Origin of the sequence: Burkholderia sp. MSMB1835 (genome assembly GCF_001526365.1) — a bacterium.
Taxonomy (GTDB): Bacteria; Pseudomonadota; Gammaproteobacteria; order Burkholderiales; family Burkholderiaceae; genus Burkholderia.
The window spans coordinates 1-115,343 of sequence record NZ_LOYP01000009.1; the positions used below are offsets into that span (position 1 = coordinate 1).

The following is a 115,343-nucleotide window of genomic DNA, read 5'->3' on the forward strand; positions in this document are numbered from 1 at the left end:
TTAACATCGCCACGCCCCGTTTACAACAAGTTGGCGCAAACAAAAATGCCGTTCAGTCGCTTAACTGAACGGCATTACGGCCTGGCCGGGGTTTTTCATTTCAGGCGAACGACGCTTACGCGACGCGTGCCGTCGGCTCCACACCGGCCGCTTCGGCCAGCGCGAGCGCCTTGTCGGTCGCTTCCCACGAGAATTCCGGCTCTTCGCGGCCGAAGTGGCCGTAAGCTGCGGTCTTCTCGTAGATCGGGCGCAGCAGGTCGAGCATCTTGATGATGCCCTTCGGACGCAGGTCGAAATGCTCGCGCACGAGCTTCGTGATCACCGCATCCGACACGCGGCCCGTGCCGAACGTGTTGACCATCACCGAGGTCGGCTCGGCCACGCCGATCGCGTACGACACCTGGATCAGCGCGCGCGACGCGAGGCCGGCGGCGACGATGTTCTTCGCGACGTAGCGGCCGGCATAGGCAGCCGAACGGTCGACCTTCGACGGATCCTTGCCCGAGAACGCGCCGCCGCCGTGCGGTGCGGCACCGCCGTACGTGTCGACGATGATCTTGCGGCCGGTCAGGCCGCAATCGCCCTGCGGGCCGCCGATCACGAACCGGCCGGTCGGGTTCACGAGGAACTTGATGTCGCCCTTGATCAGGTCGGCTGGCAGCGTCGGCTTGATGATTTCCTCGATCACGGCTTCGCGCAGCGCGGGCAGCTCGATGTCCGGCGCGTGCTGCGTCGACAGCACGACGGTGTCGATCGAATCGGGCTTGCCGTCGACATAGCGGACCGTCACCTGCGACTTCGCGTCCGGACGCAGCCATTGCAGGCGGCCGTCGCGGCGCAGGCTGGCCTGGCGCTCGACGAGACGGTGCGACAGGTAGATCGGCAGCGGCATCAGTTCCGGCGTTTCGTCGCATGCGTAACCGAACATCAGGCCCTGGTCGCCCGCGCCTTGATCGAGGTTGTCGTCATGCGCGCGGTCGACGCCTTGCGCGATGTCCGGCGACTGCTTGTCGTACGCGACGAGCACCGCGCAACCCTTGTAGTCGATGCCGTAGTCGGTGTTGTCGTAGCCGATGCGCTTGATGGTGTCGCGCGCGATCTGGATGTAATCGATGTTGGCCGTCGTGGTGATTTCACCGGCCAGCACGACGAGACCCGTGTTGCACAGCGTTTCGGCCGCAACGCGGGAATATTTGTCCTGCTCGAGGATGGCGTCGAGAATCGCGTCCGAGATTTGGTCCGCGACCTTGTCCGGATGGCCTTCGGAGACGGATTCGGACGTGAAGAGATAATCGTTTGCCACTTTTTCAGGCTCCTGTGTGGTTACGGTTGGTTTCACGTAGCCAGCTTCGTTGGGCCTGAAGCGGCGACGCTTTAGCGGATTACCAGGACCGGGCAGCGCGTGTCGCGCCAGCCGGCTTCGCCCCGCAAGTTGTCAGTTAACTCGGCGAAGCCCGTATTATAGCGGCTTTCCTGAATTGTCACAGAGCGCCGCCCGTGCTGCATCTTCCGCTGTCTCACCACCCTGTTCGCAACGTGCCGGCCTGCCGGCCCTACGGAGCTTCCGCATGCTAGGCCGCCTCGGCACGCACCTCGCCATCGGCTTGCTGAAGCTGCTCGCCCTGCTGCCGTACGGTCTCACCGCACGGTTCGGCGACGGCCTCGGCTGGCTGCTGTATCAGATCCCCAGCCGGCGAAAGCGCATCGTACATACGAATCTGAAACTCTGCTTCCCCGACTGGAGCGACGAGCGGCGCGAGGACGTGGCGGGCCGGCATTTCCGCCATGCGATCCGCAGCTACGTCGAGCGCAGCGTGCAGTGGTTCGGCTCGGAGAAAAAGCTCGCGAAACTGATCCAGGTCGACAGCGCGGTCGATCTCACCGATCCCGACCTGCCGCCGACGCTGTTCCTCGGGCTGCACTTCGTCGGCATCGAAGCCGGTTCGATCTGGCTCAACCGGTCGCTGCAGCGCCGCTGCGGATCGCTGTACCAGCCGTTCTCGAACGCGGTGCTCGAGGAAGAGGCGAAGAAGGCGCGCGGGCGCTTCGACGCCGAGATGGTCGGTCGCGCGGACAGCGCGCGCGTCGTGCTGCGCTGGCTGCGCGACCGCAAGCCGGTGATGCTCGGCGCCGACATGGACTACGGGCTGCGCAACTCGACGTTCGTGCCGTTCTTCGGCGTGCCGGCGTGCACGCTGACGGCCGTCGGCCGGCTCGCGAAGACGGGCCGCGCACAGGTCGTGCCGTTCATCGGCGAGGTGCTGCCGAACTACAAGGGCTACCGTCTGAAGGTATTCAAGCCGTGGGATCACTACCCGACCGGCGACGACGATCTCGACGCGCGGCGGATGAACGAATTCCTTGAGGAACAGATTCCGCTGATGCCCGAGCAGTATTACTGGGTGCACAAGCGCTTCAAGACGCGCCCGCCCGGCGAGCCGAGCCTGTACTGACCAGCATCGGCCTGCGGGCGCACGGTCATGCGCGCGTCCGCACTCTGGTTACCTTCGGCACGCCTTTCGCGCGTGCCTGCCACAGATCGTAGGCGGATTGCTGCGCGAGCCACAGATCCGCACGGCCGCCATTCTCCTCGCCGAGCCATGCCTCGAGGCGCAGCGCCATTTCCGGCGAGATTCCTGCATGGCCGTGCAGGATGCGCGACAGCGCCGCGCGCGTGACGCCAAGTTGCGCGGCAGCCTCGGTGACAGTCAGGCCCAGCGCCGGTAGCACGTCCTCGCGCAGCGCTTCGCCCGGATGCGGTGGATTGAAGATGCGAGTCATGGCTTGAATCACCTCAATGGTAGTCCTGGTAATCGACCAGGACGGCATCGGCTCCGTCGAAGCTGAACGTCAAACGCCAGTTGCTGCTCACGCTCACCGCGTAATGGCCGTCCAGCCCTCGGGCCAGGCCGTGAAAGCGCCAGCCCGGCACGTTCATGTCGAGCGGCCGGCTCGCAGCGTCGAGACGTGCGAGCTGGCGCCGTAACCTCGGGGCATGGTCGGGCCGGATGCCCGCCTTGTTCCCGCTCGTGAAAAACGCTTCCAGCCCCTTGTGCTGCCACGACTTGATCATGGATCTCCCACATTCGAGTCGCGATGCCGACAGCATGGCCCATGCGTATAGCCACACTATACGAATCGCTTGATTGCGCTGTCAATTTGACCTGTACGAAAGTGCGCGTCCCGCCCATCCGCTGTTTTCGCCGAGCCTTGCGCCCGCCGCGACAGGTTCGCCACACCGCACCAATTTGCCCACCCGCCTCGCATGCGACCAGTCGACCGATCGGCAGATACCGCTCCCTGCCCGCCTTCGCCCGCGGTACAAACCGGTCGCCCACGCAGGACGCCCCTGTCGGCTGCATGTATCATTTGCGGTTGAGATCAGCACGACGAACGAGGCCGCCCCGGCGTGGCCGCCGGCCGTCCGTGCCGACCGCCTTGTTCGCCATGGAATTCCGGACCCAGTGAAACTCTCGTTCACCAAGATGCACGGCGCGGGCAACGACTTCGTCGTGCTCGACGGCTATTCGCGCGCGCTGCCGCCGCTCACCGATGCGCAGGTGCGCGCGCTCGCCAACCGCCACTTCGGCATCGGCGCCGATCAGTTGCTGCTGGTCGAGAAACCGACCGTCGACGGCGCGGATTTCAAGTACCGGATCTTCAATTGCGACGGCGGCGAGGTCGAGCACTGCGGCAACGGCGCGCGCTGTTTCGTGAAGTTCGTCAGCGACCGCGGCCTGACCGACAAGCGCAGCGTGCGCGTGCAGGTCATGAAGGGCCTGATCACGCTGACGATGCAGGACAACGGCGAAGTCGTCGTCGACATGGGCGCGCCCGTGTTCGCGCCGGCGCAGGTGCCGTTCGATGCATCGGGCCTCGACGGCCGGGCCGACGGCAACGACACGCTGTGGCCGCTCGACGTCGGCGGCGCGACGCGCTGGATCTCGACGGTGTCGATGGGCAACCCGCACGCGGTGCAGGTCGTCGACGACGCCGAAGCGTATCCGGTGCTGGAAGAAGGCCCGCTGATCGAGCGCCATGCGCGCTTCCCGCAGCGCGTGAACGCCGGTTTCATGCAGATCGTGTCGCGCCGCGAAGTGAAGCTGCGCGTGTACGAACGCGGCGCGGGCGAGACGCTCGCGTGCGGCACCGGCGCGTGCGCGGCGGTCGCGGCCGGCATCCGGCGCGGCCTGCTCGATTCGCCGGTGACCGTGCACACGCACGGCGGCACGCTGACGATCGGCTGGGACGGCGCGCGCGACGAAGCCGCCGCGCTGACGATGGCCGGCCCCGCCGCGACCGTGTTCGAAGGCGAGATCGACCTGACCGCCTGACCCTGCAACGTCCTTGATAACACTGAACGCTCCAGCCACATGAACGATCGCGAAGTCGCCGACTACCTGCTCGCCAATCCCGAATTCTTCGCGCAGCACGCCGAGCTGCTCGCGACGATCCGCCTCGCGAACCCGCACGGCAAGGCCGCGATCTCGCTGCAGGAGCGGCAGATGGAGATGCTGCGCGACAAGAACAAGCATCTCGAACGCCGGCTCGCCGAGCTCGTGCGCTACGGGCACGAGAACGACAGCCTGTCCGCGAAGTTCAGCCGCTGGACCGCGCGCGTGATCGCGGAGCGCGATCCGTACGCGCTGCCGCGCACGATCGCCGACGGCATCGCCGACGTGTTCGACGTGCCGCAAACGGCGGTGCGCGTGTGGGATGTGGCCGACACCTACGCGCAAGCCGACTTCGCACGCCAGGTCGGCGAGGAAGTGCGCCTGTTCACGAACGGCCTGTCGACGCCGTACTGCGGCGCGAACACGGGCTTCGAGGCCGCCCAGTGGCTCGCGCCCGCGCTCGCCGCCCCGGCCGCGAGCGCGGCGGAGGGCGCCGACGCCGCGCCGGCCGGCGACGGCTCGGCCGCGTCGGTCGCGCTGCTCGCGCTGCGTGCGCCGCTCGCCGGCAACGACGCGCCCGCGTTCGGCCTGCTGGTGCTCGGTTCGCCCGATCCGCGCCGCTTCCACGACGGGATGGCCACCGACTTCCTCGCGCAGATCGCGACGCTCGCGAGCGCCGCGCTCACGCGCCTGCTGCCGCACTGATTCGCCGCACGCAATGACCGACGATCCGATCGCCGCCTACCTGTCGAACCTGAAGCACGTCAGGCAGCTGTCGGAACACACGCTGCGCGGGTACGCGCACGAACTCGACGAACTGAAGAAGCTCGCGGCCGGCCGCCCGCTCGAAGCATTGAGCGCCGCCGACATGCGCGGCGCGGTCGTGCGCGCGCACGCGGCCGGGCTGTCCGCGCGCTCGATCTCGCACCGGCTTTCCGCATGGCGCGCGTTCTATCGCTGGTTCGCGCAGCGCATCGAGATGCCCGCGAATCCCGTGGCCGGGGTACGCGCGCCCAAGCGCGAGAAATCGCTGCCCAAAGCGCTGTCGGTCGACGATGCGGTCGCCCTCATGGATACGCCGCTGCCCGACACGACCGAAGGCATTCGCGATCACGCGATCCTCGAGCTGTTCTATTCGTCGGGGCTGCGCCTCGCCGAACTGGTCGGGCTCGATGTCGGGTACGCGCAGGCCGACGGCTACCGCTCGGCCGGCTGGCTCGATCTCGCCGAAGCCGAAGTCACCGTGCGCGGCAAGGGCAACAAGGAGCGCAAGGTGCCGGTGGGCTGCAAGGCGATCGACGCGCTGAACGCGTGGCTCGCGGTGCGCGGCGAATTCGTGAAGCACGATCCGCATCCGCTGTTCGTGTCGGTGCGCGGCAACCGGATGTCGCCGGGCGTCGTGCGCGAACGCGTGAAGCGCGCGGCGCTCGCCGCCGGCATCCCCGCCAACGTCCACCCGCACGTGCTGCGCCACTCGTTCGCGACGCACGTGCTGCAGTCGAGCGGCGACCTGCGCGCGGTGCAGGAACTGCTGGGCCACGCGAGCGTCGCCGCGACGCAGGTCTATACGTCGCTCGACTTCCAGCATCTCGCGAAGATTTACGACAGCGCGCATCCGCGCGCGAAGAAGCGCGACTGACGCGCGTCCCGTGCTATCCGCCGCGCGCGGCGGCCGGCATCGGCCGGCGTCGCGCCCGGCCCCTTTCGATCTCATCATGCAAACCGTCACCCTCAAGCCGTCCAAGGAAAAATCGCTGCTGCGCCGCCATCCGTGGATCTACGCCAATGCGATCGACCGCGTCGACGGCAAGCCCGCGCCCGGCGCGACCGTGCTCGTGCGCGCGCACGACGGCCGCTTTCTCGCGCGCGGCGCGTACAGCCCGCAGTCGCAGATCCGCGTGCGGGTGTGGAGCTTCGACGAGAACGAGCCGATCGATCACGCGTTCTTCAAGCGCCGCGTGCAGCGCGCGGTCGCGCACCGCACGACGATGGTGTCGGGCACGGGCGCGGTGCGGCTCGTGTTCGGCGAAGCCGACGGGCTGCCGGGGCTGATCGTCGACCACTACGTCGCCGATACCGCCGAAGCCGGCGCGACGCCGCGCGGCCAGCTCGTGTGCCAGTTCATGGCGGCCGGCGTCGAAGCGTGGAAGGACGCGATCGTCGCGGCGCTCGTCGGCGCGACCGGCTGCCCGAACGTGTACGAGCGCTCGGACGTGTCGATCCGCGACAAGGAAGGGCTCGAGCAGACGACCGGCGTGCTGGCCGGCGACGCGCCGCCCGCGACGCTGATCGCGAACGAAAACGGCGTGCGCTATCACGTCGACGTGCCGAACGGCCACAAGACCGGCTTTTACGTCGACCAGCGCGACAACCGCGCGCTCGTCGCGCAGTACGCGGCCGGCCGCGACGTGCTGAACTGCTTCTGCTACACCGGCGGCTTCTCGCTCGCGGCGCTCAAGGGCGGCGCGAAACGCGTCGTGTCGATCGACTCGTCGGGCGACGCGCTCGCGCTCGCGCAGCAGAACGTCGTGGCCAACGGCTTCGACGCGGCGCGCGCGACCTGGCTCGATGCCGATGCGTTCAAGACGCTGCGCCGCCTCGTCGACGAAGGCGAGCGTTTCGACCTGATCGTGCTCGATCCGCCGAAGTTCGCGCCGACCCGCGACAGCGTCGATCGCGCGGCGCGCGCGTACAAGGACATCAATCTGAGCGGCTTCAGACTGCTGCGCCCGGGCGGCCTGCTGTTCACGTACTCGTGCTCCGGCGCGATCGACATGGACCTGTTCCAGAAGATCGTCGCGGGCGCGGCCGCCGACGCGAAGGTCGACGCGCGCATCCTGAAGCGGCTCGGCGCGGGCGTCGATCATCCGCTGCTCGCCGCGTTCCCGGAAGGCGAATATCTGAAGGGCCTGCTGTTGCAAATCGTCTGATCGCCCCGATCTAGCGCGGACGACCGCGCCCGCCCCGCCCGGTTGGCGGCACAGCGCTTTCGCCTGTCGTCCGGACGACGGGCGGGGGCTTGACAGGTATGTTTCAATGGATGGTTGTGCGCCCCGGCTCGCAGCGCGAGGGCGCGACGCACATCCTGGTTTTGACCCCGATTCACGAACCACAGGCGACCGACATGGCCACTCCCGTCACCATCCTTACCGGCTTCCTCGGCAGCGGCAAGACGACGCTGCTCAAGCGCATCCTGAACGAACAGCACGGCATGAAGATCGCCGTGATCGAGAACGAGTTCGGCGAAGAGAACATCGACAACGAAATCCTCGTGCAGGATTCGAACGAGCAGATCATCCAGATGAGCAACGGCTGCATCTGCTGCACGATCCGCGGCGATCTGGCCCGCGCGCTCGGCGATCTGGCCGCGAAAAAGCGCGAAGGCAAGCTCGACTTCGACCGCATCGTGATCGAGACGACCGGCCTCGCGAACCCGGGTCCGGTCGCGCAGACCTTCTTCATCGACAGCGAAATCGCCGACGATTTCCTGCTCGACGCGGTCATCACGCTGGTCGACGCGAAGCACGCGAACGCGCAGCTCGACGAACACGAAGTGGTGCAGCGCCAGGTCGGTTTCGCCGACCGCCTGTTCATCACGAAGTCGGACCTGGTCGACGGCGAGACCGTCGCCGGCCTCAAGCACCGCCTGATGCACATGAACCCGAAGGCCGCGATCAAGATCGTGAATTTCGGCGAAGCGGACATCAAGGAAATCTTCGACCTGCGCGGCTTCAACCTGAACGCGAAGCTCGAGATCGATCCCGACTTCCTCGCCGAGGACGATCACGCGCACGCCCACCACGATCACGACCATGATCACGATCACGCCGGTTGCGACCATGATCACGGCCAATGCGCGCACGATCACGGCCATGGCCACCACGATCACCACCACGCGCACCATGACGACAAGATCAAGTCGTTCGTGTACCGCAACGACCGCCCGTTCGACCCGAACAAGCTGGAAGACTTCCTCGGCGGCATCCTGCAGATCTACGGCGAGCGGATGCTGCGCTACAAGGGCGTGCTGTACATGAAGGGCGTCGACCGCAAGGTCGTGTTCCAGGGCGTGCACCAGATGATGGGCAGCGACCTCGCGGCCAAGTGGCTGCCGGCCGAGAAGAAGACCAACAAGATGGTGTTCATCGGCGTCGACCTGCCGCAGGACCTGATCACCGACGGCCTCGACGCCTGCCTCGCCTGATCCGCGCGGGCGCCTGCCCTCCACCGCTGCCCGGCCGCCTTCGCAGGCGGCCGCAGCAGCCGCGCGGCGCCTTTTCCGGGCAGGGTTTCGTCGTCATCGCTTTTTCGCGATTTGCGCGTTATATTTTCTAGATATTGGCGTGGCCGACGGGGATCGACCCGATACGGCGCCCGCTTGCGATTCAGTTACAATACGTGCCCGCTGGAGTACGGCAACAAACAGGCCCGGTTCTTGCTGAACCATATCCGGGCATCGCAACCGCGCCGGATCGCCCATCCGCCTCCCGGCCGCGGCCGATGCGATCTGCCGCGCAGCACACCGGTTCGCAGCGCGCGCAAATCAGCGCCAGGCCTATCCCTGGTATTTGAGAACCGGTTTCCAGAGGCTTTCGGCCCCGCGGCGGCAAATCGCAAATGATTGCAAGCGCGGTTGCGGGTAATCCCAAAGTGCAGGCACTATCTCTTGATTTGCCGCACATTGAAGAAGCAAGCAGATGACGAAGAAACTCTTGACCGAAGCCGAAATCCTGAAGATGAGCGACAAGGATTACATGAATGAGGATCAGCTCGCCTTCTTCAAAAATCGGCTCGAACAGTTGCAGGCGGACATCCTCAAGAATGCAGGCCAGACGACCGAGAACCTGCGCGAGACGGTGATCGTCCCCGATCCCGCCGACCGCGCGACGATCGAGGAAGAGCACGCGCTCGAGTTGCGTACGCGCGATCGCGAACGCAAGCTCCTCAAGAAGGTTCAGCAGTCGCTCGCCCGCATCGATTCCGGCGATTACGGCTGGTGTGAGGAAACCGGCGAACCGATCGGCATTCCGCGCCTGCTCGCGCGTCCGACCGCCACGCTGTCGCTCGAGGCGCAGGAGCGCCGCGAGTTGCGCCAGAAGCTGTTCGGCGACTGATCGAGCGGGCATTCCGCTCAGACACGCTGCTTCCCGGAAGCGCGCGGCCTGCCGCGCGCTTTTTGTTTTTCCGGCGCCGGCTCCCGGCCGCCGGCCGATTTGCCTCCCCCTCTTGATATCCCGGCGCCCGCCCTAAAATGAAACGGACGTGCGCCGGGCCGCTTCCCGGCGCACCGCGGATTCACGCGGCGGCCCCTCGCGCCGCCCGACTCTTCCCCGTTTTTCTCAAGGAACGCAGATGGAGCAATTTCACGGCACGACCATCGTTTCGGTCCGGCGCGGCGACAAGGTCGCGCTCGGCGGCGACGGCCAGGTAACCCTCGGCAACATCGTCATGAAGGGTGGCGCGCGGAAAGTGCGGCGGATCTACAACAACCAGGTTCTGGTCGGATTCGCGGGCGGCACCGCCGATGCGTTCTCGCTGCTCGACCGCTTCGAGGCGAAGCTCGAGAAGCACCAGGGCAATCTCACCCGCGCGGCCGTCGAGCTCGCGAAGGACTGGCGGACCGACCGGATGCTGCGCCGCCTCGAGGCGATGCTGATCACGGCCGATGCGACCACCACGCTCGTGATCACCGGCAACGGCGACGTGCTCGATCCGGAAGGCGGGATCTGCGCGATCGGCTCGGGCGGCGCGTACGCGCAGGCCGCGGCCCGCGCGCTCGCCGAGAACACCGAGCTGTCGCCGCGCGAGATCGTCGAGAAATCGCTCGAGATCGCCGGCGACATGTGCATCTACACGAACCACAACCGCATCATCGAAACGATCGAGTAAGGACCGCACCATGAGCACCATGACCCCTGCCGAGATCGTCTCGGAACTCGACAAGCACATCATCGGCCAGGCGAAGGCGAAGAAGGCCGTCGCCGTCGCGCTGCGCAACCGCTGGCGCCGCCAGCAGGTCGCCGACCCGCTGCGCCAGGAAATCACCCCGAAGAACATCCTGATGATCGGGCCGACGGGCGTCGGCAAGACCGAAATCGCGCGCCGCCTCGCGAAGCTCGCCGATGCGCCGTTCATCAAGATCGAGGCGACCAAGTTCACCGAAGTCGGCTACGTCGGCCGCGACGTCGACAGCATCGTGCGCGACCTGATCGAGATCTCGGTCAAGCAGACGCGCGAAGCCGAAATGCGCAAGGTGCGCAGCAAGGCGACCGACCAGGCCGAAGACCGCATCCTCGACATCCTGCTGCCGCAACCGCGCGCGGTGGGCTTCGGCGGCAATGCCGAGCACGCGAACGACGACAACAACGCAACGCGCCAGACCTTCCGCAAGCGCCTGCGCGAAGGCCAGCTCGACGACAAGGAAGTCGAGCTCGACCTTGAGCAGCCGACCGTCGGCATGGACATCATGGCGCCGCCGGGGATGGAAGAGATGACCGAGCAGATCCGCTCGATGTTCTCGAACCTCGGCAGCGGCAAGAAGCAGCGCCGCAAGGTGAAGATCAAGGAAGCGCTGAAGCTGCTGACCGACGAGGAAGCGGCGAAGATGCTGAACGAAGAGGAAGTGAAGACGAAGGCCGTGCAGAACGTCGAGCAGAACGGCATCGTGTTCCTCGACGAGATCGACAAGATCACGTCGCGCAACAACGAAGGCAGCGGCGGCGAAGTGTCGCGCCAGGGCGTGCAGCGCGACCTGCTGCCGCTCGTCGAGGGCACGACGGTCAACACGAAGTACGGGATGGTGAAGACCGATCACATCCTGTTCATCGCGAGCGGCGCATTCCACCTCGCGAAGCCGAGCGACCTGATTCCCGAACTGCAGGGGCGCTTCCCGATTCGCGTCGAGCTCGATTCGCTGTCGGTCGAAGACTTCGAGGCGATCCTCGACGCGACCGACGCGAGCCTCGTCAAGCAGTACCAGGCGCTGCTCGCCACCGAGGACGTGCAACTCGAATTCGCCGACGACGGTATCCGGCGCCTCGCCGAGATCGCGTTCGCGGTCAACGAAAAAACCGAGAACATCGGCGCGCGCCGGCTGTACACGGTGATCGAGAAGCTGCTCGAGGAAGTGTCGTTCTCGGCGGGCAACCACGCCGGCGAGCGCGTGACGATCGACGCGCAGTATGTCGACCGCGCGCTCGGCGAAGTGTCGCAGGACGAAGACCTGTCGCGCTATGTGCTGTAACGCGCGCGGCGGCGACAGCGAAACGGGCGGCCCGCGGGCCGCCCGTTTTCGTTGGTGCGCGCCCGTGGCCGCGCTCGCGGCTTCGTGCGGGACAGCGCGGCGCGGCTGCGCCGTAGCGCGTCGCGTTGCGTCGCTCCCGATCGCATCGCGCGACGCCCGTGCCACCCGGCGTGCGTGCGCGCCGGCGCGTCGCCGCTTACTGCCGCACCGGCTTTTTGGCGAGCTTGCGCTGCAGCGTGCGGCGGTGCATGTTCAGCGCCCGCGCGGTCGCCGAAATGTTGTTGTTGTTCTCGGCCAGCACGCGCTGGATATGCTCCCATTCGAGCCGGTCGACCGACAGCACGACCGGGTTCTCGAGCGCCTCCTCGGCCTGCACTTCGGTCGCGTTGGTCTGCAGCGCGGCCAGGATCGACTCGACGTTCGCCGGCTTCGCGAGGTAGTTGTCGGCGCCTTCCTTCACGGCCTGCACGGCGGTCGCGATGCTCGCGTAGCCGGTCAGCACCAGGATCCGCGCATCGGGCTGCAGGTCGCACAACGGCGCGATCAGGCTCAGCCCCGAATCCTCGCCGAGATGCAGGTCGACGGTGATGAACTGGAACTTGCCGCCTGCGGCGAGCCGCAGCGCCGCCTCCTTGTCGTGCGCCTGCTGGACCGCGTAACCGCGGCGCTCGAGGCCGCGCGCGAGCGTGCCCGCGAACACCTCGTTGTCGTCGATCACCAGGAAATTGTTCTCGCTCATGGGGTTTCTCCGTCTACGTGTTGGTTGAGGCAGCCGGCATCGCGACACGCGCGACCGGCAGGCGCAGCACGGCCCGCGTGCCGCGCCCGGGCGCGGCGCCGGCCGGGCGGCCGTCCGGCGTGCCGGCTGGCCGTTCGGCCGCGCGTGCACCCGTGCGTTGTCCCGATGCGGCCGCCGCGTGGCCATTCGCCGCACCGGCCGCCCGCCCGTTGCCGCCGGCCGCACGCGGCGCGACATCGGACAGTTCGATCTCGCCGCCCAGCCGCGCGGCCGCACTGAACGCGAGATACAGGCCGACGCCGTGCCCGCCCTGCGTGCTGTCGACCGGCATCGCGCCGAGCGATTCGCGCAGCGCGGCCGGAATGCCGGGCCCGTCGTCGCATACCTCGAATTCGATTTCGTCGGTCGCGCGGTCGTGCGCGACCTTCGCGGCGAGCGTCACGCGCTGCGGGCTCGCGCGCGCGGCGTTGTCGAGCAGGATCGTCAGGATCTGGCCGGCCGCGACCGTATCGTCGAGCGCGACGCCCGACGGGCGCGCGCCGAGCAGTTCGAACTGCACGTGCGGATGTCGCAGGCGCCAGTGCTCGACGAACGTGTCGAGCCAGTCGTCCACCGGCTGGCGGCTCGCCGGCGCGCTCGCGCGGCTGCGCAGGCGCGCGAGCGCCGACGTGCAGAGCGTCATCTGTTCCTCGAGCACCTTCAGGTCGGCCTCGTAGCGCGCCAGCCCCGGATCGGCGCGCGCCGCGTCGCGCAACTCCTCGGCGAGCATCGCGATCGTCGACAGCGGCGTGCCCATTTCGTGCGCGACGGTGGCGGCCTGCACGCCGAGCGCGACGGCCCGCTCGTCACGCAGCAGGTGCTGCTGCGCCTCGCCGAGCGCCGCGTCGCGCTGGCGCAGCGCATTCGACATGCGCGCGACGAACCACGCGATCAGCCCGACGCTGACCATGAAGTTCGCCCACATGCCGGTCCGGTAGTAATCGAACAGGTTCGCCGGGTTGTCCATGTTGAGCGGCACCGAATCGAAGCCGAGCGCCGCGTAGCACGCGACCGCGAACGCCGCGAGCCAGATCATCAGGTGCCACGGCAGCACGGCCGCCGCGATCGCGAGCGACGGCAGGTACAGCGACACGAACGGATTGGTCGTGCCGCCCGACAGGAACAGCAGCGCGGACAGCGCGCCGAGGTCGACCCACAGCTGGCCGAGCAGCTCGAAATTGGTCTCGGGCCGCGCGCGCAGCACGCGCACCCAGGTCAGCGCGTTGAAAACGATTTCGAGCGCGATGACCATCAGCATCGCCGGCAGCGGCAGATGCACGCCGAAATAGGTCTGCACGACGCCGATCGTCACGAGCTGGCCGATGATCGCGAGATTGCGGAGCCAGAACAGGTGACTGAGGTTGACGCGCCCGGTGGTGGTGATTCGTTGCATCCGGGCAGTTTACCCGTTTAGCGCCCGGCGCCCCTAGCGGGGCCGGATCCACGCGTGCGAACGGGCGGCACGCGTGCGCGGCGCGCCGCGTCAACCGGCCTCGCCGGCCATGCGCTGCGCGATCTCGTCGGCCAGACACTCGGGGCATCGGCACCGCGCACCGGCCGCGGGCGGCGTGCCGCCGGGCAGCATCGGCATCGACGCGCACCAGCAGTCGAACGGCTGCGTGTGCGCGCCGCAGTCGAAGCCGCGCCCGCAGTGCGGGCAGCGCGCACGGCGCGGGACGGAACGGGCGTCGGCGGCGGAATCGGTCATGGCGCAGTCGCGGAAGCGGGCGGGACATCGCCCCACGCGACAAGCATAGCGCGGCGGCTGAATTTTGCACGCCGGCCGCCCGGCCGCGGTGCCCGCCAACGCATGCGCGCCCGCCCGCCGGCGCCCGCCGCGCGACGGCGCCCCGAATCGTGCCGCGCCATAGCCGGCGGGCCGCCGCGTGCGATGCCGCGCCGCGCCGCCGGTGTTCCGGCCGGCCCAAAAACCCGATGCTGCGCTGCGCCACTCCTGTACAATTCGCCCTGTTTCAACCGTTCCCAGCCAGAGCCGCCGCCATGTCCGAGCCCATCGACCTCTCGCAGATCGCCCCCACGCTGAAAGCAGAAATCCTCGCGGAGGCGCTGCCGTACATCCGTCGCTACCACGGCAAGACCGTGGTCATCAAATACGGCGGCAACGCGATGACGGAAGAGCGGCTCAAGCAGGGCTTCGCGCGCGACGTGATCCTGCTGAAACTGGTCGGCATCAACCCGGTGATCGTCCACGGCGGCGGCCCGCAGATCGATCACGCGCTGAAGAAGATCGGCAAGGCCGGCACCTTCATCCAGGGCATGCGCGTCACCGACGAAGAGACGATGGAAGTCGTCGAATGGGTGCTCGGCGGCGAAGTGCAGCAGGACATCGTGATGCTGATCAACCACTTCGGCGGCCACGCGGTGGGCCTCACGGGCAAGGACGGCGGCCTGATCCACGCGCGCAAGCTGCTGATGCCGGATCGCGACAACCCGGGCCAGTACATCGACATCGGCCAGGTCGGCGAAGTCGAGGCGATCAACCCGGCGGTCGTGAAGGCGCTGCAGGACGACGCGTTCATTCCGGTGATCTCGCCGATCGGCTTCGGCGAAGACGGCCTGTCGTACAACATCAACGCCGATCTCGTCGCGGGCAAGCTCGCGACCGTGCTGAACGCCGAGAAGCTGCTGATGATGACCAACATCCCGGGCGTGATGGACAAGGACGGCAACCTGCTGACCGATCTGTCCGCGCGCGAGATCGACGCGCTGTTCGAGGACGGCACGATCTCCGGCGGCATGCTGCCGAAGATCTCGTCGGCGCTCGACGCCGCGAAGAGCGGCGTGAAGTCGGTGCACATCGTCGACGGCCGGATCGAGCATTCGGTGCTGCTGGAAATCCTGACCGAGCAGCCGTTCGGCACGATGATCCGCTCGCATTGAGCGCGCGCCGCCCGCCTGCCAGCCCCCACCTGCCGGCGTCGCTGCGACGCCGGCGCATCTCGCGCCACCGGCCGCGCGCCGGCGCGCCGGTCTGGCTGTTCGATCTCGACAACACGCTTCATCACGCGTCGCACGCGATCTTTCCCGAGATCAATCGCGCGATGACGCAATACATCGTCGACGCGCTGCAGGTCGAGCGCGCCGAAGCCGATCGCCTGCGCAACGGCTACACCGAGCGCTACGGCGCCGCGCTGCTCGGCCTCACCCGTCATCACCCGATCGACCCGCACGACTTCCTGCGCGTGGTCCACACGTTTTCCGACCTGCCCGCGATGGTGCGCGCCGAGCGCGGCCTCGCGCGCATCGTCGCCGCGCTGCCGGGTCGCAAGCTGGTGCTGACCAACGCGCCGGAGAACTACGCGCGCGCGGTGCTGCGCGAGCTGCGCATCGAGCGGCTGTTCGAGCGCGTGATCGCGATCGAGCACATGCGCGACCGCCGTGCGTGGCGCGCGAAGCCCGATCACACGATGCTGCGCCGGATACTGCGCGCCGCGCATGCGCGTGCGGCCGACGCGATCCTCGTCGAGGATACCCGCAGCCACTTGAAGCACTACAAGCGCCTCGGCATCGGCACGGTATGGATCACGGGCCACCTGCCGAGCCATTTGCCGAACACCGGCCGCCCGCATTACGTCGACCAGCGCATTCGTTCGTTAAAATCGCTGCGACTGGGCACTCGATCGGGGCGACAAAAATGCAGCCGACTCACCCGCAGGACCAAGCCGTAACGGAAAGCCACGCCACGCCGTCCCGCCCGCGCCCGAAGCCGGGCGAGCGCCGCGTCATGATCCTGCAGACGCTCGCGACCATGCTCGAGGCGCCGAAACCCGAAAAAATCACGACGGCCGCGCTCGCGGCCCGGCTCGACGTGTCGGAAGCCGCGCTGTACCGGCATTTCCCCAGCAAGGCGAAGATGTACGAGGGGCTGATCGAGTTCATCGAGCAGTCGCTGTTCGGGCTCGTCAACCAGATCGTCGCGAAGGAGCCGAACGGCGTGCTGCAGGCGCGCACGATCGCATTGACGATGCTCAATTTCGCCACGAAGAACCCCGGGATGACGCGCGTGCTGACCGGCGAGGCGCTGGTCGGCGAGGACGAGCGCCTGACCGAACGCGTGAACCAGTTGCTCGACCGCATCGAGGCGACGATCAAGCAATGCCTGCGCGTCGCGCGCACGGAAGCGAATGCGCCGCAGGACGGCGCAACACCGTTCGTGCTGCCGGCCGACTACGATCCCGCGGCTCGCGCGAATCTGCTCGTCAGTTACGTGATCGGCCGGTGGCACCGTTTCGCGAAGGGCGGATTTCAGAAACCGCCGAGCGAACAGGCCGATGCGCATTTGCGGCTGATCCTGCAGTGACCGGCGTCTGACGCGCGCAGCGCCGCTCGCGGCCCGCCGCTGCGCCGGGCACATCGTAATTCGAACTCGTCCAATTTCGCATTCGGCCCAATCACGCTAATTTTCACCCGTTCAAAAATACAACGGGAGCAAACAGCGTGTATCGCGAGTTTCAGCATTTTCAAACGTCCCCTGGCAGACGGTGCGAAGGGGCCGGGCCGCGCCATGCGCTGCCGTCCACGCGCGCAACGCAGCTCGCGCGTGTCGCTCTGCTTGCCGGTGCGATCATGCCGTGGCCGTCGTCCGCGCAGATCACGAACGGCGGCGCGCAACGCGCGGACGGTGTCGCACTCGAGGTGGCCCCCGGCGACTATTCGACGACCGACTACGGCAGGCCGGTATTCTCCGCCGTCAACGGCGGCGTGCTCGCCACCACCGGCAAGACGCGCCTGTTCTCGACCGGCGCTTCGTCGGCGGGCGCCTCCGTCACCGGCGACGGCTCGCGCATCGCGCTGCGCGACATCGAAATCCGGACGCGCGGTTTCCTCGCGACCGGCATCGACGCCCGCCTCGGCGGCAGCGCGACCGCCGAGAACGTTTCGATCGACACCGACGGAAAGAATGCGCACGGCGTCTACCTCGACGTCAGCGGCAGCCGCGTCGACATTGCCGGCAGCGCCATCGTCACGCGCGGCCGCGAAGCGCACGGCATCGCGGTGAACTTCGCGCCGGGCGCCGTCGTGAACGCCACGGACACGCTGATCCGTACCGGCGGCGACTTCGCTTACGGCACGTTCGTCAGCTACGACGACATTCGCGCGACGCTCGCTCACGTCGACGTCCGGACGAGCGGCGACTATGCGTCCGCGCTGTTCATCCCCGGCGCGTCGTCCGTCACGTACAGCGACGCGCGTCTGAACACCGAGGGCAACGTCGCGCTCGGTGTCGACACGCGGCAAGGCCAGGTCGACCTCGTGCGCACGCGTGTGCACACGCAAGGCGTCAGCGCGCATGGGCTGTATGCATCGAAGGAAGGCGTCGACGCGCCGATCGTGCGCGCAAGCGACACCGACGTGACGACCACCGGCGACCGTGCTATCGGCGCCGTCGCACGGCTCGGCGGCCAGATCGCCGTCAGTCGCGGCGCGATCGCGACGAGCGGCGAACGCGCATATGGCGTGCTCGCCAGCGGCGCCGGCTCCGTGGCAGCGCTCACGGACGCAACGGTCACGACGAGCGGCGTCGGCGGCACGGCGCTCCGGGCAACCGCCAACGGCACGATCGACCTGTCGCACGCCGACGTACGAACGACCGGTACGGGCGCGTCGGCCGCGAGCGTCCATGGCGGCATGCTGACGGCCGATGACAGCACGCTCGTCAGCGGTCGGCACGGCGCGATCGAAGCATCGGATGCGATCATCTCGCTGCGCAACGGCACGCGCGTCACGGGCGGCAACGGCACGCTGCTGTCGGTGAACGCGGCGTCCGGCGCCCCCGTGCATCTGACGCTCGACACGGGCGCGCAGGCCGACGGCGACATCGTGAATCTTCCGACCGACGACGGCAGCGCGACGCACGCGGTCACCGACGTCGCGCTGTCCCGCGCCGCCGTGTGGGCCGGCGCAACCGACGCGGTGCGCGCACTGTCGCTCGACGCCGGCAGCCGCTGGTCCGTCACCGGCGACTCGACGGTCGGTTCCGTCGCGCTGAACGACTCGACGATCGCGTTCACGGCACCGCCCGCCGCCGGCGCGCCGCGCACGCTCGTCGTCACCGGCGACTACGCGGCGCACAACGGCAAGCTGCTGATCCATACGACGCTGCGCGACGATACGTCGCCGACCGACCGCCTCGTGATCGACGGCGGTCACGCATCGGGCAACACGGACATCATCGTGAAGCGGGCCGGCGGCGACGGCGCGCAAACGACGATCGGCATCCCGGTCGTCGAAACCCGTAACGGCGGCACGACGGAAGCGTCGGCATTCGCACTCGATGCGGCATCGGATGGCTATCGGCAGGGTTTCGGCACGCTGTCGGCCGGCGGCTACGACTACATGCTCGCGCGCGGCGGCCATGGCGGCCACGCGGAAGACTGGTACCTCGTTTCGGCCGCGAAGCCCGAGCCGCCTCGGCCGCCGGAGCCGCCCGTGCCGCCGGCACCGCCGGGGGAGAGCGGCGGCAATGACGGCAACTCGCCGAACCTCCCGGGGACGACACCGCCCCCGCCCTCCAGTGCCGTCGCACCGGAACCCGATGCGTATCTGGCGAACGCCGACGCGGCTGCGATGATGGCGATCCACAGCCTGCATCAACGCGAGGACCGCACGCTGCGCACCACCGGCTCGACGTCGGGCCCGCTCGACGGCGCAGTGTGGGTGCGCGCCGAAGGCCAGTTCACGTCGATGTCGGGTGGCGCGCGCAGCGTGTCGGGCAACGGCCGCCTGATCCACGCGGGCGCCGACCTGTTCCGTTTCGACGACGGCCGCGGCGGCAGCGTGCGCGTCGGCGCGATGGGCATGTACGCCAGCCAGACGAGCTGGTCGACCCGTCCGCTGTGGAATGCGGTGGAGCACCGCATGGCCGACGCCACCGCGCGCGGCAGCGTCGCGGGCTACAACGTCGGGCTGTACGGCACGTGGTACGGCAATCGCGACATCCTGTCCGGCCCCTACGTCGATACGTGGTTCATGTACGGCGCGTACGCGAACAGCGTCGGCGGCAGTCTCGCCGGGGATTCGTACCGTTCGCGCACCGTGACGGGATCGGTCGAGACCGGCTATTCGATCCCGTTCTACGAACGCGGCGATACGCGGTTCTTCGTCGAGCCCGAGGCGCAACTCGTCGTGTCCGACTATCACGCGGCCGCGCACGACACACCGGGCGGCCGTCTCGACGGGCAGGGCTCGACCGACGTGCTGACCCGGCTCGGCGTACGCGTGCACGGTGTAACCGCGATGCCGTCCGGGCGCGAGTTGCGGCCGTTCATCGAGGCGAACTGGTGGCATGGCCCCGGCTCGCGATCGCTGACGCTCGATCGCAACGCGTTCTCGTTCAGTGTGCCGCGCGACCGGGCGGCGTTCCGGATCGGCGCGACGGGCCAGTTGTCGAAACGCTTCGCGATCTCGGCCGGGCTCGGCGTGGAAGCGAACCTGTCCGACTATGCGGTGGTCAAGGGCGAGCTGGCGGCGAAGTACCGCTGGTGACGCGGTACGGTTCGGCGTCCCGCTTCATGCCGGCGGCCCGGCGTCGACACCGGGCCGATGAGCGCCCCTCACCCGCCCGAATCGGCGTTCCGCGCAATTTCCGCTATACTTTGCCGACTTGCCGCCCGGTGGCGGCAGGTCGGAAGCGCGCCGATTTGCTGACTCGATTGCGGGCGCGCGAACCGGCCGGGGCCTTGGTTTCGTCTTCGTCCCGGCGGTTCACTACAAATGCGGCTAAAGAGGTCGTCAGCCGCGCATCTCCGACTCCGCGCCTCGCCGACACCGTTTAGCCGCCCAGTCATAAGGCGGAACGAATGGAATCGATCGGCATCGTCGCTCCACAGACCATGCATTTCGCCGAACCGCTGCGCTTGCAAAGCGGCAGCGCGCTCGGCAACTATCAACTCGTCGTCGAAACGTACGGCGAGCTCAATGCCGCGCGCTCGAACGCGGTGCTCGTCTGCCACGCGCTGAACGCGTCGCATCACGTCGCCGGCGTCTACGCGGACGATCCGCGCAGCACCGGCTGGTGGGACAACATGGTCGGCCCCGGCAAACCGCTCGACACCAACCGCTTCTTCGTGATCGGCGTGAACAACCTCGGCTCGTGTTTCGGCTCGACCGGCCCGATGAGCATCGATCCGTCGACCGGCAAGCCGTACGGCGCGCGCTTTCCGGTCGTCACCGTCGAGGACTGGGTACACGCGCAGGCGCGCGTCGCCGATGCGTTCGGCATTGAGCGCTTCGCCGCGGTGATGGGCGGCAGCCTCGGCGGGATGCAGGCGCTCGCATGGAGCCTGATGTATCCGGAGCGCGTCGCGCACTGCATCGACATCGCGTCGACGCCGAAGCTGTCCGCGCAGAACATCGCGTTCAACGAAGTCGCGCGCTCGGCGATCCTGTCCGATCCCGATTTCCACGGCGGCGACTACTACGCGCACGACGTGAAGCCGAAGCGCGGCCTGCGCGTCGCGCGGATGATCGGTCATATCACCTACCTGTCGGACGACGACATGGCCGAGAAATTCGGCCGCGCGCTGCGCCGTGCGGACGGCGCGCTCGACGCGTACAACTTCAGCTTCGACGTCGAATTCGAGGTCGAGTCGTACCTGCGCTACCAGGGCGACAAGTTCGCCGACTACTTCGACGCGAACACCTACCTGCTGATCACGCGCGCGCTCGATTACTTCGACCCGGCGAAGGCGTTCGACGGCAACCTGACGGCCGCGCTCGCGCACACGCAGGCGAAATACCTGATCGCGAGCTTCTCGACCGACTGGCGCTTCGCGCCGGCGCGCTCGCGCGAGATCGTGAAGGCGCTGCTCGACAACAAGCGCACGGTCAGCTACGCGGAAATCGATGCGCCGCACGGCCACGACGCGTTCCTGCTCGACGACGCGCGCTATCACAACCTGATCCGTGCGTATTACGAACGAATCGCCCTCGAGGTGGGAGCATGAACCAGCAAGCGCTGAATTCCCTGTCCGCGCGCGCGGACTTCCGCACGATCGCCCGCTGGGTCGAGCCGCGCTCGACCGTGCTCGATCTCGGCTGCGGCGACGGCTCGCTGCTGGCGCTGCTGATGGAGGAGCTGGACGTCACCGGCTACGGCATCGAGCTGAACGACGCGGGCGTGCTCGCAAGCGCGAAGAACGGCATCAACGTGATCCAGCAGAACCTCGAGGACGGCCTGCGCCTGTTCGAGGATCACAGCTTCGACATCGCGATCCTGTCGCAGACGCTGCAGACGATCCACCAGACGGCCGCGATCCTGCGCGAAACGGCGCGCGTCGGCCGCGAGTGCATCGTGTCGTTCCCGAACTTCGGCTACTGGTCGCACCGGCTGTCGGTGCTGCAGGGCCGCATGCCGGTGTCGAAATCGCTGCCGTACCAGTGGCACAACACGCCGAACGTGCGGGTGCTGACGATCAAGGATTTCGAGGCGCTCGCGCCCGAGGTCGGCGTCACGATCCTCGACCGCGTCGTGCTGCACGAAGGCCAGCCGATTCGATGGGGAGCGAACTGGCGTGGTAGTCTTGCTGTCTATCGCGTCAAGCGCAGCTGAGCCGGGGAGCCGTTGACGGAAGATCCGGCCCGCCCGCGTGCGCGGCCGCCCCTCCTGCGCCGTCCGCGCCGCCTGCGCTGCCGCCGCCATCAGTCAACGCTACCCAGTTCCATTCCATGTCGAAAACGCCACACGAGGCGCCCGCACTCACCGCTCACGAGGATCACCCCGGCTGGCGCGCCTATCTGAACACGCACATGCTGATCTGCGTGTTCCTGGGCTTCACGTCGGGGCTGCCCCTCTTCACGCTCGTCTACCTCGTGCAGGCATGGCTGCGCTCCGAGGGCGTGAACCTGAAGGAAATCGGCCTGTTCGCGCTGATCCAGTTCCCGTATACGTGGAAGTTCCTGTGGGCGCCGCTGATGGACCGCTACGTCCCGCGCCTGCCCGGCTGGCGGCCGGGCCGCCGGCGCGGCTGGCTGCTGCTCACGCAGTTGCTGGTCGCGGGCGCGATCGCCGCGCTCGGCTTCGTGTCGCCGCGCGACTCGATCTGGACGGTCGCCGCGCTCACGACGCTCGTCGCGTTCTTCGGCGCAAGCGCCGACATCGTGATCGACGCGTATCGCCGCGAGCTGCTGCGCGACACCGAGCAGGGCCTCGGCAACGCGGTGCACGTGAACGCATACAAGCTCGCCGCGCTGATCCCCGGCTCGCTCGCGCTGATCCTGTCGGACCATCTGCCGTGGGACGCCGTGTTCGCGATCACCGGCGCGTTCATGCTGCCGGGCATCCTGATGACGCTCGTCGTGCGCGAGCCGGAAGTGGTCGGCGCACCGCCGCGCAACCTGCGCGATGCGATCGTGCTGCCGTTCCGCGAATTCATCCAGCGCGACGGCTGGGCCGGCGCGCTGCTCGTCATCGCGTTCATCTTCCTGTTCAAGATCGGCGACACGATGGCCACCACGCTGTCGACGTCGTTCTTCCTCGACATCGGCTTCACGCGCACCGAGATCGGCATCGTCGCGAAGACCACCGCGCTCGTCGCGAGCGTCGCCGGCGGCATCATCGGCGGCATCTGGCTCGTGAGGATCGGCATCGGCCGCGGGCTGTGGATCTTCGGCGCGCTGCAGATGGTGTCGACACTCGGCTTCGCATGGCTCGCGCAGCTCGGCCCCGGCTCGCCGGCGCTCGCGGTGCTGTACGACTTCACGGTGTCGACGAGCCACGCGATCGCGGCCGCGCTGTCGGTGTTCGGTATCGCCGTCACGCCGCAATTCAGCCCGATGACGGTCGCGCTCGCGATCGTCTACGGCTTCGAAACCTTCACGACCGGCCTGACGATGGCCGCGTTCGTCGCATACATCGCGAGCACGACCGACCCGCGCTACACGGCCACGCAGTTCGCGCTGTTCACGAGCCTCGCGTCGGTGCCGCGCACGCTCGCGTCGGCCGCGAGCGGCTTCGTCGTCGCGAAGATCGGCTGGTTCGACTACTTCATCGTGTGTACCGCGCTTGCGATTCCCGGCATGCTGCTGCTGTTCAGGATCGCGCCGTGGAACGGCACCGCACGCAACGGCGAGGCGAGCCGTGCGCGGTAACCGCCTGCATCGTCTCGCACACGCGGCGGCTTCGCTGAGCGTCGGCGCCGCGGCACTCGCCGCGACGCTCGCGCACGCGACCGACACCGGCGCGACGGCAGCGGGCTCCGCACCGGTCGCGGCGCAGGCGGCACCGCCCGCCGCCGCCACGTCCGCCGCGCCCGTTCCGCAGTCCGCCGCGGAAGGCGCGCAGCCGACCGGCGCCGCGGTGCCGGCGAAAGCCTATACGCCGACGCCGCAGCAGGTCCGCTACGGCAACGCGATCGCGTTCCGCACGCTGATCCCGTCGCCGCTGCTCGAACAGCTCACCGCGAACGAATACGCGCAGATCGTGCAGGCGGCCGCCGACAGCAATCGTCTGCTGCCCGCGAACCAGCCGCGCGTGAAGCGGCTGCGCGCGATCGTCGCGAAGCTCGCGCCGTATTCGGTGAAGTGGAACGACCGCGTGAAAAGCTGGGCGTGGGACGTCAACGCGATCCGCTCGCGCGACATCCGCCTGACCTGTCTGCCGGGCGGCAAGGTGCTCGTGTACGGCGGCATGCTCGAGCGCGTGCGCCTGAACGACGACGAGCTCGGCGTGCTGCTCGCGCACGGCATCGCGCATGCGCTGCGCGAACACGCGCGCAGCAATTTCAGCATGACCTCGCAGACGTCGCTGCGCGCGGCCGCGCTGCCGCCGCTGTTCGGCGTCGGCGATCCGCTGCCGCAGGCGCTGAACCTCGGCGAGCGCCTGCAGTCGCTCCACTACGATCCGACCGACGAGACCGAGGCCGACGTGATCGGCGGCGACATCGCCGCACGCGCGGGCTTCGATCCGCGCGCGGCGATCACGCTGTGGGACAAGCTCGCGGTCGCGACGCGCGCGAACAAGGCGTCGGGCTTCATCTACACGCACCCGTACAGCAGCGCCCGCCGCCAGGATCTGCTGAACCGGCTGCCGGACCTGATGCCGCTGTACGCGAAGGCGACGGGCAAACGCGTCGAATCGCTGCCCGACTACGCGGGCATCAGCGCCCAGCGGCGCAAGATCGTGCGGCGCTGAGCCGCCGCGCGAAACGGCGGACGCTACGCGTCCACGTCGGCCATCGCCGGGCGCACCCCGCTGTCGCGCATCCAGCGCACTTCGTCTCCGGGGCTGCGGCCGAACAGCCGCTTGAACTCGCGGCTGAACTGCGACGCGCTCGCATAGCCGACCCGCGCGGCCGCCGCGCCCGCACCGACACCGTCCTGCACCATCATCAGCCGCGCCTGGTGCAGCCGCGCGGCCTTCACGTACTGCATCGGCGACGTCGCCGTCACGTGCTTGAACTGCGCGTGGAACACCGCGACGCTCATCCCGGCCTCGCGCGCGAGCGTCTCGACGTCGAGATCGGCCTTCAGGTCCGCATGGATGCGGCGCAGCGCCTTCGCGACGCGGCCGAAATGATGCTGCTGGACGAGCGCCGCACGAATCGCATCGCCCTGCGCGCCGGTCAGCACGCGGTACGCGATCTCGCGCATGATCGCGGGCCCGAGCACGCGCGTGTCGTGCGGCGACGCGAGTGTTTCGAGCAGGCGCACCACCGCGTCGGCGAGCGGCGCATCGAGCGGCGTCGAATAGACGCCGTGCGGCTCGCTGACCGCGGCACCGAGCGTCTCGTCGAGGAGGATCGCGAGTTCGGCGATCACCGCGAGATCGACGCGGATCGAGATCGCGAGAAACGGCTCGTCCAGGGTCGCGAAGGTTTCGCACTCGAACGGCAGCGGCACCGACAGCACCAGATACTGCTGCGCGTCGTAGACGAACGAGCGATCGCCGAGATAACCGAGCTTGCGGCCCTGGCACACGACGACGATGCTCGGTTCGTACAGTACCGGCATGCGCGGCACCGGACGGCTCACACGAATGAAGCGCACGCCGTCGAGCGCCGCCAGCGTATCGCCTTCATTCGGCGCGAGACGCGAATGCAGCTCGATCATGCGGCACCGCACACGGTCGCCCGAGTCGTCGAAAAGGGGCTGGAAGCTCATCGGCGTCGTCCTGTCGTGCAAGAGAATCTGGCTTGCAATGTAGCACCGCGAACGTATTTTGACGGCTGTTCGCGGGCAATTCGAGAGGAATAGGCAAATCTTCCAGACCTTCGGGTATTTCACCGCGGCGGTGCGCTCCTTACGATAGGCACCTGTCTCGCCGCATCGCCACACGATGCGACGGCAGTCTGTTTCGCCGGATCTTTTCCGGACAAGGAGCCCACCGCATGAGCACAACCTATGCCTACGCGGCGACGGATTCGCAGTCGCCGCTCGCCCCGTTCGAATTCCAGCGTCGCGCGCTGCGCGACCTCGACGTCCAGATCGACGTCCTCTATTGCGGCGTCTGCCACTCGGATCTTCATCAGGCGCGCAACGAATGGCGCAACACGATCTATCCGGTCGTGCCGGGCCATGAAATCGTCGGCCGCGTGACCGCGACCGGCCCGCAGGTGTCGCGCTTCAAGGTCGGCGAGCTGGTCGGCGTCGGCTGCCTCGTCGATTCGTGCCGCACCTGCGCGAGCTGCGCGGAAGGTCTCGAACAGTATTGCGAGAACGGCTTCGTCGGCACCTACAACGGCCAGGATCGCGTCACCGGCGACATCACGTACGGCGGCTATTCGACGCAGCTCGTCGTCGACGAGGCGTTCGTGCTGCGCGTGCCGGACACGCTCGACCCGGCCGGCGCCGCGCCGCTGCTGTGCGCGGGGATCACGACCTACTCGCCGCTGCGGCAGTGGAACGTCGGCCCCGGCAAGAAGGTCGGGATCGTCGGTCTCGGCGGCCTCGGCCACATGGGCGTGAAGCTGGCGCGCGCGATGGGCGCGCACGTCGTGCTGTTCACGACGTCGCCGTCGAAGATCGAGGACGGCAAGCGGCTCGGCGCGCATGAAGTGGTGATCTCGAAGGACGAGGCGCAGATGAACGCGCATCTGAACAGCTTCGACTTCATCCTGAACACGGTCGCCGCGCAGCACGACCTGAATCCGTTCCTGCACCTGCTGAAGCGCGACGGCACGATGACGCTGGTCGGCGCGCCGGAGCATGACCACCCGTCGCCGCAGGTGTTCAACCTGATCTTCAAGCGGCGCCGCCTCGCGGGCTCGCTGATCGGCGGCATCGCGGAAACGCAGGAAATGCTCGACTTCTGCGCGGAACACGGGATCACGTCCGACATCGAGACGATTCCGATGCAGCAGATCAACACGGCCTACGAGCGGATGCTGAAGAGCGACGTGAAGTACCGGTTCGTGATCGACATGGCGTCGTTGAAGCAGTAAGCGCCGCCCCAAGCGAAACGGGCCGCCCGTCGGAACAGGCGGCCCGTCTTTCATCCGGCGACCGGGACGACTCGCCCGGCGGCTGCGCGCGCGGCGCAACGCCGGCCATCACTTCTGGTAGTCGTAATCCACCGTCAGCGGCGCATGGTCGCTGAACTTGATGTCCTTGAAGATCGACGTGCTTTTCGCGGTACCGGCCACACCCGGGGTCGCGATCTGGTAATCGATCCGCCACCCGACGTTCTTCGCGTACGCCTGGCCGCGGTTGCTCCACCACGTGTACTGCTCGGGACGCGGGTCGAGCGTGCGGAACACGTCGACGTAGCCGACGTCGTCGAACAGCTTCGTGAGCCACTCGCGCTCCTCCGGCAAGCAGCCCGAATTCTTCTGGTTGCTCTTCCAGTTCTTGATGTCGATTTCCTTGTGGACGATGTTCACGTCGCCGCACAGGATCACCTCGCGCTTCTTCTTCAGCGCGGCGAGGTGCGGCATGAATTCGGCCATGAAGCGGTACTTCGCCTGCTGGCGCTCTTCGCCGCTCGATCCGGACGGCACGTACACCGACACGACCGACAGCTTGCCGTAGCGCGCCTCGACGTAGCGCCCTTCGGGATCGAATTCGCTGCTGCCGAAGCCGATGATCACGTCATCGGGCTCGCGGCGGCTGTACACGCCCGCGCCGCTGTACCCCTTCTTCTCGGCGTGGTGGAAATAGCTCTTGAAGCCGTGCGGCTCGACGAATTCGGCCGGCAGGTCGTCGGCCGATACCTTGATTTCCTGCACGCACACGCAATCGGCGTTCTGCTCGCCGAGCCAGTCGAAGAAGCCCTTCTTCGCGGCGGAGCGGATGCCGTTCAGGTTGGCGGTAATCACTCGCATCATGTCGGGTTCCGTTCAGTTCGATGTTTTTACAGGGTGGCAGCTTAACGGATCTTCACGCCTTCGAGCTCGGGCTTCGGCGGCGGGAATTCCAGCTTCATGTCGGTCATCGTGCGCAGCAGCAGCTCGGCGATCATCACGTTGCGGTGCGTCTTCGAATTCGCCGGGATCACGTACCACGGCGCGTGCTCGGCCGACGTCGCGGCGAGCGCGTCGCGGTACGCGGACTGGTAAGCGTCCCAGTGCTTGCGCGCGTCGAGATCGGAGATGTCGAATTTCCAGTGCTTGGTCGGATCGTCGATGCGCGCCTGCAGCCGCGCGCGCTGCTCGTCCTTCGAGATGTGCAGGAAGCACTTGACGATGGTCGTGCCGTTCTCGAACAGCATCGTCTCGAAATCGCGGATCTGCCGGTAGCGGCGCTCGCACTCCTTGTCGCCGATCGCGCCGAGCACGCGCGGCACCAGCACGTCTTCGTAGTGGCTGCGGTTGAAGATCGCGAGTTCGCCCGCCGCCGGCACCTGCGCATGCACGCGCCACAGGAAGTCGTGCGCGGCCTCGATCGGCGTCGGCGCCTTGAACGGCACGATGCGCAGGCCGAGCGGATCGACCTCGCGAAACACCGCGCGCACGGTGCCGTCCTTGCCGCTCGTGTCCATCCCCTGCAGCACGAGCAGCACGCGCTTCTTCTGCTGCGTGTGCAGGCGCTCCTGCTGCACGTCGAGCTCGGTCGACACGACCGACAGCCGTTCGCGGTCGGCTTCCTTCGAGCCGGACGAAAACGGCTTCGCGGCCGGGTCGAACGCGTCGAGCTTGAATGCGGCGGCTTCCTTCTCGCGCGTGCTGTAGGGCACGCGGAAATCGTCGAGCGACGGTTGTTTCGCCATTCGTTCCTCCGTTGGACGGTGCGATGCATACGATAACGCATCCACCAAACGCAACGGGCCGCCCCGAACTGGTTCGGAGCGGCCCGTCGTCAAGCGCGGTTCAGGCGCGCGCGCATGCTCAGCCGAGCTTCTTCTTCAGCAGTTCGTTGACCTGCTGCGGATTGGCCTTGCCCTTCGTCGCCTTCATCGCCTGGCCGATCAGCGCGTTGAACGCCTTTTCCTTGCCCGCGCGGAATTCCTCGACCGACTTCGCGTTCGCCGCGAGCACTTCGTCGATGATCGCTTCCAGCGCGCCGGTGTCCGAGATCTGCTTCAGGCCCTTCGCGTCGATGATGCGATCGGCCGCGCCGTCGTCGGTCGCCTTCTCGTCCCAGATCGTCGCGAAGATTTCCTTCGCGATCTTGTTCGAGATCGTGCCGTCGGCGATGCGCTGCAGCAACAGCGCGAGCTGCGCGGCCGACACCGGAATCGCGTCGATCTCGATGCCGTCGCGGTTCAGTTGCGACGACACGTCGCCCATCAGCCAGTTCGCGGCGATCTTCGCGTTCGCCGCGCCGGCCTTCGCGACCACCGCTTCGAAGTACGCGGCCATCGCCTTGCTCGACGTCAGCACGCCCGCGTCGTACGCGGACACGCCGTACTCGTCGACGAAGCGCTGCTGCATCGCGGCCGGCAGCTCGGGCATGCCCGACTGCACGCGCTCGATCCAGTCCTGGCCGATCACGAGCGGCATCAGGTCGGGGTCGGGGAAGTAGCGGTAATCGTGCGCGTCTTCCTTGCTGCGCATCGAACGCGTCTCGCGCTTGTCCGGATCGTACAGGCGCGTTTCCTGCACGACTTCGCCGCCGTCCTCGATCAGCTCGATCTGGCGACGCACTTCGTAGTTGATCGCTTCCTCGAGGAACCGGAACGAGTTCAGGTTCTTGATCTCGGCGCGCGTGCCGAACTTCTCCTGGCCGACCGGGCGCACCGACACGTTCGCATCGCAGCGGAACGAGCCTTCCTGCATGTTGCCGTCGCAGATGCCGAGCCACACGACGAGCCCGTGCAGCGCCTTCGCGTACGCGACGGCCTCGGCCGCGCTGCGCATTTCCGGCTCGGTGACGATCTCGAGCAGCGGCGTGCCCGCGCGGTTCAGGTCGATCCCGGTCATCCCGGCGAAGTCTTCATGCAGCGACTTGCCCGCGTCTTCCTCGAGGTGCGCGCGGGTCAGGTTGACCGTCTTCTCGTACGCGGGCTTGCCGGCCTTCTCGTTGGCGGGCACCTGGATCGTGATCGAGCCGCCCTGCACGACCGGAATCTCGTACTGGCTGATTTGATAGCCCTTCGGCAGATCGGGGTAGAAATAATTCTTGCGCGCGAAGATGCTGCGCGGCGCGATGGTCGAGCCGATCGCGAGGCCGAAGCGGATCGCCCGCTCGACCGCGCCGCGGTTCAGCACCGGCAGCACGCCCGGCAGCGCCAGGTCGACCGGGCACGCCTGCGTGTTCGGCGCGGCGCCGAACTGCGTCGACGCGCCCGAGAAAATCTTCGAGACGGTCGACAGTTGCGCGTGCGTCTCCAGACCGATAACGACTTCCCACTGAGTAGCCATGTGCTTACACCCCTGCCGGTACTTGCTTGTGCCAGTCGGTCGCGCGCTGGAACGCGTCGGCGACCTGCAGCATCCGGGCTTCGTTGAAATAGTTGCCGATGATCTGCAGACCGACCGGGCGCTTCGCGTTCGCGCCGGCGCCGAAGCCGCACGGCACGCTCATGCCGGGCAGGCCGGCGAGGCTCACCGACAGCGTGTAGATATCCGCGAGATACATCTGCACCGGATCGTCGCCCTTCGCGCCGAGATCCCATGCGACCGTCGGCGACGCCGGGCCCATGATCACGTCGCAGGACTTGAACGCTTCCTGGAAATCGTTCGCGATGATGCGGCGGATCTTCTGCGCCTGCAGGTAGTACGCGTCGTAGTAGCCGTGCGACAGCACGTAGGTGCCGACCAGGATCCGGCGCTTCACTTCAGGCCCGAAGCCTTCGGCGCGCGACTTCTTGTACATGTCGAGCAGATCGCCGTACTGCGCGGCGCGGTGACCGAAGCGCACGCCGTCGAAACGCGACAGGTTCGACGACGCCTCGGCCGGCGCGATCACGTAGTACACGGGGATCGACAGCTCCGTCTTCGGCAGCGACACCGGCACGAGCGTCGCGCCGAGCGCTTCGTATTGCTTGAGCGCCGCGTCGATCGCCGCGCGCACGTCGTCGGCGAGGCCTTCGCCGAAATACTCGTTCGGCAAGCCGATGCGCAGGCCGGCGAGCGGCTTGCCCGCGTCGTTGCCGGCCGCCCACGGCTGGCCGAGGTGGCGCGTGAAGTCCTCGTCGTCGCGCTCGAGGCTCGTCGAGTCGCGCTCGTCGAAGCCGGCCATCGCGTTCAGCAGCAGCGCGCAGTCGGACGCGCTCTGCGCCATCGGGCCGCCCTGGTCGAGCGACGACGCGAACGCGATCATCCCGTAGCGCGACACGCGGCCGTAGGTCGGCTTGATGCCCGTCACGCCCGCGAACGACGCGGGCTGGCGGATCGAGCCGCCGGTGTCGGTGCCGGTCGCGGCCGGCGCGAGGCGCGCGGCGACGGCGGCCGAGCTGCCGCCCGAGCTGCCGCCCGGCACCGCGTTCGTGTCCCACGGGTTCTTCACCGCGCCGAACGCGGAATTCTCGTTCGACGAGCCCATCGCGAACTCGTCCATGTTGGTCTTGCCGAGCGTGACCATGCCGGCCGCCTGCAGGCGGGCGACGACGGTCGCGTCGAACGGGCTCTCGTAGTTCGCGAGCATCTTCGAGCCGGCGGTCGAGCGCCAGCCGCGCGTGACGAAGACGTCCTTGTGCGCGATCGGCAGGCCGGTCAACGCGCCGCCCGCGCCGCGCGCGAGTTCGGCGTCGGCGGCTTTCGCCTGCGCGAGGGTGAGATCGGCGTCGACTTGAACGAACGCGTTCAGGTCGCGCGCGGCGTCGATCCGTTTCAGGTAGTGCTGCGCGAGCTCGACGGCCGAGCATTCCTTGGCGGCGAGCGCGGCGCGCAGTTCGGTCAGGCTTTTTGCGTGCATTGAGTGGTTTTCCTGGGAATTCTGGGTGGCGCGCGGCGTCGGGCGGCCGGCGCGCTTGTCATCGAATGCTTACTCGATCACCTTCGGCACGAGATAGAGGCCGTCCTGGACGGCCGGCGCCGGACGCTGGTTGTCGTCGCGATCGACGACTTCCGTCACGGCGTCGTCGCGCAGGCGCTGCGCGACTTCCTGGATCTGTTCGATCGGGTGGGCGAGCGGCGCGATGCCGGCGGTGTCGACCGCCTGCATCTGCTCGACGAGGCCGAAGAATTCGTTGAGCTGGCCGAGCATGTGCTCGGCGTCGGCGTCGGCCATTTCGAGTCGCGCCAGGTGCGCGATGCGTTTCACATCGGTCAGGGTCAGGGCCATGCGATCACCGGAAAAACAAGACTGCGCAGTGCGTCGAAAGCAGCACTGCGGCGGGGGGTTGGAGGGTGCGATCCCACCCTCAAAAATCGGGGCCGAAGCGGCAAAAATACCGCCCGTTTCGATTCAAATACCGAGAAATTATAAGGTATCATTACGCGTTCGACCCAAACCCGGCAGCCTTTTCCCGCACCGTTTCGCCCCTCTTCGGCAAGCCGTGCGTGCTTCGTGCGATCCCCGGTAGACATCACTCGCAGCTTCGTGCGCCGCGGCGGCCGCTTCCGCCACGCTTCCCGAGGCTGTTATTTTTTCCGCTGCCGCCCTCAGCGCTCGCTATGCAGGGCCGGCCCAGAGCGAAACAGGATTCTGAATGTTCGGTTTTTTGCGCAGCTACTTCTCCAACGATCTCGCGATCGACCTCGGCACCGCAAACACCCTGATCTACATGCGCGGCAAGGGCATCGTGCTCGATGAGCCGTCCGTCGTGTCGATCCGCCAGGAAGGCGGCCCCAACGGCAAGAAGACGATCCAGGCGGTCGGCAAGGAAGCCAAGCAGATGCTCGGCAAGGTGCCGGGCAACATCGAGGCGATCCGCCCGATGAAGGACGGCGTGATCGCCGACTTCACCGTCACCGAGCAGATGATCAAGCAGTTCATCAAGACGGCCCACGAGTCGCGCATGTTCTCGCCGTCGCCGCGCATCATCATCTGCGTGCCGTGCGGCTCGACCCAGGTCGAGCGCCGCGCGATCAAGGAAGCGGCGCACGGCGCCGGCGCGTCGCAGGTCTACCTGATCGAGGAGCCGATGGCGGCCGCGATCGGCGCGGGCCTGCCGGTGTCGGAAGCCACCGGCTCGATGGTCGTCGACATCGGCGGCGGCACGACCGAAGTCGGCGTGATCTCGCTCGGCGGCATCGTCTACAAGGGCTCGGTGCGCGTCGGCGGCGACAAGTTCGACGAGGCGATCGTCAACTACATCCGCCGCAATTACGGGATGCTGATCGGCGAGCAAACCGCCGAGGCGATCAAGAAGGAAATCGGCTCCGCGTTCCCGGGCTCCGAAGTCAAGGAAATGGAAGTGAAGGGCCGCAACCTGTCGGAAGGCATCCCGCGCAGCTTCACGATCTCCAGCAACGAAATCCTCGAAGCGCTGACCGATCCGCTGAACCAGATCGTGTCGTCGGTGAAGATCGCGCTCGAACAGACGCCGCCGGAACTCGGCGCCGACATCGCCGAACGCGGGATGATGCTGACGGGCGGCGGCGCGCTGCTGCGCGACCTCGATCGTCTGCTCGCGGAAGAAACCGGCCTGCCGGTGCTCGTCGCGGAAGATCCGCTGACCTGTGTCGTGCGCGGTTCGGGCATGGCGCTCGAGCGCATGGACAAGCTGGGCAGCATCTTCTCGTACGAGTGATCGCCGAGTGATCGCCTAGGCAGTCCCGTTTGATATGACGCACCCGCGGCGTGGCCGGATCGCTCGTTCAGAACGAACCGCCGCGCCGTTTGCGCGTCTGAGCATTATTTAACCGATCACACGCGCCCGGCGCCGACCATGGAATACAGTCCGCCGCCCCTCTTCAAGCAAGGTCCGCCCGCGCTCGCGCGGCTCATCTTCTTCGTCGCCCTCGCCATCGCGCTCCTCGTGTCGGACGCGCGCTTCAGCACGCTCGAAATCGTCCGCGGCGTGCTCGGCACCGTGCTCTATCCGCTGCAACGCGCGGCGCTCGTCCCGCGCGACCTGTTCATGGGCGCGGCCGACATCGCCGTCACCGGCGCGTCGCTGCGCCACGAGAACGACGACCTGCGCAAGCGCAACCTGCAACTGTCCACGCAGGCCAACCAGGCCGCCGTGCTCGCGCAGGAAAACGCGCACCTGCGTGCGGTGCTCGAGCTGCGCCAGCACATCGCGACGCAATCGACGCCGGTCGAGATCCAGTACGACACGAGCGACCCGTTCACGCAGAAGATCGTGGTCGGGCAAGGCTCGCAGCAAGGCATCCAGGACGGCTCGCCCGTCGTCAGCGAGGACGGCGTGGTCGGCCAGGTCACGCGCGTGTTCCCGCTGCAATCCGAAGTCACGCTGGTCACCGACCGCGATCTCGCGATTCCCGTGCAGGTGCTGCGCACCGGCCTGCGCAGCGTGATCTACGGCACGCCGAAGGGCGATTCGCTCGACCTGCGCTTCGTGCCGACGAGCGCGGATCTCGTCGCCGGCGACGAGCTCGTCACGAGCGGCCTCGACGGCGTCTATCCGCCCGGCCTGCCGGTCGCGAAGGTCGTGCGCGTCGACAAGCTCGCCGATACCGCGTTCGCCCGCGTGACCTGCGCCCCGGTCGCGGCCGTGCGCGGCGCGCGCCAGATGCTCGTGCTGCATTACCGGAACGACATCCCGCCGCGCCCGGCCGAGCCCGATCCCGCCGCCGACAAGAACGCGAAGGGCAAGAAGGGCGCGAAAGCCGCCGCGAAGGCCGAGAAAGCCGACAAGGCCGACGCGAACGCGAAACCGGCCGCCGCGGCCCAGCCCGCCGTTGCGAAGCCGGCGCCGGCCGCCCCCGCCGCGCCGGCCAAGCCCGCCGCCGGGCAATCGGGAGCCCAGCGATGAACCGCCCGCAATACATCCTGCAGCCGGTCAATCCGTACTTCATCGTCTTCAGCCTCGCCGCCGCGTTCCTGCTGAACCTGATGCCGTGGGGCCGCCTGCCCGGCGTGCCCGACTTCGTCGCGCTCGTGCTGCTGTTCTGGAACATCCACCAGCCGCGCAAGGTCGGGATGGGCGTCGCGTTCGCGCTCGGCATCCTGATGGACGTGCATGACGCGGGGCTGCTCGGCGAGCACGCGCTCGCCTATACGCTGCTGTCGTACGGCGCGATCACGATCCACCGCCGCGTGCTGTGGATGCCGATCGGCGTGCAGGTGCTGTACGTCACGCCGCTGCTGGTCGGCGCGCAGCTCGTCCCGTTCGTGATCCGCCTGCTGATGGGCGCCGCGTTCCCCGGTTGGCGCTATCTGGTCGACGGTTTCGTCGAAGCCGCGCTGTGGCCGATCGCGAGCCATCTGCTGCTGATGCCGCAACGCCGCCCGGTCGACCCGGACGATACGCGCCCGATCTGAGCCGGACCGACCTTGAATACCCGCCGCCCCCACGCCCGCCGCGCGCCGTGCTCCGGGGCGGCACCTCGCCCGCGCCCGCGCGCGGGCCAGATTGCCCTTAAATGACCGAATTCAACGACACCCAACAGCAGCTCTCGAGGTTCCGCCTGCGCGTCGCGGCGGCGGGCGTGTTCGTGTTCGTCTGCTTCGGGCTGCTCGCGAGCCGCTTCTTCTACCTGCAGCTGATGCAGCACGGCAAATACGCGCTGCAGGCCGAGGAAAACCGCATCTCGGTCGCGCCGATCGTGCCGAACCGCGGGATCATCACCGATCGCAACGGCGTGATCCTCGCGAAGAACTACTCGGCGTACACGCTCGAGATCACGCCGTCGAAGCTCGACGACACGCTCGACAACACGATCGACAAGCTGTCCGAGATCGTCCCGATCGACGCACGCGACCGCCGCCGCTTCAAGAAGCTGCAGGAAGACTCGAAGAACTTCGAGAGCCTGCCGATCCGCACGCGGCTGACCGACGCCGAAGTCGCGCGCTTCACCGCGCAGCGTTTCCGGTTCCCCGGCGTCGACGTGCGCGCGCGGCTGTTCCGCCAGTACCCGCTCGGCATGACGGCCGCGCACGTGATCGGCTACATCGGCCGGATCTCGAAGCGCGACCAGGATCGCATCGACGCGATGAGCGACGACAACGACAGCGACCAGGAACACTACGATCCGCGCCGCGACGCGAACAACTACAAGGGCACCGACTACATCGGCAAGATCGGCGTCGAGCAGAGCTACGAAACCGAGCTGCACGGGCTGACCGGCTTCGAGGAAGTCGAGGTGACGGCCGGCGGCCGGCCGGTGCGCACGCTGTCGCGCACGCAGGCGACGCCCGGCAACAACCTCGTGCTGTCGCTCGACATCGGGCTGCAGCAGGTTGCCGAGCAGGCGTTCGCGGGCAAGCGCGGCGCGCTCGTCGCGATCGAGCCGAAGACGGGCGACGTGCTCGCGTTCGTGTCGTCGCCGAGCTTCGACCCGAATTCGTTCGTCGACGGCATCGACCAGCAGACCTGGGACGAACTGAACAACTCGCCCGACAAGCCGCTGCTGAACCGCCCGCTGCACGGCACCTACCCGCCCGGCTCGACGTACAAGCCGTTCATGGCGCTGGCCGGCCTGACGCTCGGCAAGCGCACGCCGGGCTGGGGCTTCCAGGATCCCGGCTACTTCACGTTCGGCGGCCACACGTTCCGCAACGACGTGCGCTCGGGCCAGGGCTGGGTCGACATGAACAAGGCGATCATGGTGTCGAACGACACCTACTTCTACATGCTCGCGCGCGACCTCGGCGTGAACGCGATCGCGAACTTCATGAAGCCGTTCGGCTTCGGCCAGATCACCGGTATCGACATCCAGGGCGAGGCGCGCGGGATCCTGCCGTCGACCGACTGGAAGAAGAAGGCATTCAAGAAGGCCGCGCAGCAGAAGTGGTTCGACGGCGAGACGATCAGCCTCGGGATCGGCCAGGGCTACAACTCGTTCACGATCCTGCAGCTCGCGCACGCGACCGCGACGCTCGCGAACAACGGCGTCGTGATGAAGCCTCACCTCGTGAAGGAGGTCGAGGATCCGATCTCGCGCGCGCGCCACCTGACCGTGCCGAAGGAAAGCGACGTGATCCCGCTGAAGGCGGCCGACATCGACGTCGTGAAGCGCGGGATGGAGAACGTGATCGAGAACCCGTCCGGCACCGCGTACAAGGTGTTCCGCGGCGCGCCGTACCTCGCCGCCGGCAAGACCGGCACCGCGCAGGTGTTCTCGCTGCAGGGCTCGAACTACAAGGGGCACCTGCTCGCCGAACATCTGCGCGACCACGCGCTGTTCATCGCGTACGCGCCGGTCGACCACCCGCAGATCGCCGTCGCGCTGGTCGTCGAAAACGGCGGCTGGGGCGCCCAGGCCGCCGGCCCGATCGCGCGTCGCGTGCTCGACTACTACCTGGTCGAGCGCCAGAACCCGAAAAACGAGGCCGCGGCCGTGGCCGCCGCGGCGTCGGCCACCGAGCCGGTGAGCGCGCCCGTGGTCGGCGACACCTCGAAGCCCGCCACCATCGCGGCCGGCTTCACCGCGCTGCCGCAGCCGGTCGTGCCGTCGGCGGCCAGCGCGGCCGAGGCGGCATCGGCCGCATCGGCGGCCTCCGGCACGGCCGACGCCGGCGCCACTGCCACGCCGCCGGCCGACGCGAGCGCCGCGGCGCCGATGGCCGCGAGCCTGCCGCCGATCCGACGCCCGCACCGGCCGCGCCGGCCCGCGAGCGACGCGCAGCCGCTCGTCGCCACGCCGCGGGACGACAACCACCGTGCGACGGCCCCCGCGAAAGCGGCGGACGCCGGCACCGCTCATTGACGGAGAAAGGCATGCAATTCGACAAGCGCGCCTGGCTCGACAAGATCAAGCAGATGTTCGCGGGGTTCGACCGCCCGCTCGCGCTCATCGTGTTCCTGCTGCTGTGCGTCGGCATCGTCACGCTGTACAGCGCGTCGATCGACGTGCCGGGCCGCGTCGAGGACCAGCTGCGCAACATCCTGCTGACGTTCGTGCTGATGTGGGTGATCGCCAACATCCCGCCGACCACGCTGATGCGCTTCGCGGTCCCGCTCTACACGTTCGGGGTCACGCTGCTGATCGCCGTCGCGCTGTTCGGGATGACCAAGAAGGGCGCGAAGCGCTGGCTGAACGTCGGCGTCGTGATCCAGCCGTCGGAAATCCTCAAGATCGCGACGCCGCTGATGCTCGCGTGGTACTACCAGCGTCGCGAAGGCGGGCTGCGCTGGTACGACTTCGTCGCCGCGTTCGGGATCCTGCTGGTGCCGGTCGGCCTGATCGCGAAGCAGCCCGACCTCGGCACGGGCCTGCTCGTGTTCGCGGCCGGCTTCTTCGTGATCTACCTCGCCGGCCTGTCGTTCAAGCTGATCGTGCCGGTGCTCGTCGCGGGCGTGATCGCGGTCGGCTCGATCGCCGTGTTCGAAGAGCGCATCTGCCAGCCCGAAGTGCAGTGGCCGCTGATGCACGATTACCAGAAGCACCGTGTGTGCACGCTGCTCGACCCGACGTCCGACCCGCTCGGCAAGGGCTTCCACACGATCCAGGCCGTGATCGCGATCGGCTCGGGCGGCGTGCTCGGCAAGGGCTACCTGAAGGGCACGCAGGCACACCTCGAATTCATTCCGGAGAAACACACCGACTTCATCTTCGCGGTGTTCTCGGAGGAATGGGGGCTCGCCGGCGGCCTCGTGTTGCTGACGCTGTACATGGCGCTGATCGCGCGCGGGCTCTACATCGCCGCGCAGGGCGCGACGCTGTTCGGCCGGCTGCTCGCGGGCTCGCTCACGCTCGCGTTCTTCGTCTACGCGTTCGTCAACATCGGGATGGTGAGCGGCGTGCTGCCGGTCGTCGGCGTGCCGCTGCCGTTCATGAGTTACGGCGGCACCGCGCTCACGACGCTCGGCATCGCGATCGGGATGATCATGAGCGTCGGGCGGCAGCGGCGGCTGATGAAGAGCTGAGCGCGCGGCCCGCACCGCGGCGCTCGGAAACGACGATGCCGGCGTGAGCTGCGCCCCAAGGATTCGACTCGATCCAGCCTTTTGGGGCGTGTTTCGATGAACCGCCTGGATGGCTTGGGCGCGGGCCGCTTACTGCGGCGGCGCGTGCGGCTTGCCTTGTTCCGCGCCGGCGCCCGACGCCGGCGTCGGCGCCTTCAGCCGCGCGCTCAACTCCTTGAATTTCAGCCCGGCCGTCTCGTCGCCCTGCGCGGCTGCCGCCGCGTAATACGCGCGTGCGATGTTCAGGTTCTGCGCGACGCCGTCGCCGCCGCGCTCGTAGAACGACGCGGTCACGTACTGCGCGATGGGCTCGCCCGCGTCGGCGGCCTGCTTGTACCACGCGAATGCCTGCCGGTTGTCGCGCGGCGTGCCGCGCCCGTCGAGGAACTGGTTCGCGAGCGACAGCTCGGCCTGCACGTGCCCCTGCTTCGCGGCCCGCAGGAACCAGCGATGCGCTTCGGCCGGGTTGCGCGCGACGAACTCGCCGTCGTCGAACATCCGGCCGTATACGTACTGCGCATGCGACATGTTCGCGTCCGCCGCCCGCTTCAGCCAGCGCAGCCCTTCATCGACGTTCGCCGTCACGCCTTCCCCCGTCAGCAGCATCATCGCGTAGTTGAACTGCGCGAGGCGATCGCCGCGCTCGGCCGCATCGTGGAATTGCACCAGCGCCGCGCGATAGTCGCCGGCGTTGTAGTCGGCGACCGCCGATTGCGTCTCGTGCGACGGATCGGGCTTCGCTTGCGGCGCGCCCTGCGCGGCGGCGGCCGCACACACGGCCCACAGGCCGACCATCGTCCCGATCCGCGCGCGCCGGCGGCACGCACCGTCTGTGCCGTTCATGACCGTACCTCCTGCAACGCCTGCCGCGTCGCGCGCAGCAGCCAGCTCACGTCGGCCGACACCGTGATCATCCGGTAACCGGCCTCGCGATACTGGCGCGCGGCCGCCGTGTCGCCGGCGAAGATGCCGACCGCGACGCCGGCCTGCTTGCCGGCCGCGAGCACGCGCGCCATCGCGGTTTCGACGTCCGGGTGGCGGATATCGCCGAGATGCCCGAGGCTCGCCGCGAGATCGGCCGGGCCGACGAACAGGCAATCGACGCCGGGCGTCGCCGCGATCCGCTCGACTTCGTCGACGCCGCGCGCCGATTCGACCTGCACGATCACCGCGACCTGCGCATTCGCCGTCTGCAGGTAGTCGCGGCGCATGCCGAACGCCGCCGCGCGCACCATGCCTGCGACCCCGCGCAGCCCGTCGGGCGATTCGCGCGACGGAAAGCGCGTGAGCCGCACCGCGTGCGCGGCGTCGTCGGGCGTCTCGATACACGGGAACATCAGCGTGCGCGCGCCGGCGTCGAGCGCGCGCTTCACGAGCCACGGCTCCCGCGCCGGCACGCGCACGACCGGCTCGCTCGGCAGGTGCGCCGCGGCGATCGCGCGCAGTTGCGACGCCACGTCGCGACTGTCGTTCGGCGCATGCTCCATGTCGATGCAGAGCCAGTCGTAACCGGCATGCGCGAGCGCCTCCGCGGCCGAGTCGCTGCCGAGCGACAGCCACAGGCCGTACAGCGGCTCGTCGCCGTCGCGCAGGCGTTGTTTGAGGGAATTGGTGAGCGTGCTCATCGATACGGCCTCCGGAACGGAACGGCAATCGAACGGGACAAGCAACAGGCGAAGCGAAACGCGCGCCGCCGGGCAATCGAAGCATGCGACGGCGGCGGATCGCGCGCCGGAGAACGTGAGTCGGACCGGGCCGGCCGATCTGACAGCGCGGGCCGCGCAATCGCTCACGCGAGCGTTTTTCGGTGCCGCACGACGATCATAGCGCGGCGGGGTGCTCAATGCGGGAACAGACGGGGGAAGCCGTACCGGCACGGCGCGGAGGAAGGCGAGCCGGCGGCGGCAGCGACGAGGCGGCCCACGCCGGACGGCGCGGCTGCCTCGCGGGAGGGCAGGGTCAGCGGCCGGGCTGGCGCTCGACGTCGGCCCAGCAGTTCGGCGTCTCGTACAGGCGCACGCGCTCGAGGCGCAGGTTCACGCCGTAGTGCGCGTCGTACACGTTCGCGAGGAGGTCGAACGCGATCGCCGCGAGGTTCTCGACGGTCGGGATCCGGTCGAGCACGACGGTCTTGTGGTCGGCCATCTGCTCGAGGAACGAGCGCACGACCTCGTCGCGCGCATAGACCAGGAACGCGTGGTCCCACTTGCTGACGAGATGCTCGACCGCGAGCGCCTTCACGTCGGCGAAATCCATCACCATGCCGCGGTCGGGCGCCCCCTCGGTATCGACGAGATCGCCGCGCAGCGTGATTTCGAGCACGTAGCGATGGCCGTGCAGGTTCCTGCACTGGCTGCGGTGATCGGGAATGCGGTGGCCCGCGTCGAATTCGAGTTTTCGGGTAATCAGCACGATGTCAAAAGCCGTGGCTCAGGGAATGTTCAGATATTTATGGGTCTGCATCGACAGCCGCCACTGCGGATGACGCTTGCACCAGTCGATCGCGAGCTTCGTATTGAGGTCGCGCGACGGGCCGTCCATCGGCTGCACGAGAAAATACGCGAAATCGAGCTTCGCGTAGTCGGCCAGCCGCTGGTTGTCCTGCGGAACGACGACCTTCAGTTCGTTGCCCTTCGTGACGACGAGCGGCGCATCGGCCTTCGGGCTCACGCAGATCCAGTCGATCGATTCGAGCACCGGCAGCGAACCGTTGGTCTCGATCGCGATCTCGAAGCCCGCCGCATGCAGCGCGTCGACGAGCGGCTGGTCGAGCTGCAGCATCGGCTCGCCGCCCGTGCAGACGACGAAGCGGTGCGCTTCGCCCTCCGGCCACAGGCCGGCGATCGTCGCGACGAGCGCCGCGGCGTCCTTGAACTTGCCGCCGTTCTCGCCGTCGGTGCCGACGAAGTCCGTATCGCAGAAGCGGCACACGGCCTCCGCACGATCCTCTTCGCGGCCCGACCACAGGTTGCAGCCGGCGAACCGGCAGAACACGGCCGGCCGGCCCGCATTCGCGCCCTCGCCCTGCAACGTGTAGAAAATTTCCTTGACCGCGTAAGTCATCGTGCTTCGTCCGGCTTGCGCCGCTCGTTGTCGATCAGAATCCGTTGTCCATCAAGCGCTGCCCGCGCAGCCGCGTCACAGCGGCGCTTCGGTCACCCGCTCGCCCTTCAGGTAAGCCTCGTAGCCGCGCTTGCGCAGCTTGCAGGCCGGGCATTCGCCGCAGCCGAAGCCCCAGTCGTGCAGTTCCGCGCGCTCGCCCACGTAGCACGTGTGCGTCTCGACGCGGATCAGTTCGACGAGCGTCTCGCCGCCGAGCTGTTCGGCGAGCTGCCACGTCTGCGCCTTGTCGAGCCACATCAGCGGCGTCTCGAGCACCATGCGCGTATCCATCCCGAGATTCAGCGCGACCTGCAGCGCCTTCATCGTGTCGTCGCGGCAGTCCGGATAGCCCGAAAAGTCGGTCTCGCACATCCCGCCGACCAGCACGCGCAGCCCGCGGCGATAGGCGATCGCCGCGGCGATCGTCATGAACATCAGGTTACGGCCCGGCACGAACGTGTTCGGCAGGCCGTTTGCCGTCGTCTCGATCTCGATCGTGCGCGTCATCGCGGTATCGCTGATCGCGCCGAGCACCGACAGGTCAATCATGTGATCGTCGCCGAGCCGGTCCGACCACGCGGGAAACTTGCGCTTCAGCGCTTCGCGCACGCCTTCGCGACACTCGAGTTCGACGCGATGGCGCTGGCCGTAATCGAAACCGAGCGTCTCGACCGTCTGGTAGCGCTCGAGGGCCCATGCCACGCACGTGGCGGAGTCCTGCCCGCCGGAAAACAACACGAGCGCGCCGTCTTTAGCGTCTGTCCGAATCACCGTGATACTCCGTGAATGTGTAGGCTCGCGTCGCACTGCGCCCCGAGGCCGGCTGCCGCCGGGCGGCCCGACGCGGCCGGCCTGCGCCGGCTCGACCAGTATAGGCAGCGCGGTCGGCCGCGAATGCGGCGGCGCGCTTATACCGCTCATCGCGCGGCATCGTTGCCGCGCGCCACGGCAGGCGCACCGCGGGCAGCCTGCCATGCGCATGAAGCGATGCGCTAAGTCATTGAGCGGGCACGGATTTTATCATGCTCCGGCGAATGCTGCCGGGCCCGCCGCCCACGACACGCAATACCCACCACAAACGAAAAACCCCAAGAACCTTCCGATTCTTGGGGTTTTAAATGCTGGTGGCCTGGGACGGAATCGAACCATCGACACGCGGATTTTCAATCCGCTGCTCTACCAACTGAGCTACCGGGCCAACGAAGAATGAAAGTATATCGAGCTATCCGCCCCCGAGCAAGTGCTTTCGCAAAATTTTTTACAGCGCGCCTTCGGACGGCTTCTTGCCGAGCTCGACGCCGAGCTGCTTGAGCTTGCGATACAGGTGCGTGCGCTCGAGGCCCGTCTTCTCCGCGACGCGCGTCATGCTGCCGTTCTCGCGCGCGAGGTGATATTCGAAGTACGCGCGCTCGAACGCATCGCGCGCTTCGCGCAACGGGATGTCGAACGGGATCGCGGCCGTCTGGCCCGCGAGGCCGAGCGCCGACGCCATGTCGTCGCCGAGCGTCGGCAGCGCCGCCGCGGACGCGACCGCCGCCGGCCCCGCGGCCTGTCCGCCGCCCGCCTTCGCCGCCGCGTTCGCGGACACCGGCGCCGCGCCGCGTGCGAGACCGTGCTCGACGGCCTTCAGCAACTTCTGCAGCGCGATCGGTTTCTCGAGGAAATCGAGCGCGCCGATCTTGGTCGCCTCGACGGCGGTATCGATCGTCGCGTGCCCGGACATCATGATCACGGGCATCGTCAGCAGCCCCTGCGCCGCCCATTCCTTGAGCAGCGTGACGCCGTCGGTATCGGGCATCCAGATATCGAGCAGCACGAGATCGGGCGCCTGATTCAGCCGGTATTCCCGCGCGGCCTGCGCGTTCTCCGCCGCCTCGACGACATGTCCTTCATCGCTGAGGATCTCCGAGAGCAATTCCCGGATGCCCATTTCATCATCTACCACCAGGATGGTTGCCATTTACGCTGCCTTTGTCTGCTCACTTGCTTTTGTCTTGGCGGGAGTCGCCCCGTCCTGTGCGCCGGATTCGGCGCCTGGCGTATCGCTCGCCATCTGCAGGAAGAGGATCGACACCTGCGCACCCTCGACGGTCTCGCCGTGCATGCGATTGCGCAGATCGATCCGCGCGCCGTGCTCGTCAACGATTTTCTTGACCGTGGCCAGCCCGAGCCCCGTGCCCTTCGCCTTCGTCGTCACGTAAGGCTCGAACGCGCGCGTCAGGATGCGTGCCGGAAAACCGGGCCCGTTGTCGGACACGGTCAGACGTACCGCGACGCGCGTTTTGCCCTCGGCGTCGGGGTCGCCATATTCTACTGTCTTGGTTTCGATCAACACACGCGGATGCGCGGACTCCGCGACCGAATCCTGCGCATTCTGCAGCAGGTTGTGAATCACCTGGCGCAATTGCGTCGCGTCGCCGCGAATCACCGGCAGCGACGGCGCGAGTTCGGCGACGATCGCGCTCTTGCCTTCGCCGACGCCGTACAGCCCGAGCACCTCGCTCGCCAGTTCGTTCAACTGCAGGTTCGCGAGCACCGCCGGCGGCGTGCGCGCGTATTCGCGGAAATCGTCGACCATCCGCTTCATCGCGGCCACCTGGTTCACGATCATCGTCGCGCCGCGCTTGAGCACGTCCGCGTCGGGCGGGGCGAGCTTGTCGGACAGCTTCATCTGCAGCCGCTCGGCCGACAGCTGGATCGGCGTCAGCGGATTCTTGATCTCGTGCGCGAGCCGCCGCGCGACCTCGCCCCACGCGACCGAACGCTGCGCGGAAATCACGTCGGAGATGTCGTCGAACACGACGACGTAACCGGACGTCTGCGGATCGTCCGCCTGCCCCTCGACCGTCGACACGAGACGCGTGCCGCGCACGAGCAGCGTCAGCGGCTCGGTTTCGCCCGGCACCTCGATCGCGAACTGCTGCTGCCAGTGGCCGCGATCGCCGCTGCCGCCGTCGGACGCCGCCTCGCGATCGGCGAACGCCTTGCGCACCATCGCGCCGAACCCGGCGGCCACGCCGATCCGGTCGAGCGTCGTGCCGATCAGCGAGTTGAACGGCTGCCGGAAGATCCGCTCGGCGCCGCGATTGGCCGTCGTCAGCCGGAACTGGCGGTCGAGCACGAACACGCCGGCCGTCAGGTTCGCGAGGATGCTCTCGAGATACGTCTTCGAATGCTCGAGCGCGATGCGGTTCTTCTCGACCGCGAGCCGCGCCTCGGACAACTGGCGCGTCATCGCGTTGAACGACTGCGTGAGGAAGCCGAGTTCGTCGCGCGTCTTGATCTCGCGCTTCGGCGTGTAGTCGCCTTCCGTGATCTCCTTCGTACCCTGCGCGAGCAGGAACAGCGGCCGCGCGAGCTGCTGGCCGAGCGCGAGCGCGAGCATCATCGCGATGAAGGTCGCGAGAAACAGCGCGAGCGTCAGCGTGCCGATGTACATCTTGCGCAGGCCCGTGCGGCCGAGCGACTTTTCCTGGTACTCGCGGTACGCGCGCTGCACGGCGTCCGCGTTGTGCGCGAGCGTCGGCGGCACCGGCTGCGTGAGCTGCAGGAACCGCTCCGCCGGCTGCAGCAGCGACGTCGTCGCATCGGGAATCGGCCGCACGACGCGCAGCCGCAGCGCGCCCTTCGCGCCATGCGCGCGCGGGTCGCCGTCGACTTCGCCCTCGATCGCCGCATACGCGCCGTGTTCGCGTGCCTGGCTCAGCATCAGCGGCGTCGGCAGGTCGTCCGGAATCAGCGCCGCGAAATTGCCCGACGCCTGCGCGACGATGTGCAGGTCGGGCGCCGCGCCCGAGCCGCCGCGGCTCGGCTCGACGATCGTCGCGTCCTGCACGCCGAACTGGTCGCGCAGCCGCAGCAGCGTGAGCGTCGTGCCGTTCGTGTTCGCATCGACGCTCGCGAGCTGGTCGGACATCAGCCGCGCCTTCGTCTGCAGATCGGACAGCGACGCATCGAGCATCCCGCGGCCGAGGTTCAGCCCGGCCGTCAGCGCCGTCTCGACGTTCACGTCGAACCACGACTCGATACTGCGCGACACGAACTGGTACGACACGACGTAGATGATCCCGCCCGGCACCACGCCGACGAGCGCGAAGAACACCGCGAGCTTCGCGAGCAGCCGCGTGCCGAACTTGCCCTTGCGCAGGCGCACGACGATCATCCCGATCAGCCCGAGCACCACGAGCAGGAACACGAGCGCGACGACGATGTTCGTCGCGTACAGCCACGAGTAGTAGCGGTCGAAGAATTCGGTGTTCGCGCTCGCGGCCGCGAGCAGGACGAGCAGCAGCAGCGCGGTCAGCGCGACGGTCGAGACGATCACGCGGATGAGGAGGCTCTTCCCGCTGGCCGCGCGGCGTACTTTATTTAGCACGTTCGGTCACCGTGAAGTTGAAGCGCTTCCAGTCCGACCCGAGCGTCCAGTCGCGGTTGTTCACGGCATCGACCTGGAACGGCTTCGGCATCAGCGCCGTATCGAGCTGCATTCGCACCGATGCCGTGTAGGTTTCGCCCGCGCGCACCTGGTTGCGATCGATCACGTGCCACGACGTGATGTGGCGGACCACCGCGAGCGCATCCTTCAGCGACGGGAAGCCGAGCTGCAGGCCGCCCGTCGACACGCGGTACTCGCGCGTGAGCGGCTGGAACGACAGGCGGATCGTCTGCGTGACCGCCACCGGCTGCTCGTCGAACCAGTACCAGCGCGCGCGGCTCAGTTCGAAGTCGGTCGTGAAGTAAAGCGGGATGCCCTTGTTGACGGCATCCTCGAGGCTCGGATTCAGCTCGAAGTCGAAACGCGCGTCCAGGCTCCAGCCGCTTCCGTCCGACTGAAGCGACGCGCGCTGCACGGCGATCGATTCGGCATGCGCCGGCCGGACGACGACCAGGCACAGCGTCAACGCGACCAGCAAGACGGCCGCGAGCCGAAATGGAAAAAGGTGTTTGATCGTCACCGTTTCTGAAACCGCGCGTAGAAAAATCCGTCGTGATCGATGTTCTGGTCGAGTGCGCCGGCGGCCGCCCGCCCCTGCACGCCGCCCGGCAGCAGTTGGCCAGGGGCGTCCAATCGTACCGCATCTTCGCAGGCCGCTTCAAACCAGCGGGCCTGCAATTCGCCTTCCTCAGGAAAGATCGAACAGGTCACGTAAAGCAGTTCGCCGCCCGGCTTCACGAGCGGCCACAGCGCCGACAGGATGCGACGCTGCTCCGCGACGAGCGCCGGGATGTCGGCCTCGCGGCGCAGCCAACGGATGTCGGGATGCCGCCGCACGATGCCGGACGCCGAGCACGGCACGTCGGCCAGGATGCGATCGAACGGGCGCCCGTCGTACCACGCGTCCGGCGTGCCCGCGTCGCCGACGCACACGTTCGCTGCGAGCGACAGACGCACGAGATTCTCGCCGATGCGCGCCGCGCGCGTCGCGTCGCTTTCGAGCGCCACGACGTCCGCATCGGCGAGCTCGAGAATATGGCCGGTCTTGCCGCCGGGCGCCGCGCACGCGTCGAGCACGCGCATGCCGTCGCGCGCGCCGAGCCATTCGGCCGCGAGCTGCGCGCCGGCGTCCTGCACCGACACCACGCCGTCGGCGAATCCGGGAATGCGATCCACCGGCAGCGCCGATGCGAGCCGCACCGCATGCCGGCCGATCGCGGTCGCGTCGATCCCGCTTGCGCGCAACGTGTCGAGATACGCATCGACGCTCGCGCGACGCGCGTTCACGCGCAGCGTCAACGGCCCCTGACGCTCGCCGGCCGCGAGGATCGCCTGCCACGCGTCCGGCCATGCGCGCTTCACCGCATCGACCCACCACGCGCGGTAGTTCCAGTGCGCGACCGGGTCGTCCTGCATCGCCGCGGCGAGTGCGTCGCGCTCACGCAGGAAACGGCGCAGCACCGCGTTGACCATCCCCTTCGCGAATGCGAACTCGCGCCGCGCACCGATGACCGTGACGGCCTGATCGACCACCGTGAACGCCGGGTACGCGGCCTCGTCCGCGGGGTCGAGCAGCAGCGCGAACGCGCCGGCGAGCACCGCGTGCACGTGCGCGGGCGGCGCCTTGCCGACGAACTTGCCGATCAGCCAGTCCGCGCTGCCGAGGCGGCGCATCGTCCGGTAGGCGACGTCCTGCGTCGCCCCGCGCGCGAGCGCCTGCGCACCGGACGGCATCTGCGCGAACACCGCCGACAGCGCCGCCGGCAACGCGGTGCCGCGTCGCACCGCATCGACTGCCTGCGCGGCCGCGTCGAGCGCGAAGCCGAGCGAATCGGGCGCCAGGTGCAGCGCGGACAGGCGCGCCGGGCGGCCGGAAGAAGTCGGAGCGGAAAAACGGGGTCGTGTCATCGGTGCGGAATCGGCAAACAAGCGCCACAATCGGGTGCGACAAACCAATGCGGCAAGCGGCGGCGGCAAACGGCGGGATCGCGGCCGCCAGGTGGCCCTGCGATCCCAAACCGCGCATTGTAGCGTGCGACCATGCCGCCCCCTTTGGCCCCTTTACGGCGCGCACAAATGAAACACCCCGCAGCGCGAAGCATGCGGGGTGGCGGAGCGGCCTGCGCGCGGCAACGGCCGCGCGCTACGCCGGGGCATCAATCGAAGCGGCCGGTGCGCGCCATCTCCATCAGGCGCGCGATGCGCTCCTCGGTGGCCGGGTGCGTCGAGAACAGGTTCTGCAGGCCACCGCCGTGCAGCGGGTTCATGATCATCATCTGCGCGGTGGCCGGATGCGCCTCGGCCGCCTGGAACGGGATGCCCGCCGCGTAGCGATGGATCTTGTCGAGTGCGGTGGCCAGCGACTGCGGATCGCCGGAAATCTGCGCGCCGCCGCGGTCGGCCTCGAACTCGCGGGCCCGCGAAATCGCCATCTGGATCAAGGCGCCGGCGATCGGGGCGAGCAGCGCGACCGCGATACCCGCGATCGGGTTGGCCGGCCGGCCGTTCTCGTCGCGCCCGCCGAAGAACATCGCGAAGTTCGCGAGCGCCGAAATCGCGCCCGCCATCGTCGCGGTGATCGTCGAGATCAGGATGTCGCGGTGCTTCACGTGCGCGAGCTCGTGCGCCATCACGCCGCGCATCTCGCGCTCCGACAGCACGCGCAGGATGCCCGTCGTCGCCGCGACCGCCGCGTGCTCGGGGTTGCGGCCAGTCGCGAACGCGTTCGGCGCGTCCTCGTTGATCAGGTAGACGCGCGGCATCGGCAGATTCGCGCGCGTGGCCAGCTCCCGCACCATCCGGTAGAACTGCGGCGCCGTGCTCTCGTCGACTTCCTGCGCGTTGTACATGCGCAGCACCATCTTGTCGGAGAACCAGTACGAGAAGAAATTCATGCCGAGCGCGAACAGCAGCGCGATCGTCATGCCGCGCGAGCCGCCGATCATCCCGCCGATCACGATGAACAGGGCCGTGATCGCGGCCATCAGCATCGCCGTTTTGACCCAATTGAACATACCCACTCCTTATCCGTCAGGGGACCCGCCGCGCATGACAGCGCACGGCGGAGAATTGTAAGCGATTTGTTAGATAAGGTCTCGCCGGAAAAATTCAATCTCAGCGTTGCGCGCTCGCCAGACGAAGGCCGAGGCCGACGAAAGCGCTGCCGACCGTGCGGTCGAGCCACTTCTTGACGCCCGGCTTGCCGGCGAAGCGTTGCGTGACGCTGCCCGCCACCCACGCGACGACGCTCGTCCAGACCGTGCTCATCGCGACGAACACCGCGCCGAGGGTCAGGAATGCCCAGGCCTTGTGCGGACTGTCGGCCGACACGAACTGCGGGAAGAACGACACGAAGAACAGCACGACCTTCGGATTCAGCACGTTGGTCCAGAATCCCTGCATGAACAGCTGGCGCAGCGGTCTGGCGGCCGCGGCCTGCGTGGCTTCGGCGCCCGACGGCGCGGCGGCCTGCTTCGCGACGATCATCCGCACGCCGAGATAGATCAGATACGCGGCGCCGACCAGCTTGATCACCGTGAACGCGGTTGCCGACGCGGCCAGCAGCGCGGTCAGGCCGAATGCACATGCGAGCGCGTGGACGCAGCAGCCGGCCGAAATACCGAACGCCGACATCAGCCCCGCGCCGCGCCCCTGCGCGACGCTGCGGCCGATGATGTAGGCCGTGTCGGGGCCGGGCGTGATGTTCAGCAGGAAAACCGCGAACACGAAGAAGCCGAAATGGACGATGCCGAACATGAAAACCTCGAAACCGGAAAGCGCAGGGAAATTCTACGCGTGCCTGCGGCCCCGCGCGACTCGGCCGTCCGGCCAGTTGCGCGGGGCCGGCGAATCCGGTCGAATGGCGCTCGGGCCGTGTCAGTCGATGTCGGGCAGCGCGAAACGCTGGCCCGCGGCGAGCGGCGAACCGGCGAGGAATTCGCGCGCGGGCAGCCGCTTGCCGCCCGGCTTCTGCAACTGCGTGACGCGCAGCGCGCCGCTGCCGCATGCGACCACCACGCCTTCCGGCGCGGCCTCGACGATCGTGCCGGGCGCCGCGTCGCCGCGCGCCGCCACGGGCTCGGCCGCCCACAGCTTGATGGCCGCACCGTCGAGCGTTGCGACGCCGCCCGGGAACGGATCGAACGCACGCACCTGGCGCGCGAGCACGTCGGCGGGCTTGCGCCAGTCGAGCGCCGCTTCGTGCTTGCCGATCTTTTCCGCGTAGCTCACGCCGTCGGCCGGCTGCGGCGTCGCCGGCAGCGCGCCGTCGCGCTCGAGCCGCACGAGCGCGTCGACGATCAGTCGCGCGCCGTCGGCGGCGAGCCGGTCGTGCAGCGTCGCGGTCGTATCGTCGGGCGCGATCGCGATGCGCGCCTCGTCGATCATCGCGCCGGTGTCGAGGCCGGCATCCATCTGCATCAGCGTGACGCCGGTCTCGGCGTCGCCCGCTTCGATCGCGCGATGGATCGGTGCGGCGCCGCGCCAGCGCGGCAGCAGCGACGCGTGGATGTTGATGCAGCCGGCGCGCGGGATGTCGAGCACCTCCTGCGGCAGCAGCAGGCCGTACGCGGCCACCACCATCACGTCGTGCGGCGTCGTGCGCAGCAGCTCGATCGCGTCGGCCGCCTCCGCCGGATACTTGCCCGCGCGGCGCAGCGACGGCGGCTGCGCGACGGTCATCCCGTGCTCGACGGCGTAGCGCTTCACGGCGCTCGCCTGGAGTTTCATCCCGCGGCCGGCCGGGCGATCGGGCTGGGTGAGCACGAGCGGCACCGGGAAACCGGCCTCGTGGATCGCGGCGAGGGCAGCCGCGGCGAATTCCGGCGTGCCGGCAAAAATCACGCGCAACGTATGGGTCATGACAGCGTTCGGGGTCGGGCTGGGCGTACGCGCGTCACATCGCGCGTTCGAGTTTCTTCATCTTCGTCTTGATGCGCGTCTGCTTGAGCGGCGACAGGTATTCGACGAATACGCGGCCCATCAGGTGATCCATCTCGTGCTGGACGCACACGGCGAGCAGGCCTTCGCAGTCGAGCTCGAACGTCTCGCCCTGCTCGTTGAGCGCGCGCACGCGCACGTGGTCGGGACGTTCGACTTCGTCGTAGATGCCGGGCACCGACAGGCAACCCTCTTCGTAGATCTGCTTCGCGTCGCTCGACCACACGATCTCCGGGTTGATGAACGCGCGCAGCTCGTTCTTCTCCTCGGAGACGTCGATCACGATCACGCGCTCGTGCACGTCGACCTGCGTGGCCGCCAGGCCGATGCCGGGCGCCGCGTACATGGTCTCGGCCATGTCGGCGACGAGCTTGCGGATCCGGTCGTCGACCTTGTCGACGGGTTTGGCGACCTTGTGCAGCCGCTTGTCGGGGTAATGAAGAATATTGAGCAAAGCCATGGCGTTCGGTATTCGGTGAAGCGGCGTGCCGCATCGGCCATCCGGCCGGCTGGCGCCGCCGCCGGGATGCAATGAAGATGAGGCGGATGCGTGGCATATCAATGCCGCGGATCGCGCCTCCTGCAATCGGCCGGGCGCCTGCGCGCACGGCCCTGTCGAGTATTTCGGATGATGAAAATTTTATCATGGCGCCACGCGCTGCGCTGGCCGCCGCATTCGAGGGCAGCCTCATGTCGCCGCAAGCACTGACGCCCTCCGCGCTGCGCGCATGGCTGCAGCTCGCGCATGCGCCCGGTCTCTCGCCCGCCGTGTTGCAGGCGCTGCTCGCGGCATTCGGCTCCCCGGCGGCGGTGCTGTGCGCGTCCGACCAGGCCATTGCCGCCGTGAGCAGTCCCGCCGCCGCGCAAGCCGTGCGCGCGAGCGAGCGCGACGATCTCGATACGCGCACCAACGCCGCGCTCGCCTGGCTCGACGGGCCGGGCAACGTGCTCGTCACGCTGAGCGATCCGGCCTACCCGCCGCGGCTGCGCGACCTGCACGATCCGCCGCCGCTGCTATATGTAAAGGGGCGGCTCGACCTGCTGCACGCACGCGGCCTCGCCGTGGTCGGCAGCCGCCATGCGACGCCGCAGGGGCTCGCCGACGCAACGCATTTCGCCCACGCGTTGTCCGACGCGGGCCTCACGATCGTCTCGGGCCTCGCGCTCGGGATCGACGGCGCCGCGCATCGCGGCGGGCTCGACGGCCGGTCGGGCACCGTCGCGGTGATCGCGACGGGCGCCGATCTCGTCTATCCGGCGCGGCACCGCGCGCTCGCCCACGAGATCGCCGCGCACGGCGCGATCGTGTCGGAATGGCCGCTCGGCACGCCGGCCCGTGCCGCGCATTTTCCGCAGCGCAACCGGCTGATCGCCGCGCTCGCGCTCGGCGTGCTCGTCGTCGAGGCCGCCCCGCGCTCGGGCTCGCTGATCACCGCGCGGCTCGCGAACGAACTGGGGCGCGATGTGTTCGCGGTACCCGGCTCGATCCACGCGCCGCTCGCGCAGGGCTGCCACGCGCTGATCCGCGACGGCGCAAAGCTCACCGCCGCGCCGCTCGACGTGCTCGAGGAATACGGGCTCGGCGAGCCGGCGGCGCACAGCACGGCCGGCGCGGCGCGCGCCGGCCACCCGCGCGCGAACGCCGGCGAAATCCCCGCGCCCGGCACTGCCGGCGGCGCGCCAGCGGATCGCGCCGCAGCGGCTGCCGCGCCGCCCCGATCCGAAGCCCCGCCACCGGGCGATCCGTCGGAACGAGCGGTGCTCGTCGCATTGGGATACGGCCCCGTGACGTACGAATGGCTCGCCGAGCACAGTGGCCTGCCCGACGACGTGCTGCATGGCGCGCTGCTCGCGCTGGAACTGGCCGGCCGCATCGCGAGCGTCGCCGGCGGACGCTTCGCGCGGCTCGACGCGGCGCCCACCCCGTCCGCGCGGGGCGTGCTACATTCCCCGCCATAGGGGCGGCCCGGCCGCCGACGATATCCAAGGAATTCCATGCCCGCGCTGAATCTCGACACCGATGCGGATCGGATCGCCGAGCGCCTCGCCGATCCCGGCACGTTGCTGGTCGCCTGCCTGTGCGCCGAGTGGTGCGGCACGTGCCGCGACTACCGGAGCGCCTTCGACCGGCTCGCCGACGCGCATCCGGACGCCTGCTTCGCCTGGATCGACATCGAAACCCATGCCGACCGGCTCGACGATCTCGACGTCGAGAACTTCCCGACCATCCTGATCGAGGACGCCCACACCGCACGCTTCTTCGGCACGGTGCTGCCGCACGCGGCGATCGTCGAGCGCATGCTGTCCGACTTGAGCGCGGTACCCGGTGCGCCGCACGCACCGAAATTGCGCGACGTCCTGAACGTCGAAGCCTGAATTCGCGGCCCGGAGCGGCAGTTTTTGCGCAGGTTTGCGCGCCCCGCCGCGCCGGGCGCTTGCCGCCGTTGCGGCCCCCCTCTATGATGAGCCGCTTTTTACACGCCGAGCCGCCGTCGCTGCGGCGTGTGCTATAAAGCGGTCGTAAAAGGGACCCACAACCGGCGAACCCGGTCTACCAACACACACCTGTCATGTCCAAAGCACTGATCATTGCGGAAAAGCCTTCTGTCGCGAACGACATCGCACGCGCTTTGGGCGGCTTTACCAAGCATGACGAGTATTACGAGAGCGACGATTTCGTCCTTTCGTCCGCTGTCGGCCACCTGCTGGAAATCGCAGCCCCGGAGGAGTACGAGGTCAAGCGCGGGAAATGGAGCTTCGCGCATCTGCCCGTCATTCCCCCGCATTTCGACCTGAACCCGATCGCAAAAAGCGAGTCGCGCCTCAAGGTGCTCACGAAACTGATGAAGCGCAAGGACGTCGACCGCCTGATCAACGCATGTGACGCGGGGCGCGAAGGCGAGCTGATTTTCCGTCTGATCGCGCAGCACGCGAAGGCGAAGCAGCCGGTCCAGCGCCTGTGGCTGCAATCGATGACGCCGCAGGCGATCCGCGACGGGTTCGCGAACCTGCGCAGCGACGCGGACATGCAGCCGCTCGCCGACGCCGCCCGCTGCCGCTCGGAAGCCGACTGGCTCGTCGGGATCAACGGCACCCGCGCGATGACCGCGTTCAACAGCAAGGGCGGCGGCTTCTTCCTGACCACCGTCGGCCGCGTTCAGACGCCAACGTTGTCGATCGTCGTCGAACGTGAAGAGAAAATCCGCCGCTTCGTCCCGCGCGACTACTGGGAAGTGAAGGCCGAGTTCGCGTGCGCGGGCGGTTTCTACGAAGGCAAGTGGTTCGACCCGAAATTCAAGCGGGACGAATTCGATCCTGAGAAGCGCGACTCCCGCCTATGGAGCCTGCCGGCGGCCGAAACGATCGTCGCCGCGTGCCGCGACCAGATCGGCACCGTGTCCGAGGAATCGAAGCCGTCGACGCAACTGTCGCCGCTGCTGTTCGACCTGACGAGCCTGCAGCGCGAGGCGAACAGCCGCTTCGGCTTCTCCGCGAAGAACACGCTCGGCCTCGCCCAGGCGCTGTATGAAAAGCACAAGGTGCTGACCTACCCGCGTACCGATGCGCGCGCGCTGCCGGAAGACTATCTGTCGACGGTCCAGTCCACGCTCGAGATGCTCAAGGAGAGCCACAACTATCTGCCGCATGCGAAGCAGGTGCTCGACAAGGGCTGGGTGAAGCCGAACAAGCGGATCTTCGACAACTCGAAGATCAGCGACCACTTTGCCATCATCCCGACGCTGCAGGCGCCGAAGTCGCTGTCCGAGCCGGAGCAGAAGCTGTACGACATGGTCGTGAAGCGCTTCCTCGCGGTGTTCTTCCCGGCAGCCGAATTCCGCGTGACGACCCGGATCACCGAAGTCGCCGGCCATCACTTCAAGACCGAAGGCAAGGTGCTCGTCGAGCCGGGCTGGCTGCAGGTGTACGGCCGCGACGCCGAAGGCGCGGACGCGAACCTCGTGCCGGTACAGAAGGACGAGAAGGTGAAGACGGACGAGATCGCCGCCGTCGCGCTGGTGACGAAGCCGCCCGCACGCTACTCGGAAGCGACGCTGCTGTCGGCGATGGAAGGCGCGGGCAAGCTGGTCGAGGACGACGAGCTGCGCGAGGCGATGGCCGCGAAGGGCCTCGGCACGCCGGCGACGCGCGCGGCGATCATCGAAGGCCTGCTCGGCGAGAAGTATCTGCTGCGCGAAGGCCGCGAACTGATCCCGACCGCGAAGGCATTCCAGCTGATGACGCTGCTGCGCGGCCTCGGCGTGAAGGAACTCACGGCGCCCGAGCTCACCGGCGAATGGGAATACAAGCTGTCGCAGATGGAGCGCGGCAATCTCGGCCGCGACGCGTTCATGCAGGAAATCGCCCGCATGACGCAGCAGATCGTCAAGCGCGCGAAGGAATACGACTCGGACACGATTCCCGGCGACTACGCGACCCTCGAGACACCGTGCCCGAACTGCGGTGGCCAGGTGAAGGAAAACTACCGCCGCTTTGCGTGCACGAAGTGCGATTTCTCGATCTCGAAGATTCCGGGCAGCCGGCAATTCGAGATCCCGGAAGTCGAGGAGCTGCTGCAGAAGAAGGAAATCGGGCCGCTGTCGGGGTTCCGCAGCAAGATGGGCCGCCCGTTCTCGGCGATCCTCAAGCTGTCGTTCGACGACGAGACGAAGAACTACAAGCTCGAGTTCGATTTCGGCCAGGATCAGGGCGGCGAGGAAGGCGAAGCGCCCGACTTCTCCGCGCAGGAACCGGTCGGCGCGTGCCCGAAGTGCAAGGGCCGCGTGTTCGAGCACGGGATGAGCTACGTGTGCGAGCACTCGGTGGCGAACCCGAAGACCTGCGACTTCCGCTCGGGCAAGGTGATCCTGCAGCAGGAAATCACGCGCGAGCAGATGGGCAAGCTGCTTGCCGACGGTCGCACGGATCTGCTGCCGAACTTCAAGTCGTCGCGTACCGGCCGCAACTTCAAGGCGTTCCTCGTGAAGCAGCCGGACGGCAAGATCGGCTTCGAGTTCGAGAAGAAGGAGCCGAAGGCCGCCGCCGCGAAGAAGACGGCCAAATCGGCGGCGAAGGATACCGAAACCGTGACCGAAGGCGCCGAAGAGAAACCGGCACCGGCCCGCAAGACCGCCGCGCGCAAGACGACGGCGCGCAAGACGGGTTCGTGACGCCCCGGCCGCCGGGCGCCGCTTGCGGCGCGTCCGGCGCGTCCGGCGCCGGCACGCAGCCATAAAAAAACGCGGATCGATCGATCCGCGTTTTTTTTCGTGCCGCCCGCCGGGCCGAGCCGGGCCGAGCCGGGCCGAGCCGGGCCGAGCCGGGCCGAGCCGTTACAGCGGCGACGGCACCGCCACGCGCGTGCGCGGCGAGCGCGCAAGACGCGGCTGCAGGTTCGGATCGGTCGACTCGGGCTGCTCGGCCCGCATCTCCACGCCGATCGGCGGCGGCGTCGCGCCCTGCGCGGCCCACTGCTCGCCCATCGTCGCGTCGGTCGAGTGGCTGAAATGTTCGACGAGGTGGTCGATGAACGTGCGCACCTTGGCCGGCAGGTGGCGCCGGCTCGGGTAGGCGATGTTGATCTCGACCTGCGGCAGCCGGAATTCCGGCAGCAGCCGCACGAGCGCGCCGCGCGCGATGTCGCTGCCGATCAGGTAGCTCGGCAGGATCGCGACGCCCATTCCGAGCAACGCGAACTGGCGCAGCATCGCGGTGTTGTTCGCGACGATCACGTTGGTCGGGCGCACGCGCACTTCGCCGTCCGGCCCCGTGAACACGCGCTCGTCGCCCCAGTATTCGGTCGGCAGGCTCAAGGCCGGGTGCTCGGCGAGCTGTTCCGGATGAATCGGCACGCCGTGCTTCTCCAGATAGCTCGGCGTCGCGCACACGGTCATGCAACCGGTGGTGAGACGCCGCGTGACGATGCTCGCGCTGCGCATCTGGCGCGTGACGACGATGCCGACGTCGAAGCCTTCCTCGACGAGATCGACCTGCCGGTCGACCAGCGTGAGATCCGGCACCACTTTGGGGAAATTCTCCGTGTACGACTGCAGCACGGGAGCGAGGTTGTGCAGGCCGAACACGACCGGCGCAACGATGCGCAGCGTGCCGACCGGCTCGTGATTGCGCGCGACGACCATCTGCTCGACGTCCTCGAGCTCGTCGAGGATCTGGCGGGCACGCTCGAGATAGACCTGACCCGACTCCGTCAGGGAAAGGCTGCGCGTGGTGCGGTTGAGCAAACGCGTGCCGAGCCGGCCTTCCAGATCGGCGACGTGGCGCGTCGCGACCGCGTTGGAGATATCCATTGCGCTCGCGGCCCGCGCGAAACTGCCGAGATCTGCAACCTTGACGAACACGCGCATCGACTGCAAATGATCCATAAACGACTCCTGCCGCTGTTACAACTTCAAAAAGATGAAGCAAATGCGTAATTCTCCTACGACAGCGGAAAAGATGCAGAGTTGCTCAACAAGGGGGCGGTTGACGATAAAAATAGTCAAAAATCCTCGGCTTCCGCGGATAGTTGATCCAATTATTCTGCTTGGAGCAACAATTGGGTGAACCTCGGCGTGTAAACGGCCGAATCAGAAAGGACGTGTTTGATGCGACACAACAGCGCACCGCTTCGCACGGCGCGCGAGTGGCGCCGGGGGTGACTGGCGCCGATTGCGGCGGAGCGTAACAACCTGTTAAAAAGACACCACGAAGGCGGCCGGCGTAGCATCATGTCGGCCCCGGCCGGGCAGAGCGGGCGCGCAAGGCGCGCCGCCGCCCGCGCCGCTTTCAACGCGCGACACCCCGTTCACCATGAAAATTGCCATCCTCGACGATTACCAGGACGCCGTCCGCAAGCTGAACTGCTTCGAGATGCTCGCCGGCCACGACGTAAAGGTCTTCAACAATACGGTGCGCGGCCTGGGACAGCTCGCCAGCCGTCTGGCGGAAGTCGAGGCGCTCGTGCTGATTCGTGAACGAACCCCGATTACTTCGCAGTTGCTCTCGAAGCTGCCGAACCTGCGCATGATCAGCCAGACCGGCCGCGTGTCGAGCCACATCGATCTCGACGCGTGTACCGACCGCGGCATCGCGGTGCTCGAAGGCACCGGTTCGCCGGTCGCGCCGGCCGAGCTGACCTGGGCGCTCGTGATGGCCGCCCAGCGCCGCATTCCGCAGTACGTCGCGAACCTGAAGCAGGGCGCCTGGCAGCAGTCGGGCCTGAAGACGTCGGCGCTGCCGCCGAACTTCGGCCTCGGCCAGGTGCTGCGCGGCCAGACGCTCGGCATCTGGGGCTACGGCAAGATCGGCCGTCTCGTCGCCGGCTACGGCAAGGCGTTCGGGATGAACGTGCTGATCTGGGGCCGCGAGCATTCGCTCGAAGCCGCGCGCGCCGACGGCTACACGGCCGCGGAGAGCCGCGAAGCGCTGTTCGAGCAGAGCGACGTGCTGTCGCTGCACCTGCGCCTGCACGACGACACGCGCGGGATCGTGAAGCAGGAAGACCTGATGCGGATGAAGCCGACGTCGCTGCTCGTCAACACGAGCCGCGCCGAGTTGCTCGAGGACAACGCGCTCGTCAACGCGCTGTCGCACAACCGTCCGGGGATGGTCGCGATCGACGTGTTCGAAAGCGAGCCGATCCTGCAGGGCTACAGCCTGCTGCGGATGGAAAACGTGATCTGCACGCCGCACATCGGCTACGTCGAACGCGAAAGCTACGAGCTGTATTTCAGTGCCGCCTTCCGCAACATTCTCGCGTTCGACGACGGCGACATGTCGAGCGTCGCGAATCCGGAAGCGCTGACGCCGATCCGCAAGCGCTGATCGCACAGGCTGCGCACGCCGCGCGGCCCCGCTGCTCCATTCCCGATCGTCAGGCGGCCACGCGGCCGCCCGTCATCGCGCCGACGCGCGTGAGGAAGTGCTCGCCGTCGCGCCGACCGAGATCGTACGCATGCCGCATCTGCGACGGGCTCGTGTAGTCCCAGCTCGAAATCGGTACCTTGCTCGACGGCTGCACGTACAGCCGCCGCTGATCGCCATGCGCGACCGTGAACATCTGCGGACGCGGATACAGCCGCGTGACGAGCACCAGCACGTCGCCCGGCGACGGGTCGAGCGCATCGACCGGCACGTTGTCGACCATCCCGCCGTCGAGCACCGGCCGGCCGCCGCGCCGCAGCACCGGCGTGAACGGCGGCGTGCAGGACGACTGCAGGATCAGGTCGGCGAGTTCGTCGACTTGCGTGCAGGCCTGCGCGCGCACGAATTCGGGCCGGAAACCGAGCGTGCGCCCGAGCGTCGGATGCAGCGTCTTGCGCACGTACTTTTCGATGTTGTACGCGACGAGGCCGGCGGCGACCGCGCTGCGCGCGCCGAGCCAGCGCGGCACGTGCGACACGCCGATGCGGATCTCCGGCGCCGCGGCGAGCTTCGCGAACGGCTCGCCGTAGATGTCGAGCAACGCCTGGCGGTAGATCCGGTAGTGCGGAAACACCGGCTCGCGCCCGAACAGGTTGCCCCAGTACGCGTTCTTCCGGTTGTGGCGCAGCGCCTCTTCGTAATAGCGCATCACCCACGCGGCGTCGCGCGTATACAGCATGCACGCGGTGGCCGCGCCGGCCGAAATGCCGGTGATCACGCGCGGGCGCAGGCCGAGCGCCGGCTGCGCGACGTCCCAGAAGCCGGCCTGCCACCAGCACCGATTGCCGCCGCCCGCAAAGACGATCTGGTCGAACATCGCGCCGCTCAGCCGACGAGCGCGTAGGTCGACGTCGCGTGGACGGCCATCTTGCCGTCCTCGTCGAACAGCTCGACTTCGCCGAACACGAGGTTGCGGCCCATCCGCAGCACGCGCGCGGTGACGAGTACGTCGCCCTTGCGCACGGGACGCATGAAGTTCGTGTTCAGCGACACCGTCGTCATCGGCCGGAATTCGCCGAGCGCGGCCGAGATCGCGACCACCATCGCGGTGTCGGCGGCCGCCGTGAACACCTGGCCGCAGATCACGCCGCCCGAATGGCGGAACTCGCCGGAAAACGGCAGGCGCAGCGTGACGCTGTCGTCGCCGATCGACACGGGGACCAGACCCAGCGAGCGGACCCACGGGGCCAGCAGGCGATCCAGCAATTCGCGGACTGCGTTTTCGTCCATCTTCGACTGTCCAGAAAACGTCGCGCGACCGCCGCGCAACGCGTGTGGCGTCATCATACCGGGAGCGCGCAAACTGCGACCGCTCGTTACCGCGCCGACGACCGCCGTCACCTCGACGAAATATTTTCAGGATATTTGCAGAAAGGGCTTGCCAAGTCCGAAATACTCACGCATAATCTTTCTTCTGTTGGGGGCGTTAGCTCAGTTGGTAGAGCAGCGGACTCTTAATCCGTAGGTCGAGTGTTCGAGTCACTCACGCCCCACCAGGCATTCCAAAGGCCGGTCAGCGAAAGCTGACCGGCCTTTTTCGTTCTGGCGCGCCGCACTCGCTGCGCGCGCCTTTCGCGGTACGTCACCGCACGCCCGTCGCGCATCGTTTCCGCTAGAATCGTCCGACAAAATCACACGACCGGCGCACGTATCGTCGTCTGCCGCCGGCACTGAGAGAACACGGGACGTCAGACATGGAAGCATGTGAACGAGACGCGACCATTCAGAGGGCGTGGTCGCGCCAATATCGGCCTGTCCGTCGCGGCGGGCCGCTCACCCGGGCACACCCGAATCCGCGCGACGCACGCACCGGATCGCGTCATGCCGGGTAAGGACGCGCTGGTCGCGCTGACGATCGGTGTCGTCCTGTCCGTGCTGACCGGCGCACTCGCCGTCACGGCAAGCCGGGAACCCGGCCATCTGGTCCGCGCGCCGGGCACGGTCGTGCGCATCGTCCAGGACAGCGATGCGATGCGCGCGTACCGGCCGATCGTCGCGTACCTCGCGAACGACGGCCAGCGTCGCGAAGTCGCCGGCAATACCGCATCGACGGTCCCCGCCTACGACATCGGCGAAAACGTCGACGTCCTGCTCGACCCCGACCACCCCGAGCGCCCGGCGCTGATCGACGATTTCACGCAACGCTGGTTTCCGGTGGCCGTGCCGGCGCTGCTCGCCGTCGCGTCGTTCGCGATCGGCAGCGTGCTGATCGCCGGCGAGCGTCGCCGCCGGCAATCGGAGCCGGCGCGGCCCCGCGTCGCACGCCAGCCGGCACGGCGCCGCTGGGATGTCGCGATCGTGCTGATTCCGATCGCGATCGGCACGGGCTTCCTCGCCGGCGCCGGCGCGGCCGGCCTGCGTCAGTGGCAGATCGTCCACCACTATGCGCGCTCGACCGGCCATGTGGTCGAGATCGCGAAAAACGGGCGGTCGTCGCGGTCGCGCACGTCGCTGTATTCGGCCATCGTCGCGTTCACGACCGACAGCGGACGGCTGATCACGTTCGCCCAAGGCTCGGCGTCGTCGCAGCCGGGCCTGCACAAAGGCGACGCGGTCAGCGTGCTGTACGATCCCGTCACCCCCGAGCGGGCGCTCGTCGATCGCTTCTGGGATCGCTGGGGCCTCACGGCCATCCTGTTCGCGGTCGGCGCGCCGTTCCTTGCCGCGGGGCTGTTCGTCGCCGCGACGTTATGGCCCGACCACCGGCCGCACGAAGCCGCCCGATGACGCACGCGCGGCGCGGCAACCGTCGCGACGCATGCGTCACCGCTCCCTGAACGCCTCCACCTTCGCGCGATTCCCGCACGTGCGCATGTCGCACCACCGCCGCCCGACGCCGCGGCCGCGATCGACGAAGAACCACGTGCACCGGCCGCACTGCCGCACGCGCGCGAAATCGTCGCTGCGCATCAGATGCTCGAAACCGAGCGCGACCGCATCGATCCAGCGCGACGCCGCGCGCGCGTCGGGGCGCCACGCGAAGCGGCCGCCGATGGCGTCGAACGCGCTGCGCCCGATCGCGTCGCGGATCGCGGCCGCGAGCCGGTCCGCCGCGCGCGCGCCCGCGCTGCCGCCGCCTGCGGCCGTCAGATGCGCGATCGCGACGTACGCGTCGTCGCGAAAGCGGTGCAGCGCCGCGAGCTCGTCCGGGCCGTCCTGGCGCGGATGACGCAGCAGCCGCGCCAGATCGTCGGGCGCCAGCAACCCCGCTTTCGCGGCCCATGCGCGCACGGCCGGCCAGTCGACGAGCTTGTCCTCGTCGCGCGTCTTGCCGGTGTCGGCCACCGTGTTCAGAAAATCGAGCGCCGGATGGCCGCCGACGAAATCGGCCGCACGCCATTCATGCCCGTGTCGCGCCGGGTCGGATCGAGTAACCATTTATTCTCGCCTATCGGTTTCACATCCGGAAAATCCGGCGTAACCTGTTAACAACCAAAACAGGTTATCACGGAGAAGCCGATGCTCGAACTCCCGAACCGCTTCGATTTCGAAGGCCACCGGATTGCATGGGGCACGCTCGGCGAAGGCCCGCCGCTCGTGCTCGTACACGGCACGCCGTTTTCGTCGCAGGTATGGCGCCGGATCGCGCCGTGGCTCGCGCGACGTCATCGCGTGTATTTCTACGACCTGCTCGGCTACGGCCAGTCCGACATGCCGGACGCGGACGTGTCGCTGGGCCGTCAGAACGCGCTGTTCGGCGCGCTGCTGAATGAATGGCAACTCGCGCGGCCGCGCGTGCTCGCGCACGACTACGGCGGCGCAACCGTGCTGCGCGCGCACTTTCTCGACGGCATCGCGTATGCGGATCTCACGCTCGTGAACCCGGTCGCGATCGCGCCGCAAGGCTCGCCGTTCGTGCGTCACGTCGCGCAGCACGAAGCCGCGTTCACCGGCTTGCCCGCGTACGCGCATCGTGCGCTCCTGTCGGCCTATCTCGGCAACGCGGTCGCGCAGCCGTTGAGCGAAGACGTGCTGTCGATCTACCGTGCGCCGTGGCTCACGCCGACCGGCCAGGCCGCGTTCTATCGCCAGATCGCGCAGATGCGCCAGCGCTACATCGAGGAAGCGGAGGCCCGCTACGCGCCGCCGGACTTTCCGGTGCGCATCGTGTGGGGCGAGGAAGACGCGTGGATTCCGCTCGAGCAAGGACAGGCCCTGGCCGATCGCATCGCGAACGGCCAGCTGATCCGCGTCCCTCGCGCGGGCCACCTGGTTCAGGAAGATGCGCCGGAAGCGATCGTCGCGGCCGTGCTCGACGGGTACGCACGGAGCTGAGCCGGTACCGCGTCTCGCGTCAGCACACCGGCACGCCTGCGCCGTTCGAGAGGTCCGCGAATTCTACCGACGCGTCGCGGCTCGGCAAAAACGCGAATCGGCCGACGCTACGCGCCGATCGAACCACGCCCGCGCCGGCTGCGATGCCGGCGCGGGCGCGTGGCACGTCGCTTACCACGGCAACGAATACGTCTTCGTATTCGTGAAGCTCTTCATCGCCTCCTGCACGCCCTCCTTGTAGCCGAGCCCCGAATCCTTCACGCCGCCGAACGGCGTCAGTTCGAGTCGATAGCCCGGCACCTCGCGCACGTTCACGCTGCCGACTTCCAGCTCGGTGATGAAGCGCGTGATGTGGTCGAAGCGATTCGTGCACACCGACGACGACAGCGCATAGTCGGTGCTGTTCGACATCCGGATCGCTTCGTCGATGTCACGAAAGCGCATGATCGGCGACACCGGGCCGAAGGTTTCATGCTTCACCAGCGGCATGTCGGGCGTCACGCGATCGACGACCGTCGGCGAATACAACGCGCCGTCGCGCACGTTGCCGACCAGCAGCCGCGCACCGCGCGCGATCGCGTCGTTCACCTGCTGCTCGCAGAACTTCGCGGCCGCTTCGTCGATCACGGTGCCCATGTCGATCGACGGATCGGACGGATTGCCGTACGACCACGCGCGCGTCTTCTCGACGACCAGCTCCGTGAAGCGATCGGCCACCGCCTCGTGCACGAGCATCCGCTTGATCGCCGTGCAGCGCTGCCCCGAATTCCTGTACGAGCCCGACACCGCGAGCGTGCTCGCTTCGTCGAGATCGGCGTCTTCCATCACGATGATCGGATCGTTGCCGCCGAGTTCGAGCACCGCGCGCCGGTAGCCCATCCGCGCGGCGATCGACTTGCCGATCGACACGCCGCCGGTGAACGTGATGAGATCGATCGCCGGGTTCGTGATCAGCTCGTCGGCGATCTCCTTCGGGTCGCCGGTGATCACCTGCAGCATCTGCGGCGGCAGGCCGGCTTCGTACAGGATGTCCGCGAACAGGTAGCACGACAGCGGCACCTTCTCCGACGGCTTCACGACGATCCGGTTGTTGGTCGCCACCGACGGCACGATCTTGTGCGCGACCTGGTTCATCGGGTGATTGAACGGGGTGATCGCCGAAATCACGCCGAGCAGCGGGTCGCGCTGCGTGTACACGCGGCGCTTCTTGCCGTGCGGCGTCAGATCGCACGAGAAGATCTGCCCGTCGTCCTTCAGCACTTCGCCCGCGCCGAACGTCAGCACGTCGGCCACGCGGCCGGCTTCGTACGTCGAATCCTTGATGCACAACCCGGCCTCGGCCGTGATCAGCGCCGCGATCTGCGCGGTGCGCGCACGCACGATGTCGGCCGCGCGGCGCAGGATCGCCGCGCGATCGTGGCGCGTGAGCGTCGGCCGGTACGCATGCGCAACCGCGAACGCGCGGCGCACGTCGTCGAGCGTCGCCTTCGGCACGGTGCCGACCAGCGCGCCGTCGTACGGGTTGCGCACGTCGATGACCGCGTCGCGGTAGAGCCTTTCACCATCGATTCGCAGTGCTTCACGATGAAGCGTGCGGACATCCGACGATTCTGCAATGGCGTTCATGAGTGTCTCCTGGCGGATGCGTCCGCGTCACTGCAGATGGTTGAGCGCGATGTCGATGATGTCGAAATTGCGCAGCCGCGCGCGGCCCGCGACGTCGGTCGCGACCGGCTTGCTGAAGATCAGCGGCACGATCTGCTCGGAGATCCCGCCGTGCGAGCGCAGCGGCACGTCGAGGCCGGACAGATCGTGCTTGATGCGGCGCGTGCCGAGCACGACGTCCTGCTTCGAGATCACGATCAGGTCGCCCATCCGCGCGGGCGGCAGCTCGAAGCGCGCGCAGCCTTCGGCGCCCGTCAGCACGACCTCGATGCCGTCGACCGCGGCGAGCCGCGCGCGCAGCGCATCGGCATCGGCCGTCGCCGGCACGTAGACGGTCGCGAACGAACCGAGCGCACCGTGGTGCACGACGTACGGATCGGTGATCGGCAGGATCACGCGCGCCGCATCGTGGCCGAGCCAGTCGTCGAACAGTTCCTGCAGGTAGATCACGTTCGGCTCGCCGGTCTCGTCGTCGTGCTTCGCGTTCATCCCGTGGTCGGCCGTGATCGCGACGATCGCGCCGAGTTCGTCGAGGCGCTGCAGGTACGTGTCCATCATCGCGTAGAACGCGTTCGCGCCGGGCGTGCCGGGTGCGCACTTGTGCTGCACGTAGTCGGTGGTCGACAGGTACATCAGGTCGATCGGGCGCGTCTCGAGCAGGCGCACGCCGGCGGCGAACACGAACTCCGACAGGTCCGCGCTGTACACGCTCGGCACCGGCTTGCCGACCAGCTCGAGCACGTTGTCGATGCCGTTTTCCTCGATGCTCGCTTCGTCGGCCTTCTCCGACGAGAAGCAGATGCCCTTCAGCCCCTTGCCGAGCAGGCGGCGCAGCTTGTCCTTCGCGGTGACGACCGCGACGCGCGCGCCCTGTTCGGCGAAGGTCGCGAGCACGGTGGGCGCGACCAGGTATTTCGGATCGTTCATCAACACCTCGGCGCCGGTGTCGCGATCGTAGAAGTAATTGCCGCTTATCCCGTGGATCGCCGGCGGCACGCCGGTGACAATCGACAGGTTGTTCGGGTTCGTGAAGCTCGGCACCACGCATTCGCCCTTGAGCGCCGTGCCGGGCTTCAGCAGCGTGCGCAGGAACGGCGCGACGCCGGCCTCGGCGGCTTCTTCCAGATATTCGTATGCGCAGCCATCGACGCAGACGACCACCACGGGCCGGCTCATCCAGTTGTAGCGGCGGCCGTTCACTTCCACGGATACAGGCGTTTCAGACATGACGTTCATTCCTTTCAGGTCGAAGGGGTGAGCCGTCGGCGCCCGCGCCGCGCCGAAGGGAGGTGTTTTCCATGCTTGACATTAAAATTGATGATTTGTAGATTGTCAACAACATGCAGAGAACAGAAAGCAAAACAACGGTGCAGCAAGAGGGCTGGTCTCCACTCATCCGCCGCGTGCCGCGGCGCTACAGTCAAGGGGTCTGAAGATGAACGAAGTGCCGGTACACAAGCGTTTCGATGCATGGGCGACGGGCGCGGCCCGTGTCGCGCTGGCCGTGGCCGTCGCGCTCGGCGCCGCCCAGGCGGCGCACGCGAAGACGTCGCTGCTCGTCTACACCGCGCTGGAAGACGAGGCGATGAAGCCCTACAAGGACGCGTTCGAGAAGGCGAACCCCGATATCGAGATCCGCTGGGTGCGCGACTCGACCGGCTCGGTCACCGCGAAGCTGCTCGCGGAGAAGAACAACCCGCGCGCGGACGTCGTGCTCGGCCTCGCCGCGTCGAGCCTCACGCTGCTCGACCTGCAAGGCATGCTGATGCCGTACGCGCCGAAGGGCTTCGACCAGCTCACGCGCAAGTACAGCGACGCGAACACGCCGCCGCACTGGGTCGGCATGGACGTGTGGGGCGCGACGATCTGCTACAACCGCGTCGCCGCGCAAGCGAAGAACATCCCGAAGCCGACGTCGTGGGAAGACCTGACGAAGCCGGTCTACAAAGGCGCGATCCTGATGCCGAGCCCGGTGTCGTCGGGCACCGGCTACCTCGACGTGACCGCGTGGCTGCAGACCTTCGGCGACGACAAAGGCTGGAAATTCATGGACGCGCTCGACAAGAACGTCGCGCAGTACGTGCACTCGGGCTCGAAGCCGTGCACGCTCGCGGGCACCGGCGAATTCCCGATCGGCATCTCGTTCGAGTTCCGCGGCCACGAACTGCAGGCGCAGGGCGCGCCGATCGATCTCGTGTTCCCGAAGGAAGGGCTCGGCTGGGACATGGAAGGCACGGCGATCATGAAGACGACGAAACAGCCCGACGCCGCGAAGAAGCTCGCCGACTTCATGGCGAGCAAGGAAGCGAACCAGATCACCGCGCGCTGGTGGGCGATCGTCGCGTATCCGGGCGTGGCGCACAAGCTGGCCGGCATCCCCGACAACTACCCGGACCTGCTCGTGAAGAACGACTTCGTGTGGTCGGCGAAGAACCGCCAGTCGATCCTCGATACGTGGCAGAAGCGTTACGGGGCGAAAGCGCAGCAATAACGCCGCGACCCGCTGCGGGGCCGCGCCGCGCGCCGCCCCGCCTTCCCCTTTCCGTCGTCGAATCCGGCCCCCGGGCCGCCCCTCCAAGGAGGCGCGCATGGCACCTTATCTGAGCGTGGAACGCATCGAGAAGCGGTACAACGACACGCAGGTCCTCACCGACATCGACCTGAACGTGATGAAGGGCGAGATGATCTGCTTCCTCGGGCCGTCCGGCTGCGGGAAGACCACGCTGCTGCGGATCATCGCGGGGCTCGAGACGCAGAACGCCGGCCACATCATGCAGGACGGCCGCGACATCTCGCGGCTGCCGCCGCAACTACGCGACTACGGGATCGTGTTCCAGTCGTATGCGCTGTTCCCGAACCTCACCGTGTACGACAACGTCGCGTACGGGCTCGTGAACCGGAAGATGAAGCGCGACGCGATCCACGAGCGCGTGCACACGCTGCTCGCGCTGGTCGGCCTGCCCGACAGCCATCGCAAGCATCCGGGCCAGTTGTCCGGCGGCCAGCAGCAGCGCATCGCGCTCGCGCGTGCGCTCGCCACGTCGCCCGGCCTGCTGCTGCTCGACGAGCCGCTGTCGGCGCTCGACGCGCGCGTGCGCGTGCGGTTGCGCCAGGAGATTCGCGCGCTGCAGCAGCGGCTCGGCGTGACGACGATCATGGTCACGCACGACCAGGAAGAAGCGTTGTCGATGGCCGATCGCATCGTCGTGATGAACCACGGCGTGATCGAACAGATCGGCACGCCGCTCGAAATCTACCGTCAGCCGGCATCACCCTTCGTCGCGGACTTCATCGGTCGCGTCAACACGATTCCCGCCGAAGTCGCGCACGACGGCACGCTGCGCGCGGGCGCGGTCGGCCTCGATTGCCGCCATGGCGGGGCCCGCCCCGCGCAGGGCGCGGCGGTGTCGGTCTACGTGCGGCCCGAGGACCTGCGCATCCGCGTGCCGGGCGAGACGCCCGACAACGTGCTGGCCGGCCGCGTCGAGAAGCTCGAATTCCTCGGCGCGTTCTGCCGCGTGAGCTTCCGGATCGACGGGCTCGACGGCCAGGAGATCGTCGCCGACCTGTCGTATCGCGACGTCGACCGCACCGGCGTGCAGGCCGGTGCGCGCATCGACCTCGCGCTCGATCGCGAGCATGTCCGCGTGTTCCCGTGCGCGAAGGAGCGACTGCAATGAGCACCGTCCTGACCGAGCGCCGCCGCGGCGCGTCCGCCCCCGCCGACATGCGACAGATCACGCACTGGCACGATCGCATCGCTCAGCTCGCGCTGGTCGCGATGGCCGCGCTGATGTCGCTGTTCCTGCTGCTGCCGCTCGCGCTCGTCGTGCAGAAATGCTTCGTCGACGCCGACGGCCGTTTCGTCGGCGTGCGCAACTTCGTCGAGTATCTCGAGGACAGCGGCGTGCTGCGCTCGATGCTGCATTCGCTGACGGTCGGCGCGCTCGTCACGGCGATCGTCGTGCCGATGGCGTTCACGTTCGCGTATGCGCTGACGCGCTCGTGCATGCCGCTGAAGAACGCCGCGCGCACGATCGCGCTGCTGCCGCTGCTCGCGCCGACGCTGCTGTCGGCCGTGTCGTTCATCTACTGGTTCGGCAACGCGGGGCTGCTCAAGCCGCTGCTGCACGGCCATTCGATCTACGGGCTGCCGGGCATCGTGCTGAGCATGGTGTACGCGTCGTTCCCGCACGTGCTGATGATCCTCGTCACCGCGCTGTCGCTCGCGGACGGCCGGCTCTACGAGGCCGCCGACGCGATGGGCACGGGTCGCATGCGCAAGTTCTTCACGATCACGCTGCCCGGCGCGAAGTACGGGCTGATCAGCGCGACGATGGTCGCGTTCACGATGTGCATCAACGACTTCGGCGTGCCGGTCGTGATCGGCGGCTCGTACAACGTGCTGTCGACCGACATCTACAAGCTGATCATCGGGTTGCAGGACTTCAACCGCAGCGCGGTGGTGAGCCTGATGCTGCTGTGCCCGGCGCTGGTCGCGTTCGGCATCGACTTCTTCGTCCGCCGTCGCCAGCAGTCGCAGCTCGGCGCGCGCTCGACGCCGTACCAGCCGAAGCCGTCGCGCGGCTTCGACGCCGCGATGCTCGCGTACTGCGCGCTCGTGTGCGCGTTCTTCGTCGCGGTGGTCGGCATCTCGGTGTTCGCGTCGTTCGTGAAGTTCTGGCCGTACCAGATGAGTCTCGGGCTGCAGCACTACCGGATGGGATTGATCGCGGCCGGCATCTTCGACGCGTACAAGAACAGCTTGCGGATGGCCGCGACGGTGGCCCTCGGCGGCACGATCGTCGTGTTCGGCGCCGCGTACCTGATCGAGAAGACCCGCGGCGCGCGCTGGCTGCGCGGCTTCATCAGCCTGTGCGCGATCTTGCCGATGGGCGTGCCGGGGCTCGTGCTCGGCATCAGCTACATCTTCCTGTTCAACGCGCCCGGCAATCCGCTGAACGGGCTGTACGGATCGCTGTGGCTGCTCGCGATCGTCACGGTCGTCCACTACTACGCGTCGAGCCACCTCACCGCCGTCACGGCGCTCAGGCAGATCGACGGCGAGTTCGAGGCCGTATCCGCATCGCTGAAGGTGCCGTTCTACAAGACCTTCCTGCGCGTGACGGTGCCCGTGTGCCTGCCCGCGATCCTGCTGATCGCGCGCTACCTGTTCGTCAACGGGATGACGACGGTGTCGGCCGTCGCGTTCCTGTACTCGCCGGACACGCAGCCCGCATCGGTCGCGATCCTGAACCTCGACGACGCGGGCCAGATGGGCCCGGCCGCCGCGATGGCCACGCTCGTGCTCGCGACCTCGTCGTTCGCATGCGTGCTGTTCGCGTGCATCTCGCATCGCCTGCTGCGCCGTACGCAGGCGTGGCGCCATCCGCATCGCCGTTGAGTTCCCGCCGCATTCCCGTGACGTCCCGACTTCATCAAGGAGACACCATGACGCTCGCCGCCCAGCCCATCCTGCTCACCCCCGGCCCCCTGACGACCTCCGACCGCACGCGCGACGCGATGCTGCGCGACTGGGGTTCGTGGGACGGCGACTTCAACGCGATCACCGCGCGGCTGCGCGAACGGCTGCTGCAGATCGTGCACGGCGAGGGCACGCACGAATGCGTGCCGCTGCAGGGCAGCGGCACGTTCTCGGTCGAGGCGGCGATCGGCACGCTCGTGCCGCGCGACGGCCACGTGCTGGTGCCGAACAACGGCGCGTACTGCCAGCGCCTCGCGAAGATCTGCCGCGTGCTCGGCCGCCGGCTGACGACGATCGACTACCGCGAGGATCGCCGCGTCGATCCGGCCGACGTCGAGCGCGCGCTGGCGGCCGATCGGTCGATCACGCACGTCGCGCTCGTGCATTGCGAAACGGGTGCCGGCGTGCTGAACCCGCTGCACGAGATCGCGCAGGTCGTCGCCCGACACGGGCGCGCGCTGATCGTCGACGCGATGAGCTCGTTCGGCGCGATCGACATCGACGCGCGCACGACGCCGTTCGACGCGGTGATCGCGGCGTCCGGCAAGTGTCTCGAAGGCGTGCCGGGGCTCGGCTTCGTGATCGCGAAGCGCAGCGCGCTCGAACGCAGCGAAGGCAACAGCCACTCGCTCGCGATGGACCTGTACGACCAGTGGGTCTACATGCAGCGCACGACGCAGTGGCGCTTCACGCCGCCGACGCACGTGGTCGCCGCGCTCGACGCGGCCGTCGCGCAATACGTCGACGAAGGCGGGCTCGCCGCGCGCGGCGGCCGCTACCAGCGCAACACTCGCGCGCTGATCGACGGGATGCGCGCGCTCGGCTTCCGGCCGTTCCTCGATCCGGCGATCCAGGCGCCGATCATCGTCACGTTCCATGCGCCGGACGACCCGAACTACGATTTCAAGCGGTTTTATCAGGAGGTCAAAAAGCGCGGCTACATTCTGTATCCGGGCAAGCTGACCGAAGTGGAGACGTTCCGCGTCGGCTGCATCGGCCATTTCGGCGAAGCCGGGATTCCGGGCGCCGTCGCGGCCATTGCCGACACGCTGAAAGCGATGGGCGTGCGCCGCGTATCGGCCGAAGCGGCGGCATGACGAGGTGACGCGAGGCACCCGGCCGCGTGCGCACGCGCATGCGGCCGCCCGTTTTTCCCGGCCGTGCGGCGCACGGCCCCTTATCGACGAACCTTCCGATGCGACCCTTCTGGATCGAACAAGCGCTGTTCAACGACGGCGATCTCGCCCCCGCGCTGCAAGGCGCGACGCAGGCCGACGTGTGCATCGTCGGCGGCGGCTTCACGGGCCTCTGGACCGCGATCCAGGCGAAGCAGCAGCACCCCGCGCTCGACATCGCGATCCTCGAAGCCGACCTGTGCGGCGCCGGCGCGAGCGGGCGCAACGGCGGCTGCCTGCTCACCTGGTCCGCGAAATTCCTGACGCTGCGGCGTCTGTTCGGCGAAGCCGAGGCGATCCGGCTCGTGAAGGCGTCGGAAGCGGCGGTGCAGCACATCGCCGATTTCTGCCGCGCGCACGACGTCGATGCCGAATTGCGGCTCGACGGCACGCTGTACACCGCGACGTCACGCGCGCAGGTCGGCACGCTCGCGCCGGTGCTCGACGCACTCGCCGCGTGCGGCATCCACAGCTACGAGCCGCTGCCGCCCGCCGAAGTCGCGCGCCGCTCGGGCTCCGCGCGCAATCTCGACGGTGTCTACTCGCCGATCGCCGCGACCGTGCATCCCGGCAAGCTCGTACGCGGGCTGCGCCGCGTCGCGCGCGCGATGGGCATCCGCATCTACGAACGCACGCCGATGCTCGACTTCACGCCCGGCCAGCCGGCCGTCGTGCGTACGCCGTCCGGCAGCGTCACGGCGGGCAAGCTCGTGTTCGCGATCAATGCGTGGATGGCGAGCCGTTTCCCGCAGTTCGAACGCACGATCGCGGTCGTGTCGAGCGACATGGTGATCACCGAGAAATGCCCCGAGCTGCTCGAGCGGACCGGGCTCGTGGACGGCGTGTCGGTGCTCGATTCGCGGATCTTCGTCTATTACTACCGCACGACGGCCGATGGGCGACTGATGCTCGGCAAGGGCGGCAACACGTTCTCGTGGCGCAGCCGCATCGCGCCGGTGTTCGACCGCCGCTCGCCTTACGAGGCGCAGCTCACACGGAGCCTGCGCGCGTTTTTCCCGTCGCTGGCGGACGTGCCGATCACGGCAAGCTGGAACGGGCCGTCGGATCGTTCGGTCACGGGCTTCCCGTTCTTCGGCCGCCTCGACGGCGCGCCGAACGTGTTCTACGGGTTCGGTTATTCGGGCAACGGCGTCGGGCCGACCTACATGGGCGGGCAGATCCTGTCGTCGCTCGTGCTCGGCCTCGACAACGCGTGGACGCGCAGCCCGCTCGTGCGCGGCCCGCTCGGCCATTTTCCGCCGGAGCCGATCCGCTACGTCGGCGCGCACGTCGTGCGCAACGCGATTCGCCGCAAGGAACGCGCGGAAGACGAGAACCGGCAGCCGTCGGTCGTCGATACGTGGCTCGCGAAATTTGCGAGCGCGGCGGGGAAGGCCGACAAGGCGTGACGATGCGTCGGCCCGAACGCGCAACGAAAAAGGGACGCGGCGACGCGTCCCTTTGCCGATGCGCGGCAGCCCGCGCGAACGTCGCCGACGCTTATGCGCCAGCCTTCTCCCGCGCCGCCTTGCCCGCCGCAGGCAGCCCCTGCTCGTGCGTGCGGCGCATCCGCGCGAGGCCGTGCGCGACGTGCTCGCGCACGAGCGCGACGGCCTTTTCCTCGTCGCCGGCCGCGAGCGCCTGCACGATCTTGTCGTGCTCGGCCGCCGACACGGCGATCGCATCCTCCTCGGCCTCGATCGCCGCCTGACGCAGCAGGCCGAGCTGGCGCACGAGCCGCCGGTAGGTATCGGTGAGATGCGTATTGCCGACGCCGACGACCATCGCGTCGTGGAACTGCACGTTCAGCTCGGTGTAGCGCGTGACGTCGTGCGCCTTCGCGGCGTCCTTCATCGACTGGATGATGCCCTTCAGCACCTTCAGCGTGTCGGGCGAGATACGCTTCGCGAGCGCGCGCGCGACCGATTCGTCGAGCATCGCGCGCACTTCGTAGATCTCCTCGGCCTCGCGCAGCGGCACGACGCGCACGGTCACGCCGCGGTTCTTCTCGTTGCGCAGCAGGCCGGCCTGCTCGAGCGCGCGGAACGCTTCGCGCACCGGGCCGCGCGACACGTTCAGCCTGGTCGCGATCTCGACTTCGTTGAGCTTCTCGCCCGGTGCGTATTCGCCGGAGACGATCGCGCGCTCGAGCATGTCCTGGACGATCATCGCGAGCGACTGGCTTTGCAGGAGTTCGATGGCGCTGAGCGCGTTCGGGGCAGTCATGGTCGGGGCAGCGGGCTGGGGTGAAACGACGGCGCCATATCGGCGAATGATCCTTGTATACCCTCGCCCCGGCATATTGTCAACAGTTTTCAGTTTCCAAAAGCCAATCCCGCGTGCCCGCACACGGCCGGACCCCGGCCGGCATGCAACCGGCACGCGGCGCTCGCGCGCTGCGGGGAACCGCCCCGCTTCGCGCGACGCCGGCGCAGCCGTCAGGCCGTGCGCTTCACCGGCCCCGGATCGCTGTGGCTCGGCCGGCCCGTCTCGACGTGGCCCGCGAAGCGGCGCACGACCTTGTCGTCGCCGCCGCGCAGCGTGGTCGCGGTGATCGTCAGATCGTACCAGCCGTGGCTCGACGACAGCTCGAAGTGCCCTTCGACGCGCTCGCCCGGCTCCAGCGTGTAGGTGCGCGCCTGCGCATGGCTGTACGCGTTGTCGACCGTCACGCGGCAGGTCGCGCGCCCGCTGTTGCGCAACTGCAGGTACACGTGACGGTTGCGCACGTCGTAGCCGATCTTCGCTTCGGGGTTCGCGTGGCGGCCGTCCGCGGCGAGCCGCGTGTTGCCCTGGAACTCGCACAGATAGCCGTTCGGGCCGTAGGCGGCCAGATGGTACTCGCCGCGCGCGGCCGACGTGCTCCACGTATCGACGAAGCGGTCGTGCGCGGACACCGCGTAGCGGCGCGGCGGCGTCGCCGGGTTGCGCCGGTCGTACACGTAGAACGCGGCACCGGCGTCGCCGGTGTTCGCGAAGTCGAGCGACACGGTATCGTCGTGCGCGCCCACGCGGCTGTGCACGAACAGCTCGTACGGCAGCGCACGCGCCGGACGCGTGCCGGGTTCCTGCGCCGGCATCGACTGCTGCGCGGGCACCTGGTACGCCTGGCCGGCCGTCGCGATGTGCTGCGGCACCGTGAAGCTCACCGTGCGCGTGTCGGGGCGCGCGGAAAAGTCGAACGCCGACGTGAGATCGCCGCAGATCGACCGGCGCCACGCGCTGATGTTCGGCTCCTTCACGCCGAAACGCGCTTCGAGGAAACGCAGCACCGACGTATGGTCGAACGTCTCCGAGCAGACCCAGCCGCCCTTCGTCCACGGCGAGATGATGATCAGCGGCACGCGCGGCCCGAGGCCGATCGGCTGGATGCCGCCCGGATCGGCGCCCGGCACGAGCGGGCTCATCTCGCCCGGGTACTTGTTCAGGTCGAGCAGCTCGTCGCCGAGGTTCGACAGCAGGTTCGACGACACGATGCCCTGGCCGCCCACGCCGCTCGTGACCGGCGGCACCGGCGGCACGACGTGGTCGAACAGCCCGTCGTTCTCGTCGTAGTTGAGGATGAACACCGTCTTCGCCCACACCTCGGGGTTCGACGTCAGCGCCTCGAGCACCATGTTGATGTAGAACGCGCCGTCGGTCGGCGACGCCTGCGGGTGCTCGCTGTACTTGTACGGCGACACGATCCACGACACCTGCGGCAAGCGGTTGGCCTGCACGTCGGCCTTCAGTTCGGCGAGCGTGTGGTTCGACGCGCCCTTGTCGACCAGCGGGCCGCTCGCGCCTTCCTTCACCTGGAAGCGCTTGAAGAACATCAGCGAGTTGTCGGTGTAGTTGTCGGTCGGGTCGCCCGGGATGCCGGTGCCGCCCTGGTACACCTTCCAGCTGATCTTCGCGTCCTCCAGGCGTTCGGCGTAGGTCGTCCACGTGTAGCCGTTCACGTCGTTGCGCTCGCCGATGCCCGGGCCGTTCGGCGCGCTGCCGTAGACGTTGCGCGAGTCGACCGTGCCGGTCCACAGGTAGATGCGGTTCGGCGCGGTGTCCGCGTGCGCCGAGCAGAAGTACGAATCGCAGATCGTGAACGCGTCGGCCAGCGCGTAGTGGTACGTGAGATCCTGGCGCTTCAGGTAGCCCATCGTCAGCACGTCCTGCTTCTGGTTCACCCACTGATCCCACTGGCCGTTGTTCCAGGCGAGGTGGCCGCTGCTCCAGCCGTGGTTGGTGCCCGGCTGGAATTCGGTCGTCTGCTTCGGATCGAGATAGAACGGCAGCACGTACGGCGCCGACGGATCGAGCCCGCGCGAATGGTAGTTCTTCGTGAACACCGACGCCGGCGGTTGCTGCCACACCGGCGCGCCGTTCGGCAGCAGGTGCGGACGGGGGTCGTTGAAGCCGCGCACGCCGCGCAGCCCGCCGAAGTAATGGTCGAACGAACGGTTTTCCTGCATGAAGATCACGACGTGCTCGACGTCGCGGATCGTGCCGGTGCGATAGGCGGCCGGCATCGCCAGCGCATTGCGGATCGCGGGCGGGAAGCCCGCATAGGCGGCCATCGCGCCGGCCGACTGCGCGGCGAGGCGCAGGAAATCGCGTCGATTGTTCGAGGACATGAAGAGAGCCTTGTGGTCGTGGGTGGGGTCGCCGGGCGAGCGGGGCCGGCGTTTCTGCGTCGCCGTTATTACCCCGCACCGGCATGTCCCGGCCGTGACCGGTTCCCGCAGGTTTCTTGTGCTCATCCCCAGCTTTTTTTCGAAGCCGCACATGACGCGCCTTTCATGCGGTCGACACATGCGTACGCTACGCTGACGCGCGATGAAGAGGGGGGAGAAGCCGACACGTGTTCGATCAGCTGAAGGCGTTCCATGCGACCGTCCGGCAGGGCAGCATCACGCGCGCCGCGCGCCACCTCGGCGTGAGCCAGCCGACGATTGCCGCGCAGATCCGGCAGGTCGAGCAGTTGTACGGCGTCGAGCTGTTCTACCGCAGCGGCCGCAAGCTCGAAGTGACCGAGACGGGCATCGAGCTGCTGCCGCTCGTCGAGAAGATGATCGCGCTCGAGGCGCAGGCCGACATCATGCTGCGCAACGTCGGCGGCCTGTTCGAAGGTCACCTGCGGATCGGCGCGACGGGCCCCTACTACATCATGGACGCGGTCGGCCGCTTCTCGAGCGCGCATCCGTCGATCGCGCTGACATGCCGGATCGGCAACTCCGAGGAAATCCTGCAGGCGCTGCAGGAGTTCCGCATCGATCTCGCGGTCTCGTCGCAGCGCAACGACGCCGACGGCCTCGAGCGCAAGGTGATCTCGACCGATCCGCTGGTGCTCGTCGTGCACCGCCGTCATCCGCTCGCGCGGTTCGATGCGATCGACCCGGCGCAGCTCGCCGACGTGCGGCTGCTGATCCGCGAGGAAGGCTCGGTCACGCGCCGCTGCACGGAGACGATCCTCGCAACGGCCGGCGTCGCGGCCGCCTCGGTCGCCGAGATCGGCAGCCGCGAAGCGATTCGCGAGGCGATCCTGCATGGAGTGGGCGGCAGCCTGTTTCCGCGCGGCGAGGCCGAGCGCCATCCCGACCTGCGCGTGATCGCGCTGCGCGGCGTCGATACGACGATCGACGAATACGTGTACTACCTGAAAGCGCGCCGCCAGAGCCCCGCGATCGACGCGTTCCTCGCGTGCATCCTGCCGGACGACGGCGAAGCGGCCGACGCGGTCGATGCGGTTGAACCCGGACGAACGATGCGGCGGCCGAACGCGCGCTGAGCCGCCGCGCGTTCGCCGCTTCCGCACACTACGTGGCGCTTTTCCCGCGCCTTCCCTCGTTGCTTTCCTCGTGCCTTCCTTCTGTCGTGGCGCCGCGCGTCACTTCGGCAGCGCCGGAATCATCCATGTCAGCACGTGCTGCTGCAGGAACACCAGCACGCCGAGCAATAGCGTGAGGATCACGCTGTGCCAGAAGGTGCGCGCGAACACGACGCCTTCCTGCCCTTTCAGGTCCGTCGTCGACACGCCCGTCGCGATGTTCTGCGGCGAGATCATCTTGCCCATCACGCCGCCCGACGAGTTGGTCGCGGCCATCAGCACCGGATCGAGGCCGAGCTGCCGGGCGGCGACGACCTGCAGGTTGCCGAACAGCGCGTTGCCCGACGTGTCGCTGCCGGACAGGAACACGGCGATCCAGCCGAGCGACGCCGACACCAGCGGGAACAGCGCGCCCGTCGACGCGACGCCGGTGCCGAGCGTGTAGCTGATGCCCGAGTAGTTCAGCAGGTACGCGAGCCCGACGATCATCATCACCGTGACGATCGCGATCCACGTCTGCCGCCACGTCTTCACCACGCATTCGACAAACGCGCCGGGGCCGGTGCGCGTCAGCGCGGCCGTGACGATCGCCGACACGAGGATCGCGGTGCCGGTGCCGAGCGGCTGGAAATCCCAGATCGCCGCATACGGCTTGTGGTACAGCGACACGTACACGGCGTTGTGCAGCCCCGGCCACTTGATCTTCACGTCGCCGATCGCCGCGATGTTCGCGTGCACCCAGACGATCACGACCACCGACACGACGAGCCACGGCAGCCAGCCGCCGAAGCCCGCGCGCGCGGCGCCGGCCGCGGCCGGCACGCTGCGCGCGAGCGCGTATTGCGGATCGGGCTGCGGCTTCCACAGCTGCAGGAAGCCGATCGTCACGATCAGCGACGAGAGCGACGACAGCACGTCGGTGAGCTGGTAGCCGAGGAAGTTCGACGTGACGAACTGCGCGATCGCGAAGCTGCCGCCGGACACGAGCAGCGCGGGCCACAGCTTCGCGATCGAGCGCAAGCCGCCGTATGCGCCGACCACGTAGAACGGCAGCAGCAGCGCGAAGAACGGCAACTGGCGGCCGACCATCTGCGCGAGCGTCGCGGGCGGCAGCGACGTGACCGCGCCGAGCACGGTGATCGGCACGCCGAGCGCGCCGAACGCGACCGGCGCCGTGTTGAACAGCAGCGTATAGGTGAGCGCTTCGAGCGCGGGGAAGCCGAGCGCGATCAGCAGCGCGCTCGTGATCGCGACCGGCGTGCCGAACCCGGAAATCCCTTCGAGCAGACAGCCGAACGAGAACGCGACGACGAGCAGCACGAGGCGGCGGTCGTCGGGCAGGTTGTCGAGCATCCACTGCCGGAACTGGTCGAAGCGGCCCGACTTCACCGCGATGTTGTACAGCAGCAGCGCGTTGAAGACGATCCACATCACCGGCACGACCGCGAGCGCCATGCCGGCGCCGACCGCGTTGAACGCGAGCCCGGCCGGCATCCCCCACGCGCCGATCGCGACCGCGAGGCCCGCGACGAGCCCCGCGAGCGACGCCTGCCACGCGGGGCGGCGCAGCACGCCGAGCGCGATCAGCGCGACCGCGATCGGGATCGTCGCGACGAGGAACGACAGGAGCAGCGAGTGGGCGACCGGCGTCAACGGTTGCGCGAAGACGATGCCGGGCGGTAGGGCGTCGGTGGGATTCATCGTGTCTCCAGATGTCGACCCGAGTGGGCGCTTCGGCGCGTACTCGGGTCCCATGCCTTGTGCGGCCGGCCCGGGTTCGCATGTCGATGCGCCGGGCTCGGTACAAGTCGATGTCCTGCAGTCGCGACCGCGATCGGGCGCTTGCGTACGCAACGACGTTGCGCGGCCAACCGATCGGTCGCTTAAAAGAGGTTAGGAGGCGCGACGCGCTTGTACAAGGGGGGAGAAGCCCGATGCGGGCGAGCCCGTGCGGACCGCCGCCGCACGATGGCCGGCAGATGGCGTGCTGCTGTCGCGTTCGACAGAAAACCCGTCGCAGCCGGCTCGCCGGTGGCCGCGCGATGCCGGCACCCGCGCAATATTGCGCGACCGGAAAAGGTGACTGCCAGCCGCGAGGATGTTTCGTTTGGCGTCCGAAGCCTAGACTGGCTGCATCGTTTCCGGCCGCGCCGGCGATGGCGCGGCACCGGAACCTCACGGAGCAAACACGATGATGAAAATGAAACACGCGGCATGCGCATTCGCGCTGATCGGCGCGGCGTTCGCCGCTCACGCGCAAGCTGCGTCGACGCTCACGCACGCGCAGGTCCGCCAGGAACTCGCGGAACTGCAGGCCGCCGGCTACCGGACGAGCCTCGCAAGCAGTCCCGACTTTCCGCGGAACATGCAGGCGGTCATGCAACGTGCGGCGCAGGCGCGCGGCGAGGGCGACGCCGCCGGTTACGGCAGCGACGGCCGGGCCAACGCGGAATCGGCCGGGCCGGCGCTGCCGCATGCGGTCGATCGCGGCACGTACGCCCATCACTGATCACCGACGGAACCGGACCGCACTCGCATCGCGGCGCGGCGCACCGTGCGCCGGCCGCTTGCGCGATCGTCACACGCTGAAGCGGTTCAGCGTATAGGCGCGATAGGCGGCGACGAACGCGTCGAACGATCCGGCCTCCTTCGCTTCGAGCTCGGCCTGCTCGGCCAGCGACTTCGCGGCGAGCGCCTGCTCGGCGCGCAGCGTGTCGGCCGACGGCGGATGCGCGCGGAAATGCGCGGCATGCGCTTCGCTTTGAGCGAGCGCGAACGCGAGGAACGACTGACCGTTCTCGCGCATCGTGCGCAGCACGCGCGCGGACGGCGTGTGCTCCGGATCGGCGAGCTTCTCGCGTTGCGCGGCAATCGCGCGCGCATGCTCGTCGCCGCCGCGAATGTCGTCGAGACGGCGGCCGACGATGTCGATATCGGCCATCAGCGCGTCCGCCCACGCCTGCAGCGTAACCGGCTGGCCGTCGCGCACCAGCGTGAGTCCCGGCTTGCGGCCATCCAGCGTCACGCTGCCGAAGTTCGCATTCGCTTCCTTGTACGCGTCGCAGTCGAGCGGCGCGCTTTCGTCGAGCGCGCAGGCGAGCAGGAACGCATCGAGGAAGCGCGCGGTCTCCAGTGCGATGCCGGTCGGTTCGAACGGATCGATGTCGAGACAGCGCACTTCGATGTACTGCACGCCGCGCGACGCGAGCGCATGCAGCGGCCGCTCGCCCGAATACGTGACGCGCTTCGGCCGGATCGTCGAGTAGAACTCGTTCTCGATCTGCAGCACGTTCGTGTTGATCTGGATCCACTCGCCGTCGCGATGCGTGCCGATCGCCTCGTACGCCGGATACGGCTCGCTGACGGCCTTCGACAGCGCGTCGAGATAGCCGGGCAGCGTGTTGTAGTCGACGTGCAGCGCGGCCTGGGCCGTCGTGTTCGAGTAGCCGAGATCGCTCATCCGCAGGCTGGTCGCATACGGCCGGTACAGCGTATCGGCGTCGAACGTGTCGAGCGCGTGCGGCTTGCCGCGCAGGAACTTCGTGTCGAGCACGGGCGACGCGCCGAACAGGTACATCAGCAGCCAGCTGCGGCGGCGGAAGTTGCGGATCAGCGCGAGATAGCGTTCCGACTGGTAATCGACGAGCGTGGCCGTCGATCCTTCTTCCGCATGCAGGCGCCGCCACACTTCCTCGTGCAGCGAGTAGTTGTAGTGGATGCCGGCGATGCACTGCATCGTGCGGCCGTAGCGATACGCGAGGCCGCGCCGGTACACCGTCTTCAAACGGCCGATGTTCGACGTGCCGTAGTCGGCGATCGGGATCTGGTCGTCGGCCGGCAGCAGGCCGGGCATCGAGTCGCTCCACAGCATCTCGTCGCCGAGCGATGCATAGACGTAGCGATGCAGATCGTCGAGGCGTTCGAGCGTGAGCGCGGCGTCGCGCTCCGCGGGCGTGATCAGTTCGATCAGCGCTTCGGAATAGTCGGTCGTCAGCGCCGGATGCGTGAGCGCCGAACCGAGCGCGCGCGGATGCGGCGTGAACGCGATCATCCCGTCGCGCGTCACGCGCAGGCTTTCCTTTTCGATGCCGCGCAGGCCGTCGGGCAGATGCTGCCGCGTCGGGCCCGAGCTCAGCGCGTCGAGGCGATTCAGCAGCAGTTCGGACTGGCGGTGAGTCATGGTGTTCGACATGGAGACGCAAGTGCGTGACGGCCGCGCGCAGAACGCCGCGCGCGGCCGGCTGGATTGTTGGTCGCTTCGTTGGTAGCGGGCACTTTAACATCTCGCCGGAACCCGCGCTTGAGGTGGCCGCGGGCACGGCGCGCGGGCCTGAGCGGGCCGTCGGACGGGCCGGGCACGGCTGTCCCGGCCGGTATCGCCGGTTCCGGACGACGCCGATCGGCACGCCGGCCGGCGCCATTCGTCGGACGGAACGCGAACGACGAACGGATGGCGACAGGTGCAACCTCGCCGCCGCATGATCGCGAAACGACGCGTGCGCACGCATCGCACGCGCGACGTCCGGCCGATGCCGGACGCGCGAACTCGCCATGACGCGGCGCGTCACGCCGGCGCTTGCCGCATGCCGGCGCCGTGTGCGCAACGGGTTGCAGCCCGGCCGCGTTGCGGTCGCGCCCGGTGGCGGGCCGCCGCGCTTACCCGCCGCGCGCGCCCCCCGCCCGGTCGGCTACTTCGTTCCACAGATGCAGCGCCGCATACGCGCGCCACGGCCGCCAGCCTTCGGTGCGGCGCTTCTGGCTGGTGAGCCGGTCGAGCGCCGGGTCGCGCGCGGCGATCGACTGCATCAGCACGAGATCGGATGCCGGCCACGCGTCCGGGTCGCGCCACGCGCGCATCGCGATGTATTCGACGGTCCACGGGCCGATGCCGGGCAGATCGAGCCACGCGCTGCGCAGCGTCGCGAGATCGGCATGCGTGCGGTCGACCGGCACGTCGCCGGCCGCCACCGCGCGCGCCACGCCGGTCAGCGCCGCCACGCGCTTGCCGGGCATCCCGATCTTGTCGAGATCGCACGCGGCCAGCGCGTCGGGTGTCGGGAAACGCCATGCGGGCGCGCCGTCGTCTTCATGAATCACGCGTTCGCCGGCCCGTTCGACGAGCCGGCCGACGATCGTCGTCGCGGCCTTCACGCTCACCTGCTGGCCGACGATCGCGCGCACGGCCAGCTCGAACCCCGACCACGCGCCCGGCACGCGCAGCCCCGGCGCGGCCGCGACGAGCGGCGCGAACCACGGATCGCGCGCGAGCCCGCCGCCGATCGCGGCCGGATCGGCGCCGAGATCGAACATCGTCGCGACACGTGCGGCGAATGCATCGTCGACGTGACGCGCGAGCGCCCCTTCGACGGTCGCGATCAGGCAATGCTTGCGCGGGTGTTTCGCGACGGTGAGCCGGCCGGCAAGGCCGTGCAGATCGACGATGCGGCGATACACGCCGTCCGCGACCTGCTCGACGCCCGGAATCGCGCGCCCGCTGAAAAAGCGCAGCACGCGCGCCCAGTCGTACGGCGCCTTGTAGCGCAGCTCCATCTGCGCGGACGGCGGCACTGGGCCGCCGTTCGCGAGGGTCTTGATCGTTGTCGTCTCGATACTCAAACCGCACTGCCCTCCGTCTCGGCTTCGGCTTCGTCGTTGTCGTGGATATGACGCGCCTCGGCCGCGAGCAGCGTCGCCTTGCGGCGCACGCCCCAGCGATAGCCGGCGAGCGCGCCGCCCTTTTGCACGACGCGGTGGCACGGGATCGCGAGCGCGACCGGATTCGACGCGCACGCGGACGCGACCGCCCGCACCGCGCGCGGCGAGCCGAGCGCCTCGGCGATCTCCGAATAACTGCGCGTTTCGCCGTACGGGATATGCGTCAGCGCTTCCCACACGCGCTGCTGGAACGCGGTCGGCGCGATGTCGAGCGGCAGATCGAATGCGTGCCGCGTGCCGTCGAGGTACGCGCGGATCTGCGTGACGAACGGCGCGAGCCGGGCCGGCGATTCGACCAGTTCGGCCCGCGCGAACGCGTCCTTCAGCTCGCCGACGAGCGACGCCGCGTCGTCGCCGAACGCGATCCGGCAGATGCCCTGTTCGGTGGCGGCGACGAGCACCGTGCCGAGCGACGTCGACGCGGTCGCGTAGTCGATCCGCAGGCCCGCACCCTGGCGGCGGAAGGACGACGGCGCCATCCCCAACTCGCGCGGCACCGACGCATAGAGCCGCGACGGCGAGTTGAAACCCGCGTCGACGGCCGCCTGCGTGACCGGCTGCCCGCTTTGCAGCGCCTGCCGCAGCGCGGCGCCGCGCTGCGCGGCCTGGTACTGCCGCGGCGACACGCCGACCACGCGCTTGAAGAGCCGCTGCAGGTGGAACGGGCTCACGTGCACCGCGTCGCTCAACTGCTGCAGCGTGAGCCGCTCGGCGTGCGCGTCGAGCACCGCGCACGCGCGATTGACGATTTCCAGCTCGCGCGGCAGCCCTTCCGGCTGGCAACGCTTGCAGGGCCGGAAGCCGGCCGCGCGCGCGGCCGCCGGATCGGCGAAAAAGGACACGTTCTCGCGGCGCGGCTGGCGCGACGCGCAGGTCGGGCGGCAGAACACGCCGGTCGTGCTGACGGCATAGAAGAACGCGCCATCCGCATGCGGATCGCGTTCGGTCACGGCGGCCCAGCGGGCCTCGTCGGTCGGATAGGCGGTTTTCATCTGAACCTCGCACTCTCTAGTGTAGACGGTGCCTACTCTAGACATCGGCACATGCCGTCGCGCCCTGAATCTTGCTCTGTGATTCGTGCCGATGAATCGGGGCCGTATCACTAAAAATAAATCCGACGAAACGCGCGCGACGGCCGCTCCCGCGTGGCTTTCGTCATCGTCGCGTCATCATTTTGCTGCAGTGCGGATGCGACAAATCGTCGTCCTGACGTTTTTTTGCAATCGGAATATTGCGTCGCACCATCGCCGTGTGTATAGTTGGAACTGTCTCCTCCATGTCTCCTCCTGATATGGATTAAGCCCGTTCCGCTCTGCGTGAACGGGCTTTTTTTCGTCCGTCGATTGTGCCGCGGTCCGGCCGGCAGCGCAGGCGCGATGCGTCTACACTCGATGCTCGTCGACTTGCGAAGGAGTGCCCGCCCATGAAGCCCACCATCCGCGGAATCGATCACATCGTGCTGCGCGTGACCGACATGGCGGCGATGACACGCTTTTACTGCGACGCCGTCGGTTGCCATGTGGAGAAGGAGCAGCCCGACTTGGGCCTCGTGCAGTTGCGCGCCGGCGATGCGCTGATCGACCTGCTGACGGTCGGCGGCCCGATCGACCGCCCCGACAGCGGCCCGCCCGGCACCGGGCGCAACCTCGACCACCTGTGCCTGCGCGTCGAGCCGTTCGACCCCGACGCACTGATCGCCCATTTCGCCGCGCATGGCGCGCGGCCGGAGGCGCCGGCGCAACGCTACGGCGCCGGCGGCTACGGGCCGTCGATCTACCTGTTCGATCCCGAAGGAAACATGGTCGAATTCAAGGGGCCGCCGGCCGCGCTCGGCTGAACGCGGCCGGCGCGCGGGCCGTCACGCGTCGGCGCGCGCCTTCAGCACCGTCCACTCGACCGCGACCGGATCGTGATCGGCGCTCGAGATCCACGCGGCGCCGTCCTGCACCGTGCACTGCAGGCGCATCGTGCGCTCCGCGAGCCGCCCGAGCGCGGCTGCGACGCCGTCGGCGAGCGACAGCACCTGCACGTTGCGCAGCCGTTCGACCTTGCTGCGCACGCCCTGCCACCAGATATCCGACGTCTTGCCGCCGTAGGCGATCACCGTGACCTGCCCGGCACGGCCGGCCGCCTTCGAGATGCGCCGTTCGTCCGGCTGGCCGGCCTCGATCCATACGTCGATCGCGCCCGTCAGGTCTTTCTGCCACAAATCGGGCTCGTCGACGTCCGACAGCCCCTTGCAGAATTCGAGCCGCTCGTGCGCGAACAGCGCGAACGCGACGATGCGCACCATCATCCGGTCGTCGGTTTCCGACGGATGGCGCGCCACCGTCAGCGCGTGATCGGCGTAGTAATGCCGATCCATGTCGGCGATTTGCAGTTCGGCTTTGTAGATCGTGGATTTCAGCGCCATGCGGATGCGGCCCGGGCGGGCATTCGGTTCGGTCGGGCCGTGATGATACCGAATGCGCGCCGTCCGGCGTGCGGCATGCGCGATCCACAGCACAACGGCCCGGCATGGGCCGGGCCGTGTTCGATTCGCGCCGCCGGCCCGTCGGGCCGGCGCGCTCGCGCGTCCTGCGACGGCGCGGTGAGTGGACGGTTACTGCTTGACGAAGCGCGAATCGGTCCAGAGGCCTTGCTGGTCGCTGTTGTCGGCGCTGACGAACTGCACGTCGCCCTGGTCGACCGATACCACGCGGAAGCGCTGGCCCTCCGGCACCGACAGGCAGCGGAAGTCGTCAAAGTACTGCTGCTTCGCCTGCGACTTGCCGTCGCGCTCGTGACTCAGTACGGAGTCCAGATTGTCTTTCGACAGGCAGCCCCATGCGTTCTTCGTCAGCTGGATTTCCTGCTTCGGCTTGACGGCCGAATCGCCGCCGGCCTGGGCAATCGACACAGCGCAAAATGCGCCGACAAGGGCAAAAAGGACACCGGTACGCTTGATCATGTTCTGTCTCCAGGCTTGCGGGCACCAGGCTGGGTTAGCTATGTGTTTAAAGGTGATCGTGAACCCGCGTTTTTCACTTTAGAAGACCGGCAAACGATAGCAAGCACATTTGTTGTGCGACCGCAATAGCGGCGGATTGTCGCACCCCGTGCGCAGCCCGCTTTTGGCGCGACGCACGCGGGCGGCACGGGCTGGCGAACGTAGCCCCGGCCCGTGCCGCCGGGCGGAAAGCGTTACCGGGCAAGGCTTTCGGCAAAGTTACAGCGCGGCGATTGAACGGTTTGGATAATCCATTTCGCTATCCGGATCATTTTGATGCGTTGCACATAAAGTCGTCCGAAACGATTCGACTTTACCGCAGCGCGGAATCGCATTTACCTGAAACAAGAAAAATGCCAGATATAAGCGAATCCGTATTTATCCGGAGTTCCCCCGCATCCGTTCGGCGCCTGCGAAGCCCCGTCGCAAGCGCCTTTTACCCGTGTGGTGTTTACCCTACTTTATTCAGCCCGATTGGCTGACGCGCGAAATAATCGTGCTGGAAGATGCACATCCGATAAGCGTTGTGATACGCGCCATTCCCGAAAAATTCTTCCTTCAATTCGGCCTCGTGCTGGAATCCGCATTTCTCGTACACATGGATCGCCGCCGCGTTCGACGTATCCACGATCAGGTAAAGCTTGCGCATGTTCAGCACCTTGAACGCGTACTCGACCGCGAGACGCGTCGCCTGGCCCGCGTAGCCGCGCCCCTGGCACTGCGGCGCGATGATGATCTGGAACTCGCCGCGACGGTGGATGTAGTCGAGCTCGATCAGCTCGACGAGGCCGACCAGTTCGTCTTGCCCATCGACCGCGACGAACCGGCGCTCGCGCTGGTCGTGCACGTGGCGGTCGTACAGTTGCGACAGTTCCGAGAAGGTTTCGTACGGCTCCTCGAACCAGTAGCGCATGATCTTCGCGTCGTTGTTCAGCTCGTGGACGAAGCGCAGGTCCTGGCGCTCCAGCGGTCGTAGCGCGAGCGTGTGGGTATCGTTCTGGAGTTGCATGTTCATGTCCTGTTCGATGCCGGCGCACGTGCGGAACGCCGGCGCGGCACGGCCGCGCCCGGCCCGTCTCGCACTGTAAGAAATTGAACGCGGGCGCAGTTCAGAGCCTAGAATGGGAGCAAGGGTTCCCGCCACCGCAAGGAGGCTATCGTGATCGAGCAAGTCATACTCGGCATTTTCCTCGTGCTCCCGCTGGTCATCGTGGCTGCGCTGTTTTCCGACGAACTCTGGCAGGAGCATCGCCGCCAGCATCCGCGCGACGAGAACGCACCGCACATCGACTGGAAGCATCCGTGGCGCCGCGTGCGACGCGGGCATTGACGCCGATCCTCGTCGATCCGCACGCGCTGGCCGGGCCATCCTGGGCCGGGTAGCATGCGGTGCACGATTCTTGCGCTTCGATCCGATTCCCGCCCAACCCGCGAGACACCGACGTGAACGACAAGCCCGCCCTTCCTCCACACGATATCCCGAACGAAACGATCGACCTGCAGATCGCCGATGTACTGGCGGCCGTCCGCTATCCGGCGAACAAGGATGCGATCGTCGACGCCGCGCGCGAGGCCGGCGCCAGCAACGACGTGCTGTCGATGCTCGACGGCCTGCCCGAACAGGATTACGCGGACGTCGACGCCGTCACGCGCTGCGTCGCCGGCAACTTCGGCCCGGGGCTCGGCATTTGAGCGGATACCAATAACGAGATAGGATCGGACCGCGCCGGTCGCGCCGCGACCGGATGCATGCCGCTCGGCGCAAGATCGGGCGTTCGAGCACGCGTGTCCGGGGGACTCCATGGAAGGCATCCTGATCCAGCACACGACGCAACGTCAGCTGTGGCTCGGCGCGCTGACGGCGCTCGTCATCCTGCTTGCGCTCGGGATCGCCGCGCCGCACGCGAACGTCGCGCTGCCGGCCGTCGAGCCGTTCATGCCGATGTGCGCGCTCACCGTGTTCACGACCGCCAGCATCGCGGCGTTCTTCCTCGGCGCGCAGTTCACCGTGACGCGCCAGCCCGTGCTCGGTGCGCTCGGCGGCGCCTATGCGTTCACCGCACTTGCCGTCGCGCTGCAACTGCTCACCTTTCCCGGCGTGTTCGCGCCGCATGGCCTGCTCGGCGCGCGCCCGCAAAGCGCGGCATGGATGTGGATCTTCTGGCATGCCGGCTTTCCGTGCTTCGTGATGGCCGCGCTGTTCGCACGCGAGCGACTGACGCGCGCCCCGGTCGGTGAGAAAGCGACGCGCCGCTGGACGATCGCGCTCGTCGGCGGCCCGGCCGTCGCGGCGGCACTCCTGTGCGCGCTCGCGCTGAACGTGTCGCTGCCGCCCGCGTTCCATCCGCCTCGCGACGCAGCCGTGCTGCCCGTCAACGGCATCGCGCTCGTCGTATGGATCCTCAACGTGCTCGCGCTCGTGGCCGTGCTCGTCACGGGCCGGCTGCGCACGACGCTCGACCTGTGGCTCGCGATCGCGGTGCTCGCGTGCCTGACCGACACGACGCTGAACCTGCTGACGACGAACCGCTTCACGGTCGGCTGGTATGTCGCACGCGTGTTCAGCATGTTCACGCCCGGCGTGCTCGTGTGCGTGCTCGCGTGGGAAGTGACGATGCTGTATCAGCAGTTGTTCGAAGCGCATGCGACGCTGATCCGCTCTTCCGCGCGCGACGGGCTCACGGGCGCGTTCAACCGCAGCCACTTCAACGATCATTTCCACACGCTGTTCCTGCAGGCGCGACGGCAGGGCGAACCGCTGTCGCTGCTGATGGTCGACGTCGATCACTTCAAGGCGTACAACGACGCGTTCGGTCACGTGAAGGGCGATGCGTGCCTGATCGCCGTCGCGAACGCACTGGCCGGTGCCGTACGGCGGCCGGCCGATATCGTCGCGCGCTATGGCGGGGAGGAATTCGCGATCGTGCTGCCGAACACCGGCGCGCGCGGTGCGCGGGTCGTGGCCGACGAAGCGCGCGAAGCCGTGCTGCGGCTCGACCTCGCGATGCCCGATTCGCCGGCCGGGCGCGTGAGCGTCAGCATCGGCTGCGCGACCGTAGCGGCCGATGATCTGTCGACGCCCGACGCGTTGATCGAAGCCGCCGATGCCGCGCTGTACCGGGCGAAGGATACGGGGCGAAACCGGGTCGTCGTCGCCTGAAAACGTCTGCTGTTTGGCTAATTGTTACGGTCATTGTGACCGGAATAATCCGCCGTTACGGATTGCGTGACAGGGATACCAACGCTTACAGCCGGTGTTGCGGGCGCTCGCTATGCTGGGTTCCATATCGAACCCGAGCAGGTGAACGCGATGAAGAAGACCCTTTTGCTGATTGCCGGCGTCGCCGTGTTGTTGAGCGGCTGTATCGTGGTGCCTGATGGTGGCGGGTATTACGGGGATGGCGGGTATTACCATCATCATCGTCATTGGGATTAAGGCCTCCCGGCCGAGCATTGCATCCTCATTCCGCAGAACCTCGGATGAATACCGAGCGCGGTATTTGATTCCGCCCCTCCGGCACATGACTCATCTCGCACCGAGCGATTTGAATCGTTGCCGGAGCGTTACAGGCTTCTACACGCCTCTGCCGAATTCCGGGCCGCCGCATGCGGTCCGCTGATCCCCTTCCATAATCAATCACACGGCACGCCTTTCTCGCATTCAGATCGGTATCGGTTCTTTGTTTTACGGTCAGCTATCGCGACGCGCCATTCAGTTCTTGTCGTTGCAGCCGATATCACTTGTTTACCGCTGCGAGTCCCTGTCGCATTGTGCTCCCACGGATTCGTCGTCACTAAATCCGAGAACCAACTGAACCATGAAGCTGTTCGACCGACAGAAGTGGCATAACGACGTCTCGATCGTTGGAAACCGCTATCTCCGCGTCCCGCTGCCGAAAATGGAAGCTGGGAGTTTTGGTTGGATCAAGCGCTGGGCCATCGACTGGCTCGTGCCGACAGGCATATCGGCATCGGCAACCTATCACCTGACGGATGCATTCGTTGGACGCTACCGCGCAATCCTCCCTCCAGGCGCCGTTGACGACGTTCCTCTCGAGGTCATGTCTGACTTATGGAGCCGCCCTGCCTCGCAATATTTCTTTATAGGCTTCTTCGGGCTAGCGGTTCTAACCGTGGCCATGTTGCTTTATCAACAACTGGCGCGCCCCACCCTGAGAAACATGCTCCGTCGTCGCAAACGGCCGCTCGTCAGCCCAAAGCCATTCGTGCTCGTTCTCGCCCTTGGCAAACTACTGTCGACCATCATTCCAGCATGCGCCGTTGCGATCGCGGCTTACGCGCCAGCGAGCGGAATCTGGGGTGGAATTGGTCTCCTCATCGGGTTGATTGGCCTGGTCACCGCTGGCTACTACCACATGGTCTACGGTGAAATGCGGCCCCCGAGCGTCATCTCGATGTCGTTTCATCGACCGCGACAATCTCCATCAATCGACGCGGGCGAGGCTGTATCGATGACAAGCTTGACCCAATGGCGCGACGCCCATACAGCGCTTCAGGACGACGCAAACGCAATCTCAGACGCGGCTGGCGGCGCATTCGCACAAAATGTGACCGCCTCGTTTGATCTCGATGATGTTGTTATTTCCGTCGCATTGAGCATCGACATCGATGATTTGCCACGAGATCGCCGATGTGCGGTCGATGCACAAATCAACCGCGTGCTGAACAAATGGCGTAGCGAAGGTTACAGGAGCGGCTCGCTTTATGATGGAAGAACGTTGCCCGTGCCAACTGCTCTATCATCCCCCAGCGGCTTCACGGCACCATTGCGCCCGTCCGGCACCACACCGGCCGATTCGGTGCGTGTGGCAGCTCGGTCGGGCAGCACAGTCCTGATCATCGACGACATCATCATTCAAGATCAGACGACTACCCGCCGCAGTCGAATCATGCAGCGCAGAGAAAAGGTGTTTGAATTCGTTGTGGAAGCCGGCAATGACGCTGCATGAGTGCCAATGCTGTTCGTACTGGATGGCACGCCGCCGGCAACTGCGACGTACAGTTCAGCGTCCGCTCACTTCCCGATACAAAACCTGCTGAAAATCACCCCCAGCAGGTCATCCGAAGTGAACTCCCCGGTAATCGAATTGAGCTGCTCCTGAGCGAGCCGAAGCTCCTCAGCGAAGAGATCGAGCGACTGCGCGCGCTGCTCCGCGTGATCGGCCGCCTGCGCGAGATGTTCCTGCGCAGCCCGCAGCGCAATCAGATGCCGCTCGCGCGCCAGATAAACGCCCTCGGCCCCCGCCTGCCACCCGGCGATTCGCAACAACTCCGCGCGCAGCATGTCGATGCCGTCGCCGCGCTTCGCCGACAGATGCACCTCGGTCAGATCACCTTCCGCCGCCGGATGCTCGACGCTTGCCGGCACGCCGGTCAGATCCGTCTTGTTCAGCACGCGCACCACCGGCACGTCGGCCGGAAACCGCGCCGCGATCGTCCCGTCGTCGGGCGTCATCCCCGTGCGCGAATCAAGCAGATGCAGCACGACATCCGCGCGCTCGATCTCGCTCCACGTGCGTGCAATGCCGATCCGCTCGACTTCGTCCTCCGTCTCGCGCAGCCCGGCCGTATCGATGATGTGCAGCGGAATCCCTTCGACCTGGATCGTCTGCGCCACCTTGTCGCGCGTCGTTCCGGCGATCGGCGTGACGATCGCCAGCTCGGCGCCCGCCAGCGCATTCAGCAGCGACGACTTGCCGACGTTCGGCTGCCCCGCGAGCACGACCGACAACCCTTCGCGCAACAGCGCGCCCTGCCGCGCATCGCCGAGCACGTGCGCGAGCTGCGCACGGATCTTCGCGAGCTTGCCGCGCGCGTCGGCCGCTTCGAGGAAGTCGATTTCCTCCTCCGGAAAATCGAGCGTCGCCTCGACCAGCATCCGCAGCGTGATCACGTCGTCGACGAGCGCATGGATCTGCCGCGAGAACGCGCCGTCGAGCGAACGCCCGGCCGAGCGCGCGGCCGCCTCGGTGCTCGCCTCGATCAGGTCGGCAACCGCCTCCGCCTGCGCGAGGTCAAGCTTGTCGTTCAGGAACGCGCGCCGCGTGAACTCGCCCGGCTCCGCGAGCCGCAGCCCGAAGCCGCGCCCCGCATCCAGGCAGCGCTGCAGCAGCAACTGCATCACGATCGGCCCGCCATGCCCTTGCAGTTCGAGCACGTGCTCGCCGGTGTACGAATGCGGCGCCGGGAAATACAGCGCGATCCCGCGGTCGAGCGGCGCGCCGTGCGCGTCGAGGAACGGCACGTAGCTCGCATGACGCGGCGCGAGCTTCTGCCCGCACAACGCGTCGATCAGCGGCAGCGCCGCCGCCTCGCCGCCGCGCCCGAACGACACGCGGACGACCCCGATGCCGCCCCGGCCGGCAGCAGTGGCAATGGCGACGATCGGATCGGAATCGGTAGCGAGCATGGGAATCGGAGAAATCGGGTAATCAGCGGGTCAATGGTGCGCCCGCACAACAGTTCGGGCATCGGAACGCCGGCATTGTAGCGTGCCGGCTCGCCCACCACCGGCCACGGCGCCGGATTCGGACTCGCCTGAATTTATCCCACCGGGGATAAGCCAAGTATTAGTCCGGCATCATCACACACCGGCCATTTCGGACGAGTATGCGTGCCGGAGGGGCTCGGCACTGCGTCCCTCAATTTCACCGCCCATCCTGATCAAGGCCGGGATTCGTCCGAACGAGATACGTTTATCTCATATGGTTGTCTGAGACGCGGCGATGGAATTGCACAATCTCCCCATGCCGACATCCGAAGAAAAAGCCGCGTTCTCGGAACGCCTGAAATTTGCCCTGCGGCGCAGCCCGGAGAAGGTCACGGGCGCGACGGAGCTGGCGAACCGATTCAATCTGCGCCACCGCGGAACGCATCCCGTTTCTCCGCAAACCGCGCATAAATGGTTGACGGGCCGCACGATCCCGACGTCGGACAAACTCGAAACGCTTGCCGAATGGTTGCGCGTCGAAGTGCACTGGCTGCATTACGGGCCGTCGCCGAGCGTGATCGAACATCCGACGCCGCAACCGCTGCCGCGCGACGAACGCTATCCGCCGACGCCCGAGACGATCGAACTCGCATCGAAGATCGAGGCGCTATCTCCGCACCAGCGCTACCTCGTTCAGGAACTGGTCGAGCAGTTCTACGGCGATCCGAAACTTGAAGCGAAGAAAGCCTGAGCGGCAGCGACCGCACGCGCCGCCGTCGCCGGGAAACAAAAAGCCGCATGGTCACGAACCATGCGGCTTTTTTTGCGAGCATCGCGGGCGGCTGGCCGCCCGCGAATGCAACGGGCGTCAGGCCGGCTTCTTCTTGACGCCGCCGAGCTTGCGCGTGATGTAGTACTGCTGCGCGATCGACAGCACGTTGTTGACGACGTAGTACAGCACCAGGCCCGCGGGGAAGAAGAAGAACATCACCGAGAACGCGATCGGCATGAACTTCATCATCTTCGCCTGGACCGGGTCCGGCGGCGTCGGGTTCAGGCTCGTCTGCACGAACATCGACACGGCCATCAGCACCGGCAGGATGAAGAACGGATCGCGCTGCGACAGGTCGTGAATCCACAGAATCCACGGCGCGCCGCGCATTTCGACCGAGGCGAGCAGCACCCAGTACAGCGAAATGAACACCGGGATCTGGATCACGACCGGCAGGCAGCCGCCGAACGGATTGACCTTCTCGGTCTTGTACAGCTCCATCAGCGCGGCGTTCATCTTCTGCGGATCGCTCTTGAAGCGTTCGCGCAGCGCCTGCATGCGCGGCGTGATTTCCTTCATGCGCGCCATCGACTTGTAGCTCGCCGCCGACAGCGGGAAGAACACGGCCTTGATCAGCACCGTCAGCAGCACGATCGCCCAGCCCCAGTTGCCGACGTAGCCGTGGATCTTCTCGAGCAGCCAGAACAGCGGCTTCGCGATGATCGTCACCCAGCCGTAATCCTTCACGAGCTCCAGGCCGGGCGCGATGCCTTCGAGCATGCGCTCTTCTTCCGGACCGGCGAACAGGCGCGCCTGCACGTCGGCCGACTGGCCCGGCGCGATCGCGGCGACCGGTTGCTTCACGCCGACACGGTACAGCGCCGGATCGATCTTTTCGGCGTAGATGTCGCGCTTCGCGCCCTGCTGCGGAATCCAGGCCGACGCGAAGTAGTGCTGCACCATCGCGACCCAGCCGTTGTCCGCGGACTTCTCGAAGTTCGCCTTGTTCTTGTCGAGGTCGCTGAAGTCGATCTTCTGGAAGTGCTTCGCGTCCGTATAGACCGCCGGCCCGAGGAACGTATGCGAGAACATCGGCGTTTCGACGGCCGTGTTGTCGCGCACCAGTTCCATGTAGACCGTCGGCGTGACGGGCGCCGTGCCGACGTTGTCGATCTTGGTGTCGACGCCGATCACGTAGCTGCCGCGCGTGAACGTGTAGGTCTTCACGACCTTCACGCCGCCCTTCACCGGCGATTCGAACGACAGCTTCAGCGTGTTCTGATCGCCCGTCAGCGACGTCGGGCCCGCATCGACCTGCGTGTAGACGTCGTTGTGGTTCGGGAAATCGCCGCCGAGCAGGCCCGTGCGTGCGAGATACGTGTGGCCGGCCGTGTGGTCGAACAGCGTGATGTACAGGTCGGGCTGCTTGCCGTCGCCCTGCTTCTTCAGCGTCAGCTTCGCGAGCGTGCCGCCGCGCGTGTCGATTTCGCCGTCGTACACGTCGGTCGAGAATTTCACGAGCTGCGCCTGCGCGGCCGGGGCCGTCGTCGACGGCGCGGCGCCGGCTGCGGCGGCCGGCACGTCACCTGCGTTCGTCGTCGCGCCCGTGCCCGATGCGCCGCCGGCGGCGGCCGGGGCCGTGTGCGTGGCGCTCGGGAAGAACATCGACGGGCGTCCATGGTCCCGCTGCCAGTTGTCGTACAGCATGACAGCTGACATGAAGAAGATCACCCATAGGACGGTGCGTTTGATATCCATGCGTTGTCTCAGAGTCGATGGGACCGCGCGTCGGCTTCGCCGCGAGCGCGAGTGTCGGAGTTGGGCGGCGGGACGAGGTCGATGCCGCCCGCGGAAAACGGATGGCATCGGCACACGCGCCTGACGGCGAGATACGTGCCGCGCGCGGCGCCATGATACTGGATTGCCTCGCGCGCGTAATCCGAACAGGAAGGATAAAAACGGCAACGGTTGCCGAGCATCGGGCTCACGGCAACCTTGTAGAAGCGCAGTAACGCGATCAATACCGTTTTCATACCTTGGGCGGCGCCGTACGACGCCGCGTCAAAACCGGCCGGGCGGGCGCGAGCGCCGCACCGGGCACGGATGCGTCACTCGGACGCGGGCTTCGACGCACGGCGGGCGATTTCCCGGGCCGCCCTGTCGAGCAGCTCGCGGATCTCCGCCGCGCACATCGCCGCGAGCGGGGCGGAAGCCGCGCTCGGCAGCGCTTTCTTGTCGAAGCGCGTGTGCTGCCGCAGCAGCAGGTCGTAACCGGCGAATTCGGCCCGGCGCAAGCGAAACGCATCGCGCGCCAGCCGCTTCACGAGATTACGGGTGACCGCTCGCGGCGCATACTTCTTGCCGATGACGAGCCCCAGACGTGCGGGCTGGCCGGTCGGCTTGCCGTAAATCACGAAGTGCGCGGAGCGCCGCCAGGGGCGCAAACGAAAAACGGATGAAAATTCATCCGTTTTCAGAAGTCGCGCAGTTTTCGGAAAGGCGGCTTTCGTCTGCGACGGATTCGCACCCGGCTCGACGGCACCTTCCGCAGGACTGCGGACGGCGGACACAGCGCGCAACCTGCCTTAGATGGCGAGGCGCTTGCGGCCCTTCGCGCGGCGAGCGTTGATGACCTTGCGGCCACCTGCCGTCTTCATGCGGACACGGAAGCCATGGGTGCGCTTGCGGCGCGTCACGGACGGTTGGTAAGTACGTTTCATGATGTTCTCACTTGTTCGAGAATGTCGAAATTCAGGGGACCGCGTGCCCTTAACCGGAGGCATTCGGGCGAACGCAATCGCCGGGAATACAGGATTGGTTTTCGCGGAACCCGCTATTTAAACCGTTTTTCTCTTGACGGTCAATACTTTAGGAGTCGTCCGCCTGTGCCGGCCCGCTCCGATCCGGCCCCGCGACCCACAATCGGAGCCTGTGGATAAGTCCCGCTGTGGCCGCGTTTGGCGTTAGAATCTCGCCTTATCTCCAAGAATCCCGCACGCCGCTTCGGCGCCCGCCTGCCCCTCCAGGACTGTGACGCAGGCGTCCGAGGCACGCTCGCACGACCGCTTCGGGCCTTGTTGCGCAACCGCGACAAGGGCGCCGGCGAGCCGCGCTGTGCATGCAAAAAACGACAGCTACTTGATGAACGATTTCTGGCAACACTGTTCCGCACTGCTGGAGCGCGAGCTGACGCCCCAGCAGTACGTGACGTGGATCAAACCCTTGGCCCCGGTGGCCTTCGATGCGTCGGCGAACACGCTGTCCATCGCCGCGCCGAACCGCTTCAAGCTGGACTGGGTCAAGAGCCAGTTTTCGGGCCGTATCTCCGATCTGGCCCGAGAATTCTGGAACACGCCGATCGAAGTCCAGTTCGTCCTCGATCCGAAGGCCGGCATGCGCAGCGCGCCCGCGGGCGCCGCCCCGCGTGCGCCGCTGGCTCCGAGCGGCCCTGCCGCGACGGTCGCCGCGATCGCCGCCAACCTGACCGCGCATGCCGCCGCGGCGCCCAGCGCGCCGGCCGACGTACCGATGACACCGTCCGCGGCCGCCGCGCACCACCTGAACGCCGACGACGCCGACATCGATCTGCCGAGCCTGCCCGCGCACGAAGCGGCGGCCGGCCGCCGCACGTGGCGTCCGGGCCCGGGCGCCGCGCCCGCGAACGGCGGCGAAGCCGATTCGATGTACGAACGTTCGAAGCTGAACCCCGTGCTCACGTTCGACAACTTCGTGACCGGTAAAGCGAACCAGCTCGCGCGCGCCGCCGCGATCCAGGTCGCGGACAACCCCGGCATCTCGTACAACCCGCTGTTCCTGTACGGCGGCGTCGGCCTCGGCAAGACCCACTTGATCCATGCGATCGGCAACCAGCTGCTGCTCGACAAGGCCGGCGCGCGGATCCGCTACATCCACGCGGAACAATACGTGTCCGACGTGGTGAAGGCGTACCAGCGCAAGGCGTTCGACGATTTCAAGCGCTACTACCACTCGCTCGACCTGCTGCTGATCGACGATATCCAGTTCTTCTCCGGCAAGTCGCGCACGCAAGAGGAATTCTTCTACGCGTTCGAGGCGCTCGTCGCGAACAAGGCGCAGGTGATCATCACCAGCGACACGTATCCGAAGGAAATCTCGGGCATCGACGACCGCCTGATCTCGCGCTTCGACTCGGGCCTCACCGTCGCGATCGAGCCGCCCGAGCTCGAGATGCGCGTCGCGATCCTGATGCGCAAGGCGCAGTCCGAAGGCGTGAACCTGTCGGAAGACGTCGCGTTCTTCGTCGCGAAGCACCTGCGCTCGAACGTGCGCGAACTCGAAGGCGCGCTGCGCAAGATCCTCGCGTATTCGAAGTTCCACGGCCGAGAGATCTCGATCGAGCTGACCAAGGAAGCGCTGAAGGACCTGCTGACCGTGCAGAACCGGCAGATTTCGGTCGAGAACATCCAGAAGACCGTCGCCGACTTCTACAACATCAAGGTCGCGGACATGTACTCGAAGAAGCGCCCCGCGAACATCGCGCGGCCGCGGCAGATTGCGATGTATCTCGCGAAGGAACTCACGCAGAAGAGCCTGCCGGAGATCGGCGAGCTGTTCGGCGGGCGCGATCACACCACCGTGCTGCACGCGGTGCGCAAGATCGCCGACGAGCGCAGCAAGGACGCGCAGCTCAACCACGAGCTGCACGTGCTGGAACAGACACTGAAGGGCTGAACGGGCCGGCGCGCTTGATAATTCGGCCTCCGCCCCAATTTAAGGGGGGCGGTTCGGTTTTGAGGCACAATACTGGTTTGACCGCCCCGGTGGTGGCGGGCCAAGAGCCCGGCCGGCGGGGCGCTGCGAGGCTGCTGCGCTGCGGGCCGTTACTCAACGAAGGAACTCTATGCAACTGGTCAAGACCGAACGAGACACCCTCCTCAGGCCGCTGCAAACGGTCAGCGGCATCGTCGAACGCCGCCATACGTTGCCGATCCTCGCCAACCTGCTGATCACCAAGAACGGCCCGGACGTTTCATTCCTGTCGACCGACCTGGAGCTGCAGATCACCACGCGCGCCGATTTCGGCGTCGGCGGCGACCAGATCGCGACCACCGTCGCGGCCCGCAAGCTGCTCGACATCCTGCGCGCGATGCCTGACGGCCAGGTCACGCTGTCGCTCGCCGACAAGCGCCTCACCGTTCAATCGGGCAAGAGCCGTTTCGCACTGCAGACGCTGGCGGCCGACGAGTTCCCGACCGTCGCGCAGGCGAAGGATTTCGGCGCCACGCTGACCGTCCCGCAGAAGTCGTTCCGCCAGCTGCTCGGCATGGTGCACTTCGCGATGGCGCAGCAGGACATCCGCTACTACCTGAACGGCATGCTGCTCGTCGTCGACGGCGACCAGCTGATGGCCGTGGCCACCGACGGCCACCGCCTCGCGTTCTCGTCGATGAAGCTCGAAGGCGGCACGTTCGGCCGCCAGGAAGTCATCGTGCCGCGCAAGACGATTCTCGAGCTGCAGCGCCTGCTCGAGGACATCGACGACACCGTCACCATCGACATCGCGCAAACCCAGGCCAAGTTCACGTTCGGCCAGGTCGAGCTCGTGTCGAAACTCGTCGAGGGCAAGTTCCCCGACTTCCAGCGCGTGATCCCGAAGGCGCACAAGAACACGTTCGAGATCGGCCGCGAAGAACTGCAGCGTTCGCTGCAGCGCGCGGCGATCCTGACCTCGGACAAGTTCAAGGGCGTGCGCTGCATCATCGCGCCGGGCCAGTTGAAGATCATGTCGACCAACGCCGATCAGGAAGAGGCGCAGGAAGAACTCGAAATCGCTTATCAGGGCGATACCGTCGACATCGGCTTCAACGTCACGTATCTGCTCGACGTGCTCGCGAACCTGAAGGTCGACACCGTGCAGGTGAGCCTCGGCGACGCCAGCTCGAGCGCGCTGATCACCGTGCCCGAGAACGACGAGTTCAAGTATGTCGTGATGCCGATGCGCATCTGACGCGCTCGACATCGCGACACACACCAGGGGGCGGCAAGCCCCTTTGGCGTTTTTATGGCGAACCGACAACCCGCCCTTTTAGTGCCTTTTCGGCACTTCGGGCGGGCCAGGAAACTGGAGCGGCCCGGCGATTTCTCTCGCTGAAACGCACCGCGCCGCCACCTGAGTGGCCTCGCAGAACCGGAAGATATCCATGAGTGAACAGCACAATTCGCAACCCGATAACAGCAGCTACGGCGCTTCGTCGATCCAGATCCTCGAGGGGCTGGAAGCGGTGCGCAAGCGCCCCGGGATGTACATCGGCGACACGTCGGACGGCACCGGTCTGCACCACCTCGTGTTCGAGGTGCTCGACAACTCGATCGACGAAGCGTTGGCCGGGTACTGCAACGACATCCACGTGACGATTCACGCCGACAACTCGATTTCCGTGACCGACAACGGCCGCGGGATTCCGACCGACGTGAAGATGAACGACAAGCACGAGCCGAAGCGCAGCGCCGCCGAGATCGTGATGACCGAGCTGCACGCCGGCGGCAAGTTCGACCAGAACAGCTACAAGGTGTCGGGCGGCCTGCACGGCGTGGGCGTGTCGTGCGTGAACGCGCTGTCGAGCTGGCTGCGCCTCACCGTGCGCCGCGACGGCAAGAAGCGCTTCATGGAGTTCCACCGCGGCGTCGCGCAGGATCGCGTGATCGAGGTGGTGGACGGCGTGGAAGTGTCGCCGATGCTCGTGACCGGCGACACCGAGAACCGCGGCACCGAAGTGCACTTCATGGCCGATCCGACCATTTTCGGCACGGTCGAGTATCACTACGACATCCTCGCGAAGCGGATGCGCGAGCTTTCGTTCCTGAACAACGGCGTGCGGATTCGCCTCACCGACCTGCGTTCGGGCAAGGAAGACGATTTCGCGTTCGCCGGCGGTGTGAAGGGCTTCGTCGAGTTCATCAACAAGACCAAGAGCACGCTGCACCCGACGGTGTTCTTCGCCAACGGCGAGAAGGACGGCGTGGGCGTCGAAGTCGCGATGCAGTGGAACGACAGCTACAACGAAAACGTGCTGTGCTTCACGAACAACATTCCGCAGCGCGACGGCGGCACGCACCTGACCGGCCTGCGGGCCGCGATGACGCGCGTCATCAACAAGTACATCACCGACAACGAAATCGCGAAGAAGGCGAAGGTCGAGACGACCGGCGACGACATGCGCGAAGGGCTGTCGTGCGTGCTGTCCGTGAAGGTGCCGGAGCCGAAGTTCAGCTCGCAGACGAAGGACAAGCTGGTTTCTTCCGAGGTTCGTGCGCCGGTTGAAGAGGTTGTGGCGAAGGCGCTGGAAGAATTCCTTTTGGAAACGCCGATCGACGCGAAGATCATCTGCGGGAAGATTGTTGAAGCTGCTCGGGCGCGGGATGCAGCGCGGAAGGCACGCGAGATGACGCGCCGTAAGGGCGTGCTCGATGGCGTTGGCCTGCCGGGCAAGCTCGCGGACTGCCAAGAGAAAGACCCGGCGAAGTGCGAAATCTACATCGTCGAGGGTGACTCGGCAGGTGGCTCGGCGAAGCAAGGGCGTGATCGCAAGTTCCAGGCCATTCTGCCGCTGCGCGGCAAGGTGCTGAACGTCGAGAAGGCACGCTACGACAAGCTGCTGTCGTCGGAGCAGATCGTTACGCTCGTGACGGCGCTTGGCTGTGGCATCGGCAAGGAAGACTACAACCTCGAGAAGCTGCGCTATCACCGCATCATCATCATGACCGACGCGGACGTCGACGGTGCACACATCCGGACGCTGCTGCTCACGTTCCTGTATCGCCAGATGCCGGACATGATCGAACGCGGGTACGTGTATATCGCGCAGCCGCCGCTTTACAAGATCAAGGCGGGTAAGGATGAGCGGTATCTGAAGGACGACGTGGAGCTCAACGCGCACATGCTGCGGTTGGCGCTGCAAGGGTCGGAGCTGGTGCCGGGCGAGAATGCGGCGGCGATTTCTGGGGATGCGCTTGGGGAGCTGGCACGGTCGTATCTGCTGTCGCAGAGCGTGATCGAGCGGTTGAGCCGGTTGTATGACCCGGCCGCGCTGGAAGCCGTTATGGATGGGGTGGTGATCGATCTCTCCAGTGAAGCTTCGACCGAGGCTTCGGCTAAGGCGCTGCACGCGGCGTTGCATGACGACGCATTGAAGAACGAAGTGCGAGTCGTGCCTTCGTATGACGCTGTTCGCGAACAGCGGGCGCTGCATGTCGAGCGGACGCATCACGGTAATGTGCGCGTTTCGGTCATCGATCAGGAATTCCAGCACACGGCGGATTATCAGCAGCTCGTGACCACCGCGAATACGTTCAAGGGGCTTATTGGGGAAGGGGCGGTCATCAAGCGTGGGGAACGCAGCATGGCCGTGGCGGACTTCAAGAGCGCGATGAAGTGGCTGCTGGCGGATGCTGAGCGCAACGTCTCCAAACAACGCTATAAGGGGCTCGGCGAGATGAACCCCGAGCAGCTGTGGGAAACGACGATGGATCCGGCAGTGCGGCGTCTGCTGCGTGTGCAGATCGAAGACGCGATTGCGGCCGATGGGATCTTTACTACCCTCATGGGGGATGATGTCGAGCCGCGGCGGGCGTTTATCGAGTCGAATGCGTTGCGGGCGGGGAATATTGATGTCTAATACTGCCTGTTGTCGAACGTCATGATTAATGGAAAAAGTGCCAGGAATAGTGAAAATTGAATGCACAATTAGTGAAAATTTTCCGATGACGTTCGGTATCTACCACTCATCTCTTCGGGTTCGAGCTTTTTAGGGGTGTGCGTGCCGCCACTACTTTGGATCTCAAACTTGCATAGGTAGGTCGGGAGTTCGATCCTCTTTCGCTCCACCAACAGACCATACAAGCAATTCCCAAGAAATCCGGGGACCCCGCGTAGCGTAAGGCTCGCGGGGTTTTTTGTATCCATTCGGTTCTGTGGATTTTGTTGATAGCCGTGGGACCATTTCGGAGCACAGTTGGGGGAAATCCACCCAGCTGACCTTCTGCCCCAAATTCATATTCCCACGCTACGAAAGGCATCTTATGCCCCCTTACCGAACTGGAAGTTCGCCGGTCGGCTTCGCGGAAAAAGTGCCGGATCTCGGACGATCGCGAAAAACCTATCCGCCGAGCCCCAGTAGTCGTCACAGCGACACGCTTCAGCAGCATTCCAGTTCCGAATCCGTGGTTCCTGACCTGATTTGTCCGGGCCAAACACGCCCAAACCCTACTAAAATGGACTCAACCGCCGTACACTTACCGCATTTGCCGTCGTTTCGGCGGTATACCACTGTTTGGATTCGTGCTATGGACGACCGCTGGCTCTCCGTCGAGGAAATCGCCGAGTACCTCGGCGTGGCCAAGGACACCATCTACTCCTGGGTGACCGGTAAGGGTATGCCCGGGCACAAGGTCGGTCGATTCTGGAAATTCAAGAGGGAAGATGTCGACGCTTGGGTGCGTGAAGGCGGAGCTGCATCCAGCAGTGACAATTTTGATGACAAGGGGCAACGCCATGATTAATCAACGCCCCATACAGGACAACGACATGAACGACCTTGAGCAAGACGCCCAAGCGCCTGACGGCGCGCTCGAAGAGGGCAAGGTCTTCGACTACATCACCGGCAATCCCGTCAAGGACAGTGACAAAGAAAGGGTCCGTCAGCGCATCGCCCGCGCCATCATCCATGAATACGGTATCGCTGCCGAAGACATGGAGCCGGATTTCAAGATCAAGGTGTCTGGCAAGAATCGCAAGCTTGATATCGCCATCTTCAAGCACGGCACCGAACACACGGTAGACAACCTGTACCGCGCCGTCGTGGTCGAGAAAGAACCGAAGCTTGGCACTAAGGGCGCCTATCGAATGCGCGACCCGAAGGAGGCTGCTAACGACTTCGAGGTCCTCGAAACGGTCATGGCAGAGGTCAAGGGTTGCGAGTATGGCCTTTGGACTAATGGCCTCGAGTTCTTCTTTTTCAAGAAAGAGGTCACCCGCTTCGACACCAAGTTCAAGCCCATTGGCGATTGGCCCCTGGGCGACGACAGCTTCAGCGTTGAAGGGCGTTCGCTTGGTCGACTGCGCCGCGCCGAAGTGGACATGCTTCGAACAGCTTTTCGCCGGTGCCACAATTACATTCACGGCAATGAAGGCATGCCCAAGGACGCTGCCTTCTGGCAGTTCCTCTATCTCATCTTCTGCAAGATGTACGACGAGCAGCAGCCCAACGAGAGTCGTGCATTCTGGGCCGGCGCTTTCGAGCCTTTCGACCCAGCGGGGCAAAAACAGATTCGCAAGCGTATTGAGCCATTGTTCGCGCAGGTCAAGCGCAAATACAGTGAGCTCTTCAAGGGCAACGAAGAAATCTCGCTCTCTGATCGGGCATTGGCCTTCATTGTCTCCGAGCTGTCGCGTTACGACTTCGGCCGTACCGATGTCGACGCCAAGGGCGCCGCGTACCAAGAAATTGTCGGTACCAACCTGCGCGGCGATCGTGGTCAGTATTTCACTCCGCGCGGAGCCATCCGACTCGTGGTGCAGATGTTGGCTCCAAAAGAGCATGAGAAGATATTGGACTCGTCATGTGGCACCGGTGGATTCTTGGTCGAAACTCTGAATTATCTGAACAAGATTTTCCACGACGAGAAGCATGTAAAGGCGGGCGAAGAAGACACCGAGGAATTTCTCTCGCTACGAGATCGCCTGGCCAACTATGCCGCTAATAAGCTTTTCGGTGCAGATTTTGATCCTTTCTTGGTCCGCGCGGCGCAGATGAACGTGATGATGGCCGGAAACTCGCTCGGCCACCTATATCACATGAACTCGCTCGAGTTCCCAAGCGGCGACTTGCCTGGCGTAAAGGCAGCCAATGAGCACCTTAAGCTTGGCAGTGTCGATGTGATCATGACCAACCCGCCCTTCGGGTCGGATATTCCCATCACCGAACCCACCATCCTGCAGCAATACGAGTTGGCTCGCCGCTGGGAGCGACAGGGCGATGGCTTTGTGATGACGAACGCCGTGAAGACTGCTGTTTCACCCGAGGTGCTATTCATCGAACGCTGCGTCCAGTGGCTCAAGCCCGGTGGCCGCATGGGTATCGTGCTGCCGGACGGCATTCTCGGCAACCCTGGTGATGAGTACATCCGCTACTGGATTCTTCGCCACTGCTGGGTGCTCGCCACCATTGATCTGCCAGTGGAATCCTTCATCGTCGAAGCCAATGTCAACATCTTGACTAGCTTGCTCTTCCTCAAGAAGAAGCCCACATCGGTCATCCAGGCTGAGGACCTGGGGCAGAAGAAGGACTACCCCGTCTTCATGGCAGTGGCCGAGAAGGTGGGCTTCGACCGCCGTGGCAACATGCTCTACAAGCGCCACCCCGACGGTGAAGAAATTCTGCAAGACGTCGTTATGGAAGAAAAGGTCCGCATCGGTGGCAGCCTGCAAACGCGGCTACTCCGTCGCAAGGAACGTATTCTTGACGACGACCTGCCGGAGATTGCTAGAGCCTACGCCGAGTTCCGCGCCAAGAACCCGGAGCCTGGCCAATGATCACGCGACTCGAAGCGACCCGCTACCGCTGCTTTGAACGCCTAGGTATCGACGTCGGCGATTTCCGCGTGCTCGTTGGCGCCAATGGCTCTGGCAAGACCACGCTGTTGGACCTGCCAGGCTTGTTTGGTGACATGCTGGACGCCAAGAATGTGGCCGAGGCCTTCATGAGCCGCAAGAAGGATCGCGTGGACCTGCCGCCACGTGCCGCAAGCTTGAACGAATTGGTCTTTGCCGGTCGAGGCAATGATTTTTCCTTGGCCGTGGAGGCACGCCTGCCGCAAGCAGTACAAGCTAAGGTACTGGAGGGCATCTACACCCGACTTCGCACCGAAAAATCGCGCCAGGCTTTCCGGGAAGACCAACGCCGCTGGCCCACCCACATTCGCTACGAGCTGGGCTTGCGCGTCTCGGACGAGCATGAGTTGCAGGTCGTCAATGAATATCTGTTCGTATTCCCCGAGTCGCAAACGCCCGATCGTCAGCGCGCTGGCTACCACGGTGTATATGCAGAGCAGAACAAACACTGGCGACTGATCCTCAAGCGTGAGTTCGGATACGAGGCCGAATTCACGCCTGAGGTACCCCAAGGCACATCCAAGCCGCGCATCTCCAAGGTGGGCCTCACGCACACCTTGCTAGCCATGCCGCGCGTCCTATTCGAATCCGAGCACGAGTACCCGGCCGCGCGCTGGTTGCTTGGGCTGCTCACAACGAACACTGTGTTTCTCGAGCCCAACTGGGCGACCATGCGCCTTGCCAGCCCACCGGGGCAACCCAAAACCATCACGCCCGATGGACGCAACACGCCCTGGTTAGCCTTGGAGCTCAAGCGCCAAGGCGCCCTAGCAGGTGCGCCAGCCGACTATCGCAGCGAGCGCTACGCCGACTGGCTGGCCCATGTTCAAACAGCTCTGCCGCAAGTGGAATACATCGACGTGCGCGAGCGCGAAGACGACCACCATAGCTATTTCGTTGTGCGCTATCGCGGCGGCTACGAGGTGCCGTCTTCCGGTCTGTCGGACGGCACCTTGCGCATACTTACGCTCACGATTTTGCCCTACTTAAGCAAGCAGCCCGCCATCCTGGTCACCGAAGAGCCGGAGAATGGCATCCATCCACGCGCAATTGAAGCAGTATTGCAATCGCTCTCGTCGATGTACGACAGCCAAGTCTGGGTGTCGTCACATTCGCCGGTGGTACTCGCACGCGCCAAGCTCGACCAATTGCTGTGCGCGAGGCTTTCCAGCGAAGGTGGCGTGAAGATGGTGCCGGGCACCGAACATCCACGTCTGCAAGAGTGGCGTGGTGGCATCGATCTGGGCAGCCTTTTTGCAGCGGGGGTGCTCGGATGACGCGTCCCTGCGTGATATTAGTGGCCGACAGCAACATGGCCGCTGCCTTTAAAGGTTACTTCGGCCGTGCCCAATGGCACCTCAGCCTGGGCTGCGCCCCCTTTGATTTCAATACCGAAATAGGCGGCGACTTAATCGTAGATGAAGGCGGTAATGACCCTGGTGTCTACACCAAGGGCCACGAGCTTTTGCGCCCCTACCAACGCAGCCATGAGCGTGCGCTCGTGGTGCTGGACAGCGAATGGGAGGGCTCGCCAGGTAAACAGTCCATCGAACAACATATCACCGCCAATCTCGTGACCAGTGGCTGGGCTATTGACAAGGTCAAGGTGATCTCCATCGAGCCCGAACTCGAAAACTGGCTCTGGCAAGACAAACCGCAGGTCGCCGAGGTACTCAAGTACCGCGGACACCCTCCCCTGCGTCAATGGCTGGAGCAGAATGGCTGGTGGCCACAAGACGCCGCAAAACCACCGCGTCCCAAGGAGGCCGCCGAATGGGTGCTGAAGCAGACCCGACAGCCGCGTTCCTCGTCAATTTACCAACAGCTTGCTGCGCGCATAGGCATTGCAGGCTGCACTGATATGGCCTTCACCGCCATGCATACACAGCTTCAAACCTGGTTTCCGAACGGAGGCCAAGTATGACCGCGCTCATATTCAAGAATGCACGAGTCGTGAGGTCAAGCTGGCTGGAAGAGGACGGACGGCGGCTGGATTGCAATCCGTACATGTCGGGCGCGCTGGAGGCACGAGATGCCTTGCAGCGCTTGTCCGTGCCGAAGGAAAAGCTAAGCGAAGTCACGGATCGCATCTTTCATGCTGGCCGGGAAGGACGACTTTGGGTTGATGATCCGAAGTACGGCGTCCCTTTTCTCGGTAGTTCAGACATCCTTGCTGCCGACATTTCCACACTGCCGCTGATTGCCAAAAGACAGGTCGAGCGAAATCCGCTATTCACTCTTGGCGAACATTGGACGCTGATTACACGCTCGGGAACGATTGGGCGTATGGCCTACGTGCGTCCCGATATGGCAGGTATGGCGTGCTCGGAGCATGTACTTCGAGTCGTTCCCGATCCCGCCCGCATTCCACCCGGCTTTCTGTATGCATTCCTATCAAGCCGCTACGGTGTACCTTTGGTTGTTTCGGGTACCTATGGCGCAATCATTCAGCACATTGAGCCTGGGCACATCTCAGACATTGAGATTCCACGTTTCGGACCTCTGCTTGAGATGGAAATAGATGGTGCGATTCAGAGATCTGCCGAACTTCGATCGGAGTTTCAGAAAGGCATCGATCTCGCAACGCAGCAACTGCTAAAGTATGCAGGCGTTGAAGATTGCCCACCACATAAATGGAACAAGCTCCCGAGCGATGCAGGCTTTGTCGAGGCAAAGATTTCAGTAGCGCGCACGATGCGAGCGGCCAACTATTCACCACGGGTCAAAGGACTGCTAGGACAAATTGTCAAAGCGGGCTCTATTCCACTGGGCCAAATATGTGAAGGCGGCCAACTAAGCACGGGTGCCAGATTTAAGCGTATCGATTGTGAACCAAGCGAAGGCGTGCGTCTTGTTGGCCAGAAGCAAGGTTTCTGGATGCAGCCGGAAGGGCGTTGGATTACACCACGTTACGCGCCAGCAGGAATTTTCGCAGAGGACGAGTCCGTACTTATTGCGTCGAGCGGAACCCTGGGTGACAACGAAGTCTATTGCAGGCCAATTCTTGTTACGGGGCGTTGGCTTGAATTTGCATACACGCAGCATTTCCTGAGGGTTGTGTCGGGCGACCCGAGTTTCTCTGGCGCGTTCCTCTTTGCTTACCTGCGAAGCGAAATCGCATTTCGCGCGCTTCGCTCGATGAGCACAGGGAGCAAGCAACAAGAAATCCATGGAGAGCTTGTGGCCAAGCTACCAGTCCCCGTTCTCACGGACACGCAGCGCAGTGAGATTGAGATGCTTGTGCGAAGTGCTTTCAGCGCCAGGGACAAGGCAGACACGCTTGAAGCTGACGCATTGCGCAAGCTGGAAGAAAAGATCGCAGGAGAAAGCTGACATGGCCAAAGTGATTCCCGTAGGCCAACCGGTCAACGACGCCGAACGCGCCGCAATCGCACACCTGCGGGATCGCTTACCCGACAGCTATACCCTGCTGCACAATTTCGAAATCGAACGCCAGGGTGAGTGCTTCGAAATCGACCTCGCGCTGCTGACTCCACATGCAGTGTATCTGATCGATGTGAAGGGCACGCGCGGCGCGATCGATGTTTACGGCAGCAAGTGGTACCCAGAGGCGCGCGCGCCATACCCTTCGCCTGTGGCCAAACTGCGCAGTCATGCGCGCACAGTCAAGGGCTTGATTACCCAGGCCCACCCCGGCAGGCGCGAACTGGATGAGGTGTTCGTAGAGGCCGCCGTCCTCCTCACTGCGCCGGACGCCTACCTGAACGACCGCGACGAACGAGACGAGCACTATGTGGTTCGTCTCAAGGACACCGAGCGCTACTTCAAAGATGCTACGCGGGTTCCCGCGCGCTTCTCTAAGAACATCTTGGCCCATCAAGGCTTAATCTTGCATGCACTGAAAGTGGCGAAGCCTGTACCGGGCATTCCACGCTTCGGCCACTGGCAAGTTACGGACAAACTGGGTGCGAGCGACTTCTTCACCGAATACCGGGCTGAGAATGTGTTCGTTGGCGGCACCGCGAGGCTTCGCGTGTACCAAGCCGATCCTTACCAGCCGGAAGACGTCCGGAAGGTGCAGGTCAACCGCATTGCGAACGCCTACAAGGCGCTATCCAGCCTACCGCTGCACCCCAACATCGTGGCGGCACGCGACTTCTTCCCGATGGAGGACGACAAGTCCTTCGTATTGATCCTGGACGACGCACCTGGCCAAGCCCTGATGGTGCACTTGGCTCGCCCGCAACTGGCGCTGACACTAGACCAGAAATGGCGGGTGGCTAAAGATCTGCTGGGTGCGCTCTCTCACGCTCATGGACACGGGGTGGTCCATCGCAATTTGACACCGGGGGCGATCCTCATTGGCCAGGACGGCACCACGCGGCTGACGGATTTTGACTTTGCCAAAACCAGCATGGAGCGCAGCCTGACGATTGCCGAGGACATCACTGATTTGGTGGAAAAGGCATATGTAGCGCCGGAGGCTTTCCGGGAGCCAGGTGCCGCAACGCCGGCGTCCGATGTGTTCTCTGCCGGTGTAATCCTCTACGAACTGTTCACGGGCGAAAAACCCTTTGCTGGCGAGCCCACCACTGTGTGGGACCGCGCCGGCGAGTTCCTGTACAAGCCCTCCAGCTTGCGACCTGAATTCAACGCTGGCGTAGACAACTGGTTGCAAGAGCTCTGCGCCTTTGATGCCGCGCAGCGCCTCAGCGCTGTCGCCGCTACGACTAGGTTACATGCGTTGCTGCAGCATCCGCAACCTGCTCCAGAGTCGGAATCCCCGGTCTCTGAACTGCCAACATCGGCGGCCCCAAAAGATGATGGCGTCGACTACCCGAACTTGCCCTCCGGCTATATGCTGACGCACAAGTTCATCGTCGAAAAGAAGCTGGGACGTGGCAGCTTTGGCGTGGTCTACAAGGTGATCGATACTCTTGGCGATGTAGCGCGCACTGTAAAGTTAATCATCAGCGACCGGCACTCCACGTTGGATCGGCTGAAGAAGGAATACCGCCACTTGGTGCAGATTCCGGAACACCCGCATGTAGTACGCGTGCTGGACGCCGACGTGATCCCCGGCCGCGGCATCCCCTTCCTTGTGTTCGAGTACGTGGAGGGTGCGGACGTAAGCGACATGATCCACGATCGCCTACTCTCGCCAGAAGACGCATTGGAGCTGGCCAAACAGGTGGTCGACGGCTTGGTCCACTTACACGGTAACGGCTTTCACCACTGTGACATCAAGCCACGCAATCTACTATGGACGCAGAAGGGCGCTAAGATCATTGACTTCAATGTCTCGGTGCGGGCAGATGATAAAGAGTCGCGCGGCGGCGGATCGCGCCGCTACCTGCCACCGGACTTTGACCCAGAGGTGATTCCGCACAACGGCGAGCGAGCCGACCGTGATCTGTATGCACTTGGCCTGACCCTCTACGAAGCACTGACGGGGCGATATCCCTGGGACACTAGCGAGCCGCCGGTCAATAAATTGGCACCCGACCCGCGTGAACTGTCGGGCTTTGCCGACTTGGCGCCGGAGCTGGTCAACGTGGTACTGAAGGCGATTGCCCCACGTCGGTCTGAGCGTTTTCATTCAGCGCAGGAGCTGAAGGATACGCTCGCGGAAGTGCGCCAAGCCCGCCGCACCCAGAGTGTGAGTGTTTCAGCAGTGGCGCAGGCGGTGAGCACTGGCATATCGGCGCTGTCTCAATCCACACCCAACAGCAATGCTTTCGTCTCGCACCTCCTGACACTCTATAGCCAAAGCCGCCGCAGCAACGCGGGTACTCGAGGCATCGACGCTTTGGGTTTCTCAGCCTATGTGGAAACCGCGCTCGATCGGCAGCTGCTGCCGGCCGTGCTGGGCTGCGAGTTCCGTCTGGTGCTTATCTCTGGCAACGCTGGCGACGGTAAGACGGCCTTTCTGCAGAGACTGGAAAAGGAGGTGGAGGCACGCGGGGGCGAGGTCGATCGTAGCTTGCACAATGGCAGCTCATTGCAACTGGCTGGCCACCGCTACCTGATCAACTACGACGGCAGCCAAGACGAGGGCAGCAAAGACAACAACATCGTACTGAGTGAGTTTCTGGCACCGTTCAAGGGTGCAGACGCTGCTGACTGGAGGCCGATCGAGACGCGGCTGATCGCTATTAACGAGGGCCGACTGGTGGACTTCCTGTCCACTCATGAGCACGACTTCCCAGCCTTGACCGCCTTGGTACGCCGAGCATTCACCACCGGCGAATCCAAGTCGGGCGTGGCGCTTGTCAACCTTAATCTGCGAAGCGTGGTCGCACCTGCTGAAGGAGGATCGATTTTGGAGCGGACTGTGCAGGCCATGGTTCGCCCCGAATACTGGGTCGCCTGCGAAAGCTGTGATCTCAAGGACCGTTGTTACGCGCTGCACAACACGCGTAGTTTCCAGGACGAAACCGCCGCGCCGCGCTTGCTGGAGAGACTGAAGACACTGTTTACGATGGTTCATTTACGCGGGCGCTTGCACATCACCATGCGCGACCTCCGTTCGGCACTCTCGTTCATGCTAATTGGCAACCGCGACTGTGCTGAGATACATGCCTTGTACGCCGCAGGCAAGCATGCAGACGTTGCCCGCAGTTACTACTTCAACAGCTGGATGGGGGGTGACCAGCCGAATGCGGATCGCCTGATCAACCAGTTACGGGAGCTGGATGTGGGTCGTTTAGAGGATTCGCGCTTTGACCGAGGATTGGATTTCGTGCAGCCGGATGACCGAGCTCTGTTTCGCTTCGAGCGACGCGGCGCCTACGACTTCGACGTGCTAAAGCGCCTGTTTGATGAATTGCCGCGAAGTGTGTCGGAATCAACTGTGCTCCAGCGCGCGACGAAGCATCGCGACTACGTGGCCATGGCACGACGCAAACACTTCTTCGAGCGGCGGGACAGTGGCTGGGAGCGCATGCTGCCGTACCGCTCAGCTAAGCGCATGGTGGATGTAGTGCGTGATCAGGCCACGATCGATGGGATGACACTGGAACTGCTGCACGCGATCAACCGGGGAGAGGGTTTACAACGGCCCGAGCGTCTGGGGGGAAGTTTGGCGCTGCAGTTGCGTCAGGTAGAGCACGGTACGGTGCGAAGCTACCGACTATTTCCGCTCGATGGCTTTACCTTGCGTGTGCAGGATTTTGCTGCGCATGCCCGGTTCGTGGAGCACCTGCCGACCGGCTTAAGCTTGCAGTTCACGCCACCGGGTACGGGCGCGATGACCAGTGAATTGCTCATCAATCTCGATGTGTTCGAGATGCTTACGCGCCTGAATGAAGGCTACCGACCCAGTGTAGAAGAGATGCAGGGCTTCTACCTGTGCCTTGGGGTGTTCAAGAACAGCCTGAATGCCCAGCCCTATCGCGAGATTTTGCTGACGACAACGGGCCATGACTTCTACCGCCTGGCCCGCCACGACGATGGCAAAATCGAGCTGCGCTTGTTGCAGGCGGTGATCGAGGGTGTCGGCACAAAGGACGTACAGCGATCAGCGAAAGCGGGAGGAACGTGATGGCCCTGCAGAAGAAGGACAGAGAGTTTCGTCTGCCCAAAATCAGCTATCTCGACTTCAAGACCGTCGAGATGGACCGTGTGCTCACGGGCCTGTTTGAGCGTCTTGAGCACAACGGCTTTCCCAGTGTGTTCCGCGACAAGCGCGAATTGACGGTCGACAAGTTCGTCGACGATATCCTGGATGCAAACGAGAAGTTTCTCGGTTTTGCCCATCATCGTGAGATCGTCGAACGTTGGGTCGAGACTCACTTGATGGACATCGTCAACCGCGGCCGGAAGAACGCCGCAGTGGCAGGACCACGCCCGCTGCACGGCTACACCTATCGCTTCCGCAATCCAAAGCACTCCCGCGACTATGGGGCCTCACAGCACTTGTACCAGATGCTGTACCACGCTCGGCATCAGTCGGGGCAACATGCCATCGAGCATCTCAAGGCTTTCTTTTTTGACGGTTTCGACACGGTGACGAGGGACCTGAACGAGTCTGCGCTGACGGACATCGAAACGGCCACGCTGCTGCACTTTCTGTCCCAACGCAAGGACACGGCCGACACCCGGGCTGGAGGTGACCGCTTTGCGCCAGTCTGCATTGGCTCAGCCGACCTGATGGCCGAGGACATTCAGCGGCTGCTACTTTACAAGCAGTTCATGCCTCGGGCGGTGATGGTGGAATACTTGAAGGTTCTGCTCTCCTTCCACCTTGCCCTGTATCATTTGCGCTTGCTCAAGCTGTTGCCGGCCTGGCAGAAACTGCAAGGAGCCAACAGCCTGTGCGCTGAGAGCGCGTGCCCCATGAAGCCACGAGAGGGAAGCGCGCCTCAAGGGGATTGCCCATACACCTTAGGTCTATTCGTCGATTTGACCGGTAATGCTGACACGCCAACAGCCTCACTCGCTGAGCGTAGCGCAGACGGTTACTACCGTCGGATTCCGTCCTTCCTGCGAGCCTATTTCGCGGCGAAGAAGTTGGACGAGTTCTCCGAGCACCTGGTGCGTCGAGGTAAGGTTGTGCGACCACTTAAGGCTGTGTTCTCGGTCGGCGAGCTGTTTGGCCTACAATCGGCGCCCTTTATGGATGAGCGCGAGAAGTTTTTTGGTGAACGTCTGGCGGGTTTGCTGGAATCGCTGGACGACGGCGAGGCCGGCCTGCCGCAAGAGGTGGAAGCCATTACTAAGATGGGACTCTCGGACTTCGAGACGTACGTCGAGGTGCTGGTCAACTTGCGGGGTGCCTTTCACCGGAAGTACATCGTCGAGTCGCTCGACTCAACAATGCTAAAGAACCGGCAGGGGGCACTGCTCGCGCAGACGCGGGCCCGCAATGCCCCACGCCGCTTCACGCTTGACAGCCGTTTGCTCGAAGTGCTGCTGCAGATTGCCGTGCTACGGCCAGGTGGTGACTGGGGCTATCACACCAGAGAGATGCGAATTGATGACTTGCTGACTTTCCTGCGAGAACGGTATGGTCTGTACATCGATCAACTTCCGCCTGGTGAGGGATTTGTATCGCCATCGATCGAAGAGCGCAAGGCACTGAGGAGCAACGCCCATGCATTCACGAGCCGGCTGCGCGAGATTGGCTTCTATCGTGATCTTTCTGACGCTTATGTAACGCAGACCATAGTACCGAGGTACTCGATCGCTCAACAACAAGAAGGAGAGCGCGTATGAGTCAGGGGCTGCGCGAAATCACCCCATCTGATTGGTATGCCGCGCTGGAGGCGGTGTTGATACCTAGGCTTGTGGGAGCACTTAGTGGAAAAGAAGCTGGCCATTGCATGCGCGTGACCGATCTGGACCGCGATTTGATGGTGCGCCTGGCCGGCTCCTTACGGGCAGCTGTGCCGACGGCGACGGTGGTCCTGCTTGCGGACGATGAACTTCGAGCCGAAGCGCCATCTTTGGCGGTTAGCAGTACGAAGTTGGTAGAACTGCGCAATCCACTACCCAATGATGAACTTCGCCCCCCGCTTCTCGTTTTCGTGCCCAACGATCTCCGGACAGCGGCGGAAGACTCGTTTGGTGTGGCGACCTTCGAAGAGGTGTCGATCGACGGCACATACCGTGAACTAATTTCCCGACTGACGGCGGAGGTCCCCGTGGAGCTGAGGCCCGCCGTCGAAGCAGTCCTGCATGAACTCGAGCGTACGGAAAATCGTTGGCACTTTGTTGACGCCCCGTCTGTCGCGCGCTTTTTATTGACCTGCAAACTCAACGGTCATGAGCGCGATGCCATGGGCGCCGCGCTGTGCGAGCTGTCCCTGGTGCCAGACTTTGAACTGTTTACTCAATCCGAGCGGGCGCCAGCTCGGGCCGCACGCAATCTTGAGTGTGTCGAGAAGATCACATGGTCAACGCGGTCGGAGCGGGCACGTGCGCTGGAGTTGGGCTTGCTTGATCCTGCGTTTTGCAAGCAGCTTGGCGAGTTTTTTGCGCGCGTAGGTGTGTCCGACCCGCGTGATTGGTGTTTGCAGATTGTTCGCGACCGAGCTAACTGGCCGCTCGCATTTAACCGGTGGTTGTTCGAAGACGGGGGCATTAACCCTGACGCAGTGTTCATCGGCGACGTGATCCTGCCTGATCTGCCGACCGTGGCTAATGATGCCGACGATCCACGACTGGCGGAGCTGATTGGACATCGCGTCCTACCCGTCTCGAAGACGGGTTTGAAGAAATTCGGGGTGTCTTTCCGTGTGGAGCCTGTGCCTGCCAAGATCGAGGGCCTCTCTCGATTTG

99 protein-coding genes and 2 tRNA genes (1 of these 101 running past the window's edge) are annotated in these 115,343 nt (G+C 66.2%); 55 read left to right on the top strand and 46 right to left on the bottom strand.

Going from position 1 to position 115,343, the window contains the following annotated elements; all coding sequences use genetic code 11:
* Positions 1-115 precede the first annotated feature (115 nt).
* Positions 116-1,303 (bottom strand): methionine adenosyltransferase, encoded by a 1,188-nt coding sequence (gene metK, locus WS96_RS04695; protein WP_006482984.1) that lies wholly within the window; start codon positions 1,301-1,303, stop codon positions 116-118.
* A gap of 265 nt (positions 1,304-1,568) precedes the next feature.
* On the opposite strand from metK, the gene lpxL reads away from it, so the two are divergent.
* On the top strand, positions 1,569-2,453 hold the full coding sequence (gene lpxL / locus WS96_RS04700; RefSeq protein WP_059791056.1) for a lauroyl acyltransferase LpxL: 885 nt from the start codon (positions 1,569-1,571) through the stop codon (positions 2,451-2,453).
* Between the two features lie 25 nt (positions 2,454-2,478).
* Here the strand turns inward: lpxL and WS96_RS04705 are convergent, their stop codons facing one another.
* Both WS96_RS04705 and WS96_RS04710 read right to left on the bottom strand, forming a co-directional pair.
* Positions 2,479-2,781: a HigA family addiction module antitoxin gene (locus WS96_RS04705; protein WP_034208662.1), complete on the bottom strand. Its 303-nt coding sequence runs from the start codon at positions 2,779-2,781 to the stop codon at positions 2,479-2,481.
* A 13-nt stretch (positions 2,782-2,794) separates the two neighbouring features.
* Positions 2,795-3,073: a type II toxin-antitoxin system RelE/ParE family toxin gene (locus WS96_RS04710; protein WP_059830976.1), complete on the bottom strand. Its 279-nt coding sequence runs from the start codon at positions 3,071-3,073 to the stop codon at positions 2,795-2,797.
* Positions 3,074-3,464: 391 nt separating this feature from the next.
* Between WS96_RS04710 and dapF the strand changes: the two genes are divergently transcribed.
* From dapF to hslU, 8 genes are all read left to right on the top strand, one after another.
* The gene (gene dapF, locus WS96_RS04715; RefSeq protein WP_059780766.1) at positions 3,465-4,334 is read left to right on the top strand and encodes a diaminopimelate epimerase; all 870 of its coding nucleotides are present in this window, start codon (positions 3,465-3,467) and stop codon (positions 4,332-4,334) included.
* A gap of 39 nt (positions 4,335-4,373) precedes the next feature.
* Entirely contained in the window at positions 4,374-5,099 is a 726-nt protein-coding gene (locus WS96_RS04720) for a DUF484 family protein (protein ID WP_059830978.1), read from the top strand.
* 13 nt (positions 5,100-5,112) lie between these two features.
* Positions 5,113-6,033, top strand: coding sequence for a tyrosine recombinase XerC (gene xerC, locus WS96_RS04725; RefSeq protein WP_059830980.1), 921 nt, complete (start codon positions 5,113-5,115; stop codon positions 6,031-6,033).
* A 76-nt stretch (positions 6,034-6,109) separates the two neighbouring features.
* Positions 6,110-7,324: a class I SAM-dependent rRNA methyltransferase gene (locus tag WS96_RS04730; RefSeq protein ID WP_034208667.1), complete on the top strand. Its 1,215-nt coding sequence runs from the start codon at positions 6,110-6,112 to the stop codon at positions 7,322-7,324.
* A 194-nt stretch (positions 7,325-7,518) separates the two neighbouring features.
* On the top strand, positions 7,519-8,598 hold the full coding sequence (locus tag WS96_RS04735) for a CobW family GTP-binding protein (protein WP_059830982.1): 1,080 nt from the start codon (positions 7,519-7,521) through the stop codon (positions 8,596-8,598).
* Positions 8,599-9,091: 493 nt separating this feature from the next.
* The gene (gene dksA / locus WS96_RS04740) at positions 9,092-9,508 is read left to right on the top strand and encodes an RNA polymerase-binding protein DksA (RefSeq protein ID WP_006477498.1); all 417 of its coding nucleotides are present in this window, start codon (positions 9,092-9,094) and stop codon (positions 9,506-9,508) included.
* A 238-nt stretch (positions 9,509-9,746) separates the two neighbouring features.
* Entirely contained in the window at positions 9,747-10,283 is a 537-nt protein-coding gene (hslV, locus tag WS96_RS04745) for an ATP-dependent protease subunit HslV (protein WP_006760749.1), read from the top strand.
* Positions 10,284-10,293: 10 nt separating this feature from the next.
* A complete protein-coding gene (gene hslU, locus WS96_RS04750) occupies positions 10,294-11,637 on the top strand; it encodes an ATP-dependent protease ATPase subunit HslU (RefSeq protein WP_059830985.1) in 1,344 nt (447 codons plus the stop codon).
* A 196-nt stretch (positions 11,638-11,833) separates the two neighbouring features.
* Here hslU and WS96_RS04755 read toward each other — a convergent pair whose 3' ends face one another.
* The 3 genes from WS96_RS04755 to WS96_RS04765 form a co-directional block, all read right to left on the bottom strand.
* Positions 11,834-12,376 (bottom strand): response regulator transcription factor, encoded by a 543-nt coding sequence (locus WS96_RS04755; protein WP_006483687.1) that lies wholly within the window; start codon positions 12,374-12,376, stop codon positions 11,834-11,836.
* 13 nt (positions 12,377-12,389) lie between these two features.
* Positions 12,390-13,808, bottom strand: coding sequence for an ATP-binding protein (locus WS96_RS04760; protein WP_059830987.1), 1,419 nt, complete (start codon positions 13,806-13,808; stop codon positions 12,390-12,392).
* Between the two features lie 90 nt (positions 13,809-13,898).
* A complete protein-coding gene (locus WS96_RS04765) occupies positions 13,899-14,123 on the bottom strand; it encodes a cysteine-rich CWC family protein (RefSeq protein ID WP_034208671.1) in 225 nt (74 codons plus the stop codon).
* 293 nt (positions 14,124-14,416) lie between these two features.
* Here WS96_RS04765 and argB point away from each other — a divergent pair, with 293 nt between their 5' ends.
* From argB to WS96_RS04805, 8 genes are all read left to right on the top strand, one after another.
* Positions 14,417-15,316 carry an acetylglutamate kinase gene (gene argB / locus WS96_RS04770; RefSeq protein WP_006490510.1) on the top strand — a complete coding sequence of 300 codons (900 nt, stop codon included), beginning with the start codon at positions 14,417-14,419 and terminating at the stop codon, positions 15,314-15,316.
* Complete coding sequence (locus tag WS96_RS04775; protein ID WP_059830988.1) at positions 15,313-16,104, top strand: pyrimidine 5'-nucleotidase; 792 nt, start codon at positions 15,313-15,315, stop codon at positions 16,102-16,104. Before argB ends, WS96_RS04775 begins: the two co-directional genes overlap by 4 nt.
* A complete protein-coding gene (slmA, locus tag WS96_RS04780; protein ID WP_059830990.1) occupies positions 16,071-16,736 on the top strand; it encodes a nucleoid occlusion factor SlmA in 666 nt (221 codons plus the stop codon). The genes WS96_RS04775 and slmA overlap by 34 nt, the downstream gene beginning before the upstream one ends.
* Before the next feature lie 266 nt (positions 16,737-17,002).
* The gene (locus WS96_RS04785; RefSeq protein ID WP_156443575.1) at positions 17,003-19,921 is read left to right on the top strand and encodes an autotransporter family protein; all 2,919 of its coding nucleotides are present in this window, start codon (positions 17,003-17,005) and stop codon (positions 19,919-19,921) included.
* A 314-nt stretch (positions 19,922-20,235) separates the two neighbouring features.
* Positions 20,236-21,381: a homoserine O-succinyltransferase MetX gene (gene metX, locus WS96_RS04790; protein ID WP_034208676.1), complete on the top strand. Its 1,146-nt coding sequence runs from the start codon at positions 20,236-20,238 to the stop codon at positions 21,379-21,381.
* Entirely contained in the window at positions 21,378-21,986 is a 609-nt protein-coding gene (gene metW, locus WS96_RS04795) for a methionine biosynthesis protein MetW (protein WP_034208677.1), read from the top strand. The genes metX and metW overlap by 4 nt, the downstream gene beginning before the upstream one ends.
* A 116-nt stretch (positions 21,987-22,102) precedes the next feature.
* On the top strand, positions 22,103-23,524 hold the full coding sequence (locus WS96_RS04800) for an AmpG family muropeptide MFS transporter (RefSeq protein ID WP_059830991.1): 1,422 nt from the start codon (positions 22,103-22,105) through the stop codon (positions 23,522-23,524).
* Positions 23,514-24,566, top strand: a complete 1,053-nt coding sequence (locus WS96_RS04805) for a M48 family metallopeptidase (RefSeq protein WP_059830993.1) — start codon at positions 23,514-23,516, stop codon at positions 24,564-24,566. The genes WS96_RS04800 and WS96_RS04805 overlap by 11 nt, the downstream gene beginning before the upstream one ends.
* 23 nt (positions 24,567-24,589) lie before the next feature.
* Here WS96_RS04805 and WS96_RS04810 read toward each other — a convergent pair whose 3' ends face one another.
* Positions 24,590-25,534: an AraC family transcriptional regulator gene (locus tag WS96_RS04810; protein WP_059831073.1), complete on the bottom strand. Its 945-nt coding sequence runs from the start codon at positions 25,532-25,534 to the stop codon at positions 24,590-24,592.
* 227 nt (positions 25,535-25,761) lie between these two features.
* On the opposite strand from WS96_RS04810, the gene WS96_RS04815 reads away from it, so the two are divergent.
* Positions 25,762-26,814: an NAD(P)-dependent alcohol dehydrogenase gene (locus tag WS96_RS04815; RefSeq protein ID WP_034208680.1), complete on the top strand. Its 1,053-nt coding sequence runs from the start codon at positions 25,762-25,764 to the stop codon at positions 26,812-26,814.
* A gap of 108 nt (positions 26,815-26,922) precedes the next feature.
* Here the strand turns inward: WS96_RS04815 and WS96_RS04820 are convergent, their stop codons facing one another.
* The 5 genes from WS96_RS04820 to gatC all read right to left on the bottom strand — a co-directional run bounded on the left by WS96_RS04820 (position 26,923) and on the right by gatC (position 32,035).
* Positions 26,923-27,696, bottom strand: a complete 774-nt coding sequence (locus WS96_RS04820) for an exodeoxyribonuclease III (protein ID WP_006494378.1) — start codon at positions 27,694-27,696, stop codon at positions 26,923-26,925.
* A 41-nt stretch (positions 27,697-27,737) separates the two neighbouring features.
* A complete protein-coding gene (locus tag WS96_RS04825; protein ID WP_034208682.1) occupies positions 27,738-28,577 on the bottom strand; it encodes a polyphosphate kinase 2 family protein in 840 nt (279 codons plus the stop codon).
* Between the two features lie 118 nt (positions 28,578-28,695).
* On the bottom strand, positions 28,696-30,171 hold the full coding sequence (gene gatB / locus WS96_RS04830) for an Asp-tRNA(Asn)/Glu-tRNA(Gln) amidotransferase subunit GatB (RefSeq protein ID WP_059830994.1): 1,476 nt from the start codon (positions 30,169-30,171) through the stop codon (positions 28,696-28,698).
* A gap of 4 nt (positions 30,172-30,175) precedes the next feature.
* Positions 30,176-31,666 carry an Asp-tRNA(Asn)/Glu-tRNA(Gln) amidotransferase subunit GatA gene (gene gatA, locus WS96_RS04835; protein WP_059830996.1) on the bottom strand — a complete coding sequence of 497 codons (1,491 nt, stop codon included), beginning with the start codon at positions 31,664-31,666 and terminating at the stop codon, positions 30,176-30,178.
* A gap of 69 nt (positions 31,667-31,735) precedes the next feature.
* Positions 31,736-32,035, bottom strand: coding sequence for an Asp-tRNA(Asn)/Glu-tRNA(Gln) amidotransferase subunit GatC (gene gatC / locus WS96_RS04840; RefSeq protein WP_006485929.1), 300 nt, complete (start codon positions 32,033-32,035; stop codon positions 31,736-31,738).
* A 367-nt stretch (positions 32,036-32,402) separates the two neighbouring features.
* On the opposite strand from gatC, the gene WS96_RS04845 reads away from it, so the two are divergent.
* From WS96_RS04845 to rodA, 5 genes are all read left to right on the top strand, one after another.
* Positions 32,403-33,446, top strand: a complete 1,044-nt coding sequence (locus tag WS96_RS04845; RefSeq protein ID WP_004189550.1) for a rod shape-determining protein — start codon at positions 32,403-32,405, stop codon at positions 33,444-33,446.
* Positions 33,447-33,584: 138 nt separating this feature from the next.
* Positions 33,585-34,634: a rod shape-determining protein MreC gene (gene mreC, locus WS96_RS04850; RefSeq protein ID WP_034208685.1), complete on the top strand. Its 1,050-nt coding sequence runs from the start codon at positions 33,585-33,587 to the stop codon at positions 34,632-34,634.
* Positions 34,631-35,143 carry a rod shape-determining protein MreD gene (gene mreD / locus WS96_RS04855; RefSeq protein WP_027785749.1) on the top strand — a complete coding sequence of 171 codons (513 nt, stop codon included), beginning with the start codon at positions 34,631-34,633 and terminating at the stop codon, positions 35,141-35,143. Before mreC ends, mreD begins: the two co-directional genes overlap by 4 nt.
* Positions 35,144-35,244: 101 nt before the next feature.
* The gene (mrdA, locus tag WS96_RS04860) at positions 35,245-37,530 is read left to right on the top strand and encodes a penicillin-binding protein 2 (RefSeq protein ID WP_034208687.1); all 2,286 of its coding nucleotides are present in this window, start codon (positions 35,245-35,247) and stop codon (positions 37,528-37,530) included.
* 11 nt (positions 37,531-37,541) lie between these two features.
* On the top strand, positions 37,542-38,690 hold the full coding sequence (gene rodA / locus WS96_RS04865) for a rod shape-determining protein RodA (RefSeq protein WP_034208688.1): 1,149 nt from the start codon (positions 37,542-37,544) through the stop codon (positions 38,688-38,690).
* A gap of 129 nt (positions 38,691-38,819) precedes the next feature.
* Here rodA and WS96_RS04870 read toward each other — a convergent pair whose 3' ends face one another.
* From WS96_RS04870 to def, 14 genes are all read right to left on the bottom strand, one after another.
* Positions 38,820-39,572: a tetratricopeptide repeat protein gene (locus WS96_RS04870; RefSeq protein ID WP_059830997.1), complete on the bottom strand. Its 753-nt coding sequence runs from the start codon at positions 39,570-39,572 to the stop codon at positions 38,820-38,822.
* On the bottom strand, positions 39,569-40,354 hold the full coding sequence (locus WS96_RS04875; protein WP_034208690.1) for an HpcH/HpaI aldolase family protein: 786 nt from the start codon (positions 40,352-40,354) through the stop codon (positions 39,569-39,571). The genes WS96_RS04870 and WS96_RS04875 overlap by 4 nt, the downstream gene beginning before the upstream one ends.
* A 334-nt stretch (positions 40,355-40,688) precedes the next feature.
* Positions 40,689-41,141: a 6-carboxytetrahydropterin synthase QueD gene (gene queD, locus WS96_RS04880; protein WP_027785754.1), complete on the bottom strand. Its 453-nt coding sequence runs from the start codon at positions 41,139-41,141 to the stop codon at positions 40,689-40,691.
* Between the two features lie 18 nt (positions 41,142-41,159).
* On the bottom strand, positions 41,160-41,792 hold the full coding sequence (gene queE / locus WS96_RS04885; RefSeq protein ID WP_059780752.1) for a 7-carboxy-7-deazaguanine synthase: 633 nt from the start codon (positions 41,790-41,792) through the stop codon (positions 41,160-41,162).
* A 75-nt stretch (positions 41,793-41,867) separates the two neighbouring features.
* On the bottom strand, positions 41,868-42,602 hold the full coding sequence (gene queC / locus WS96_RS04890) for a 7-cyano-7-deazaguanine synthase QueC (RefSeq protein ID WP_059830999.1): 735 nt from the start codon (positions 42,600-42,602) through the stop codon (positions 41,868-41,870).
* Positions 42,603-42,953: 351 nt separating this feature from the next.
* A tRNA-Phe gene (locus tag WS96_RS04895) sits at positions 42,954-43,029 on the bottom strand.
* 60 nt (positions 43,030-43,089) lie between these two features.
* The gene (esaR, locus tag WS96_RS04900) at positions 43,090-43,791 is read right to left on the bottom strand and encodes a response regulator transcription factor EsaR (protein ID WP_034208693.1); all 702 of its coding nucleotides are present in this window, start codon (positions 43,789-43,791) and stop codon (positions 43,090-43,092) included.
* On the bottom strand, positions 43,792-46,206 hold the full coding sequence (esaS, locus tag WS96_RS04905) for a sensor histidine kinase EsaS (protein WP_059831001.1): 2,415 nt from the start codon (positions 46,204-46,206) through the stop codon (positions 43,792-43,794).
* The gene (locus WS96_RS04910) at positions 46,196-46,786 is read right to left on the bottom strand and encodes a DUF4390 domain-containing protein (RefSeq protein WP_059501434.1); all 591 of its coding nucleotides are present in this window, start codon (positions 46,784-46,786) and stop codon (positions 46,196-46,198) included. Before WS96_RS04910 ends, esaS begins: the two co-directional genes overlap by 11 nt.
* The gene (gene rsmB / locus WS96_RS04915; protein ID WP_059831003.1) at positions 46,783-48,174 is read right to left on the bottom strand and encodes a 16S rRNA (cytosine(967)-C(5))-methyltransferase RsmB; all 1,392 of its coding nucleotides are present in this window, start codon (positions 48,172-48,174) and stop codon (positions 46,783-46,785) included. Before rsmB ends, WS96_RS04910 begins: the two co-directional genes overlap by 4 nt.
* Positions 48,175-48,422: 248 nt before the next feature.
* Positions 48,423-49,280 (bottom strand): zinc metalloprotease HtpX, encoded by an 858-nt coding sequence (gene htpX / locus WS96_RS04920; protein ID WP_034208696.1) that lies wholly within the window; start codon positions 49,278-49,280, stop codon positions 48,423-48,425.
* A 100-nt stretch (positions 49,281-49,380) separates the two neighbouring features.
* A complete protein-coding gene (locus WS96_RS04925; protein WP_059831005.1) occupies positions 49,381-50,022 on the bottom strand; it encodes a LysE family translocator in 642 nt (213 codons plus the stop codon).
* A gap of 120 nt (positions 50,023-50,142) precedes the next feature.
* Entirely contained in the window at positions 50,143-51,126 is a 984-nt protein-coding gene (gene fmt, locus WS96_RS04930) for a methionyl-tRNA formyltransferase (RefSeq protein WP_034208698.1), read from the bottom strand.
* A 34-nt stretch (positions 51,127-51,160) separates the two neighbouring features.
* Complete coding sequence (gene def / locus WS96_RS04935; protein ID WP_006477461.1) at positions 51,161-51,664, bottom strand: peptide deformylase; 504 nt, start codon at positions 51,662-51,664, stop codon at positions 51,161-51,163.
* 185 nt (positions 51,665-51,849) lie between these two features.
* On the opposite strand from def, the gene dprA reads away from it, so the two are divergent.
* From dprA to WS96_RS04950, 3 genes are all read left to right on the top strand, one after another.
* Positions 51,850-53,163, top strand: coding sequence for a DNA-processing protein DprA (dprA, locus tag WS96_RS04940; protein WP_059831007.1), 1,314 nt, complete (start codon positions 51,850-51,852; stop codon positions 53,161-53,163).
* Between the two features lie 36 nt (positions 53,164-53,199).
* Positions 53,200-53,580 carry a thioredoxin family protein gene (locus tag WS96_RS04945; protein ID WP_034208700.1) on the top strand — a complete coding sequence of 127 codons (381 nt, stop codon included), beginning with the start codon at positions 53,200-53,202 and terminating at the stop codon, positions 53,578-53,580.
* A 194-nt stretch (positions 53,581-53,774) separates the two neighbouring features.
* Positions 53,775-56,372, top strand: coding sequence for a DNA topoisomerase III (locus tag WS96_RS04950; RefSeq protein WP_059831009.1), 2,598 nt, complete (start codon positions 53,775-53,777; stop codon positions 56,370-56,372).
* 162 nt (positions 56,373-56,534) lie between these two features.
* Here WS96_RS04950 and WS96_RS04955 read toward each other — a convergent pair whose 3' ends face one another.
* Positions 56,535-57,584, bottom strand: a complete 1,050-nt coding sequence (locus tag WS96_RS04955) for a LysR family transcriptional regulator (protein WP_059831011.1) — start codon at positions 57,582-57,584, stop codon at positions 56,535-56,537.
* 427 nt (positions 57,585-58,011) lie between these two features.
* On the opposite strand from WS96_RS04955, the gene WS96_RS04960 reads away from it, so the two are divergent.
* The gene (locus WS96_RS04960; protein WP_034208703.1) at positions 58,012-59,025 is read left to right on the top strand and encodes a D-2-hydroxyacid dehydrogenase family protein; all 1,014 of its coding nucleotides are present in this window, start codon (positions 58,012-58,014) and stop codon (positions 59,023-59,025) included.
* Positions 59,026-59,074: 49 nt separating this feature from the next.
* Here the strand turns inward: WS96_RS04960 and WS96_RS04965 are convergent, their stop codons facing one another.
* Together WS96_RS04965 and WS96_RS04970 are read right to left on the bottom strand one after the other, a co-directional pair.
* The gene (locus WS96_RS04965) at positions 59,075-59,941 is read right to left on the bottom strand and encodes a patatin-like phospholipase family protein (RefSeq protein ID WP_059831013.1); all 867 of its coding nucleotides are present in this window, start codon (positions 59,939-59,941) and stop codon (positions 59,075-59,077) included.
* Positions 59,942-59,949: 8 nt separating this feature from the next.
* On the bottom strand, positions 59,950-60,354 hold the full coding sequence (locus WS96_RS04970) for a PaaI family thioesterase (RefSeq protein ID WP_031399646.1): 405 nt from the start codon (positions 60,352-60,354) through the stop codon (positions 59,950-59,952).
* Between the two features lie 190 nt (positions 60,355-60,544).
* Here WS96_RS04970 and WS96_RS04975 point away from each other — a divergent pair.
* Together WS96_RS04975 and WS96_RS04980 are read left to right on the top strand one after the other, a co-directional pair.
* Positions 60,545-60,620, top strand: a tRNA-Lys gene (locus WS96_RS04975).
* Between the two features lie 325 nt (positions 60,621-60,945).
* Positions 60,946-61,851 (top strand): DUF3592 domain-containing protein, encoded by a 906-nt coding sequence (locus tag WS96_RS04980; RefSeq protein WP_059831015.1) that lies wholly within the window; start codon positions 60,946-60,948, stop codon positions 61,849-61,851.
* Positions 61,852-61,887: 36 nt separating this feature from the next.
* On the opposite strand, the gene WS96_RS04985 is transcribed toward WS96_RS04980, so the two are convergent.
* The gene (locus tag WS96_RS04985) at positions 61,888-62,502 is read right to left on the bottom strand and encodes a CGNR zinc finger domain-containing protein (RefSeq protein ID WP_059831017.1); all 615 of its coding nucleotides are present in this window, start codon (positions 62,500-62,502) and stop codon (positions 61,888-61,890) included.
* Between the two features lie 81 nt (positions 62,503-62,583).
* On the opposite strand from WS96_RS04985, the gene WS96_RS04990 reads away from it, so the two are divergent.
* Entirely contained in the window at positions 62,584-63,399 is an 816-nt protein-coding gene (locus tag WS96_RS04990) for an alpha/beta fold hydrolase (RefSeq protein ID WP_059831018.1), read from the top strand.
* A gap of 171 nt (positions 63,400-63,570) precedes the next feature.
* Here the strand turns inward: WS96_RS04990 and phnY are convergent, their stop codons facing one another.
* Together phnY and phnA are read right to left on the bottom strand one after the other, a co-directional pair.
* Positions 63,571-65,025, bottom strand: coding sequence for a phosphonoacetaldehyde dehydrogenase (phnY, locus tag WS96_RS04995; RefSeq protein WP_059831020.1), 1,455 nt, complete (start codon positions 65,023-65,025; stop codon positions 63,571-63,573).
* Between the two features lie 27 nt (positions 65,026-65,052).
* Entirely contained in the window at positions 65,053-66,291 is a 1,239-nt protein-coding gene (phnA, locus tag WS96_RS05000; protein ID WP_059831075.1) for a phosphonoacetate hydrolase, read from the bottom strand.
* 208 nt (positions 66,292-66,499) lie between these two features.
* Between phnA and WS96_RS05005 the strand changes: the two genes are divergently transcribed.
* The 5 genes from WS96_RS05005 to WS96_RS05025 all read left to right on the top strand — a co-directional run bounded on the left by WS96_RS05005 (position 66,500) and on the right by WS96_RS05025 (position 73,133).
* On the top strand, positions 66,500-67,555 hold the full coding sequence (locus WS96_RS05005) for a putative 2-aminoethylphosphonate ABC transporter substrate-binding protein (RefSeq protein ID WP_059831022.1): 1,056 nt from the start codon (positions 66,500-66,502) through the stop codon (positions 67,553-67,555).
* A 97-nt stretch (positions 67,556-67,652) separates the two neighbouring features.
* Positions 67,653-68,744, top strand: coding sequence for a putative 2-aminoethylphosphonate ABC transporter ATP-binding protein (locus tag WS96_RS05010; protein WP_059831023.1), 1,092 nt, complete (start codon positions 67,653-67,655; stop codon positions 68,742-68,744).
* Positions 68,741-70,468: a putative 2-aminoethylphosphonate ABC transporter permease subunit gene (locus WS96_RS05015; protein ID WP_059831025.1), complete on the top strand. Its 1,728-nt coding sequence runs from the start codon at positions 68,741-68,743 to the stop codon at positions 70,466-70,468. The genes WS96_RS05010 and WS96_RS05015 overlap by 4 nt, the downstream gene beginning before the upstream one ends.
* A 47-nt stretch (positions 70,469-70,515) precedes the next feature.
* Entirely contained in the window at positions 70,516-71,646 is a 1,131-nt protein-coding gene (locus tag WS96_RS05020; protein ID WP_059831027.1) for a 2-aminoethylphosphonate--pyruvate transaminase, read from the top strand.
* 98 nt (positions 71,647-71,744) lie between these two features.
* Positions 71,745-73,133, top strand: a complete 1,389-nt coding sequence (locus tag WS96_RS05025) for an FAD-dependent oxidoreductase (protein WP_059831029.1) — start codon at positions 71,745-71,747, stop codon at positions 73,131-73,133.
* A 91-nt stretch (positions 73,134-73,224) separates the two neighbouring features.
* Here the strand turns inward: WS96_RS05025 and WS96_RS05030 are convergent, their stop codons facing one another.
* Both WS96_RS05030 and WS96_RS05035 read right to left on the bottom strand, forming a co-directional pair.
* Positions 73,225-73,950, bottom strand: coding sequence for a phosphonate utilization associated transcriptional regulator (locus WS96_RS05030; protein ID WP_059831030.1), 726 nt, complete (start codon positions 73,948-73,950; stop codon positions 73,225-73,227).
* 212 nt (positions 73,951-74,162) lie between these two features.
* Positions 74,163-76,334, bottom strand: coding sequence for a phosphocholine-specific phospholipase C (locus WS96_RS05035; protein WP_059831032.1), 2,172 nt, complete (start codon positions 76,332-76,334; stop codon positions 74,163-74,165).
* A gap of 227 nt (positions 76,335-76,561) precedes the next feature.
* On the opposite strand from WS96_RS05035, the gene WS96_RS05040 reads away from it, so the two are divergent.
* Positions 76,562-77,488 carry a LysR family transcriptional regulator gene (locus tag WS96_RS05040; protein WP_059831034.1) on the top strand — a complete coding sequence of 309 codons (927 nt, stop codon included), beginning with the start codon at positions 76,562-76,564 and terminating at the stop codon, positions 77,486-77,488.
* 99 nt (positions 77,489-77,587) lie between these two features.
* Here the strand turns inward: WS96_RS05040 and WS96_RS05045 are convergent, their stop codons facing one another.
* Positions 77,588-79,228, bottom strand: coding sequence for an L-lactate permease (locus WS96_RS05045; protein ID WP_059831036.1), 1,641 nt, complete (start codon positions 79,226-79,228; stop codon positions 77,588-77,590).
* A gap of 490 nt (positions 79,229-79,718) precedes the next feature.
* Between WS96_RS05045 and WS96_RS05050 the strand changes: the two genes are divergently transcribed.
* Positions 79,719-80,036, top strand: a complete 318-nt coding sequence (locus WS96_RS05050; protein WP_059831037.1) for a DUF4148 domain-containing protein — start codon at positions 79,719-79,721, stop codon at positions 80,034-80,036.
* A gap of 69 nt (positions 80,037-80,105) precedes the next feature.
* Here WS96_RS05050 and gshA read toward each other — a convergent pair whose 3' ends face one another.
* The 3 genes from gshA to ada form a co-directional block, all read right to left on the bottom strand.
* Complete coding sequence (gene gshA / locus WS96_RS05055; protein WP_059831039.1) at positions 80,106-81,719, bottom strand: glutamate--cysteine ligase; 1,614 nt, start codon at positions 81,717-81,719, stop codon at positions 80,106-80,108.
* A 464-nt stretch (positions 81,720-82,183) separates the two neighbouring features.
* The gene (locus WS96_RS05060) at positions 82,184-83,143 is read right to left on the bottom strand and encodes a DNA-3-methyladenine glycosylase family protein (protein ID WP_059831041.1); all 960 of its coding nucleotides are present in this window, start codon (positions 83,141-83,143) and stop codon (positions 82,184-82,186) included.
* The gene (gene ada / locus WS96_RS05065) at positions 83,140-84,234 is read right to left on the bottom strand and encodes a bifunctional DNA-binding transcriptional regulator/O6-methylguanine-DNA methyltransferase Ada (protein ID WP_059831042.1); all 1,095 of its coding nucleotides are present in this window, start codon (positions 84,232-84,234) and stop codon (positions 83,140-83,142) included. Before ada ends, WS96_RS05060 begins: the two co-directional genes overlap by 4 nt.
* A 431-nt stretch (positions 84,235-84,665) precedes the next feature.
* Here ada and WS96_RS05070 point away from each other — a divergent pair, with 431 nt between their 5' ends.
* Entirely contained in the window at positions 84,666-85,079 is a 414-nt protein-coding gene (locus WS96_RS05070; RefSeq protein WP_027785791.1) for a VOC family protein, read from the top strand.
* Between the two features lie 21 nt (positions 85,080-85,100).
* Here WS96_RS05070 and WS96_RS05075 read toward each other — a convergent pair whose 3' ends face one another.
* The 3 genes from WS96_RS05075 to speG form a co-directional block, all read right to left on the bottom strand.
* Positions 85,101-85,655 (bottom strand): YaeQ family protein, encoded by a 555-nt coding sequence (locus WS96_RS05075; protein WP_006498691.1) that lies wholly within the window; start codon positions 85,653-85,655, stop codon positions 85,101-85,103.
* Between the two features lie 189 nt (positions 85,656-85,844).
* A complete protein-coding gene (sap1, locus tag WS96_RS05080) occupies positions 85,845-86,192 on the bottom strand; it encodes a surface attachment protein Sap1 (RefSeq protein WP_034208724.1) in 348 nt (115 codons plus the stop codon).
* 490 nt (positions 86,193-86,682) lie between these two features.
* A complete protein-coding gene (speG, locus tag WS96_RS05085; protein ID WP_059831077.1) occupies positions 86,683-87,240 on the bottom strand; it encodes a spermidine N1-acetyltransferase in 558 nt (185 codons plus the stop codon).
* Positions 87,241-87,390: 150 nt separating this feature from the next.
* Between speG and WS96_RS33995 the strand changes: the two genes are divergently transcribed.
* The 5 genes from WS96_RS33995 (at position 87,391) to WS96_RS05100 (ending at position 91,201) form a co-directional block, all read left to right on the top strand.
* Entirely contained in the window at positions 87,391-87,561 is a 171-nt protein-coding gene (locus WS96_RS33995; RefSeq protein ID WP_006489933.1) for a hypothetical protein, read from the top strand.
* A 113-nt stretch (positions 87,562-87,674) separates the two neighbouring features.
* Positions 87,675-87,923 carry a DUF2795 domain-containing protein gene (locus tag WS96_RS05090; protein WP_059824664.1) on the top strand — a complete coding sequence of 83 codons (249 nt, stop codon included), beginning with the start codon at positions 87,675-87,677 and terminating at the stop codon, positions 87,921-87,923.
* A gap of 109 nt (positions 87,924-88,032) precedes the next feature.
* A complete protein-coding gene (locus tag WS96_RS05095) occupies positions 88,033-89,391 on the top strand; it encodes a sensor domain-containing diguanylate cyclase (protein ID WP_059831044.1) in 1,359 nt (452 codons plus the stop codon).
* A gap of 150 nt (positions 89,392-89,541) precedes the next feature.
* The gene (locus WS96_RS34350) at positions 89,542-89,667 is read left to right on the top strand and encodes a hypothetical protein (RefSeq protein WP_256980637.1); all 126 of its coding nucleotides are present in this window, start codon (positions 89,542-89,544) and stop codon (positions 89,665-89,667) included.
* A 382-nt stretch (positions 89,668-90,049) separates the two neighbouring features.
* Positions 90,050-91,201 carry a hypothetical protein gene (locus tag WS96_RS05100; protein WP_059831046.1) on the top strand — a complete coding sequence of 384 codons (1,152 nt, stop codon included), beginning with the start codon at positions 90,050-90,052 and terminating at the stop codon, positions 91,199-91,201.
* Positions 91,202-91,266: 65 nt separating this feature from the next.
* Here the strand turns inward: WS96_RS05100 and mnmE are convergent, their stop codons facing one another.
* Entirely contained in the window at positions 91,267-92,661 is a 1,395-nt protein-coding gene (mnmE, locus tag WS96_RS05105; RefSeq protein WP_059831048.1) for a tRNA uridine-5-carboxymethylaminomethyl(34) synthesis GTPase MnmE, read from the bottom strand.
* Positions 92,662-92,998: 337 nt separating this feature from the next.
* On the opposite strand from mnmE, the gene WS96_RS05110 reads away from it, so the two are divergent.
* On the top strand, positions 92,999-93,433 hold the full coding sequence (locus tag WS96_RS05110) for a transcriptional regulator (protein ID WP_006489946.1): 435 nt from the start codon (positions 92,999-93,001) through the stop codon (positions 93,431-93,433).
* Between the two features lie 117 nt (positions 93,434-93,550).
* On the opposite strand, the gene yidC is transcribed toward WS96_RS05110, so the two are convergent.
* The 4 genes from yidC to rpmH all read right to left on the bottom strand — a co-directional run bounded on the left by yidC (position 93,551) and on the right by rpmH (position 96,174).
* Positions 93,551-95,212 (bottom strand): membrane protein insertase YidC, encoded by a 1,662-nt coding sequence (gene yidC / locus WS96_RS05115; protein WP_059831050.1) that lies wholly within the window; start codon positions 95,210-95,212, stop codon positions 93,551-93,553.
* Between the two features lie 8 nt (positions 95,213-95,220).
* Positions 95,221-95,487 (bottom strand): membrane protein insertion efficiency factor YidD, encoded by a 267-nt coding sequence (yidD, locus tag WS96_RS05120; RefSeq protein ID WP_006489939.1) that lies wholly within the window; start codon positions 95,485-95,487, stop codon positions 95,221-95,223.
* Between the two features lie 75 nt (positions 95,488-95,562).
* Positions 95,563-96,024, bottom strand: coding sequence for a ribonuclease P protein component (gene rnpA / locus WS96_RS05125; protein WP_059780725.1), 462 nt, complete (start codon positions 96,022-96,024; stop codon positions 95,563-95,565).
* Between the two features lie 15 nt (positions 96,025-96,039).
* Positions 96,040-96,174, bottom strand: coding sequence for a 50S ribosomal protein L34 (gene rpmH, locus WS96_RS05130; RefSeq protein WP_004198824.1), 135 nt, complete (start codon positions 96,172-96,174; stop codon positions 96,040-96,042).
* Positions 96,175-96,595: 421 nt separating this feature from the next.
* Between rpmH and dnaA the strand changes: the two genes are divergently transcribed.
* From dnaA to mads8, 11 genes are all read left to right on the top strand, one after another.
* Complete coding sequence (dnaA, locus tag WS96_RS05135) at positions 96,596-98,164, top strand: chromosomal replication initiator protein DnaA (protein ID WP_059831052.1); 1,569 nt, start codon at positions 96,596-96,598, stop codon at positions 98,162-98,164.
* Positions 98,165-98,333: 169 nt separating this feature from the next.
* On the top strand, positions 98,334-99,440 hold the full coding sequence (dnaN, locus tag WS96_RS05140) for a DNA polymerase III subunit beta (RefSeq protein WP_006490996.1): 1,107 nt from the start codon (positions 98,334-98,336) through the stop codon (positions 99,438-99,440).
* Positions 99,441-99,633: 193 nt separating this feature from the next.
* Positions 99,634-102,108, top strand: a complete 2,475-nt coding sequence (gyrB, locus tag WS96_RS05145; RefSeq protein ID WP_059831054.1) for a DNA topoisomerase (ATP-hydrolyzing) subunit B — start codon at positions 99,634-99,636, stop codon at positions 102,106-102,108.
* Positions 102,109-102,775: 667 nt separating this feature from the next.
* The gene (mads1, locus tag WS96_RS05150) at positions 102,776-102,991 is read left to right on the top strand and encodes a methylation-associated defense system helix-turn-helix domain-containing protein MAD1 (RefSeq protein ID WP_059831056.1); all 216 of its coding nucleotides are present in this window, start codon (positions 102,776-102,778) and stop codon (positions 102,989-102,991) included.
* Positions 102,992-103,016: 25 nt separating this feature from the next.
* Positions 103,017-105,023: a methylation-associated defense system DNA methyltransferase MAD2 gene (mads2, locus tag WS96_RS05155; RefSeq protein WP_059831057.1), complete on the top strand. Its 2,007-nt coding sequence runs from the start codon at positions 103,017-103,019 to the stop codon at positions 105,021-105,023.
* Complete coding sequence (mads3, locus tag WS96_RS05160; protein ID WP_059831059.1) at positions 105,020-106,378, top strand: methylation-associated defense system AAA family ATPase MAD3; 1,359 nt, start codon at positions 105,020-105,022, stop codon at positions 106,376-106,378. The genes mads2 and mads3 overlap by 4 nt, the downstream gene beginning before the upstream one ends.
* Positions 106,375-107,025: a methylation-associated defense system protein MAD4 gene (gene mads4 / locus WS96_RS33545; RefSeq protein WP_441294146.1), complete on the top strand. Its 651-nt coding sequence runs from the start codon at positions 106,375-106,377 to the stop codon at positions 107,023-107,025. The genes mads3 and mads4 overlap by 4 nt, the downstream gene beginning before the upstream one ends.
* Positions 107,022-108,434 carry a methylation-associated defense system restriction endonuclease subunit S MAD5 gene (gene mads5 / locus WS96_RS33550; RefSeq protein WP_156443579.1) on the top strand — a complete coding sequence of 471 codons (1,413 nt, stop codon included), beginning with the start codon at positions 107,022-107,024 and terminating at the stop codon, positions 108,432-108,434. The genes mads4 and mads5 overlap by 4 nt, the downstream gene beginning before the upstream one ends.
* A gap of 1 nt (position 108,435) precedes the next feature.
* The gene (gene mads6 / locus WS96_RS05175; protein ID WP_059831064.1) at positions 108,436-112,605 is read left to right on the top strand and encodes a methylation-associated defense system protein kinase MAD6; all 4,170 of its coding nucleotides are present in this window, start codon (positions 108,436-108,438) and stop codon (positions 112,603-112,605) included.
* A complete protein-coding gene (mads7, locus tag WS96_RS05180; protein ID WP_059831065.1) occupies positions 112,605-114,278 on the top strand; it encodes a methylation-associated defense system protein MAD7 in 1,674 nt (557 codons plus the stop codon). Before mads6 ends, mads7 begins: the two co-directional genes overlap by 1 nt.
* Positions 114,275-115,343: the 5' portion of a methylation-associated defense system ATP-binding protein MAD8 gene (mads8, locus tag WS96_RS05185; protein WP_156443580.1), read on the top strand. Its footprint extends 4,460 nt past the window's final position; 1,069 of the gene's 5,529 nt are visible here — the first part of the coding sequence; its start codon is at positions 114,275-114,277; the stop codon falls past the right edge of the window. Before mads7 ends, mads8 begins: the two co-directional genes overlap by 4 nt.

What these genes read in the sequence shown, in the direction of transcription:
- lpxL (WP_059791056.1), top strand. Translation starts at nt 1,569, where the DNA reads ATGCTAGGCCGCCTCGGCACGCACCTCGCCATCGGCTTGCTGAAGCTG.
- WS96_RS04705 (WP_034208662.1), bottom strand. Translation starts at nt 2,781, where the DNA reads ATGACTCGCATCTTCAATCCACCGCATCCGGGCGAAGCGCTGCGCGAG.
- WS96_RS04710 (WP_059830976.1), bottom strand. Translation starts at nt 3,073, where the DNA reads ATGATCAAGTCGTGGCAGCACAAGGGGCTGGAAGCGTTTTTCACGAGC.
- WS96_RS04720 (WP_059830978.1), top strand. Translation starts at nt 4,374, where the DNA reads ATGAACGATCGCGAAGTCGCCGACTACCTGCTCGCCAATCCCGAATTC.
- xerC (WP_059830980.1), top strand. Translation starts at nt 5,113, where the DNA reads ATGACCGACGATCCGATCGCCGCCTACCTGTCGAACCTGAAGCACGTC.
- WS96_RS04730 (WP_034208667.1), top strand. Translation starts at nt 6,110, where the DNA reads ATGCAAACCGTCACCCTCAAGCCGTCCAAGGAAAAATCGCTGCTGCGC.
- WS96_RS04735 (WP_059830982.1), top strand. Translation starts at nt 7,519, where the DNA reads ATGGCCACTCCCGTCACCATCCTTACCGGCTTCCTCGGCAGCGGCAAG.
- dksA (WP_006477498.1), top strand. Translation starts at nt 9,092, where the DNA reads ATGACGAAGAAACTCTTGACCGAAGCCGAAATCCTGAAGATGAGCGAC.
- hslV (WP_006760749.1), top strand. Translation starts at nt 9,747, where the DNA reads ATGGAGCAATTTCACGGCACGACCATCGTTTCGGTCCGGCGCGGCGAC.
- hslU (WP_059830985.1), top strand. Translation starts at nt 10,294, where the DNA reads ATGAGCACCATGACCCCTGCCGAGATCGTCTCGGAACTCGACAAGCAC.
- WS96_RS04755 (WP_006483687.1), bottom strand. Translation starts at nt 12,376, where the DNA reads ATGAGCGAGAACAATTTCCTGGTGATCGACGACAACGAGGTGTTCGCG.
- WS96_RS04760 (WP_059830987.1), bottom strand. Translation starts at nt 13,808, where the DNA reads ATGCAACGAATCACCACCACCGGGCGCGTCAACCTCAGTCACCTGTTC.
- WS96_RS04765 (WP_034208671.1), bottom strand. Translation starts at nt 14,123, where the DNA reads ATGACCGATTCCGCCGCCGACGCCCGTTCCGTCCCGCGCCGTGCGCGC.
- argB (WP_006490510.1), top strand. Translation starts at nt 14,417, where the DNA reads ATGTCCGAGCCCATCGACCTCTCGCAGATCGCCCCCACGCTGAAAGCA.
- slmA (WP_059830990.1), top strand. Translation starts at nt 16,071, where the DNA reads ATGCAGCCGACTCACCCGCAGGACCAAGCCGTAACGGAAAGCCACGCC.
- WS96_RS04785 (WP_156443575.1), top strand. Translation starts at nt 17,003, where the DNA reads ATGCCGTGGCCGTCGTCCGCGCAGATCACGAACGGCGGCGCGCAACGC.
- metX (WP_034208676.1), top strand. Translation starts at nt 20,236, where the DNA reads ATGGAATCGATCGGCATCGTCGCTCCACAGACCATGCATTTCGCCGAA.
- metW (WP_034208677.1), top strand. Translation starts at nt 21,378, where the DNA reads ATGAACCAGCAAGCGCTGAATTCCCTGTCCGCGCGCGCGGACTTCCGC.
- WS96_RS04800 (WP_059830991.1), top strand. Translation starts at nt 22,103, where the DNA reads ATGTCGAAAACGCCACACGAGGCGCCCGCACTCACCGCTCACGAGGAT.
- WS96_RS04810 (WP_059831073.1), bottom strand. Translation starts at nt 25,534, where the DNA reads ATGAGCTTCCAGCCCCTTTTCGACGACTCGGGCGACCGTGTGCGGTGC.
- WS96_RS04815 (WP_034208680.1), top strand. Translation starts at nt 25,762, where the DNA reads ATGAGCACAACCTATGCCTACGCGGCGACGGATTCGCAGTCGCCGCTC.
- WS96_RS04820 (WP_006494378.1), bottom strand. Translation starts at nt 27,696, where the DNA reads ATGATGCGAGTGATTACCGCCAACCTGAACGGCATCCGCTCCGCCGCG.
- WS96_RS04825 (WP_034208682.1), bottom strand. Translation starts at nt 28,577, where the DNA reads ATGGCGAAACAACCGTCGCTCGACGATTTCCGCGTGCCCTACAGCACG.
- gatB (WP_059830994.1), bottom strand. Translation starts at nt 30,171, where the DNA reads ATGGCTACTCAGTGGGAAGTCGTTATCGGTCTGGAGACGCACGCGCAA.
- gatA (WP_059830996.1), bottom strand. Translation starts at nt 31,666, where the DNA reads ATGCACGCAAAAAGCCTGACCGAACTGCGCGCCGCGCTCGCCGCCAAG.
- gatC (WP_006485929.1), bottom strand. Translation starts at nt 32,035, where the DNA reads ATGGCCCTGACCCTGACCGATGTGAAACGCATCGCGCACCTGGCGCGA.
- WS96_RS04845 (WP_004189550.1), top strand. Translation starts at nt 32,403, where the DNA reads ATGTTCGGTTTTTTGCGCAGCTACTTCTCCAACGATCTCGCGATCGAC.
- mreC (WP_034208685.1), top strand. Translation starts at nt 33,585, where the DNA reads ATGGAATACAGTCCGCCGCCCCTCTTCAAGCAAGGTCCGCCCGCGCTC.
- mreD (WP_027785749.1), top strand. Translation starts at nt 34,631, where the DNA reads ATGAACCGCCCGCAATACATCCTGCAGCCGGTCAATCCGTACTTCATC.
- mrdA (WP_034208687.1), top strand. Translation starts at nt 35,245, where the DNA reads ATGACCGAATTCAACGACACCCAACAGCAGCTCTCGAGGTTCCGCCTG.
- rodA (WP_034208688.1), top strand. Translation starts at nt 37,542, where the DNA reads ATGCAATTCGACAAGCGCGCCTGGCTCGACAAGATCAAGCAGATGTTC.
- WS96_RS04870 (WP_059830997.1), bottom strand. Translation starts at nt 39,572, where the DNA reads ATGAACGGCACAGACGGTGCGTGCCGCCGGCGCGCGCGGATCGGGACG.
- WS96_RS04875 (WP_034208690.1), bottom strand. Translation starts at nt 40,354, where the DNA reads ATGAGCACGCTCACCAATTCCCTCAAACAACGCCTGCGCGACGGCGAC.
- queE (WP_059780752.1), bottom strand. Translation starts at nt 41,792, where the DNA reads ATGACTTACGCGGTCAAGGAAATTTTCTACACGTTGCAGGGCGAGGGC.
- esaR (WP_034208693.1), bottom strand. Translation starts at nt 43,791, where the DNA reads ATGGCAACCATCCTGGTGGTAGATGATGAAATGGGCATCCGGGAATTG.
- rsmB (WP_059831003.1), bottom strand. Translation starts at nt 48,174, where the DNA reads ATGACACGACCCCGTTTTTCCGCTCCGACTTCTTCCGGCCGCCCGGCG.
- htpX (WP_034208696.1), bottom strand. Translation starts at nt 49,280, where the DNA reads ATGTTCAATTGGGTCAAAACGGCGATGCTGATGGCCGCGATCACGGCC.
- WS96_RS04925 (WP_059831005.1), bottom strand. Translation starts at nt 50,022, where the DNA reads ATGTTCGGCATCGTCCATTTCGGCTTCTTCGTGTTCGCGGTTTTCCTG.
- fmt (WP_034208698.1), bottom strand. Translation starts at nt 51,126, where the DNA reads ATGACCCATACGTTGCGCGTGATTTTTGCCGGCACGCCGGAATTCGCC.
- def (WP_006477461.1), bottom strand. Translation starts at nt 51,664, where the DNA reads ATGGCTTTGCTCAATATTCTTCATTACCCCGACAAGCGGCTGCACAAG.
- dprA (WP_059831007.1), top strand. Translation starts at nt 51,850, where the DNA reads ATGGCGCCACGCGCTGCGCTGGCCGCCGCATTCGAGGGCAGCCTCATG.
- WS96_RS04945 (WP_034208700.1), top strand. Translation starts at nt 53,200, where the DNA reads ATGCCCGCGCTGAATCTCGACACCGATGCGGATCGGATCGCCGAGCGC.
- WS96_RS04950 (WP_059831009.1), top strand. Translation starts at nt 53,775, where the DNA reads ATGTCCAAAGCACTGATCATTGCGGAAAAGCCTTCTGTCGCGAACGAC.
- WS96_RS04955 (WP_059831011.1), bottom strand. Translation starts at nt 57,584, where the DNA reads ATGGATCATTTGCAGTCGATGCGCGTGTTCGTCAAGGTTGCAGATCTC.
- WS96_RS04960 (WP_034208703.1), top strand. Translation starts at nt 58,012, where the DNA reads ATGAAAATTGCCATCCTCGACGATTACCAGGACGCCGTCCGCAAGCTG.
- WS96_RS04965 (WP_059831013.1), bottom strand. Translation starts at nt 59,941, where the DNA reads ATGTTCGACCAGATCGTCTTTGCGGGCGGCGGCAATCGGTGCTGGTGG.
- WS96_RS04970 (WP_031399646.1), bottom strand. Translation starts at nt 60,354, where the DNA reads ATGGACGAAAACGCAGTCCGCGAATTGCTGGATCGCCTGCTGGCCCCG.
- WS96_RS04980 (WP_059831015.1), top strand. Translation starts at nt 60,946, where the DNA reads ATGCCGGGTAAGGACGCGCTGGTCGCGCTGACGATCGGTGTCGTCCTG.
- WS96_RS04985 (WP_059831017.1), bottom strand. Translation starts at nt 62,502, where the DNA reads ATGGTTACTCGATCCGACCCGGCGCGACACGGGCATGAATGGCGTGCG.
- WS96_RS04990 (WP_059831018.1), top strand. Translation starts at nt 62,584, where the DNA reads ATGCTCGAACTCCCGAACCGCTTCGATTTCGAAGGCCACCGGATTGCA.
- phnY (WP_059831020.1), bottom strand. Translation starts at nt 65,025, where the DNA reads ATGAACGCCATTGCAGAATCGTCGGATGTCCGCACGCTTCATCGTGAA.
- phnA (WP_059831075.1), bottom strand. Translation starts at nt 66,291, where the DNA reads ATGTCTGAAACGCCTGTATCCGTGGAAGTGAACGGCCGCCGCTACAAC.
- WS96_RS05005 (WP_059831022.1), top strand. Translation starts at nt 66,500, where the DNA reads ATGAACGAAGTGCCGGTACACAAGCGTTTCGATGCATGGGCGACGGGC.
- WS96_RS05010 (WP_059831023.1), top strand. Translation starts at nt 67,653, where the DNA reads ATGGCACCTTATCTGAGCGTGGAACGCATCGAGAAGCGGTACAACGAC.
- WS96_RS05015 (WP_059831025.1), top strand. Translation starts at nt 68,741, where the DNA reads ATGAGCACCGTCCTGACCGAGCGCCGCCGCGGCGCGTCCGCCCCCGCC.
- WS96_RS05020 (WP_059831027.1), top strand. Translation starts at nt 70,516, where the DNA reads ATGACGCTCGCCGCCCAGCCCATCCTGCTCACCCCCGGCCCCCTGACG.
- WS96_RS05025 (WP_059831029.1), top strand. Translation starts at nt 71,745, where the DNA reads ATGCGACCCTTCTGGATCGAACAAGCGCTGTTCAACGACGGCGATCTC.
- WS96_RS05030 (WP_059831030.1), bottom strand. Translation starts at nt 73,950, where the DNA reads ATGACTGCCCCGAACGCGCTCAGCGCCATCGAACTCCTGCAAAGCCAG.
- WS96_RS05035 (WP_059831032.1), bottom strand. Translation starts at nt 76,334, where the DNA reads ATGTCCTCGAACAATCGACGCGATTTCCTGCGCCTCGCCGCGCAGTCG.
- WS96_RS05045 (WP_059831036.1), bottom strand. Translation starts at nt 79,228, where the DNA reads ATGAATCCCACCGACGCCCTACCGCCCGGCATCGTCTTCGCGCAACCG.
- WS96_RS05050 (WP_059831037.1), top strand. Translation starts at nt 79,719, where the DNA reads ATGATGAAAATGAAACACGCGGCATGCGCATTCGCGCTGATCGGCGCG.
- gshA (WP_059831039.1), bottom strand. Translation starts at nt 81,719, where the DNA reads ATGTCGAACACCATGACTCACCGCCAGTCCGAACTGCTGCTGAATCGC.
- ada (WP_059831042.1), bottom strand. Translation starts at nt 84,234, where the DNA reads ATGAAAACCGCCTATCCGACCGACGAGGCCCGCTGGGCCGCCGTGACC.
- WS96_RS05070 (WP_027785791.1), top strand. Translation starts at nt 84,666, where the DNA reads ATGAAGCCCACCATCCGCGGAATCGATCACATCGTGCTGCGCGTGACC.
- WS96_RS05075 (WP_006498691.1), bottom strand. Translation starts at nt 85,655, where the DNA reads ATGGCGCTGAAATCCACGATCTACAAAGCCGAACTGCAAATCGCCGAC.
- sap1 (WP_034208724.1), bottom strand. Translation starts at nt 86,192, where the DNA reads ATGATCAAGCGTACCGGTGTCCTTTTTGCCCTTGTCGGCGCATTTTGC.
- speG (WP_059831077.1), bottom strand. Translation starts at nt 87,240, where the DNA reads ATGCAACTCCAGAACGATACCCACACGCTCGCGCTACGACCGCTGGAG.
- WS96_RS05095 (WP_059831044.1), top strand. Translation starts at nt 88,033, where the DNA reads ATGGAAGGCATCCTGATCCAGCACACGACGCAACGTCAGCTGTGGCTC.
- WS96_RS34350 (WP_256980637.1), top strand. Translation starts at nt 89,542, where the DNA reads ATGAAGAAGACCCTTTTGCTGATTGCCGGCGTCGCCGTGTTGTTGAGC.
- WS96_RS05100 (WP_059831046.1), top strand. Translation starts at nt 90,050, where the DNA reads ATGAAGCTGTTCGACCGACAGAAGTGGCATAACGACGTCTCGATCGTT.
- mnmE (WP_059831048.1), bottom strand. Translation starts at nt 92,661, where the DNA reads ATGCTCGCTACCGATTCCGATCCGATCGTCGCCATTGCCACTGCTGCC.
- WS96_RS05110 (WP_006489946.1), top strand. Translation starts at nt 92,999, where the DNA reads ATGCCGACATCCGAAGAAAAAGCCGCGTTCTCGGAACGCCTGAAATTT.
- yidC (WP_059831050.1), bottom strand. Translation starts at nt 95,212, where the DNA reads ATGGATATCAAACGCACCGTCCTATGGGTGATCTTCTTCATGTCAGCT.
- yidD (WP_006489939.1), bottom strand. Translation starts at nt 95,487, where the DNA reads ATGAAAACGGTATTGATCGCGTTACTGCGCTTCTACAAGGTTGCCGTG.
- rpmH (WP_004198824.1), bottom strand. Translation starts at nt 96,174, where the DNA reads ATGAAACGTACTTACCAACCGTCCGTGACGCGCCGCAAGCGCACCCAT.
- dnaA (WP_059831052.1), top strand. Translation starts at nt 96,596, where the DNA reads ATGAACGATTTCTGGCAACACTGTTCCGCACTGCTGGAGCGCGAGCTG.
- dnaN (WP_006490996.1), top strand. Translation starts at nt 98,334, where the DNA reads ATGCAACTGGTCAAGACCGAACGAGACACCCTCCTCAGGCCGCTGCAA.
- gyrB (WP_059831054.1), top strand. Translation starts at nt 99,634, where the DNA reads ATGAGTGAACAGCACAATTCGCAACCCGATAACAGCAGCTACGGCGCT.
- mads1 (WP_059831056.1), top strand. Translation starts at nt 102,776, where the DNA reads ATGGACGACCGCTGGCTCTCCGTCGAGGAAATCGCCGAGTACCTCGGC.
- mads2 (WP_059831057.1), top strand. Translation starts at nt 103,017, where the DNA reads ATGAACGACCTTGAGCAAGACGCCCAAGCGCCTGACGGCGCGCTCGAA.
- mads3 (WP_059831059.1), top strand. Translation starts at nt 105,020, where the DNA reads ATGATCACGCGACTCGAAGCGACCCGCTACCGCTGCTTTGAACGCCTA.
- mads4 (WP_441294146.1), top strand. Translation starts at nt 106,375, where the DNA reads ATGACGCGTCCCTGCGTGATATTAGTGGCCGACAGCAACATGGCCGCT.
- mads5 (WP_156443579.1), top strand. Translation starts at nt 107,022, where the DNA reads ATGACCGCGCTCATATTCAAGAATGCACGAGTCGTGAGGTCAAGCTGG.
- mads6 (WP_059831064.1), top strand. Translation starts at nt 108,436, where the DNA reads ATGGCCAAAGTGATTCCCGTAGGCCAACCGGTCAACGACGCCGAACGC.
- mads7 (WP_059831065.1), top strand. Translation starts at nt 112,605, where the DNA reads ATGGCCCTGCAGAAGAAGGACAGAGAGTTTCGTCTGCCCAAAATCAGC.